Origin of the sequence: Streptomyces sp. MCA2 (genome assembly GCF_023544705.1) — a bacterium.
In the GTDB taxonomy this organism is placed as follows: Bacteria; Actinomycetota; Actinomycetes; order Streptomycetales; family Streptomycetaceae; genus Streptomyces; species Streptomyces decoyicus.
The window spans coordinates 1-110,324 of record NZ_JAMJFM010000017.1; the positions used below are offsets into that span (position 1 = coordinate 1).

The 110,324-nt window shown below is 71.6% G+C and carries 110 protein-coding genes, 2 pseudogenes and 2 riboswitches (1 of these 114 running past the window's edge); of the genes and pseudogenes, 55 read left to right on the top strand and 57 right to left on the bottom strand.

Annotation, left to right across the window (positions count from 1 at the left end; genetic code table 11):
• Positions 1-101: 101 nt before the first annotated feature.
• Both M8I34_RS16130 and M8I34_RS16135 read right to left on the bottom strand, forming a co-directional pair.
• Positions 102-956: a bifunctional 5,10-methylenetetrahydrofolate dehydrogenase/5,10-methenyltetrahydrofolate cyclohydrolase gene (locus M8I34_RS16130; RefSeq protein WP_250050147.1), complete on the bottom strand. Its 855-nt coding sequence runs from the start codon at positions 954-956 to the stop codon at positions 102-104.
• 21 nt (positions 957-977) lie between these two features.
• Positions 978-1,066: riboswitch (ZMP/ZTP riboswitch) on the bottom strand.
• 94 nt (positions 1,067-1,160) lie between these two features.
• Entirely contained in the window at positions 1,161-2,159 is a 999-nt protein-coding gene (locus M8I34_RS16135) for a hypothetical protein (protein WP_250050148.1), read from the bottom strand.
• A 162-nt stretch (positions 2,160-2,321) separates the two neighbouring features.
• Here M8I34_RS16135 and M8I34_RS16140 point away from each other — a divergent pair, with 162 nt between their 5' ends.
• From M8I34_RS16140 to M8I34_RS16150, 3 genes are all read left to right on the top strand, one after another.
• Positions 2,322-2,639: a hypothetical protein gene (locus M8I34_RS16140; RefSeq protein ID WP_244416441.1), complete on the top strand. Its 318-nt coding sequence runs from the start codon at positions 2,322-2,324 to the stop codon at positions 2,637-2,639.
• A gap of 132 nt (positions 2,640-2,771) precedes the next feature.
• Complete coding sequence (locus M8I34_RS16145) at positions 2,772-2,993, top strand: hypothetical protein (protein WP_052414346.1); 222 nt, start codon at positions 2,772-2,774, stop codon at positions 2,991-2,993.
• Between the two features lie 103 nt (positions 2,994-3,096).
• Positions 3,097-4,338: a flotillin family protein gene (locus tag M8I34_RS16150; protein WP_250050149.1), complete on the top strand. Its 1,242-nt coding sequence runs from the start codon at positions 3,097-3,099 to the stop codon at positions 4,336-4,338.
• 54 nt (positions 4,339-4,392) lie between these two features.
• On the opposite strand, the gene M8I34_RS16155 is transcribed toward M8I34_RS16150, so the two are convergent.
• Positions 4,393-5,277: a sigma-70 family RNA polymerase sigma factor gene (locus tag M8I34_RS16155; RefSeq protein WP_250050150.1), complete on the bottom strand. Its 885-nt coding sequence runs from the start codon at positions 5,275-5,277 to the stop codon at positions 4,393-4,395.
• A gap of 135 nt (positions 5,278-5,412) precedes the next feature.
• Here M8I34_RS16155 and M8I34_RS16160 point away from each other — a divergent pair, with 135 nt between their 5' ends.
• Positions 5,413-6,549, top strand: coding sequence for an alkene reductase (locus tag M8I34_RS16160; protein ID WP_250050151.1), 1,137 nt, complete (start codon positions 5,413-5,415; stop codon positions 6,547-6,549).
• A 148-nt stretch (positions 6,550-6,697) separates the two neighbouring features.
• Here the strand turns inward: M8I34_RS16160 and M8I34_RS16165 are convergent, their stop codons facing one another.
• The 7 genes from M8I34_RS16165 to M8I34_RS16195 form a co-directional block, all read right to left on the bottom strand.
• Positions 6,698-8,005 (bottom strand): benzoate/H(+) symporter BenE family transporter, encoded by a 1,308-nt coding sequence (locus tag M8I34_RS16165; RefSeq protein ID WP_250050152.1) that lies wholly within the window; start codon positions 8,003-8,005, stop codon positions 6,698-6,700.
• Entirely contained in the window at positions 8,002-9,204 is a 1,203-nt protein-coding gene (locus tag M8I34_RS16170) for a PLP-dependent aspartate aminotransferase family protein (protein ID WP_250050153.1), read from the bottom strand. Before M8I34_RS16170 ends, M8I34_RS16165 begins: the two co-directional genes overlap by 4 nt.
• Positions 9,201-11,051, bottom strand: a complete 1,851-nt coding sequence (locus tag M8I34_RS16175) for an FAD/NAD(P)-binding protein (RefSeq protein WP_250050154.1) — start codon at positions 11,049-11,051, stop codon at positions 9,201-9,203. Before M8I34_RS16175 ends, M8I34_RS16170 begins: the two co-directional genes overlap by 4 nt.
• Entirely contained in the window at positions 11,048-12,049 is a 1,002-nt protein-coding gene (gene sbnB / locus M8I34_RS16180) for a 2,3-diaminopropionate biosynthesis protein SbnB (protein ID WP_250050155.1), read from the bottom strand. Before sbnB ends, M8I34_RS16175 begins: the two co-directional genes overlap by 4 nt.
• 15 nt (positions 12,050-12,064) lie before the next feature.
• Positions 12,065-13,012 (bottom strand): 2,3-diaminopropionate biosynthesis protein SbnA, encoded by a 948-nt coding sequence (sbnA, locus tag M8I34_RS16185; RefSeq protein WP_250050156.1) that lies wholly within the window; start codon positions 13,010-13,012, stop codon positions 12,065-12,067.
• 469 nt (positions 13,013-13,481) lie between these two features.
• On the bottom strand, positions 13,482-13,955 hold the full coding sequence (locus tag M8I34_RS16190; RefSeq protein ID WP_250050157.1) for a hypothetical protein: 474 nt from the start codon (positions 13,953-13,955) through the stop codon (positions 13,482-13,484).
• Positions 13,956-14,102: 147 nt separating this feature from the next.
• Positions 14,103-14,729 (bottom strand): TetR/AcrR family transcriptional regulator, encoded by a 627-nt coding sequence (locus M8I34_RS16195; RefSeq protein ID WP_244416433.1) that lies wholly within the window; start codon positions 14,727-14,729, stop codon positions 14,103-14,105.
• A 110-nt stretch (positions 14,730-14,839) separates the two neighbouring features.
• On the opposite strand from M8I34_RS16195, the gene M8I34_RS16200 reads away from it, so the two are divergent.
• The 3 genes from M8I34_RS16200 to M8I34_RS16210 all read left to right on the top strand — a co-directional run bounded on the left by M8I34_RS16200 (position 14,840) and on the right by M8I34_RS16210 (position 17,344).
• Entirely contained in the window at positions 14,840-16,033 is a 1,194-nt protein-coding gene (locus tag M8I34_RS16200; protein WP_250050158.1) for a cytochrome P450, read from the top strand.
• Between the two features lie 4 nt (positions 16,034-16,037).
• Positions 16,038-16,253: a ferredoxin gene (locus tag M8I34_RS16205; protein WP_250050159.1), complete on the top strand. Its 216-nt coding sequence runs from the start codon at positions 16,038-16,040 to the stop codon at positions 16,251-16,253.
• A 335-nt stretch (positions 16,254-16,588) separates the two neighbouring features.
• Positions 16,589-17,344 (top strand): PE-PGRS family protein, encoded by a 756-nt coding sequence (locus M8I34_RS16210; RefSeq protein WP_250050160.1) that lies wholly within the window; start codon positions 16,589-16,591, stop codon positions 17,342-17,344.
• 213 nt (positions 17,345-17,557) lie between these two features.
• On the opposite strand, the gene M8I34_RS16215 is transcribed toward M8I34_RS16210, so the two are convergent.
• A complete protein-coding gene (locus tag M8I34_RS16215) occupies positions 17,558-17,848 on the bottom strand; it encodes a zf-HC2 domain-containing protein (protein WP_250050161.1) in 291 nt (96 codons plus the stop codon).
• Between the two features lie 49 nt (positions 17,849-17,897).
• On the opposite strand from M8I34_RS16215, the gene M8I34_RS16220 reads away from it, so the two are divergent.
• Complete coding sequence (locus M8I34_RS16220; protein WP_030983449.1) at positions 17,898-18,491, top strand: sigma-70 family RNA polymerase sigma factor; 594 nt, start codon at positions 17,898-17,900, stop codon at positions 18,489-18,491.
• A gap of 230 nt (positions 18,492-18,721) precedes the next feature.
• Here M8I34_RS16220 and M8I34_RS16225 read toward each other — a convergent pair.
• The 6 genes and pseudogenes from M8I34_RS16225 to M8I34_RS16250 form a co-directional block, all read right to left on the bottom strand.
• Positions 18,722-18,985: pseudogene (locus tag M8I34_RS16225) on the bottom strand (iron chelate uptake ABC transporter family permease subunit); the annotation flags it as partial.
• 122 nt (positions 18,986-19,107) lie between these two features.
• Positions 19,108-19,566, bottom strand: a complete 459-nt coding sequence (locus M8I34_RS16230; protein WP_250050162.1) for a cyclic nucleotide-binding domain-containing protein — start codon at positions 19,564-19,566, stop codon at positions 19,108-19,110.
• A gap of 99 nt (positions 19,567-19,665) precedes the next feature.
• A complete protein-coding gene (locus M8I34_RS16235; RefSeq protein WP_250050163.1) occupies positions 19,666-22,560 on the bottom strand; it encodes an NHLP bacteriocin export ABC transporter permease/ATPase subunit in 2,895 nt (964 codons plus the stop codon).
• 1 nt (position 22,561) lies between these two features.
• Positions 22,562-24,850 carry an NHLP family bacteriocin export ABC transporter peptidase/permease/ATPase subunit gene (locus M8I34_RS16240; protein ID WP_250050164.1) on the bottom strand — a complete coding sequence of 763 codons (2,289 nt, stop codon included), beginning with the start codon at positions 24,848-24,850 and terminating at the stop codon, positions 22,562-22,564.
• Positions 24,847-25,653, bottom strand: coding sequence for an HlyD family efflux transporter periplasmic adaptor subunit (locus M8I34_RS16245; protein ID WP_250050165.1), 807 nt, complete (start codon positions 25,651-25,653; stop codon positions 24,847-24,849). The genes M8I34_RS16240 and M8I34_RS16245 overlap by 4 nt, the downstream gene beginning before the upstream one ends.
• 180 nt (positions 25,654-25,833) lie before the next feature.
• A complete protein-coding gene (locus tag M8I34_RS16250; RefSeq protein WP_030983471.1) occupies positions 25,834-26,061 on the bottom strand; it encodes a hypothetical protein in 228 nt (75 codons plus the stop codon).
• Positions 26,062-26,818: 757 nt separating this feature from the next.
• Between M8I34_RS16250 and M8I34_RS16255 the strand changes: the two genes are divergently transcribed.
• Complete coding sequence (locus tag M8I34_RS16255; protein WP_250050166.1) at positions 26,819-27,850, top strand: PHP domain-containing protein; 1,032 nt, start codon at positions 26,819-26,821, stop codon at positions 27,848-27,850.
• A gap of 8 nt (positions 27,851-27,858) precedes the next feature.
• On the opposite strand, the gene M8I34_RS16260 is transcribed toward M8I34_RS16255, so the two are convergent.
• Entirely contained in the window at positions 27,859-29,220 is a 1,362-nt protein-coding gene (locus M8I34_RS16260) for a chloride channel protein (RefSeq protein ID WP_250050167.1), read from the bottom strand.
• Positions 29,221-29,394: 174 nt separating this feature from the next.
• On the opposite strand from M8I34_RS16260, the gene M8I34_RS16265 reads away from it, so the two are divergent.
• Positions 29,395-29,841 (top strand): PaaI family thioesterase, encoded by a 447-nt coding sequence (locus M8I34_RS16265; RefSeq protein WP_250050168.1) that lies wholly within the window; start codon positions 29,395-29,397, stop codon positions 29,839-29,841.
• A 9-nt stretch (positions 29,842-29,850) separates the two neighbouring features.
• On the opposite strand, the gene M8I34_RS16270 is transcribed toward M8I34_RS16265, so the two are convergent.
• The 3 genes from M8I34_RS16270 to tdh all read right to left on the bottom strand — a co-directional run bounded on the left by M8I34_RS16270 (position 29,851) and on the right by tdh (position 33,123).
• Positions 29,851-30,759: a LysR family transcriptional regulator gene (locus tag M8I34_RS16270; RefSeq protein ID WP_244416418.1), complete on the bottom strand. Its 909-nt coding sequence runs from the start codon at positions 30,757-30,759 to the stop codon at positions 29,851-29,853.
• A gap of 35 nt (positions 30,760-30,794) precedes the next feature.
• Entirely contained in the window at positions 30,795-32,027 is a 1,233-nt protein-coding gene (locus M8I34_RS16275; RefSeq protein WP_250050169.1) for a glycine C-acetyltransferase, read from the bottom strand.
• A gap of 67 nt (positions 32,028-32,094) precedes the next feature.
• Positions 32,095-33,123 (bottom strand): L-threonine 3-dehydrogenase, encoded by a 1,029-nt coding sequence (gene tdh, locus M8I34_RS16280; RefSeq protein WP_250050170.1) that lies wholly within the window; start codon positions 33,121-33,123, stop codon positions 32,095-32,097.
• Between the two features lie 488 nt (positions 33,124-33,611).
• Between tdh and M8I34_RS16285 the strand changes: the two genes are divergently transcribed.
• Positions 33,612-35,195, top strand: a complete 1,584-nt coding sequence (locus tag M8I34_RS16285; protein ID WP_250050171.1) for a S1 family peptidase — start codon at positions 33,612-33,614, stop codon at positions 35,193-35,195.
• An 88-nt stretch (positions 35,196-35,283) separates the two neighbouring features.
• Here M8I34_RS16285 and M8I34_RS16290 read toward each other — a convergent pair whose 3' ends face one another.
• The gene (locus M8I34_RS16290) at positions 35,284-36,069 is read right to left on the bottom strand and encodes a VOC family protein (RefSeq protein WP_250050172.1); all 786 of its coding nucleotides are present in this window, start codon (positions 36,067-36,069) and stop codon (positions 35,284-35,286) included.
• A 151-nt stretch (positions 36,070-36,220) separates the two neighbouring features.
• Here M8I34_RS16290 and M8I34_RS16295 point away from each other — a divergent pair, with 151 nt between their 5' ends.
• The 3 genes from M8I34_RS16295 (at position 36,221) to M8I34_RS16305 (ending at position 39,946) form a co-directional block, all read left to right on the top strand.
• Positions 36,221-38,626, top strand: a complete 2,406-nt coding sequence (locus M8I34_RS16295) for a SpoIIE family protein phosphatase (RefSeq protein WP_250050173.1) — start codon at positions 36,221-36,223, stop codon at positions 38,624-38,626.
• 120 nt (positions 38,627-38,746) lie between these two features.
• A complete protein-coding gene (locus tag M8I34_RS16300; protein ID WP_030983496.1) occupies positions 38,747-38,941 on the top strand; it encodes a hypothetical protein in 195 nt (64 codons plus the stop codon).
• 498 nt (positions 38,942-39,439) lie between these two features.
• Positions 39,440-39,946, top strand: a complete 507-nt coding sequence (locus tag M8I34_RS16305; RefSeq protein WP_250050174.1) for a DinB family protein — start codon at positions 39,440-39,442, stop codon at positions 39,944-39,946.
• Positions 39,947-40,018: 72 nt separating this feature from the next.
• Here M8I34_RS16305 and M8I34_RS16310 read toward each other — a convergent pair whose 3' ends face one another.
• The 3 genes from M8I34_RS16310 to M8I34_RS16320 form a co-directional block, all read right to left on the bottom strand.
• Positions 40,019-40,906 (bottom strand): GNAT family N-acetyltransferase, encoded by an 888-nt coding sequence (locus tag M8I34_RS16310; RefSeq protein ID WP_250050175.1) that lies wholly within the window; start codon positions 40,904-40,906, stop codon positions 40,019-40,021.
• A gap of 138 nt (positions 40,907-41,044) precedes the next feature.
• Complete coding sequence (locus tag M8I34_RS16315; protein WP_030083222.1) at positions 41,045-42,496, bottom strand: amino acid permease; 1,452 nt, start codon at positions 42,494-42,496, stop codon at positions 41,045-41,047.
• Between the two features lie 211 nt (positions 42,497-42,707).
• On the bottom strand, positions 42,708-43,664 hold the full coding sequence (locus M8I34_RS16320; RefSeq protein ID WP_250050176.1) for a hypothetical protein: 957 nt from the start codon (positions 43,662-43,664) through the stop codon (positions 42,708-42,710).
• A 1,039-nt stretch (positions 43,665-44,703) separates the two neighbouring features.
• On the opposite strand from M8I34_RS16320, the gene M8I34_RS16325 reads away from it, so the two are divergent.
• Positions 44,704-45,237 (top strand): winged helix-turn-helix domain-containing protein, encoded by a 534-nt coding sequence (locus M8I34_RS16325; RefSeq protein WP_250050177.1) that lies wholly within the window; start codon positions 44,704-44,706, stop codon positions 45,235-45,237.
• A gap of 171 nt (positions 45,238-45,408) precedes the next feature.
• On the opposite strand, the gene M8I34_RS16330 is transcribed toward M8I34_RS16325, so the two are convergent.
• The gene (locus tag M8I34_RS16330; protein WP_250050178.1) at positions 45,409-47,118 is read right to left on the bottom strand and encodes a hydrogenase maturation protein; all 1,710 of its coding nucleotides are present in this window, start codon (positions 47,116-47,118) and stop codon (positions 45,409-45,411) included.
• 366 nt (positions 47,119-47,484) lie between these two features.
• Between M8I34_RS16330 and M8I34_RS16335 the strand changes: the two genes are divergently transcribed.
• The 8 genes from M8I34_RS16335 to M8I34_RS16370 all read left to right on the top strand — a co-directional run bounded on the left by M8I34_RS16335 (position 47,485) and on the right by M8I34_RS16370 (position 54,453).
• Positions 47,485-47,640 carry a hypothetical protein gene (locus tag M8I34_RS16335; RefSeq protein WP_199812699.1) on the top strand — a complete coding sequence of 52 codons (156 nt, stop codon included), beginning with the start codon at positions 47,485-47,487 and terminating at the stop codon, positions 47,638-47,640.
• Positions 47,641-47,785: 145 nt separating this feature from the next.
• A complete protein-coding gene (locus tag M8I34_RS16340) occupies positions 47,786-49,024 on the top strand; it encodes a hypothetical protein (protein ID WP_250050179.1) in 1,239 nt (412 codons plus the stop codon).
• Positions 49,025-49,096: 72 nt separating this feature from the next.
• Entirely contained in the window at positions 49,097-49,606 is a 510-nt protein-coding gene (locus tag M8I34_RS16345) for a hypothetical protein (RefSeq protein ID WP_250050180.1), read from the top strand.
• Between the two features lie 35 nt (positions 49,607-49,641).
• Positions 49,642-50,949 carry an MFS transporter gene (locus tag M8I34_RS16350; RefSeq protein WP_250050181.1) on the top strand — a complete coding sequence of 436 codons (1,308 nt, stop codon included), beginning with the start codon at positions 49,642-49,644 and terminating at the stop codon, positions 50,947-50,949.
• A gap of 121 nt (positions 50,950-51,070) precedes the next feature.
• A complete protein-coding gene (locus M8I34_RS16355) occupies positions 51,071-51,520 on the top strand; it encodes a hypothetical protein (protein ID WP_250050182.1) in 450 nt (149 codons plus the stop codon).
• 91 nt (positions 51,521-51,611) lie between these two features.
• The gene (locus M8I34_RS16360; RefSeq protein ID WP_250050183.1) at positions 51,612-52,214 is read left to right on the top strand and encodes a carbonic anhydrase; all 603 of its coding nucleotides are present in this window, start codon (positions 51,612-51,614) and stop codon (positions 52,212-52,214) included.
• A 17-nt stretch (positions 52,215-52,231) separates the two neighbouring features.
• Complete coding sequence (locus M8I34_RS16365; RefSeq protein WP_250050184.1) at positions 52,232-53,686, top strand: SulP family inorganic anion transporter; 1,455 nt, start codon at positions 52,232-52,234, stop codon at positions 53,684-53,686.
• 320 nt (positions 53,687-54,006) lie between these two features.
• The gene (locus M8I34_RS16370; protein WP_250050185.1) at positions 54,007-54,453 is read left to right on the top strand and encodes a nitroreductase family deazaflavin-dependent oxidoreductase; all 447 of its coding nucleotides are present in this window, start codon (positions 54,007-54,009) and stop codon (positions 54,451-54,453) included.
• Positions 54,454-54,489: 36 nt separating this feature from the next.
• On the opposite strand, the gene M8I34_RS16375 is transcribed toward M8I34_RS16370, so the two are convergent.
• The 3 genes from M8I34_RS16375 to M8I34_RS16385 form a co-directional block, all read right to left on the bottom strand.
• The gene (locus M8I34_RS16375) at positions 54,490-56,463 is read right to left on the bottom strand and encodes an ABC transporter permease (protein ID WP_250050186.1); all 1,974 of its coding nucleotides are present in this window, start codon (positions 56,461-56,463) and stop codon (positions 54,490-54,492) included.
• A 99-nt stretch (positions 56,464-56,562) separates the two neighbouring features.
• A complete protein-coding gene (modA, locus tag M8I34_RS16380; RefSeq protein ID WP_250050187.1) occupies positions 56,563-57,366 on the bottom strand; it encodes a molybdate ABC transporter substrate-binding protein in 804 nt (267 codons plus the stop codon).
• Between the two features lie 146 nt (positions 57,367-57,512).
• Positions 57,513-57,908 carry a molybdopterin-binding protein gene (locus tag M8I34_RS16385; RefSeq protein ID WP_030983527.1) on the bottom strand — a complete coding sequence of 132 codons (396 nt, stop codon included), beginning with the start codon at positions 57,906-57,908 and terminating at the stop codon, positions 57,513-57,515.
• 294 nt (positions 57,909-58,202) lie between these two features.
• Here M8I34_RS16385 and M8I34_RS16390 point away from each other — a divergent pair, with 294 nt between their 5' ends.
• Positions 58,203-58,622: a molybdopterin-binding protein gene (locus M8I34_RS16390; protein WP_244416396.1), complete on the top strand. Its 420-nt coding sequence runs from the start codon at positions 58,203-58,205 to the stop codon at positions 58,620-58,622.
• Between the two features lie 120 nt (positions 58,623-58,742).
• Here M8I34_RS16390 and M8I34_RS16395 read toward each other — a convergent pair whose 3' ends face one another.
• Positions 58,743-59,297: a molybdopterin-dependent oxidoreductase gene (locus M8I34_RS16395; RefSeq protein ID WP_250050188.1), complete on the bottom strand. Its 555-nt coding sequence runs from the start codon at positions 59,295-59,297 to the stop codon at positions 58,743-58,745.
• Between the two features lie 371 nt (positions 59,298-59,668).
• Between M8I34_RS16395 and M8I34_RS16400 the strand changes: the two genes are divergently transcribed.
• Positions 59,669-61,186 carry a PucR family transcriptional regulator ligand-binding domain-containing protein gene (locus tag M8I34_RS16400; protein ID WP_250050189.1) on the top strand — a complete coding sequence of 506 codons (1,518 nt, stop codon included), beginning with the start codon at positions 59,669-59,671 and terminating at the stop codon, positions 61,184-61,186.
• Positions 61,187-61,252: 66 nt separating this feature from the next.
• On the opposite strand, the gene M8I34_RS16405 is transcribed toward M8I34_RS16400, so the two are convergent.
• Positions 61,253-61,660, bottom strand: a complete 408-nt coding sequence (locus tag M8I34_RS16405; RefSeq protein WP_244416391.1) for a molybdopterin-binding protein — start codon at positions 61,658-61,660, stop codon at positions 61,253-61,255.
• 144 nt (positions 61,661-61,804) lie between these two features.
• A complete protein-coding gene (locus tag M8I34_RS16410) occupies positions 61,805-62,140 on the bottom strand; it encodes a hypothetical protein (RefSeq protein WP_250050190.1) in 336 nt (111 codons plus the stop codon).
• Between the two features lie 111 nt (positions 62,141-62,251).
• On the opposite strand from M8I34_RS16410, the gene M8I34_RS16415 reads away from it, so the two are divergent.
• From M8I34_RS16415 to M8I34_RS16425, 3 genes are read left to right on the top strand one after another with little or no spacing between them, the layout of a single operon-like run.
• Positions 62,252-62,431, top strand: a complete 180-nt coding sequence (locus tag M8I34_RS16415; protein WP_030083267.1) for a ribbon-helix-helix protein, CopG family — start codon at positions 62,252-62,254, stop codon at positions 62,429-62,431.
• Position 62,432: 1 nt separating this feature from the next.
• Complete coding sequence (locus M8I34_RS16420; RefSeq protein WP_250050191.1) at positions 62,433-62,777, top strand: glyoxalase/bleomycin resistance/extradiol dioxygenase family protein; 345 nt, start codon at positions 62,433-62,435, stop codon at positions 62,775-62,777.
• 20 nt (positions 62,778-62,797) lie between these two features.
• A complete protein-coding gene (locus M8I34_RS16425; protein ID WP_250050192.1) occupies positions 62,798-63,655 on the top strand; it encodes a class I SAM-dependent methyltransferase in 858 nt (285 codons plus the stop codon).
• Here the strand turns inward: M8I34_RS16425 and M8I34_RS16430 are convergent.
• Positions 63,620-64,204, bottom strand: a complete 585-nt coding sequence (locus M8I34_RS16430; protein ID WP_250050193.1) for a hypothetical protein — start codon at positions 64,202-64,204, stop codon at positions 63,620-63,622. The genes M8I34_RS16425 and M8I34_RS16430 overlap by 36 nt on opposite strands.
• A gap of 346 nt (positions 64,205-64,550) precedes the next feature.
• Between M8I34_RS16430 and M8I34_RS16435 the strand changes: the two genes are divergently transcribed.
• From M8I34_RS16435 to M8I34_RS16445, 3 genes are all read left to right on the top strand, one after another.
• Positions 64,551-65,255: a DUF2470 domain-containing protein gene (locus tag M8I34_RS16435; protein WP_250050194.1), complete on the top strand. Its 705-nt coding sequence runs from the start codon at positions 64,551-64,553 to the stop codon at positions 65,253-65,255.
• 183 nt (positions 65,256-65,438) lie between these two features.
• Positions 65,439-65,927 carry a YfbM family protein gene (locus M8I34_RS16440; protein WP_250050195.1) on the top strand — a complete coding sequence of 163 codons (489 nt, stop codon included), beginning with the start codon at positions 65,439-65,441 and terminating at the stop codon, positions 65,925-65,927.
• A 106-nt stretch (positions 65,928-66,033) separates the two neighbouring features.
• Complete coding sequence (locus M8I34_RS16445; RefSeq protein ID WP_250050196.1) at positions 66,034-66,861, top strand: APH(3'') family aminoglycoside O-phosphotransferase; 828 nt, start codon at positions 66,034-66,036, stop codon at positions 66,859-66,861.
• On the opposite strand, the gene M8I34_RS16450 is transcribed toward M8I34_RS16445, so the two are convergent.
• The gene (locus M8I34_RS16450) at positions 66,848-67,171 is read right to left on the bottom strand and encodes a hypothetical protein (RefSeq protein ID WP_250050197.1); all 324 of its coding nucleotides are present in this window, start codon (positions 67,169-67,171) and stop codon (positions 66,848-66,850) included. The genes M8I34_RS16445 and M8I34_RS16450 overlap by 14 nt on opposite strands.
• Between M8I34_RS16450 and M8I34_RS16455 the strand changes: the two genes are divergently transcribed.
• The 3 genes from M8I34_RS16455 (at position 67,170) to M8I34_RS16465 (ending at position 69,955) form a co-directional block, all read left to right on the top strand.
• Complete coding sequence (locus M8I34_RS16455; RefSeq protein WP_250050198.1) at positions 67,170-67,871, top strand: TetR/AcrR family transcriptional regulator; 702 nt, start codon at positions 67,170-67,172, stop codon at positions 67,869-67,871. The genes M8I34_RS16450 and M8I34_RS16455 overlap by 2 nt on opposite strands.
• A gap of 25 nt (positions 67,872-67,896) precedes the next feature.
• On the top strand, positions 67,897-69,105 hold the full coding sequence (locus M8I34_RS16460) for an acyltransferase (RefSeq protein ID WP_250050199.1): 1,209 nt from the start codon (positions 67,897-67,899) through the stop codon (positions 69,103-69,105).
• Between the two features lie 232 nt (positions 69,106-69,337).
• The gene (locus M8I34_RS16465; RefSeq protein ID WP_250050200.1) at positions 69,338-69,955 is read left to right on the top strand and encodes a hypothetical protein; all 618 of its coding nucleotides are present in this window, start codon (positions 69,338-69,340) and stop codon (positions 69,953-69,955) included.
• 59 nt (positions 69,956-70,014) lie between these two features.
• On the opposite strand, the gene M8I34_RS16470 is transcribed toward M8I34_RS16465, so the two are convergent.
• Both M8I34_RS16470 and M8I34_RS16475 read right to left on the bottom strand, forming a co-directional pair.
• Positions 70,015-70,287, bottom strand: coding sequence for a DUF6461 domain-containing protein (locus M8I34_RS16470; protein ID WP_250050201.1), 273 nt, complete (start codon positions 70,285-70,287; stop codon positions 70,015-70,017).
• A gap of 72 nt (positions 70,288-70,359) precedes the next feature.
• Positions 70,360-70,950 (bottom strand): TetR/AcrR family transcriptional regulator, encoded by a 591-nt coding sequence (locus tag M8I34_RS16475; protein ID WP_250050202.1) that lies wholly within the window; start codon positions 70,948-70,950, stop codon positions 70,360-70,362.
• Positions 70,951-71,377: 427 nt separating this feature from the next.
• On the opposite strand from M8I34_RS16475, the gene M8I34_RS16480 reads away from it, so the two are divergent.
• From M8I34_RS16480 to M8I34_RS16500, 5 genes are read left to right on the top strand one after another with little or no spacing between them, the layout of a single operon-like run.
• Positions 71,378-71,563: a hypothetical protein gene (locus M8I34_RS16480; RefSeq protein ID WP_030983548.1), complete on the top strand. Its 186-nt coding sequence runs from the start codon at positions 71,378-71,380 to the stop codon at positions 71,561-71,563.
• Positions 71,564-71,579: 16 nt separating this feature from the next.
• Positions 71,580-72,281: a hypothetical protein gene (locus M8I34_RS16485; protein ID WP_250050203.1), complete on the top strand. Its 702-nt coding sequence runs from the start codon at positions 71,580-71,582 to the stop codon at positions 72,279-72,281.
• Positions 72,278-73,261 (top strand): hypothetical protein, encoded by a 984-nt coding sequence (locus tag M8I34_RS16490; RefSeq protein ID WP_250050204.1) that lies wholly within the window; start codon positions 72,278-72,280, stop codon positions 73,259-73,261. Before M8I34_RS16485 ends, M8I34_RS16490 begins: the two co-directional genes overlap by 4 nt.
• The gene (locus M8I34_RS16495; RefSeq protein ID WP_250050205.1) at positions 73,258-74,181 is read left to right on the top strand and encodes a hypothetical protein; all 924 of its coding nucleotides are present in this window, start codon (positions 73,258-73,260) and stop codon (positions 74,179-74,181) included. Before M8I34_RS16490 ends, M8I34_RS16495 begins: the two co-directional genes overlap by 4 nt.
• Positions 74,178-75,218, top strand: coding sequence for a serine hydrolase (locus M8I34_RS16500; RefSeq protein WP_250050206.1), 1,041 nt, complete (start codon positions 74,178-74,180; stop codon positions 75,216-75,218). The genes M8I34_RS16495 and M8I34_RS16500 overlap by 4 nt, the downstream gene beginning before the upstream one ends.
• 18 nt (positions 75,219-75,236) lie before the next feature.
• Here the strand turns inward: M8I34_RS16500 and M8I34_RS16505 are convergent, their stop codons facing one another.
• Together M8I34_RS16505 and M8I34_RS16510 are read right to left on the bottom strand one after the other, a co-directional pair.
• Entirely contained in the window at positions 75,237-77,267 is a 2,031-nt protein-coding gene (locus tag M8I34_RS16505; protein WP_250050207.1) for an NB-ARC domain-containing protein, read from the bottom strand.
• Positions 77,268-77,362: 95 nt separating this feature from the next.
• Entirely contained in the window at positions 77,363-79,189 is a 1,827-nt protein-coding gene (locus M8I34_RS16510) for an alkyl/aryl-sulfatase (protein ID WP_250050208.1), read from the bottom strand.
• Between the two features lie 213 nt (positions 79,190-79,402).
• On the opposite strand from M8I34_RS16510, the gene M8I34_RS16515 reads away from it, so the two are divergent.
• The gene (locus tag M8I34_RS16515) at positions 79,403-79,804 is read left to right on the top strand and encodes a hypothetical protein (protein WP_250050209.1); all 402 of its coding nucleotides are present in this window, start codon (positions 79,403-79,405) and stop codon (positions 79,802-79,804) included.
• Between the two features lie 120 nt (positions 79,805-79,924).
• Here the strand turns inward: M8I34_RS16515 and M8I34_RS16520 are convergent, their stop codons facing one another.
• Together M8I34_RS16520 and M8I34_RS16525 are read right to left on the bottom strand one after the other, a co-directional pair.
• Entirely contained in the window at positions 79,925-80,365 is a 441-nt protein-coding gene (locus M8I34_RS16520; protein WP_244416372.1) for an SPW repeat protein, read from the bottom strand.
• A 135-nt stretch (positions 80,366-80,500) separates the two neighbouring features.
• Positions 80,501-81,073, bottom strand: a complete 573-nt coding sequence (locus M8I34_RS16525; protein ID WP_250050210.1) for a histidine phosphatase family protein — start codon at positions 81,071-81,073, stop codon at positions 80,501-80,503.
• A gap of 160 nt (positions 81,074-81,233) precedes the next feature.
• A riboswitch (cobalamin riboswitch) is annotated at positions 81,234-81,320 on the top strand.
• Between the two features lie 63 nt (positions 81,321-81,383).
• Between M8I34_RS16525 and M8I34_RS16530 the strand changes: the two genes are divergently transcribed.
• Positions 81,384-81,602, top strand: coding sequence for a CbtB-domain containing protein (locus M8I34_RS16530; RefSeq protein ID WP_030083316.1), 219 nt, complete (start codon positions 81,384-81,386; stop codon positions 81,600-81,602).
• Between the two features lie 15 nt (positions 81,603-81,617).
• Positions 81,618-82,370 carry a CbtA family protein gene (locus M8I34_RS16535; RefSeq protein ID WP_250050211.1) on the top strand — a complete coding sequence of 251 codons (753 nt, stop codon included), beginning with the start codon at positions 81,618-81,620 and terminating at the stop codon, positions 82,368-82,370.
• Positions 82,371-82,477: 107 nt separating this feature from the next.
• Here M8I34_RS16535 and ribA read toward each other — a convergent pair whose 3' ends face one another.
• Positions 82,478-83,158 (bottom strand): GTP cyclohydrolase II, encoded by a 681-nt coding sequence (gene ribA / locus M8I34_RS16540; RefSeq protein WP_250050271.1) that lies wholly within the window; start codon positions 83,156-83,158, stop codon positions 82,478-82,480.
• Positions 83,159-83,273: 115 nt separating this feature from the next.
• Here ribA and M8I34_RS16545 point away from each other — a divergent pair, with 115 nt between their 5' ends.
• Both M8I34_RS16545 and M8I34_RS16550 read left to right on the top strand, forming a co-directional pair.
• A complete protein-coding gene (locus M8I34_RS16545; protein ID WP_250050212.1) occupies positions 83,274-84,029 on the top strand; it encodes a creatininase family protein in 756 nt (251 codons plus the stop codon).
• Positions 84,022-84,660 (top strand): annotated as a pseudogene (locus tag M8I34_RS16550) (RibD family protein); the annotation flags it as partial. The gene M8I34_RS16545 and the pseudogene M8I34_RS16550, both read left to right, overlap by 8 nt.
• Before the next feature lie 108 nt (positions 84,661-84,768).
• Here the strand turns inward: M8I34_RS16550 and M8I34_RS16555 are convergent.
• The 5 genes from M8I34_RS16555 to M8I34_RS16575 form a co-directional block, all read right to left on the bottom strand.
• Entirely contained in the window at positions 84,769-85,776 is a 1,008-nt protein-coding gene (locus M8I34_RS16555) for a lysylphosphatidylglycerol synthase transmembrane domain-containing protein (protein ID WP_250050213.1), read from the bottom strand.
• The gene (locus tag M8I34_RS16560) at positions 85,773-86,651 is read right to left on the bottom strand and encodes a class I SAM-dependent methyltransferase (protein WP_250050214.1); all 879 of its coding nucleotides are present in this window, start codon (positions 86,649-86,651) and stop codon (positions 85,773-85,775) included. The genes M8I34_RS16555 and M8I34_RS16560 overlap by 4 nt, the downstream gene beginning before the upstream one ends.
• Positions 86,648-87,769 (bottom strand): glycosyltransferase family 4 protein, encoded by a 1,122-nt coding sequence (locus M8I34_RS16565; protein WP_250050215.1) that lies wholly within the window; start codon positions 87,767-87,769, stop codon positions 86,648-86,650. Before M8I34_RS16565 ends, M8I34_RS16560 begins: the two co-directional genes overlap by 4 nt.
• The gene (locus M8I34_RS16570; protein ID WP_250050216.1) at positions 87,766-88,164 is read right to left on the bottom strand and encodes a 6-carboxytetrahydropterin synthase; all 399 of its coding nucleotides are present in this window, start codon (positions 88,162-88,164) and stop codon (positions 87,766-87,768) included. Before M8I34_RS16570 ends, M8I34_RS16565 begins: the two co-directional genes overlap by 4 nt.
• A 78-nt stretch (positions 88,165-88,242) precedes the next feature.
• A complete protein-coding gene (locus M8I34_RS16575; protein WP_250050217.1) occupies positions 88,243-89,226 on the bottom strand; it encodes a zinc-binding alcohol dehydrogenase in 984 nt (327 codons plus the stop codon).
• Between the two features lie 109 nt (positions 89,227-89,335).
• Between M8I34_RS16575 and M8I34_RS16580 the strand changes: the two genes are divergently transcribed.
• Positions 89,336-90,136, top strand: a complete 801-nt coding sequence (locus M8I34_RS16580; RefSeq protein WP_374210919.1) for a CDP-alcohol phosphatidyltransferase family protein — start codon at positions 89,336-89,338, stop codon at positions 90,134-90,136.
• Here the strand turns inward: M8I34_RS16580 and M8I34_RS16585 are convergent.
• Both M8I34_RS16585 and M8I34_RS16590 read right to left on the bottom strand, forming a co-directional pair.
• A complete protein-coding gene (locus M8I34_RS16585) occupies positions 90,105-90,275 on the bottom strand; it encodes a hypothetical protein (RefSeq protein WP_250050218.1) in 171 nt (56 codons plus the stop codon). The genes M8I34_RS16580 and M8I34_RS16585 overlap by 32 nt on opposite strands.
• A 302-nt stretch (positions 90,276-90,577) precedes the next feature.
• Entirely contained in the window at positions 90,578-90,958 is a 381-nt protein-coding gene (locus M8I34_RS16590) for a helix-turn-helix transcriptional regulator (protein WP_030083335.1), read from the bottom strand.
• Between the two features lie 531 nt (positions 90,959-91,489).
• Here M8I34_RS16590 and M8I34_RS16595 point away from each other — a divergent pair.
• From M8I34_RS16595 to M8I34_RS16605, 3 genes are all read left to right on the top strand, one after another.
• The gene (locus M8I34_RS16595; RefSeq protein ID WP_250050273.1) at positions 91,490-91,789 is read left to right on the top strand and encodes a VOC family protein; all 300 of its coding nucleotides are present in this window, start codon (positions 91,490-91,492) and stop codon (positions 91,787-91,789) included.
• A 566-nt stretch (positions 91,790-92,355) separates the two neighbouring features.
• The gene (locus tag M8I34_RS16600; RefSeq protein WP_250050219.1) at positions 92,356-93,462 is read left to right on the top strand and encodes a nitrous oxide reductase family maturation protein NosD; all 1,107 of its coding nucleotides are present in this window, start codon (positions 92,356-92,358) and stop codon (positions 93,460-93,462) included.
• 7 nt (positions 93,463-93,469) lie between these two features.
• Entirely contained in the window at positions 93,470-94,498 is a 1,029-nt protein-coding gene (locus M8I34_RS16605; RefSeq protein ID WP_250050220.1) for an acetylserotonin O-methyltransferase, read from the top strand.
• Between the two features lie 113 nt (positions 94,499-94,611).
• Here M8I34_RS16605 and M8I34_RS16610 read toward each other — a convergent pair whose 3' ends face one another.
• The 7 genes from M8I34_RS16610 to M8I34_RS16640 all read right to left on the bottom strand — a co-directional run bounded on the left by M8I34_RS16610 (position 94,612) and on the right by M8I34_RS16640 (position 99,923).
• Entirely contained in the window at positions 94,612-94,944 is a 333-nt protein-coding gene (locus tag M8I34_RS16610; protein WP_244416361.1) for a TcmI family type II polyketide cyclase, read from the bottom strand.
• A gap of 56 nt (positions 94,945-95,000) precedes the next feature.
• Complete coding sequence (locus tag M8I34_RS16615) at positions 95,001-95,474, bottom strand: SRPBCC family protein (protein ID WP_030083345.1); 474 nt, start codon at positions 95,472-95,474, stop codon at positions 95,001-95,003.
• A gap of 1 nt (position 95,475) precedes the next feature.
• Positions 95,476-95,772: an acyl carrier protein gene (locus tag M8I34_RS16620; protein WP_244416360.1), complete on the bottom strand. Its 297-nt coding sequence runs from the start codon at positions 95,770-95,772 to the stop codon at positions 95,476-95,478.
• 15 nt (positions 95,773-95,787) lie between these two features.
• Positions 95,788-97,038: a ketosynthase chain-length factor gene (locus M8I34_RS16625; RefSeq protein WP_244416359.1), complete on the bottom strand. Its 1,251-nt coding sequence runs from the start codon at positions 97,036-97,038 to the stop codon at positions 95,788-95,790.
• Positions 97,035-98,303 (bottom strand): beta-ketoacyl synthase, encoded by a 1,269-nt coding sequence (locus M8I34_RS16630; RefSeq protein ID WP_244416358.1) that lies wholly within the window; start codon positions 98,301-98,303, stop codon positions 97,035-97,037. The genes M8I34_RS16625 and M8I34_RS16630 overlap by 4 nt, the downstream gene beginning before the upstream one ends.
• Positions 98,300-98,734, bottom strand: a complete 435-nt coding sequence (locus tag M8I34_RS16635) for a cupin domain-containing protein (RefSeq protein ID WP_030083353.1) — start codon at positions 98,732-98,734, stop codon at positions 98,300-98,302. Before M8I34_RS16635 ends, M8I34_RS16630 begins: the two co-directional genes overlap by 4 nt.
• Before the next feature lie 70 nt (positions 98,735-98,804).
• On the bottom strand, positions 98,805-99,923 hold the full coding sequence (locus M8I34_RS16640; protein ID WP_244416356.1) for a SchA/CurD-like domain-containing protein: 1,119 nt from the start codon (positions 99,921-99,923) through the stop codon (positions 98,805-98,807).
• Between the two features lie 253 nt (positions 99,924-100,176).
• On the opposite strand from M8I34_RS16640, the gene M8I34_RS16645 reads away from it, so the two are divergent.
• From M8I34_RS16645 to M8I34_RS16655, 3 genes are all read left to right on the top strand, one after another.
• A complete protein-coding gene (locus M8I34_RS16645) occupies positions 100,177-101,811 on the top strand; it encodes an FAD-dependent monooxygenase (protein ID WP_244416355.1) in 1,635 nt (544 codons plus the stop codon).
• 209 nt (positions 101,812-102,020) lie between these two features.
• Positions 102,021-102,332 (top strand): hypothetical protein, encoded by a 312-nt coding sequence (locus M8I34_RS16650; RefSeq protein WP_030083361.1) that lies wholly within the window; start codon positions 102,021-102,023, stop codon positions 102,330-102,332.
• Positions 102,292-102,780, top strand: a complete 489-nt coding sequence (locus M8I34_RS16655) for a glutathione peroxidase (protein ID WP_250050274.1) — start codon at positions 102,292-102,294, stop codon at positions 102,778-102,780. Before M8I34_RS16650 ends, M8I34_RS16655 begins: the two co-directional genes overlap by 41 nt.
• A gap of 88 nt (positions 102,781-102,868) precedes the next feature.
• Here M8I34_RS16655 and M8I34_RS16660 read toward each other — a convergent pair whose 3' ends face one another.
• Positions 102,869-103,303: an STAS domain-containing protein gene (locus M8I34_RS16660; RefSeq protein ID WP_250050221.1), complete on the bottom strand. Its 435-nt coding sequence runs from the start codon at positions 103,301-103,303 to the stop codon at positions 102,869-102,871.
• Positions 103,304-103,989: 686 nt separating this feature from the next.
• Here M8I34_RS16660 and M8I34_RS16665 point away from each other — a divergent pair.
• From M8I34_RS16665 to lnt, 4 genes are all read left to right on the top strand, one after another.
• Entirely contained in the window at positions 103,990-105,408 is a 1,419-nt protein-coding gene (locus M8I34_RS16665; protein WP_250050222.1) for a GAF domain-containing protein, read from the top strand.
• 424 nt (positions 105,409-105,832) lie between these two features.
• Entirely contained in the window at positions 105,833-107,824 is a 1,992-nt protein-coding gene (locus tag M8I34_RS16670; RefSeq protein ID WP_250050223.1) for an ABC transporter ATP-binding protein, read from the top strand.
• Between the two features lie 61 nt (positions 107,825-107,885).
• Positions 107,886-108,368 carry a nuclear transport factor 2 family protein gene (locus tag M8I34_RS16675; protein WP_244416349.1) on the top strand — a complete coding sequence of 161 codons (483 nt, stop codon included), beginning with the start codon at positions 107,886-107,888 and terminating at the stop codon, positions 108,366-108,368.
• A 118-nt stretch (positions 108,369-108,486) separates the two neighbouring features.
• A complete protein-coding gene (gene lnt / locus M8I34_RS16680) occupies positions 108,487-110,097 on the top strand; it encodes an apolipoprotein N-acyltransferase (RefSeq protein WP_250050224.1) in 1,611 nt (536 codons plus the stop codon).
• Here the strand turns inward: lnt and M8I34_RS16685 are convergent.
• On the bottom strand, positions 110,066-110,324 hold the final stretch of the coding sequence (locus M8I34_RS16685; protein WP_250050225.1) for a Gfo/Idh/MocA family protein. Its footprint extends 650 nt past the window's final position; the window shows 259 of its 909 coding nt (coding positions 651-909); its start codon lies beyond the right edge, outside the window — the gene reads right to left on this strand; its stop codon occupies positions 110,066-110,068. The genes lnt and M8I34_RS16685 overlap by 32 nt on opposite strands.

A 110,324-nucleotide genomic window follows, 5' to 3' on the forward strand; every position in this document is an offset into this window, starting at 1 on the left:
GCGCAGCGGACCCGCCCGCCGCAGGCGCAACGGCGAGCGCACCGCGCAGCGGGCGGTAAACGGCGAACAACCACCACGGCGGGACGGACAACAGCGTGGGGTCAGACCGCCCTCCGTTGGGCGGCGGCCGCATCGACGGTCTGGGTGAGCAGGGTGGCGATGGTCATCGGGCCGACGCCGCCGGGGACCGGGGTGATCAGGGAGGCGCGAGTGCGCGCCGAGTCGAAGTCCACGTCACCGATGTTGCCGGGGTTGGAGCCGGCATCGATCACCACGGCTCCGGGCTTGAGGTGTTCGCCGTGCAGGAAGCGGGGTCGCCCCACGGCGGCGACCAGGACATCGGCCTCCTTGGTGATCGACGCGAGGTCGGTGGTGCGGGAGTGGCAGTAGGTGACGGTGGCGTTGCGGGCGAGCAGCAGCATCCCGACGGGCTTGCCGAGAATCGCGCTGCGGCCGACCACGACGGCATGCTTGCCGGCCAGGTCGACGTCGTAGTGATCCAGGAGGCGGAGGATGCCGCCGGGCGTGCAGGAGGCGAAGCCGTCCAGGCCGAAGCTCATCGCGGCGAAGGAGTGGCAGGTGACGCCGTCGACGTCCTTCTCGGGGGCGATGGCCTCGAAGGCGGCGCGCTCGTCGATGTGCGGGCCGGCCGGGTGCTGGAGAAGGATGCCGTGCACGTCGGGGTCGTGGGACAGCGCGGTGATCGTGTCGACCAGCTCCGCGGTCGTGGTGGCGGCGGGGAGCGCGATGTGCCGGGAGCGGATCCCGGCCTTCTCGCAACGGGCGCGCTTCATGCGGACGTAGGTCACCGAGGCGGGGTCGTCGCCCACCAGTACGGTCGCCAGGCACGGGGACGTTCCGGTCTGCCGGGTGAGGTCCGCCGCGCGTTCCGCGGCCTGTTCGACGATACGGCGGGCCAGTGCGCTGCCGTCCATGAGGCGGGCGGTCTCGGACATGGAGTACTCCTGAGCGTCGCGTCGGATCGCCCAGGCGCGCGGCACCGGCCAGAAGTGGCCGAGCCGCTCCCCGGTGGTACTCCACCCAAGCGCCAGTCACGGCCCGCCGCCCACTGTAATCGACGCCGGAAGACTCCTGGGGCGGCGTCGGGCATCGGCGTCACGGCGCCTCGTGCACCTCGACGGCCCGCGGGACGGGGCCCCTCAGACGCCTCCCTGACCAGGTGCGGAGAGGGGCGGAGTGGTGGAGGTGGTGGCCTCCCACTGGCTGAGGATGCCGTCCCAGTCGTGCTGGGCGGCGGTGATGGCATTGGCATCCCACGTGGGATGAGGGGGCTGTTGATACTGCTGGTGCGGTGCCTGGTGCTGGTGCTGGTGTGGGTGCGGGTGTTGATGTGGGTGGTGCCCGTGGTGTTGGTGCTGCTGTGAATGCTCCTCGTACACCCGGTAGTCCTGATACTCCTGCTGGTCCGGGTAGTTCTGGTACGGCTGCTGCTTCCAGGGCTCCTGCTCGTACGGCTCCCGTGGGGACTGCGGCGGCCGCTCGCGCCAGGCGAGATGGGCGCTCTCGGCCGGTGGGGAGGGGGGGAGATTGACCATCCGGCGGTGCCGGCCCGTGCGGTCCGGCGGGGCCTGCTGGGCCGGACGGCTTTCGGCGGACAGTTGTTGGGCGCGTGCGACAAGGAGCCGGACATCGAGACCCAGTTCGGTGGCGAGGGCGGTGAGGTCAACTCCGTTGTGCCAGCTGCTCATCAGGACCGCGTCCAGGGCGGGGGCCCAGGCGGGCTCGGTGAGTTGGGGGGCGGGCGCCGGGGCCGGGGCCGCCGTTGACGGGGCCGTGGGATGGGTCGCGAGGGGCGTGGGGGGTGCGGGCTGCTGCGCGGGGGGCGTGGCCGGGTGCGTGGCGGCCTGCTGGGCCGGGGGCTGCTCGCGCGGGGCCTGGGCGAGCAGGCTCTGGGCAACCGCGCGGGCGTCTTCCTTGCCCACCGTGCGGCGGGCCAGGCGCACTTCGCGCTCTTCCAGGCCGAGCAGCTCCGCCACCACCGCGTCGCTGCCCACGGTCACGGCGAAGGCGGCCAGGGTCCGCGAGCGGCGGGCCTCGGCCTCGTCAAGGAGTCCCTGCGTACGGCGGACCTCGTCATCGCTGCTGCAAAACGCCTGTGCGAGTACGGCATGGCGCTCCCACAACTCCCTCGGTTCCATGACTGCGACAACGTTTCCTCGCCCGGATTGGACCGCTTCCCGGCTATAGATCACTGCATAAGGTGATATTCGAGAGAGATACGCCCTTGCCTCCACCGCATCAGTACGGGCTGCTGCAAAAATACGCAGTGACTCCAGCGAGGAAGAATCGTTTCTACGGCCATGAGCGACCCCTCTTCCGGCACCGTCGCAGGTCACGGACAGACCCCCCTCCCGCGCCCCGGGCACATGCCGCGGTGGATCACCTCGGAGATCATCAGGCAGACACCGGTGTACGCCGGGCTGGTGAAGCAGTGGACGGCGCGCGCCGCCACCGTGCCCGGGGTCGCCGATCCGGAGTGGCAGCGACTGGTCTCCTACCGCGCGCTGATGGAGGAGACCGAGACCGCCCTCACGGCCCTCCGGCCCCATCGTGCGCCCGATGTACTGCCGTCGAGAAAGTCCGTCCCCGCGGCCCGTACGGCCCGTCTCGACGCCTGAAACCGGTACGCCGAAGGCTCCCCGGCCGGCGGCCTGAAGCGTGGCCCCGGCCGGAGTACCGTTGAGTTGTCGAGGATGTCCCGCTGCCCGGCTCATACGCCGGCAGCGGCTTTGACCAGCGACGGAGCCCGGGTGAGCGCGACGGATGACACGGACTTCAGCCCGATCGGGGTGATCGGGCGGGTGACCGTTTCGATCCCGACCGACGGACCGGGCGAGGTGCTGCTGCCCGTACGCGGCGGGAGCGAGGCCTTCGCCGCCTGGTCCCGCGAGCCCATCAGCCGCCATACACAGGTCATCGTGGTGGACCACACCTCGGCGCGGTCGGTGATCGTCGCGCCGTTGCCCGCGTGACCGGCCGCCCGGAGGACCGTGACCGGCCACGTGAGCGTTCCGTCAACCGCAGCCGTCCCCGCACACCGACCGAGGCCGGTTCCACCGGACCAGGAGCCTTCCGATGTTGTTCTGGCATGTTCCTGCGCCGAACGAGGCGCTGTTGATCTCCGGCTCGAAGCGCCGGACCGGGGACGCCCAATTCCGTATCGTCACGGGTCATGGCTGCTGGGTCATGCCCGTCAAGCAGAAGGCGAGCGTGCTGGCGCTGTCGCTGCGGGAGGCGGAGATCTCCGAGGACTGCGTCACCCAGCAGGGCATCCGGATCGGGGTCCGGGCGGTCGCCGTCTTCAAGGTCGGTGACGACCAGACCTCGATCGCCAACGCCGCGCGGCGGTTCCTGGACGAGCAGACCACGATGGAGGAGCTGGTGGGCCGGATCTTCGCCGGTCACCTGCGGTCGATTGTCGGCGGGCTGACCGTCGAGCAGATCATCCGGGAGCGGGACCGGGTCGCCCAGGAGGTCAAGGAGGGCAGCCACTCCGAGATGGAGAAGCTCGGCATCGTCGTCGACGCCCTCCAGATCCAGGAGATCGCCGACACCTCCGGGTACATCACCAATCTCGCCGCCCCGCATGCCGCGGCGGTCGCCAGCGCGGCCCGGATCGCGCAGGCCAAGGCCGACCAGGAAGCCACCGAGCGGGAACAGCAGGCGGCGGCGCTCAAGGCCGAGTACGAGCGGGACACCGCGATCAAGCGGGCCGGGTTCCTCGCCGAGACCGAGCAGTACAACGCCCGCGCCGCGCAGGCCGGCCCGCTGTCGCAGGCCAGGGCCTCGCAGGAGGTCATCGAGGAGCAGACCTCGCTGGCCCAGCGGCAGGCCTCACTCGCCGCCCAGCGGCTGGAGGCCGAGGTGCGCCGCCCGGCGGACGCCGAGGCCTACCGGCTGCGCACCCTGGCCGAGGCACAGCGTGACCAGGTCCGCTTCGAGGCGGATGCCCGCGCCTACACCGAGCGGGCCGTCGCCCAGGCACGGGCCGATGCCAACACCGCCCTCGCGGGCTCCCTGCGGGACGGCAACCAGGAGCTGATCGCCGCCAACCGCACCATCGAGAACCTCCCCGCACTCGCCAAGGCCGCGGCCGAGGGCCTCTCCGGCTCCCGGCTGACCGTGCTCAACGGCACCGACGGGGTGAACGAGATCGCCTCCGGCATCGTCGGCCAGGGGCTGGCCATTCTCGACAGCCTCAAGAAGGGAACCACCACTCCCGGCTCCACTCCCCCGCTCGCCGACGGGGCGGGTCAGCTGCCCCAGAAGGTGACGAATCTGAAGCGGGACGGCACGGGGCCGGCCGGCTCGTCCTGACCGGAAGTCCGGGCCTGGCCCGGACCTCCGCGTCCCTCGGGGGTTGTGGGCCGGTCAGGCGTCGAGGACGGCCAGGTCGAGCTGCCGAAGCCGGGCGGGGTCGGCGATCACCTCGTACTCGGTGACCTTTTCGCCCTCGACGGTGAGGGTGAGGGCGAGGAGCAGCCGTCCACGCGGTGCCACGACGATCCCCACGGTCCCGTTCACGAGCGCCGGTGCCGCGAACCGTGACCTCCGCCCGAAGACAAGGGTCCCCTCGGCCACGGAGTGCGCGCCGCGGACCTCTGTCGCCGCGCCCGGCGGCAGGGCGGCGGGGTCGGCCCGGCGCACGACATCGGGGGCGAGCACCGCCAGCAGCGCGTCGAGGTCGCCGCCGCGCGAGGCGGCGAGAAAGGCGTCGACCACCTTCCGTTGCCGGGCGAGGTCGGCGGCGGGAACAGCGGGGGTGCCTTGGACCTTGTGGCGCGCGCGGCTGGCGAGCTTCTTCGTGGTGACCGGTGAGCGTTCCACGAGGGGAGCGATCCGGTCGAACGGCACGGCGAACATGTCGTGCAGTACGAACGCGACCCGCTCGGCGGGGGCCAGGGTGTCCAGCACCACGAGCAGTGCGCGGCCGACGGAGTCGACCAGCAGGGCTTCCGGTTCCGGGCCGCTCCCGTCACCGGCGTCCTGAACCGCATCGGGCACGTGCTGCCCGACCGGCTCCTCCCGTCGTGAAGTCCGGGAGCGCAACATGTCGAGGCACACCCGCGACACGACCGTCGTCAGCCATCCGGCCAAGTTCTCGACGGCATTGCTGTCGACGCGGCTGAGCCGTAGCCAGGCTTCCTGAACGGCGTCGTCCGCATCGCTGAGGGAACTCAGCATCCGGTAGGCGACCGCTCGCAGGTGGCTGCGATGCGTCTCGAACCGTTCCGCCAGCCGGTGCTGCTCGTCCATCGGTCACCTTTCCTCGTCCTGCTCCGTCACCTTGATGACGCGCACCACGGACGCAAGGTGACCGGGAAGCACGCTGCCCGGCCGAGGTTCCGGCCCGGCAACCGCTCCGGCCCTGATGACGAGGAGGAACACACCATGAGCAGCACTCTGCCGAACGCCCTCGACCAGCCGCTGCTGCGGCGCGCGGACCTCGGGGACTTCCTGTTGCCCAACCGTGTCGTGATGGCCCCGGTCACCCGGGGCCGTGCCGCCAACGTCGGGCTGCTACCCACGGAGTTGCATGCCGCCTACTACGGTCAGCGGGCCACCGCCGGACTGATCATCACCGAGGGGACCTGGGTCAGCGAACGGGCCATCGGCTTTGTGCACGTTCCCGGCATCTACCGCGAGGAGCAGGTCGCCGGGTGGCGGCGGGTCACCGACGTCGTGCATGCCCTCGGCGGCCGTATCGTGCTCCAGCTCTGGCACACCGGCGCCGCCTCGCACCCCGATCACCTGGGAGGAGAGCTGCCCGGCGGACCGTCCGCGGTCAATCCCCACACGAGGTGCTTCACGGCCGGCGGATTCAAGGAGTCCGTCACTCCGCGGGAGATGACCACCGTCGACATCACGGCCACGGTCGCCGACTTCCGTGCCGCCTCGGCCCATGCCCGACGTGCGGGGTTCGACGGGGTCGAGATCGGTGCCCTCGGTTCGTTCCTGATCCCTCAGTTCCTCAACCCGCGGCTCAATCACCGCACCGACGCATACGGCGGCGACCGTACGGGCCGGCGGCGTCTGCTGCTGGAGATCTTCGACGCGGTCGCCATGGCATGGAGCGGACGGCGCGTCGGCGTCCGTCTGGGGCCGTACTGGACCGAGGGGGACCGCTTCCGTGCCGACGAGGAGACACTCGCCGACTACGACGCACTGGTGCGGGAGCTCAACGACCGTCCCGTGGCCTACCTGCATCTGCGGGGCCGGGACCGCATCGCTGCGGGCGGCACGCCCGACCTCGCGGCGATCGCGCGCTACCGGCGGCAGTTCGACGGTCCCCTGATCGCGAACAACGGCTTCGACCGCGTGTCCGGGAACGCCGTCATCGATGCCGGGATCGCCGACGCCGTCTCCTTCGCCACGCACTTCATCGCCAACCCCGACCTCGTCACCCGCTTCGCGCTGCATCGCGAGCCGGCCGTCGGCGACCCTGCCACGTACTACGCGGGCGGGGCCGACGGCTACGTCGACTACCCCATGAGCGGGATGGAGCCTTCCCTGCTCGAACGGCGATGAGGGCTGGGGAAGGGGACGACGACGCCCCTGGTGACCAGCGGCCCCTGCCTGCGGGCCGCAGGCCGCCGGACACGCAAAGGTGCCCGGCGGGCCGTGCGGCCTCGGTCGCGCCGTGGCGTCGGCGTCGGCGTCGGACGGAGCGTTCAGATCACGTGGCGGATTCCGTGGACGTACGGCGCCAGCGGGTCAGGACGAGGTGGGCGACGACTCCGAAGAGCAGGCCCCAGAAGGCGGATCCGATGCCGAAGAGGGTGACGCCGGATGCGGTGGCGAGGAAGGTGATCAGGGCCGCCTCGCGGTCCTTCTCCTCCTTCACCGCCCCGGTCAGGCCGCCGGCCAGGGCGCCGAACAGCGCGACTCCGGCGACCGCCGCCACCAGTTCCTTGGGCAGGCCCGCGAAGAGCACCACCAGCGTCGAGCCGAACGCCCCGATGAGGAGGTAGAACGCGCCGCAGGAGACTCCCGCCACGTACCGGCGCCGCGGGTCGCGGTGGGACTCGGGGCCGGTGCAGATCGCGGCGGTGATCGCCGCGAGGTTGATGGCGTGGGAGCCGAACGGGGCGAGGACCGTGGAGACCAGGCCCGTGGAGCCGATCAGGAGGCGGTCCTTGGGCTGGTAGCCGGATGCGGTGAGCACGGCCATACCCGGTGCGTTCTGCGAGGCGAGCGTCGCCAGGATCATCGGTACCGCGATGCCGATGAGGGAGGCGAGCGAGAAGTCCGGGGTCGTCAGCACCGGCTTGGCCAGTTCGATCCGGTCCAGGTGGATGTCCAGCCGGGAGCTGACCGCGCTGGCCGCGACGCCCGCCGCCAGGGCGACCAGCACGGCGTACCGCGGCAGCCACCGTTTCGCCAGGAGGTAGGCGAGCAGCACCGAACCGGCAATGAGCGGTGCGGTCTTGAGGGAGGTGAAGACTCCGGTGCCGAAGGAGAACAGGATGCCGGCGAGCATGGCGGAGACCACGGCGGTGGGCACCTGCCGCATCAGCCACCCGAACACCCCGGTCAGGCCGACCAGGGTGATCACCAGGCCGGTGATGAGGAACGCGCCGATGGCTTCGGCGTAGGAGTAGGCGCCCAGGCTCGTGACCAGCAGGGCGGCGCCCGGTGTCGACCATGCGGTGATCACCGGCATCTTGGTGCGCAGGCTCAGCGCGATGCAGGTCAGGCCGCTGCCGATGGAGATGGCCCATACCCATGAGCTGGTCTGGGCGGTGTTCAGATGTCCGGCGGATGCCGCCGCGAGCACGATGACGAGCGGGCCCGAGTAGGACACGACGACGGCGACGAAGCCCGCCAGTACGGCGGACAGTGAGGCGTCACGCAGGAGGCCGGGCCGGCGCCCCGGCCCCGCGGCCGGGGGCTCGACGGCGCCCTCCGGCACCGCGGCGCCCGCCGGCGGGGAGGAGTCCGGCGGTGCGGCGCCGGGGTGAGGAGTGGGGGTCTTGGAACTCAACGGTCTTCCTTAGCGGCCTTTTCAAGGGCCTGTTCGAGGTCGGCGACGAGGTCTGCGGGGCTCTCCAGACCTATGGACAGGCGCAGCATGTCCTTCGGCGAGGTACTACCCGGCCCTTCGAAGGTGTAGCGGTGTTCGATCAGGCTCTCCACGCCGCCCAACGAGGTGGCACGGATGAAGAGTTCGCAGTGGTTCGCGGTCCGCAGGGACTGCTGCCATGCACCGTCGACGTGCAGGGAGAGCATGCCACTGAATCCCCCGGTCATCTGGCGGGCGGCGATCTCGTGCCCGGGGTCGGTGGCCAGGCCCGGGTAGGCGACGCGCCGGACGAGGGGGTGCTGGGCGAAGTGCTCGGCCACCGCCATCGCGGTGGCGGAGATCTGGCGCATACGGGGGAAGAGCGTGCGGATGCCCCGCATGAGGAGGTAGGTCTCCAGCGGGCCGAGGATCGGTCCGGTCAGCCGGCGGTGCAGCTGGAGCCGCTCCCAGATCGCGTCCCTGGCCTCCGTGCTCTCCGGCGCCTTGACGAGCAGTCCGGCGACGACATCCGTATGGCCGTTGAGGTACTTGGTGCCCGAATGCATGATCAGGTCGGCGCCGAGCGCGAACGGCTTGGAGTGCACCGGGGTGGGGACGGTGTTGTCGACGCCGAACAGGGCACCGGCCCCGTGCGCGATCTCGGCGCACGCGGCGATATCGGTGACCGTCCAGGTGGGGTTCGCCGGGGATTCCGCCCACACCAGCGCGGTCGGGGCGGCGGTCACGGCGGCGGCCACCGCGTCCAGGTCGTTCATCGGCACCTGTACGACCTCCAGGCCGCGCTGGACGCCGAACTCCCGGAGCCACTTGGTGAGTCCGAAGTACATGGTCTGCGGAACCACCACCCGCGCGCCGGCGGGCAGTACCTGGAAGACGGAGGTGGCGGCCGCCATACCGGACGAGAAGACGAGGGCGTCCGAGCCGCCCTCCAGTCCCGCCACGACGTTCTCGACCTGCTCGTACCCCGGTGTTCCCTGGTCCCGCAGGTACGCCAGCCCGGCAGGCGCACGGTACTCGTTGTCGCGCGCGTAGGTCGCTCCCAGCCCGATCGGGGGCGGCACGGCGCCGGTGGTCGGACAGCGCCAGCCGTCGCCCTGCGCGGCGCGCGTCTCGGGCCGGTACTCCTGCGTCCACGGGGTGAAGGTCTCGCTGTTGTTCATCGCTTCCTCGTCATCAGTGCCGGCAGTGCTGTGCCCAGGGCGAGTTCCGCGTCCAGCAGTGCACGGGAGGGCACGCCGGGCGAGGGCACATAGTGGTTGTAGTAACTGGATCCCTCGGTGTGCGGGCCGAGGAAGAACAGGCGTGGCTGCGGGGTGCCCGTGCGGTCGACGCCCTGGCCCCGGCGGGTGATATCGAGCCCGGGCACCGTGGCGCCGCGGTGGGCGAGGGTGCGGAGGCGGCCCGCGGTGACGAGCGTGCCGAGCAGGGACCCGGGCGCCCGGTCCGCGCCGGGTTCGGCCACGTGCGCCTGCACCACGTGGTCGGCCTCCATCCTCAACGGCTGGGCCAGACAGGTGGATTCCAGCCGCCAGGCGCCCGCTCCGGCCGGTGCGACGATCTTCGGCTGCGGGCCGGGGCCGAGCCGGACGATCCCCGCGTCGATCAGGGAGAGCAGCTCCGCCGACCGGTCGAGCTGCGGGCCGATCACCAGCCGGTTCACCAGCGGGGCGAACTCCCCGAAGAACGTGGCCAAGGACGCGTCGTCGACGCCCGGTGCGTCGATGACCGCCCGCAGGACATCGCGGTGGTCGCGGAGGACCTCCAGGGCCTCCTTCAACGGGCTCACACCGAGGCCTTCCCGGGCCTCGGCCAGATCGGTGCCGACCTGGGCGGTGAACCAGTCGAGGTAGGCCTCGTACCCCGGCCACCGCCGGTCCGCGAGGTCCGCTGACAGGATCGCCGGGACCGGGGTGGGCCCGAACTGCGCACGCAGCTGCGCCAGCACCTGCTGGTGGCCTGCCCCGGCGCAGCGCCGGGTGAGTTCCCGCCCCGCGCTCAGGGTGTCGCCCGTCTCCCGGGCCAGCACGGCGCGGTAGTAGGCGAGTTCCATCTCGGCCTCGATGAGCGGCAGGACATCGTCGGTGAAGCGGAGCCGCCGGTCCGCTCGGCGGGCACGGATCGCGTCGAGACGTTCCGTGGTCAGTGCCAGCGGTGCGCAGCGCACCCGCCCCGGGTGGAGGCGGGGGCGGCTGCGCGAGGGCAGCCCGGAGCGGTTGGTGAGCACGATCGACGGCTCCCGCCCGCTGGGCAGATAGCGCATGCCGTGCTCGTCCGTCGTGTGCCTGCCGCCACGGCCGAGCGTCAGCGTGGCGATGACGTCCATGGCGGTCAGCCCCATGCCGAGGACGGCCACGCGCTCGCCCGGTCCGATGCTGTCGAGCGCCGCGGGCAACGGGTAGGGGCGGGTGACCAGTCGTGGGTCGGGTGCGGGTTCCGCGGGCCGGTAGAGCGTGTGGTGCCCGACGGTGACGAACACGGCGTCCGCGGCGATCCGGCTGCCGTCGGCGAGGACCACCGTCTCGGTGTCGGGCGCACCGGGGAGGATGTCGACGGCCGTCGTACGGTGCCGGATCAGCGTGAGGCTCTCGGGCGCCGCGGCGGCGATCTCCTCCGCCGCCCAGACGAGATATTCGCTCAGGAGCCTGCGCGGCAGGAAGTCGTTCGGCTGGATCTCCCGGCCCTCTCCCGCGCGCACGGTGTAGCCGTCGTCCGCCAGCCGCAGGTCCCGGCGCCGGCACCAGTCGTGGAGCGAGGGGCCGGGCAGCGGTACGGGCCCGTCCACCATCTCCGCGTCGGCAAAGGCCGTCAGCTGTGCGCAGACGGTGTTGAGCAGGAGGTGGTCGGGCTGGCCCGGCAGGTGGAATCCGGCGCCGAAGGGCCGGGGGTCGATGAGGTGGACGGTGAGCGGGGCCGGCCGGTCCAGGCTGTGCGCGACCAGCCGTTCGAAGACGCCCAGACCGCGCGATCCGGCGCCCACGATCGCAACGGAGCGGGGTATGTGGTTCACCACCGGCGGGTCTCCCCGAAGAAGTTGGGCACCTCGATGGCGGTGCCGTCCTTGCGGGCCTCGCCGAGGACGAACGCCCCGACGGCCAGGTCGAGCACGCCCAGGCCGAACGGCGAGAAGATCACCGGGCGGTCCGGGGAGAGCGTCACCTCGCCGTTCAGGACTCCGGCGAGGGTTCCGTTCACGAAGTCACGGGAGCCTGAGCGCTGCTCGGCGAGGTGCGGTGACGTCTGCGCCTTGAGGCAGTGGTCGATGTCGTCGAGGACGTTGTCCGCCGCGAGGACCACTTCCGGGGCGAGGTCCCGCAGGGAGACGTGGAGAACGACCTGACCGGGCTTGAACGGCGTGCTGACGTAGGGCTCCAGCGCGGTCGTGGCGAACACGACGGTGTCGGCGCGCAGCGCGTCATCGAGGTCGGCGGTGAAGACGGCCGGACAGTTCTGGGTGGTGCGCACGTGGTCGGCCAGGGCCTGTCCGGACGCCTCGTCGAGATCGTGGACGAGGTACGAGTCCGGGACGCAGCCCGCGACGGCCAGGTAGTCGCAGATGTTGCGCGCGATGACTCCCCCGCCCACGACGGCGATCCGGGTCCCCCCGAAGCCGCCCGGGCGGAGCGCGGTCGCCGCGACGGCCGCGGAGGCGGCGGTGCGTGCCGAGCTGATGCTCGCGGCTTCCAGGCAGGCGATCGGATACCCGGTCTCGTAGTCGTTCAGGAGGAGAACGGCCGATGCCCGGGGGGCTCCGATGCGTGTGTTGCCCGGGAAGCTCGCGATCCACTTGATACCGGCTAACTGAACATCGGCCCCCAGAAAGGCGGGCAGCGCAATGATCCGGGAATCCGGTTTCTCCGGGAAGCGGAGAAAGTAACTGTCCGGATTGATGGAATCTCCGGACTCATGTGCCTGATAGGCACTGCGCACAATACCGAGAACGTCCGCGCGCTTGTCGTCGAGGACGTGACGAACCGTCTCTCCGGCAACTATCTCGAAGTTGAACATGAAGATTCCCCCTTCTCAGGCAGGCGCCTGAGACATCTGCCGGCCGGATATGTCGGGCCAGCGTTCCGCCACCCATGCGTCGTTGTAGATGGTCTCCAGATAGCGATCGCCGAAGTCCGGTGAAATCGCCACCACGACGCTGCCGTCCGGGATGTTCTTTGCCGCGTCCTGCACAGCGGACAGAACCGTTCCGGTCGACCCTCCCAGGAGCAGTCCGCGTTCTTCGGCCAGCATCCTGCACATCTCGACGGAATCCGATTCGGCGACAAGCACCACGTCGTCGATATTCCGCGTGGTCAGTATTTCCGGGCGCCTGCTCGTTCCCAGGCCCGGAATATGACGGCGGGCGGCCGGCCCGCCGAAGGTCACGGAGCCCACGGCGTCCACCGCAATGATCCGGGTGACGGGGCTGTGCCGGCGGAGGTACTCCGCGCAGCCCATCAGCGTTCCCGTCGTCCCGGCCCCGATGAACGCGTAGTCGATATGACCGATCTCCTCCAGGATCGCCCGGCCGGTGCGGTCCCGGTGCGCCTGCGGACCGGCCGGGTTGGCGTACTGGTTCAGCCAGTGGAGATCGGGATCACGGCGCAGACGCCCGCCGATGTAATCGATGCGCGATTGCAGATAGCCGCCGTGGGCGTCCCGGACGTCGATGACGACCACTTCGGCGCCGAGGACCTCCATCAGGCGCCTCGACTGGACATTGGCGTTGGGGTCCGTGACACAGGTCAGTGGGTAGCCCTTTGCCGCGCACACCATCGCCAGGGCGACGCCGAGGTTTCCCGACGTCGACTCGATCAGCCGGGTCCGTGGAAAGCAGCGACCGGATTCCTCGGCCGCCGCTACCAGCGCGACGGCGGTCTTCAGCTTTACCGAACCGGCAGGATTGAGACCTTCCAGTTTGAGGAAGACTGAACTCCCAGGCACCAGTTGGTCGAGCCGGATGAAGAGATCATCCAGCACCAGATCATAAACTTCTTCCGCTATCACCAGAATCCAAACCGTTGAAAATGGGCAGCGCAGAGCTGCACACTCGCAGCAGCGAGATCGCCCATGGGCTTGTTGGTCGGCGCACGGGTCAGGTGCGCACTACGCAGAAGGGACCCTTCCCCCCGTCCCCAGTGGCCGCAAATCCCCCATTCGCGATGCGACAGGGCAATCCTGCCACTTCGCAAGCCCCATGACAACGATTCACCTGACGCCAAAAAACGTTGACGGATGAAATGCTGCGGGGGCGGCCCGCGGAATGCAAGGCTCCTTTTATCCGGACAGCCCGGCGGCCGGCCGCGCGGACATGCGGCCTTTCCTGCGGCCCGCCCGGCCCGCCCGCCCCGCGGCAGAGTCCGCACGCCCGCGCGGCCGGAACACGGCACGGCATGCAGAGGGGCCCGGGATCAGCATCCCGGGCCCCTGCGTGACTACCTGACGGGTCCTAGAGCAGCCCGAGCAGCCCGAGGCCGAGCAGCCCGTCCTTGCCCGTGCCGAAGCCGTCGCGGGCGTTGCCGTCGCGGCCCATTCCGTCACGCGCGTTGCCGTCGCGGCCCATTCCGTCGCGGCCCAGCCCGTCGCGCCCGAAGCCGTCGCGCTCGTATCCGCTGTCACGGCCGTCGCGTCCGAAGCCGTCGCTGCGGCTGCTGTCACGGCCGAAGCCGTCGTAGCCGTCGTGGCCGCCGTGCCCGAAGCGACCGTGGTGGTGGCCGTGGTGACGGTTGTGGTGGCGGAAGTGGTGTCGGTTGTGGTGCCGGTCGCCGTAGTGGCCCCTGTCACAGTGGTGCGAGTAGCACTTGGCGCTGTGCGAGGTGTTGGGGACCGGGGTTGCGGCGGTGGCGGCGCCTGCCGTCGGCACCACCAGGGCAGCCGCGGCCAGGCCGGCCACTGCAAGGCCGCGAGGGATCGAACGGAGCATGTTCCCACCTTCACTCGACTGTGCAGAAAATGAATATTCTCTGCAAAAGCGACAATAAGGGAGGTTTTGTCCACCGACTTACGACCCGCCGCAGAGTCACTGGAACGCAGCACGGACCGCAACATGCCACGCCGTGGCCTCACCGGTTCACTCCGGAATGCCACCGCTTTCCCCGTCGGCCTTACCGCCCTGCGGCAGGCTCTCCAGCATTCCCCCCAGGGCGCCCACGACGAGCCTGCACACCGTGTCCGGGTCGGCGCTCGCCAGCGGTTCCTTGCCGACCACCACCCGCATCAGGCCGATTCCCAGCAGCCAGGACAGTGCCAGATCGCCGCGCAGGCTCCCGGTGTCGGACTCGGAGAGCGTGGCGAGCACCGCCGCGTACTCCTCCCCCAGCCCCCGTAGCGCGTCCGCGATCTCGTCACTGCCGCCGATGGAGCGCAGACACACCTCCAGCGAGCGGTCGGCGCCCTCCCCGCCGTCGGCCAGCATGCCGCGCAGCGCCACCTCGAACAGCCGCTCGGCGGGGGTGGTGCGCAGCTGCTCCTGGCCGCCGCGCGCCATCACCTCGCCGAACAGCGCTTTCTTCGACCCGAAGTAGCGGAACAGCAGGGCCTGATTGGCCCCGGCGCGGGCCGCGATGTCGCGCACCGTCGCCCGTTCGTAGCCGCGCTCGGCGAACAGCTCCGAGGCGGCATCGAGCAGCCGCAGCCGGGTGCCCTGTGCGTCCCGGCGGTGGGTGCTCGCCGCGCCGTGCTGCGGGGACTCCGCCATCGCCGCTCCTCTCCGTTGGCCCGTCACGGTGACGGCCAGCATGCATCGTTGACCGCCCCGGCGGGGCGGCCTACCTTATGTAAGCAGGTGCTTACACAAGGGAGGTCACCATGACCACAGCCGACACAGCACCCCTCTCCTACCCCTTCAATGTCCCCGAGAGCCTTGAGCTTTCCGACGAGTACGAGCAGGCCCGCAGCCGTCCCGGGCTGCTGAAGGTGCGAATGACCTACGGCGAGCCCGCCTGGCTCGTCACCCGGTACGCCGAGGCCCGGTTCGTCCTCGGCGACCGGCGCTTCAGCCGCGCCGCGGGCGCCCTGCACGACGAGCCCCGGCAGTCCGAAGGGCGCCGCGACAGCGGCATCCTGGGCATGGACCCGCCCGATCACACCCGGCTGCGCACGCTGGTGGCCAAGGCGTTCACCGTCCGCCAGGTCGAGAAGCTCAGGCCGCAGGTCAAGCAGCTGGCCAACGAGCTGCTCGACGAGCTGGCGGCGGCCGGCCCGCCGGCCGACCTGGTGGACCGTTATGCGCTGCCCATCCCCGTCGCCGTGATCTGCCGGCTGCTCGGTGTGCCGGCCGAGGACCGGCCGCGGTTCCGGGTGTGGAGCGATGCCGCCCTGTCGACAAGTTCCCTGACCGCGGCGGAATTCGACGCCAATCTTGAGGAACTCCGCGCCTATATGGCGCAGTTGATCGAGGAGCACCGGCGCGCGCCGCAGGACGATCTGATGACGGCGCTCATCGATGCCCGGGATGTCAACGACCGGCTCTCCGAGCTCGAACTCGTCGACCTGTGCGTCGGAATTCTGGTCGCCGGGCACGAGACCACCGCCACCCAGATCCCCAACTTCGTACTGGCACTGCTGGATCACCCGGGCCAGCTCGCCCTGCTGCGCGCACAGCCGGAGCTGATCAACGGGGCGGTGGAGGAGTTACTGCGGTTCGTACCGCTGGGCAGTGGCGCGAGCCAGCCCCGTTATGCGACGGAGGATGTCGAAGTCGGCGGGACGCTGGTGCGGGCCGGCACCCCGGTCCTGGTGGCGGTGGGCGCCGCCAACCGGGATGCGCTGCGCTTCGACTCGCCGGGGACGCTGGACATCTCCCGGGGCGGGACCAACCAGCACCTCGGGTTCGGCCACGGTGTCCATCACTGTCTGGGCGCGCCGCTGGCCCGTCTGGAGCTTCAGGAGGCGCTCATCGCCCTGATCACCCGGTTCCCTGAACTGCGGCTGGCCGGCGATGTGGTGTGGAAGAGCCAGATGCTGGTGCGCGGTCCGCGGGTCATGCCGGTGGGGTGGTGAGCTGATGACCTGGAAGGTGGAGATCGACCCGCAGCAGTGCATGGCCTCGGGGTCCTGCGCCGCCATCGCGCCCGATCTGTTCGTCCTGGACGGTGAGCATGCCCGTCCGCTGAAGGAACGGATCGAGGAGGACGAGCGCGCCTTGGACGCCGCCGATGTCTGCCCGGCCGTCGCCATCACCATCCGGGACGGTGCGGAGGTCGTCGGGCCCCGGCCCTAGGGGCCCGGCCCTGGTGACCCGGACCTGGTGACCGGGTCAGAGGCTCGGTGGCAGTAGGGCCCGGCAGCGGCTGACGGGGCGTGGCGGGCGGCCGGCCGCGCCCCGTTTGCGGCGGGATGAGGGGTGCTGACGTGCCTGGCAGGTCATCGGAGGGACGGGCCGAGACGTTCGGGCCGGGACCGCATCCGCTTCGTACGGTCGCGCCGTGCGGTCGCGCCGTGCGGTCGCGCCGTGCGGTCCGGGCGGTCCGGGCGGTCGCTCCGGATCCGGCCGATGTAGCAGGTCGGGGCCCCTGTCGTTCCGCTGGAGAGCGGGGGTGCAACGATGGGCCTGTCATGGATGCGGGGCAGGTTCTCAGGGGTTTACGGGCCGCGGTGTTCGCGGCGGTCTGTGTGCTGCTCGCCGCGCTGGGGCACATGGCGATGTCGGATGCCGTGATCCCCGCGTGGATGCTGCTCGTCGCCGGGGCCGGGACCGCGGCCGGTGCCTGGTGCTGTGCGGGCCGGGAACGCGGGCCGCTGATGGTGGGGTTGCTGACCGTCGGTACCCAGGCGGCCCTGCACACTGCCTTCTCGTTCGGCCAGGCGGTCGCCCCTTCCGCGGGCGGCGGGCGTTCGCTCGCGCAGCAGTGGTCGCAGGCCTGGCTGTGCGGCGCACAGGGGACGCGGCTCTCCGGCCATGACAGCGTGCAGCTGTTGCGTCTGATGCATCAGCAGATGGCGGCCATGTCCTCCAGCGACCATGCGAGCCGGATGCCGGACATGGGCGGCATGGAGCACATGGGCAGCATGGCCCCCACGGATCCGATGCCGGGGATGCACGGCAGTGCGACCGGCATGCTGGCGGCCCACCTGCTGGTCGCCCTGCTCGGTGCGGGGTGGCTGTGGGGCGGCGAGCGGGCCGCGTTCCGGCTCGTACGGAGTGTGTCGGCCCGGCTGTTCGCGCCGTTGGTGCTGGTCCTGCGGGTCCTGTTGCCCGAGCCACGCCCGGCAGTCCGCGCCGCCCGTCAGGAGCCCCGGCGTGTGGTGCGGCTCCTGCTGGCGCATACGAGGTCGTTGCGGGGTCCACCGCATGAGCCGGCTGTCGGCTGACAGCACGGTCGAATTCCTGAGCCGGCGGACGGCCGGGCGCCGAGCGCGCCCGCCCACGTCCCGGCTTCGACGTCACCGGTCCCGCCGCGCGCGGCGACCGGATCATGCGAAGGACTCCAGATGATGCTTCCTGTCCGGATGCCGGTGGCACTGCTGCCCGCATCCGCTCCCGGCGCACCGGCCGAAGGGCGCGGGCGCCCCCGGGCCACCGCGTCAGCCGGCCCGCGTACCGCCGTTGTCCGTCGTACCGGGAGATACCGCTCCCGGCCCTGCGGCGACCGACCGCAGCCGGGCGAGCAGCGCATCGGCGGCCGCCGGGTCGTCTTCGGGGTGTGCGGTGGCACGGTCGAGGCCGGCCGTCAGGGCCCGTGCCTGCGCGTCCCACCGCCGGCAGTCCCGGCAGCCGCTGAGGTGGTCGTCGAGCCGGCGGGGGGTGAGCCCGGGGGGCAGTTCCTCGCCGTCGAGGCGGGCGGAGAGTGCCGTACGGATGCGCGAGCAGAGCATGCGGCCATCCTCCCCGACGCGCGGGTGTGCGGCGAGGGGCGGTCGCACGATGCGGGATGACGAGGCGGTGACGGGCTGGGCGCTGGCCGCCCGTAGCGGGGACGAGCGGGCCGTCGAGCAGTTCGTGCGGGCCACCCAGCTCGATGTGCGGCGCTATGTGACGCATCTCAGCGGTGATCCGCAGGCGGCCGACGACCTGGTGCAGGACACCTATGTCCGGGCGCTGCGCAGTCTGCCGCGGTTCGAGGGCCGGTCGTCGGCACGGACCTGGCTGCTGACCATCGCCCGGCGGGTGGTGGCGGACCGTATCCGGTCCCATGCGGTGCGGCCGCGGCTGGCCGCGACGGACGACTGGCAGACGGCCGCGGAGCGGATGCAGCCGCGGGGTGTGCCGGGATTCGACGAGGGCGTCGCACTGGCCGAACTGCTGGCGGCGCTGGCGCCGCAGCGGCGGGAGGCGTTCGTGCTCACGCAGTTGCTGGGGCTTCCGTACGCGGCGGCGGCCGGGGTGATGGGCTGCCCCGTGGGGACGGTCCGCTCCCGGGTGGCCCGCGCCCGGGAGACGCTGGTCGCACGGCTGACGGAAGCGGAGCGCCCCCAACCGGCCGAGGAGCCGCGCGCTTTCGCGGGTGCCGTGGCCTGACGGGCCGCGTGCGGGAGGCGACGGGACTCATGGGCGGGCTGATCCACACGACAGGCCCTGGGACCGGCCCATGAGCCCCGTGGTGTGTCCGGCCCGGCGGGGTCACCGGCCGGGCCGGACCGCCCGTGCCTCTACGGTCCGTGATGGGCTGTCGCGGAAGTGCAGCGTGAAGGTGAGCCGGGCGCGAGGCGTGGCGGTGGGCTGACCATGACGTCCAGGGTGGTCGGCGTCAGCAGCACGGGTGCCCCGATCATCGCGGTGACGACGCCGACCGGCAGTTCCTGGGAGTCCATCGCCGTACGGCACACGAGGTCCACCACCACCAGGAGCAGCGCCCCGGTCAGCGCGGACAGCGGCAGCAGCCAGCGGTGGTCGCCGCCGATGAGCAGCCGGCACAGATGCGGCACCATCAGACCCACGAAGCCGACGGCTCCGGAGACCCCGACCACGACACCGGTCAGCAGACCGCTCACCACGAACAGCTCCCGCCGCAGCGGCCGACGGGCCGCAGACGCGACCCGGCACAGGTAGTCGGCCGGAGGCGGTTCCAGGAGGGGGCGGCCATTTCCGGCCGGAAGCCGGCCGGGCCGGGGTGGCGCGGCGCAGCGGCGCCGTGTCACGGGTCGAGGCCGCTGCCCTGGGGGCCGTACAGATCCAGCAGGCGGACGCGGGTGCCGTGCAGCCGCTCGGCCACCGTCTCGGCAACGTAGCGGTACATCGCCCGGCCCACGACGGGATCGGACTCGCACAGTGCGCGGACCACGCCGGCGTCGAACTCCACGGCCTCCACCGGGCCGACGGTCTCCGCTCCCAGGTGCCACAGGTAGGGCGGGAACAGCCAGGACCAGCCGAGCAGTTCGTCCCGTCCGAGGGTTTCGACGACCGCCGCCCGGCGCCCCGGCACGCGCTGGTCGAGCGCGACCTGGCCGCTGCGGATGATCCAGAAACGGTCCGCCCGCCGGCCCTCCTCGAAGAGGCGGGTGGCACGCGGGATCGACACCTCGACGGCCAGATCGGTCAGCTGCCGGCGCCGGTCGGACGGCATCTCATGGAACAGGTGTCTGATGGTGGCCATCGCATCCTCCGCTCGCTCCCTGCACGATATGTGGTGCTTCGCGGGGATGACGGGAAGGCTCGACCGGCCGGGGCGGCGGCGGACCGGGACCCGGCGGGCTCAGGCCAGCTGACGCCGCACCAGATCGTGCAGCCGGCCGCCCGTGTCGGCGAGCAGCTCGGCCGGGGGGCCCTGCTCGACGATCCGGCCCTCCGCCATGACGATCACCCGGTCGGCGTCCATGACCGTGGACAGCCGGTGGGCGATCACCAGACGGCTGGCACTGAGCTGCCGGGTGCTGTCGCTGACGATGCGCTGGGTCTCGTTGTCCAGGGCGCTGGTGGCCTCGTCGAAGAACAGGATCCGCGGGCGGCGGACCAGCGCCTGGGCGATCATCAACCGCTGCCGCTGACCGCCGGAGATGGCGCCGCCGCCGGAGATCATGGTGTGCAGCCCCATCGGCATCCGCTTGATGTCCTCGGCCAGACCCGCCATCTCGGCTGCCGCCCAGGCCTCTTCCTGGGTGAAGGACTCGGCGCCGCAGATGCAGTCCAGGATCGATCCGGTGAGCGGCTGCGCGTTCTGGAGGACGACCCCGCACTGGCGGCGCACCGCCGCCTGGTCCAGGGCGGCCAGGTCCTGTCCGTCGTAGAGCACATTGCCCGAGGAGGGCTTGTCGAAGCCGATGAGGAGCCGGAGCAGGGTCGACTTGCCGCAGCCGCTCGGGCCGACGACGGCCACGAACTCGCCGGGCTCGACCCGCAGCGAGACCTCGTCGAGGACCAGCGGGCCGTCGTCGGTGTAGCGGAAGGACAGCTTCTTGGCTTCGATGCCGCCGGACAGGGCGCCGGGCTGGGCGCTGGCGCCGCGCACTTCGGGCTTCTCGTCCAGCACCGGCTGGATCTGCTCGAACATCGGCAGTGCGGCGGCGGCCGAGACGAAGGCGCCGGTGATCTGGGTGACCGAGGTCAGCAGCATGGTCACCGAGGTGTTGAAGGTGAGGAACGAGCCGGCCGACATGCTGCCGCGGGCCGGTCCGGCCAGCAGCATGAACATGGCGAGCGAGCAGAGCGGCAGATAGACCGCGTTGAGCACGGTGGTCAGGTTCTTGATCCGGCCGGCCTTCTGCTGGAGCTCCCGGGAGCGGGCGAACTCACGGGCCCAGGCCGCGTAGGCGAAGCTCTCGGCCGCGGCGACCCGCAGCTTGGGCAGCCCGCGCAGGGTCTGGAACGCCTGGTTGTTGAGCTTGTTGCCGAGCTTGACCAGGCGTCGCTGCCAGCGCAGCTCCCACAGGCCCATGGCGAGGAACACCACACCGATGACGAGCAGCATGGCGACGGCCGCCAGCGCCAGCGGCACGCTGTAGAGGAGCAGCAGCACGAGGTTCATCGCGCCGACCGTGGTGGCCTGCACGGCCACCGGGCCGAGGCCGGAGAGCACCCGCCGGATGGCGCTGATGCCCATCGCCGCGCTGGCCAGCTCTCCGGTGGAGCGTTCGGTGAAGAACTTGGTCGGCAGCCGCAACAGCCTGTCCCACACGGCCGGCTGCAACGCGCTCTCGATCCGGCCCTCCATCCGCAGCACGGTGAGGTTCTGCAACAGCATGAAGGCGGCGGAGACGACGCTGGTGATGATGACGGCCAGGGAGACCTGGACGATCAGGCTCTTGTCGGCGCTCGGGACGTACACCCCGAGCACCTTGCCGGTCGCAATGGGCACGAGGGCGCCGAGACCGACCGTCACCAGTCCGGCGAGGGCCAGATTGCGCAGGTCCAGCCGGGTGCCGCGCAGGCTGAAGCGCATCAGGCGCCACATGGTCATGGGCCGCTCCGGCAGCGGGCGGTAGAACATGACGGCGCGCGGTTCGAGTTCGTCGGCGTTGTCCTTGCCGATGCGCATCCGCAGCCCGGAGGCCGGGTTGACCGCCTCGTAGCGGCCGCGGCGCCACAGCAGCGCCACGGGGGCACCGGACTTGGCACGGTGGCCCACCAGGGGGCCGGTGTCGGTCCGCCACCAGCTGCCCTGGAGCCGGACGGCGCGGGTGCGGATCCGGGAGCTGACCGCGATCCGTTCGACCGGGGTGATGCGGTCGTTGGCGGCGGCGCCCTTCGGCGGCTCGGTGAGCGTGATCCCGGCCGCCTCCGCCACCGTGCGGCAGACCGCGAAGGTGGCGTCGTCGCCGGCCCGGTCCATCCCGGTGCCGCCCCGACCGGCCCGGTCCTGGCGGCCGATGGAGGCAATCAGCGCCTGGTCGGCCCGCTCGCGGACGGTCTCGCCCGCCTTGATGCCGGCCGCCGTACGGTCCTCGTGAGCGCGTTCCAGGTGCTCGATCCAGCGGTCGACGGCGGACAGCAGCCGGTACTGCTGATTGACCATCTGCTGCCACAGCTCGGGGTCCACCAGCAGATCGCCGGCCGCCTCCGCGCTGTAGGAGGCGCCGTACTGCACGCTGCCGGGCGGCACCGGCATCCACAGGATGTCGTCGTCGGCCACCGCCTCGTCGGCGGGCCGGCCGTCGAGCGGTGCCTCGAACAGCACGCCCAGGCTGCGGGCGGTGCCCAGCGCGAAGGCGTGTTCCAGCGCGGAGGGTGCCTCGCCCTGGCCGCCGTACGCGGGGTCGTGGCCGTAGCCGCCCTGGGTGCCGTACTGCGGGTAGGAGCCGGTGTCCCACTGGTCGCCGTACTCGTACCGGGGCAGCTCGCGCAGCGGGATCCGGCGCAGTCGGCAGTCCTGTGACGGCCGGCCGAGCAGGGTGTGCTGCGGGCCCGCGACCGGGCCGAGCAGCAGGGTGCCCGCTTCGAGCCGGCCGAGGAAGTGCCAGTGCCCTTCCTGGGCGACGTCGACCGCGAAGAGGTCCAGCCACCCGCCGGTGACGAGCCACAGCACATGCGGGCCCTCCAGGGGCACGCTGCGCAGCCCGGTGCAGTCGACGGGAGTGCCGACGCTGCCCAGCGCCTGCGTCACCGCGTCGGTGTCGCCCGGTCCCACGAGCGCGGGCGGGGGTACGGATGACACGTCAGTGCTCCTTGACCAGCTCGGCGTACGGGCCCCCGGCTGCGACCAGGTCCTCGTGCCGGCCGCGTTCGACGACCACGCCGTGGTCGAGGACGACGATCTCGTCGCTGTCGCGGACCGTGCTCAGCCGGTGGGCGATGACGACGCAGGCGCAGCCGCGCCGCCGCAGGTTGTCCATGATGGTCTGTTCGGTCCGGGCGTCCAGTGCGCTGGTGACCTCGTCGAGGACCAGGATGCTGGGGCGCCGGACCAGTGCGCGGGCGATCTCCAGTCGCTGCCGCTGCCCGCCGGAGAAGTTGCGGCCGTCCTGCTCGACCCGGCTGTAGATGCCGTCGGGGCGACGGACGATCACATCGTCGTAGAGCGCGGCGTCCTGGAGGGCGGTGATGACCGCGTCGTCCGGTATCGAGGGGTCCCACAGCGCCACGTTGTCGCGGACCGTGCCCTCGAAGAGGAAGATGTCCTGGTCGACGAAGGACACGGAGGCGGCCAGCGCACTGCGGGAGAGGTCCTCCAGCCGCTGTCCGTCGATGCGGATGGCGCCTTCCCAGGGGCTGTAGAGGCCGGAGATCAGCCGCGAGACGGTGGACTTGCCGCTGCCGGATCCCCCGACGAGGGCGACCTGCCGGCCGGGGCCGACGGCCAGCGAGAAGCCGGTGAGCAGCGGTTTGTCCAGCGGGCTGTAGCCGAAGGTGATGTCCTCCAGCGTCACATGGCCCTTGAGCCTGCGGGTGTCGGCGTCCGGCTCGGGACGCGAGTAGAGGGTGTCGACGGGGAAGCTCTCGACGTCCTTGAGACGGGCCACGTCGGCGGCGAAGTCCTGGATGCGGCCCGCCACGCCGTTGAGCCGGGTGATGGGTGCGGTGAAGCGGGTCACCAGCGCCTGGAAGGCGACCAGCAGACCGATGGAGATATGGCCCTCGACCGCCCGCAGTCCGCCGATCCACAGGATCAGTGCGCTGTTGAGGGTGGCCAGGGTGGGCGCGACCATGGCCAGCACGGCGCTCGGCACACCGAGGCGCTGCTGCACCTCCAGCGTGGTGGCGTGCTGGCCGGCCCAGCGGCGGAAGTAGCCGTTCTCCCCGCCGGTGGCCTTCATCGTCTCGATGAGCTGGAGACCGGTGTAGGAGGTGTTGGTGAGCCGGGCCGTGTCGGCGCGCAGCTTCTGGGTGTGGGTGGACCGCAGCCGGATCACGATCCGCATGGCGACGACGTTGAGCAGGGCGATGCCCACGCCGATGACCGTCAGCTGGGGGTCGTAGGTCCACAGCAGGACGGCGTAGAGGATGACGACGATCCCGTCCACCCCCGCGGCGGCGAGGTCGCGCGCCAGGGTTTCGGCCACCGCGTCGTTGGACTGGAGCCGCTGGACCAGGTCGGCCGGGCTGCGCTGGGCGAAGAAGGTGACCGGGAGTCTGAGCAGATGGCGCAGGAACCGGGCGCTGGTCAGGGTGGAGGAGATGATGCGGCCGCGCAGCAGGTTCGCCTGTTGCAGGCCGGTCAGTACGGCGGTCAGCGCCACCATCGCGGCCATCGACGCGAAGAGCGGCCCCAGCAGCGAGGTCTGGTTGCCGATCAGGAACATGTCGATGTACGTACGGCTCAGTGCGGGCACCGCCGCGCCGACCGCGACCAGCAGCAGGCTGGCGAGCAGCGCGGCCAGCAGGGTGCCGGTGGTGCCGCGCATCCGGGCGGGCACCGCGCCGAGGACGCCGGGCTTGCGGCCGCCCTTGTGGAAATCCTCGCCCGGCTCGAAGACCAGGGCGACACCGGTGAAGCTGGTGTCGAAGTCCTCCATCGCCACGAAGCGGCGGCCCTTGTCGGGGTCGTTGATGCGCACGCCGCGACGCCCGAAGCGGCGGCAGGGGCCGTCGTAGACGACGTAGTGGTTGAACTCCCAGAACAGAATGGCCGGCGCCTGTACTTCGGCGAGCGCGGCCGGTTCCATCTGCATGCCCTTGGCCTGGAGCCCGTAGCTGCGGGCGGCTTTGAGCAGATTGCTGGCGCGCGAGCCGTCGCGGGAGACACCGCAGGCGATCCGCAGCTCCTCCAGCGGCACATGCCGTCCGTAGTGGGCGAGCACCATGGCCAGCGAGGCGGCGCCGCATTCCACGGCCTCCATCTGGAGGATGGTGGGGGTGCGTACGGACTTCGTCTTCTTGGGCTTCGGCGCGGGCGGCGCGGCGCGGCGGGTACGGCGCGCGCCGGGTGCGGGCTCCGGGCGGTGCCGGCCGCGGCCGGGGGGCGGCAGCTGCTGCTGCGGGGCTGCGGAGTCGTTGGGTGCGGTCACGGCAGCAGCCAATCGATCGGGTGCTGCGCGGCCAGATGGACGGCGCCACTGGCCGGCGTCATGGAGTCGATCTTGTACGGCGGGCCGTCGGAGGTCGACCAGGCGTAGCCGGACCCGCTGTGCGGGGCGGGGTCGAGCTGCACCAGGACGGCGAGGGGCTGCCCGTGCTGGGAGAACTGCTCGCCGAGCTGGCTGTTGCCCAGGTAGGCGCCGATCCGCTGGCGGGTCTGCGCGGTCCTGCCGACGGCCTTGACCCGCCCGCGCAGTACGCCGTACTGCTGGCTCGGCACGGACTGGACGGTGAGGTCGACGGCCGCGCCGACGGGGACGGTGGCGCCGCTGTCGGCCGGTACGTACAGCGTCGCCGTCAGGGGGTCACCGGCGTGGGCGACGCGCTCCACGGAGGCCACATCCGCACCGGTGGTGACGACGGAGCCGATCGTGGCGACCATGGTGGTCAGCCGGCCGGCGGCGAGTGTGCGGACGACGGTGGTGCCGCGGGCGGTGCGGAGCTTCAGCACGGGGGTGTTGGCGGCCACCCGCTTGCCTTCTTCGGCGAGCACGGCGGTGACCTGGCCCGCGACGGGGCTTTGCAGGATGTAGCTGCCCTGGCCGTGGGTGAGGATTCCGGGTGCGCTGAGGGTGGACGACACGGTGCCGGTCACCGCCCATACGGACGCGGCGATCACGAACAGGACCGTGACGGTCAGCACGAGCCAGCCCTGGGGGCGGGCGAAGCGCACCGGCAGATCGATTTCCTCGGGCGATTGCAGCTTGGAAAGGGCCTGTTGGCGGAACTGCACGACACTCTTCCCTCAACTGCAATGGTCTGTGTCAGACGGATGGCGGCCGTGCGCCCCGGTCCCGGGCTGAGCCAGGGATCCGGGGCACTCGGCCCGGCACGTCGGCAAGGAGGGGGCGCCGACCTGCCGTTGTCACCGTTCAAAGCCGGCTGTACCGCTCAGCGGCACAGAGGATTCGACTCAGAGACCGGAGACCAGGCCCGAGGCGGTGCCGACGACGCCCGAGGCGTTCAGGCCGGTGGCGCCGTCGACCAGGCCGGTGGCGGTGCCCACGGCGCCCGAGACCGGGGCGATCGAGTCAACGGTGTTGGTGGCGGTGCCGACCACGCCGTTGAGGAGGCCACCGGACACGTTGTCCAGGTCGGCGTCGGAGATTTCCTGGGTCTGAACCTGGGGGGTGGAGTTCATGATGTTTCCCTTCGGATGAATATCTCGAAAAAAGCTGCGCCCGAACCGTCCGGTGGGGTGGTCCGGCCGCGGCTGCGGCAGTCCGGTACCCGAAATCGGGAGCCGATGGTGTGACTTCCGCGGTGCGAAGGATCAAAGCATGCGGGCGCGTGGTGCTGCTAATCCGAGAACCGCTGATCCGGGCGCCAACGCCCCCTTGAATTCCCTGAAGTGCACGCACGTCCATGGCTTGGTGGCAGCTTCTTCACACCTTCTCCAGTTTCACTTCCGACCCACCGGTAACCCCTCGTTCGACGAACGGGACATTCCCGCACCAAACCGCTGACGTGCAGGTCAGCGTGGGGATGGGTCGCTGGAGAGCAGGTGCCGACTGCGCATTCGGTGTGCAGATTCTTTGAAGACTCCCAATTTTTACGGCACCTGAGCACAGCTCGGTCGCGGAACTCCGGCGCAGGCCCCCGACAGACCGCTCCGAATGTTGCACGGGCATGAAATGTGCCCGATTCGCCCGGAGTTCAAGGGCGGCATCGGACGCGTTGAAGGTATTGAACGGAATCATCGGAACTATCCGTACGCCATTCCCATGGAAACGGATCGAGTAGCCGGAGAACGGACATAGGCGCATAACAGCGGGCCTTCGGACCCGTCGGTAATGGGCGATTGGCGACGGCGGCACCGACACCCCGGTGGCAGCCGCCCACGGCGTGCGGCACCGTGAAAGGACGCTGCGGGGCCGCGCCCCGGAAAGGAGCCGTCCGTGGACCCCGTCGAGGCGCTGGAGCGGATCGCCTTTCTGCTGGAGCGGCAGGGGGCGGCGACGTATCGCGTCCGGGCGTTCCGTACGGCCGCCACGGTGATCGGGGCGATGTCCCCCGACGAGGTGGAGCGGCGCGCCCGGGACGGCTCGTTGGGGCGGGTCAAAGGGCTGGGGCCCAAGACCACCCGCGTCGTGGAGGAGGCACTCGCGGGCGTACGGCCCGCCTATCTGTCAACTCTGGAGGAGGAGGCGGGCGGCCCGCTGGTCGACGGGGAGCGGGGGCAGCGGCTGCGGCGGGCGCTGCGCGGCGACTGCCATCTGCACTCGGACTGGTCGGACGGGGGCAGCCCGGTCGAGACGATGGCCCGCACCGCCCGCGACCTCGGCCACGCATGGTGTGTGCTGACCGACCACTCCCCCCGGCTCACCGTCGCCCGCGGGCTGACCGCCGAACGGCTGCGGCGGCAGCTGTCGCTGGTGGCGGAGGTGAACCAGCGACTGGCGCCGTTCCGGCTGCTGACCGGGATCGAGTGCGACATCCTCGACGACGGCTCCCTCGACCAGGAGCCGGAGCTGCTGGACCAGTTGGACGTGGTGGTCGCCTCGGTGCACTCCAAACTGCGGATGGACAGGGCGCCGATGACCCGGCGGCTGCTGGCCGCGGTCCGCAATCCGCTCGTGGACGTGCTCGGTCACTGCACCGGCCGGCAGATCACCGGCAAGCTGCGCCCGGAGTCACAGTTCGACGCCGCGGAGGTGTTCGCTGCCTGCGCCGAGCACCACACCGCCGTCGAGATCAACTGTCGTCCCGACCGCTTGGATCCCCCGCGCCGGCTGCTCCGCCAGGCGCTGGAGGCCGGAACCCTCTTCTCCATCGACAGCGACGCCCACGCCCCGGGCCAGCTGGACTGGCAGATCTACGGCTGTGCCCGCGCCGAGGAGTGCGGCGTCGCCGCCGACCGGATCATCAACACCTGGACGGAGCGCCAGTTGGCCGCCTGGACCCGGACGGGCCGGACTCCGCGCCGCTGAACGGGCCGTCAGGCGGCCTGCGGTGCGGCTGCGGGGGGCGCGTCCGGAGCGGTGGCCGGGGTGAGCCGCAGCACCACGACATAGGCGACGACCACGGCGACGATCACCAGCGGCATCACGGTCAGACCGCTCCTCCCCAGCAGCAGGGTGGCCAGCAGTACCGAGATCATCGGCAGCCGGAGCATGGCCACACACATGGCGCCGACGCCCATCGCGAAGGCCGGGGTGAGCGACAGGCCGGGGAGGTGGGACAGCACCACGCCACCCGCCGCACCGAGGAACAGCGCGGGGAAGATCGGGCCGCCGCGGAAGGCGCTCAACGAGGCGCAGTACGCCAGGCCCTTGCACAAGATGAGCAGCAGCAGCGTCGCCACCGAGTAGCCGGCGCTGTCCCGGAACAGCGCCCCCAGCGCCGACTGGCCCGAATAGAGCATCTCGGTGGCGGGCTTGCCGGTGGCCGCGGCGAACGCCACCGCCAGTGCCCCCACCACCAGGCCCATCACCATCGTGGCCGGTACGCGATGACGGACGACATGTCCCTTGAGGAACCGCGAGAGCCACCGCACCCCGGCCGCGAGGAACGCGGCGGCCAGCCCGATGACCAACGCCCAGCCGAACTCCGCCACCGTGGGCTCCGCGGCCTTGGGGATGTCGTGCAGCGCGAGGGAGTACGTACCGAGACCGGTCCAGTCCCCCAGGCCGGTGAAGACCAGCGCACCGATGCCGGACGCGAGCAGGCCGGGCACCAGCATCATCCCGAGCATCGGGCCGCCCAGCCCCGACACCTCCATCAGGAGGAACGCGCCCAGGAGCGGTGAGCCGAGCAGTGCGCTGACCGCCGCGAAGCTGCCGGCGGCGCCCACCGCCGCGACGGCCTGGGAGGTCATGCCCCTGCCCAGCAGCCGTACGGAGCCCGCGGCCAGCCCGCCGCCGAGGGCGATGAGCGGCGCCTCGGGGCCGAGCACCGCTCCGAAGCTGAGGGAGGCCAGGGCCGCGAGCACGATGCCGGGAAGCGCGGAGAGCGGGGGCGCGCCGCTGAGCGACAGTCCGTCGGCCGGCTCGTGGCCGCCGTGGCCCGGCAGGTAACGGACGGTCAGGCCGACCAGAAGTCCGGCCACCACGAGCATCGGGACCGGCCACCAGATCGGTGTGCCGGCGAAGCCCAGCGTCCGCGGCAGATCCTGGTAGATCAGCGGTTCCAGCTCGTGGACCAGCACGAGAAAGCCGAACGCGACGGCACAGACCGGGAAGCCGACCAGCGCCGCCACCAGCAGGAGCTTCAGATACCCACGGGTGCGCACCAGCGCGTACGGATCCTCCGGCACCGTGGCCGACGCCTTGTCCACCGGACCGGCCGGGCCGACCGACATGCGCACCGCCTCCCTTGCCGCCGTCCTGCCGACCCTGCCATGACCGGCCGCGCCCGGCATGCCGGGCGCGGCCCGCGGGCCATGGCCATTCGGGTGGACCGGGCCCGTACCGGGGCCGCGCGGGGTAGGAGGGAAGAACACACGGGCGTCGTGGCGAGCCGGCTGAGGAGCCTGATGAACGAAGGGTCGAGGTCCTTCCGGGACGCGGTGGAGGGGCGTGCGCCGCTGCCTCCCGCGGCGGCCACCTTGGGCATGGAGATCCTCGACGCGGACGCCGGGGACGGCACGATCCGGCTGGCGTTCACCGCGACCGAGAGCTTCACCAACCCGATGGGCAACGTCCTCGGGGCCTTCCTCGCGGCGATGCTCCACGACACCGTCGGTCCCGCTCTCCTCGCCACGCTCCGGCCCGACCAGTTCCAGTCCACCCTGGAGCTGACGGCCTCTTTCCTCCGGCCCGTCCGCCCCGGCCGGCTCTTCGGCACCGGACGCGTCGTGCACCGCGTGGGCGACATCGCCTTCCTGGAGGCCGCGCTCACCGACGGCGACGAGCGGCTCATCGCCACCGCCACCGCCACGGCCCGGGTCATCCCGCTGGACGAGGCACCGGACGCGGCGTGACCGAGCGGCTCAGCCCTGAGGCGCCGCCGCCTCCCGGAGGGCGGCCAGGACCGGGCGGAGCAGCGGGTGTTCCTCGGCTCCGCGGCGTACGGCGGCGAACACCCGGCGGGTGGGGGCCACATCGTCGACGGGACGGACCACCACCCCGGTGAGGTCCATGTCGCGCAGGGCCGAGCGCGGCACGAGGGCCACCCCCGCGGCGGCCGAGGCGAGGGCGACCACGGCCCGGAAGTCGTCGGAGGAGTGCTCCAGCCGCGGCTGGAAACCGGCGTATTCGCAGGCCAGGACGACCACGTCATGGCAGGGGTTGCCGGGGTAGGGCCCGATCCAGGGGTCCTCCGCGAGTTCGGCCAGGGCCACCTGCGCCACCTCGGCGAGGCGGTGGCCGGGCGGCAGCACCGCGTCGAACGGCTCGGCGTAGAGCGGGACCCGGGTCAGCCGTGGGTCGTCGGCGCGGGGCGCGCCCCGGTATTCGACGGCGACCGCCACATCGACCTGCCGGTCGAGGACCATGAGCAGGCTGGCATCGCCCTCGGCGTCCTGGACGCGGACCCGGATGCCGGGGGCGGTGCGGGTGAGCCCGGTGAGCGCGGGCGCGACGACCAGGCCGATGCCGGTGGCGAAGGCCGCGACGGTGACCGTGCCGGCCTCGCCCGAGCCGTAGGCGGCGAGCTCGGACTCGGCGCGCTCCAGCTGGGCCAGGACGGCGTTGGCGTGGGTGAGCAGGATGTCGCCCGCGGCGGTCAGCCGTACGCCGCGGGCGCTGCGCTCCACCAGACGGTGTCCGGTCTCCTGTTCCAGCGCGGCCAGCTGCTGGGACACCGCCGAGGGCGTGAGATAGAGCGCGGCGGCCGCGGCGGTGACCGTACGGTGGTCGGCCACCGCGCGGAGGATGTGCAGCCGTCGTGCTTCGATCATGCTTCCAGTTTCTCAGGCCACGCCCGTGAACGGGGTCAGTCCCCCAGCGCGGACCGCGCGTCGACGAAGGCGTCGACCACGCGGTGGACGTCCTCGGTGGAGTGGGCGGCGGAGAGCTGTACGCGGATCCGCGCCTGGCCCTGCGGGACCACCGGGTAGGAGAAGCCGATGACGTACACCCCCCGCTCCAGGAGCAGCTCCGCCATACGGGCCGCCTCGGCCGCGTCGCCGATCATGACGGGGGCGATGGCGTGCTCCCCCGGGAGGATGTCGAAGCCTTCCTCGGTCATCCGGGAGCGGAACAGCGCGGTGTTGGCGTTGAGGCGTTCGCGCAGGTCACCGGCCGACTCCAGCAGATCGAGCACCTTGAGCGAGGCGGCCGCGATCACCGGGGCGAGCGAGTTGGAGAAGAGGTAGGGGCGCGAGCGCTGGCGCAGCAGCGCGACGATCTCCGCGCGGGCCGCGACATAGCCGCCGGAGGCGCCGCCGAGGGCCTTGCCGAGGGTGCCGGTGATGATGTCGACGCGGTCCATCACGCCGTGCAGCTCGGGGGTGCCGCGGCCGCCGGGGCCGACGAAGCCGACCGCGTGCGAGTCGTCGACCATCACCATGGCGCCGTAGCGGTCGGCCAGGTCGCAGATCTCGTCCAGCGGCGCCAGATAGCCGTCCATGGAGAAGACGCCGTCGGTGACGACGAGCTTGCGGCCGGCGCTGCCGGCCTCCTTCAACTGGCGCTCCAGATCGGCCATGTCGCGGTTGGCGTAGCGGAAGCGGCGGGCCTTGCACAGGCGGATGCCGTCGATGATGGAGGCGTGGTTGAGGGCGTCGGAGATGACCGCGTCGTCCGGGCCGAGCAGGGTCTCGAAGACGCCGCCGTTGGCGTCGAAGCAGGAGGAGTAGAGGATGGTGTCCTCCTGGCCGAGGAAGCCGGAGATCCGCTGCTCCAGCTCCTTGTGGACCTCCTGGGTGCCGCAGATGAAGCGGACCGAGGCGAGGCCGTAGCCCCAGCGGTCGAGCGCTTCGTGGGCGGCCGCGACGACCTCGGGGTGGTCGGCGAGACCGAGGTAGTTGTTGGCGCAGAAGTTGAGGACCTCGCCGGGATTCCCTTCCCCAAGCTCTCGGCTTCGCTCGAGCAGGGGAGACCCCATTGCGGTGACCGCGACGGTGGCGGACTGCGGGGTGCCGATGACGCGCTCGGGCTTGTGCAGGCCGGCGGCGCGGATCTCGTCGAGGGTGCCGCGCAGTTCATCGCGTACGGAGTCGTACATCGGGGTGCTCCTTAAAAAAGTGCGGTGGGCGAGTGAGCCAGCGGCTCTTGCCGGCCGAGCCGGAATGTCAGGCGGTCCAGTCGAGGATGATCTTGCCGCTGCGGCCGCTGGCGGCATCGTCGAAGGCGGCGTCGAAGTCCTGGTGCGAGTAGCGGCCGGTGATCACGGGCGCGAGGTCGAGGCCGCCTTCGAGCAGCACGGACATCGCGTACCAGGTCTCGAACATCTCCCGGCCGTAGATGCCCTTGATCGTGATCATGGAGGTGACGATCCGGGACCAGTCGACGGGGAACTGCTCGGACGGCAGGCCGAGGACGGCGATACGGCCGCCGTGCGTCATGTTGGCGATCATGTCGCGCATCGCCTCGGGCCGGCCGGACATCTCCAGTCCGATGTCGAAGCCCTCGCGCAGCCCCAGTTCGCGCTGGCCGTCGGCGATCGTCGCCTCGGCGACGTTGAGGGCGAGGCTGACGCCGACCTTGCGGGCCAGTTCCAGGCGCGGCTCGCTGACGTCCGTGATCACGACATTGCGGGCACCGGCGTGCCGGGCGACGGCCGCGGCCATGATGCCGATCGGCCCGGCGCCGGTGATCAGTACGTCCTCGCCGACCAGCGGGAACGACAGCGCGGTGTGCACGGCGTTGCCGAAGGGGTCGAAGACGGCGGCGATATCGAGATCGACGGGGACGCGGTGCACCCACACATTGGCGGCGGGCAGCGCCACGTACTCGGCGAACGCGCCGTCCCGGCCGACGCCGAGGCCGACGGTGGCGCGGCACAGATGGCGGCGTCCCGCCTGACAGTTGCGGCACTTGCCGCAGACCAGGTGCCCCTCGCCGCTGACCAGGTCACCGGCCTTGATGTCGGCGACGTCCCGGCCGGTCTCCACCACCTCGCCGACGAATTCATGGCCGATCGTCATCGGGGTGGCCACGGCCTGCTGGGCCCAGCCGTCCCAGGCCCGGATGTGCAGGTCCGTGCCGCAGATGCCGGTGCGCAGCACCTTGATCAGTACGTCGCCCGGACCGACGGCCGGTTCCGGCACGTCCATGAGCCAGAGTCCCGGCTCCGCTTTCTGCTTGACCAGTGCCTTCATCGCAGCGGCTCCCGTACGTGAGTGTGACCTGCCAGGGGCCGGTCCGGCCGCCCGATCTTCGTCAGGAAATCTTCCGTACATGGGCCGCCGGGTCCATCGAGGATTTCTTAAGCGCGGCCACAGCTGCCCTTTACGCCCCACAGGAAACAGGGCTCCCGGGCCCCGGGCCGGACCACGGTCACCCGTTCTGACCAGCCCATTGGATGCGCCGGACGAGCCGGCCGGCGGCGGTGCCCTGCGGCCCGCGCGAGGTGCTGCGGGCGGTCCCCGGGGCCGTGCCGGGGACGGCCGGACGGCTCGGGAGTGTAAACGTTCGCCACCGCAAGCGTCGGAATTCATCACGACGTGAGTGGCCGTGAGACCGGGGTGCACCTCGCTACGTAGGACTGAGTGGCAGCAACACACGGGTGCCGACGCGACGCACCGCGGCCCCCCGTGTGCCCCGTTCCTGTGCGTCCCTGGAGGTCAGTGAATTGAGCCACCGACATGTGAACAAGCGGACCGGCGTCATGGTCGGCGCCGCCGCGGCAGCCATCGGGGCCGCGGCGATCCTGCTCCCCAACGCCAACGCGAGCACGGACCAGCCGGCGGCCCCGAAGACGCTCAGCGCCCACTCGGCCACGCAGCTGGCGGCGTCCCTGAAGGCAGACCTGGGGGACAACGGCGCCGGCTGGTACCTGGACAGCGCGAAGGGCCATCTGGTCATGAACGTGCTGTCGGAGGAGGCCGCCAAGAGCGTCACGGCCAAGGGCGCCGTCGCCAAGGTCGTGCACAACAGCATGACCGCGCTGAAGGCCGGCGCGAAGACCCTGCGCGACTCCGCCTCGGTGCCCGGCACGGCGTGGTCGATCGACCCGAAGACCAACAAGATCGTGGTGCTCGCCGACAGAACTGTCACCGGAGCAAAGATGGCCACGCTCAACAAGGCCACGGGTGGCATGGGTGCGGGCATGGTCACCGTCAAGCGGTCTCAGGGCGAGTTCAAGCGGTACGACGGTGGGAACGCGGGGAGTGCGGCCGGCGGTGCGGCCGGCGCCAACGGCGGGCAGGCGGCGGGCGGTGCCGGGAACGCGGCCGGGGCCGGCGGTGCCGGAGACGCGGCGGGTGGCGGGGGCGCAGCCGGCGGTGCCGGCGGGGCCGGAGACGCAGCAGCCGGCGGTGCCGGGGACGCGGCGGGCGGTGCGGGAGACGGAGCCGGTGGTGCCGGAGACGGCGGGCAGCAGGCCGCGGGCCCGGTCGGCGGCAGTGCCATCTTCGGCGGCAACGCACGCTGCTCGCTGGGCTTCAACGTCACGGTCAAGGGCGCACCGGCCTTCCTGACGGCCGGTCACTGCGGCAACGACTCCAAGACCTGGACGGCGGACCAGGGCGGCAGCCAGCCGCTGGGCACGGTGTCCGACTCCCAGTTCCCGAAGACCGACTTCGCGCTGGTCACCTACGACGACACCGCGGCGAAGCCGCAGAGCGCGGTCGACCTGGGCAACGGCAGCACCCAGGAGATCACCAAGGCCGCGGAGGCCGCCGTCGGCATGAAGGTGCAGCGCTCGGGCAGCACCACCGGCCTCCACGACGGCACCGTCACCGGCCTTGACGCCACGGTGAACTACGGCAACGGCGACATCGTCAACGGCCTCATACAGACGGATGTCTGTGCCGAGCCCGGCGACAGCGGCGGCGCGATGTTCTCCGACGACTCGGCCGTCGGCCTGACCTCCGGTGGCAGCGGCGACTGCACCGCGGGCGGCGAGACCTTCTTCCAGCCGGTCACCGACGCACTCAAGGCCACGGGTGCGGAGATCGGCGCCGGAGGCGGCGGCGCGGGCGGCGCCGGCGATGCGGGCGGCGGTGACGCCGCAGCAGGTGGCGCCGGTGACGCCGCGGCAGGCGGCGCAGGAGCGGGCGACGCCGCAGCTGGTGGTGCCGGTGCGGGAGACGCCGGAGCCGGAAGCGCCGGTGCGGGCGACGCCGGAGCCGGAAGCGCCGGTGCGGGAGACGCCGGAGCCGGTGCGGGAGACGCCGGTGCCGGTGCCCAGGACCCGGGAGCCGCCGGCAGCGGCGACTCGCTGAACTGACCCCGGGAATCCCCCGGATCCCTCTGCGCCATCGGCCCCGTCCCCTTCGACAACGAAGGAGGGCGGGGCCGTTGCGCGGGCCGGGCCCTCAGCCCGAGGGCGAGGTGACGGTGAACAGGCCGCCGTCGGGGTCACGGATGACGGCCTGGCAGCCCTTGCCGTCCGTGGTCGGCGTCACGGGGGTGACGGTTCCGCCGGCGGCCACCGCGTCGGCCGTCACCTTCTCGATGTCGCGGACCGGGAAGTGGACGTGCCAACGGGGGCGCACCCGCGGGTCGGGGGCGGACTCCACCGCGCCGCCGCGCAGGGTGGCGACGGTGTGCGTACCGTCCCGGACGATCACCTGGTCGTGCTCGTAGGTCACCTCGCAGCCGCCGGGTTCCTCGGAGGCCCAGCCGAAGACCTCCGCATAGAAGATGGCGGCGGCGAAGGCATCCCGCGTGCGCAGTTCGAGATTGGCGGGCGCGGCCCCCTGTCCGACCGACCAGGCCAGCGTCTGGCCCTCCCAGAAGCCGAAGGTGGCGCCGTCGGGGTCGGCGGCGTGGGCGGCGCGTCCGGGGCCGACCTTGAGCGGGCCGACGGCGACGGTCCCCCCGCGCTCGCGGATCCGGTCCGCGGTGTCGTCGGCGTTCTCCACCGCGAAGTACGAGGTCCAGGCCACGGCCACTTGGAAGCTCTGGGCGAGGGCACCGATGCCGGCGACCGGCTGCCCGCCGGCGATCGCGACGGAGAACTCGTCGCCGAGGCCGGCCGGACGGAACCGCCAGCCCAGGACAGCGGAGTAGAACTTCTGAGCGGACTGGAGATCGCGGGCCATCAGGCTGACCCAGCAGGGAGCGCCACGCACCGGAGTGGCCGGGCCATGGGCCGACATCACATCTGCCTCCTGTTGCTCTGGGCCCCTTCCCACTCTGCCAGCGACGGGGCGGGGCCGCACCAAGGGCGCGTCCCCTCGGCCGCAGCGCAGTTGTGCCGGTCTTGATCAGGCTCGATGCTGGGAATACGAACCGGGCTGGGTTGATGCCATGAACGCATGGAACGCGGCGGAGAGCGCCGACTTCCGTGGTCCCCTCGACGTCACCAGGGCGGCCACTGCGGTTCTGGACGCCCAGGATCGGATCATCGGGTGGAGCCCGGCGGCCCAGCGACTCCTCGGCTACACCCCGGACGAGATCGTCGGGCAACCCCTGGAGTCCCTGCTGCCGGCCGGTTCCGCGGCCGCACAGCCGCTACAGGACACGCTGAGCGGCAGCGAGGCGCACACGGTGCGCCACCGGGACGGCCGGATCCTGCACATGGCCGTCACGATCTGTCCGCTCGCCGAGGTGCCCGGGAGCGGCGGTGGGCGGCCCGCCCGTGTCCTGGTGGCGGCCGAGCTGGACGATCACCGGATGTGGGAGTCCCGCCAGGCGATGCTGCACGGCCTGGCCACGCAGTCTCCGGTGGGCCTGGGGATCTACGACACGGAGCTGCGACTGACCTGGGCGAATACCGCGTATGTGCGGGAGATCGGGCTGGCGTCGGACGAATTCCTCGGCGTCCGGGCCGATGAGCTGTACCCGGACGGTGAGTTCGTGACCGAGGGGTATCCGCGCACCCTCGACGCGGTGATGCACCAGGTCCTGGAGACCGGCGAACCGATCCTCGATCTGCACTTCGTCGGCCAGCAGCCCTCCGACCCGGGGCCCGATCACGTCTGGTCCTGCTCCTACTACCGGTTGCAGGACGCCCACGGCCGGGTGCTCGGGGTGTGCGAGGACGCTTTCGACATCAGCGGCCGCTACCAGGCACAGCGCCGGCTGAACCTCCTGGTGGAGGCGGGCGCCCGGATCGGCACCACCCTCGACATGACCCGCACCGCGCGGGAGATCACGGAGGTGGTGGTGCCGGACTTCGCGTCCATGGCCACCGTCGACCTGCTGCGGTCCGTACTGCACGGCGGGGAGCCGGAATCGGCCGACGGCACCCTGCCGGCCCTGGTGCGGGCCGCCACCCGCACCGCCGAGCACACCCCGGACGGCCCGCCGGCCGGCCCGCACCGCATCGAGTACCCGCCGGGATCGCTCCAGTACCGCAGTCTGTCCTCCGGCGGCATGGTGCGCGAGGAGGGCACCATGGTGGTGCCGCTGCGGGCCGGCGGCACCCTGCTGGGGCTGGTCACCTTTGTCCGCGGCGCCCCGTCGGGCTTCGACAAGGAGGAGATCGAGCTCGCCGACGAGCTGGTCATCCGGACGGCCGTGTGCCTGGACAACGCCCGCCGCTTCGCCCGGGAGCACACCGCCGCGCTCACCCTCCAGCGCACGTTGCTGCCACAGCATCTGCCGGACCAGTCCGCCGTCGACCAGGCCTACCGCTATCTGCCGAGCGACGACCGGGCCGGGGTCGGCGGCGACTGGTTCGATGTCATCGGCCTCTCGGGTACCCGGGTCGGCCTGGTCGTCGGGGACGTGGTCGGCCATGGCCTCCAGGCGGCGGCGACCATGGGACGGCTGCGGACGACCGTACGCGCCCTGGCCCGGCTGGACCTGTCCCCCGACGAGCTGCTGAGCCGGCTGGACGACCTGGTGGGACAGACCGCGGAGGAGCAGGCTGCCGTGGTCGGCATGGACGCCGGACCGGACGATGTGGCCACCGGCGTGACCTGTCTCTACGCGGTCTACGACCCGGTGTCGCGGCGGTGCACCATGGCGCGGGCCGGTCATCTGCCGCCGGCCGTCGTGGACGCGGAGGGCGGTCTGTACTTCCCGGATCTGCCGGCCGGCCCGCCACTGGGGCTCGGGGGCCTGCCGTTCGAATCCCTGGAGATCGAGCTGCCGGCCGGCAGCCTGATCGCGCTGTTCACGAACGGGCTGGTCGAGGGCCGGGACCGGGACGTCGACGAGGGGCTGGAGATCCTGGGCCGGGTGCTGAGCGATCACCGTCGGCCGCTGGACGAGCTGTGCATCCACGTGCTGGCGGAGCTGCTGCCGGACGGTCCTGCCGTCGACGACTCGGCCCTGCTGCTGGTGCGCACCCGTGAGCTCGACGCCCGGCAGGTGGCGGCCTGGGAGCTGCCCGCGGAGCCGGCCGCGGTGGGCAAGGCCCGCGAGCTGGCCACCGGGCAGCTGCGGGAGTGGGACCTGGAGGAGCTGTCGTATACGACGGAACTCGTGGTCAGCGAGCTGGTCACCAACGCCGTACGGCATGCGGCGGGGCCGCTGCATCTGCGGCTGCTGCGCGACCGGACCCTGCTGACCGAGGTGTCGGACACCGGCCACACCTCCCCCCACCTGCGGCACAGCGCCAGCGATGACGAGGGCGGGCGGGGGCTTTTCATCGTCGCGCAGCTGGTGCAGCGCTGGGGCACGCGCTACACGCCGTACGGCAAGACGATCTGGACGGAGCAGGCGTTTCCGCCGCACTATCCCGGGGCCCCGCGCCCGGCGGGGTGATCCGCCGGACGTCCGGGCACGATGCGGCCCGGCGTACATCGTGCGGGTGTTCGGGAGCGGTCCCATGATGGAACCAAGCGAGGTCCCGGCGACTCGGCGGGCGCGGACAGAGGAGGACCTGTGACGACCAATGGCAGGGATAAGTCGGCCGAGCGGCGCCCGGTCGAGCTGTACACCGGTAGCGAGCGGCCCTATGACCCGGAGGACCTGGTGAAGGTGTCCGGGCGCGAACCCACCCCCGAGAGCCTGGCCTGGGCCAGGCGCCTGATGGACGAGGAGGGTCCCGGCCCCGCCATCGAGCGGTATCTGCCGTGACGACCGGCAGCTGAGGCGAGCGGGCGCGGAGCGCGAAGGGACGGCCCGTTCCGCGGTGTGGGAGGTGCGCAGGCGCACCTGCCGTGGTGGGAGGTGCGCAGGCGCACGGCCCGCGGACGGGCTGCCCCGCGCGCCCGTATGCCGCGCCGCTGCCCCGCGCGCCCGTATGCCGCGCCGTCGTTCTCGCCGTAACAGGCGCTCCGGTGCGCGGAGTTGACGGTCGTTCGCGCCGTGCTGCGGCCACCCGCCACCGCCGCCCACCGTAAACCGCTTGCGGCGGCCCGCGGCACTCGGGAAGATCGCCTCGACCGCCGCCGCGCCGCCTCGTCGGCACGCTCCGGAGCGCCCGGGGAGTTCCCCTCCCCCACGGCGTACCGCTCTGTCCCTCCCTCCTCCCCTTGAGCCCCGCAGGCGGCTCGCGCCGTGCTGACGCCGCTCAGCACGTCGACACCTACCGGCCGGGTCCTGCCCGGGGCTCGCCGCGGAAAGGAACCACCCGTGACCACCGAACGCCTCTCCCCGCCCGTACGCGCGGGCGAGCGGGAGACCCTGCGCTCCTACCTCGACTTCCACCGGGCCACGCTCGCCATGAAGACCGACGGCCTCTCCGACGAGGACCTCAGGCGCCAGGCGAGCCCGCCCTCCACGCTCTCCCTGCTCGGCCTGGTGCGGCACATGGCAGAGGTGGAGCGGACCTGGTTCCGCCGGGTGATCAACGGCGAGGACCTCCCGCTCGTCTGGTCGGCCGAGGGCGACTACCAGGTGGCGTACGACGCGCGCACGGCCACCCGCGCGGAGGCTTTCGACGCCTGGCAGACGGAGGTGGCACACGCCCGCCGGATCGAGCAGGCGGCCGCGTCGCTCGATGTCACGGGCTACCAGCCCCGTTGGGGCGAACATGTCTCCCTGCGCCTGGTGATGCTGCACCTGATCCACGAATACGCCCGCCACAACGGCCATGCGGACTTCCTCCGCGAGGCCATCGACGGCACGGTCGGCCCGTGAGCGGTGCCCCCGGCCGGGCGGTGCCCCGTGGTGCGGACGGCCGGCGCCGTCCCGACGGGGCACCGCCCGCGGTCAGCCGAGCTCCAGGCTGGTGACGGCGAAGGTCCGCTCCTGCTCCGCCGGCGGGACCGGACCGTTGTACATCCGGACCGTGTGCGACTGCGGAGCCAGGCCGCGGGCCGTGGCCAGGGTGTGGGCGGTGTGCCGCGGCCCGGGAACGTCGAGGAAGACCTCGCCGCCCGGGTCGACGGAGGCGACGAGGGTGTCGAAGAGCGCCTCGGCGGCCTCGGCGGTGTCGGCGAAGAGCGGGCCGATGCGATGGCCGGTGCGCGCCGGGCGGAGCACGCCGTAGCCGGCGACCGCACCGTCGCGCAGATACACGCGGGCGGTGTGGCCGGGGGCCGTCAGCCAGCGGGCGACGAAGGCGCGGCGGTCGGCGGGGAAGCACCGCCGGTCGTAGTCGGCGACGGCGTCGAGGTGGGAGCCGGTGACGGGTACGACCTCCGCCGGCGCGGGTGTGCCCGGGCGGAGGGGGCGTCCGGCGTAGCGGATGGTGTCGTGGGCGGGGGTGAACCCGGCGCGCCGGTAGGTGGCTTGCTGGGCGGGGACGGCGTCGAGGCCCACGGTCCGGACACCGGCGTGCGGGAAGGCGGCTCGCCAGGTGGCGAGTCCGAGGCCCTGCCCGCGGTGATCGGGGTGGACGAGGTAGTAGCCGAGGAACGCATAGGCGTCCGAGTAGGTGACGATCGAGACCGCGGAGACGGTCCGGCCGGCGCGGCGTCCGAGGAAGAAGCCCGCGGGGTCGGTGGGGTGGAAGCAGGCGGTGTCGCCGAGGCCGGGGTTCCAGTCTTCGTCGGCGGCCCACTGGGCCACCTGGTGCCAGTCCTCCGACGAGGCGGCGGTGACGGCGAGTTCGCCGGTGTCGGGCTGCTGGTCCGGGGCGTTGCCGAGGGTGGACATGCCGGGTGTTCGTCCCTTCTGGTGGGGTCAGGGGGCGAGCGGGAACGGTGCGGAGCCGGTGGCGGCGCGCGGGCGGGCCGGCCGGGGACAGTGCGACCGGCCGGCCCGTGCGAGCCACCCTGCTCCGTAGGACGGGGTCTAGATCAGGTCCATGGCGGCGACCTCGTCGGGGCGGCCGTAGCTGACCGGTCCCTGGAAGCGCCGCCGGGCGGTGGCGAACCACCAGACGGTGGCGATGATCAGCACCACCGCCAGCGCGATGGGTGCGTAGTTGAACGAGGCGGGCGTGATCGGGGACGCCTGGGGGAGCATGAACAGCACATTGCTGATCAGGATCCAGGCCACGGCGACCGCCGCGACGGGCTTGCCGTAGCGCCCGAGGTTCCACGGCCCGGCCTGGAAGTCGTCGAGCCGCAGCCGCAGGAAGATGGGCACGGCGTAGGCGAGGAACAGTCCGACGACGTTGACGCTCACCACGGCGGTGAAGGCGGTGTGCGACCACCAGCCGGGCAGCACCAGCACCAGGGGGCAGGCCGCGGCGAGCCAGACGGCCTTGACGGGGGTACGGGTGCGCGCGGACACCGAATGCCACCAACGGGAGCCGGGCATCGCGCCGTCCCGGGAGAAGGCGAAGATCTGCCGGGTATTGCTGGTCATGTTGGCAAGACCGCAGAACAGCATGGCGCCGATAACGATCAACAACAGCAACCCTGCGGTGCTTTGGCCGAGGGCGTCGACGAGAATCTGCACGGGCGGCGCCTCGGCGCTCGCGGCGTGACCGTAGTCACGGATCGCATACACCAGAGCAAGCATGAGGATCAGTCCGGTGATCGCGGAGTAACTGATCGCCCGCATGATGCCCCTGGGCGCATTGACGGTGGCCTTCACCGTTTCTTCAGACATGTGGAAGCTGCCGTCGAAGCCGGTGAAGGTCCAGCTGGTGACGAGCAGACCCAGCATTCCACCGTAAATCGCATGGGTGAAGCCGGTGTTGTTGACGAAGTGCATCGCGAACGAAGGCGACTGGTGCTGGTCGGGTATCACGGTCAGTGCACCGACGATCACCACCATGCCGACCAGCAGCCACCACACGGAAATACGGTTCACCAGGGCGACCAGCCGCACGGTATACGTGTTGGCCAGCGCCTGGAGGAGAAGGATGGCCGCGGTGATGCCGACCGTCTGCTGCGGCGTCGGCTCGTAGGACGGCCACTGCATGGCGATGAACGCCTGGATGAAGGTGGCGGCGGCGAAGTTGGTGGCGGCGGTGCCGCCGACCTGGCCCACGAAGTTCAGCCAGCCCGTGTACCAGGACCAGGCACCCTTGTGCCGCTTGGCCAGCTTGCCCGCCGAGAAGTAGAGCGCGCCGCTGGTCGGGTAGGCGGAGGCGATCTCGCCCATCGCGGCGCCGACGAACAGCACCATGATCGATACACCGATCCAGCCGAAGACCAGGATCCGCGGGCCGCCGGCGTTCAGACCGAAGCCGAAGGAGGAGAAGATCCCGGAGATGATGTTGATGATGGTGAAGGAAATGGCGAAATTGTCGAACGCGCGGAATCTGCGGGTGAGTTTCCGCGGGTAGCCCATGGCGTGGAGCGTGGCGTCATCGTCGAGTGTGACGGGATCTGCCGCGTGGGGGGTTTTCGAGCGAGCTGGGGACGTACGCTCGGACACAACCGAAGCCTTTCTGGGGAACCGGAGGGAAAATGGATCGAATGGCGCTGATCCAACGGGCGGGGCGGAATACGGGGGTCTTTTCACGGCGATGCAGCCCATGCGGAGGAGAAAACATCGCGCATCAGCCGTCATGGGGAACGGGAAGGCCGCAGGAGCGTCTGGCTCTGGTCAATTGCTCCTCGGGATCGCCGAATGCACTCCAGGGCATACGCGAGGCATAGGGCCCCATGGCCGTGAAGACTTCCCGCGCTTCGAATTCACGTTTCGCCATGAACAGCGCATGCGCCAGATAGGCCAGATCCAGCACCGGCGTGAAACGGTAACCGGCCATCTGCGGAAGCCAGTTCCGGTAGATGCCCATGGCGGTGGCGATCCACTGGGGCTGCTCCCAGGTGCGGTCCGCGAGCAGCTCGGACGGGTTGTAGTCCTCGACCAGCGCCACCAGCGGCAGCAGCCGCAGCGGCGAGGTGGCCGGGGCCCGCTGACTCAGGAACGCGGCAACGTCCCAGCTCGCGCCGGACGAACCGCCGTAGCGGGTGAAGAAGAACGACAGGAAGCGGTGGTGCGCCTCGCGGTGCCAGGGGTCGAGCCGGAGGATATGGGCGAAGAGGTACCAGGGCCCGGCCGGCGCGGTCAGCAGCCCCTTCGGCGCGGGGTCCTGCGGGCGGTCGAGGCGCGTCAGCGCCAGCTGCGCCACCCAGGGGGTGGGGTCCTTGGGGAGCAGCTTCGCGGCCCGCTCGCACGCCGACTGCGCTATCCGCGCCAGAGCGCCTTGCCGCCGGTCACCGGCGTCGGCCATCCGCAGGGCACGGAGCATCGCCACCCGGGCCCAGAGCAACGCGGCCTCGGGGCCCGGCTCCTCGGCCAGCCAGCGCTCCGCCAGGTCCGAGTCGGCCGCCACGGACGCCAGTACCAGGGACCGGTGGGCGCGCACCTCGAAATCCTCCCGGGCCTCCTTCAGCACCTCGTGCGCGCTCAAGTACCGTCCGGTCCGTACGTCCATACACGCGCGCGCCAGCGCCCGGTCATCGGCAGCCGGACTCCACACGTACTGCCCCTCGAAAGAGCCGGCCGCCATGGTCCCCTCCCGGTCACGAAGGCGTCATCCCCCACACCGGATTCCGGCTGCGCCGAATTCAGCCGGATCCCTGCCACCGGTCAAGTGACAGCGGGCCACACCCTACTCACCCTCAACTCATTGCGAAAACAAGTAGCCTGGAATATCTGGTTCCGCACCTTTTAGTCTCGATGAGATTGAAAAGGAAACAACTTCTGCCCCCGCCGACCGAACATCTCCACTTTGCGACTCCATCCACCACCGCGCATTTATTTGGCATATTCACATGCTCACCGGGCCTTCACAACTGGACATCGTCGCTGATTACCCCTCCGTATCCATCGTTTCCATGGAGGCCGCGCTTCTGTCGCAAGGGCGCCACACCCCCGCCATCCCCGGCACGACGCCCTCGTCCGGACCGGGCCGGCCCCACAACAGCGCACCGCCCTAGGCCAGTTCACGGACGCTTTCCGGCCATGCCGGTCGGGTTGCGGCGCAGGGCCCGGACGAGCGGGTGCGCCGCCCGCGGCGACCGCACCCGTGCACCCCGAGGGACGCGCGCCGCCCCGCGCGGCCACCCCCGCGCCACCGGCGGGGCCTTCACCGCCCCGCCACAGCACCGCGGGCACCCGAACCAACAACATTCAAGGAATTCTCCAGGCACTTGTCGCGGGAAACGGCGGCCGCCCCGGCCGAACAGGCCGATCCGCCACCGGAGTCGACGACGCACAAACATGAAATCGGCTCAAGAGCAACCGAATTAGCGGATGCTACTTTCCGGAACCGCGCGATCACATGTAGCGTTCGTCTGGACCGGAGGCCGTGACTTCACACCACGTCACGGCTGGGTACGGGCATGGGCGCGAGCGTTCTTGCGGTACGAGCGGAGCGATCGCCCCCGATGGGCGCACCTGCACCACAAGTGCGTGGTCGCCACCCCGCCTCACCACCGCACTGCGCCGTGATCGCTGCGCAGCGCTCAGCACCCTTGAACGTCGAGCACCGCCATGTCTGTCCGTACACGCCTGCTTTGCAAGAGGAATGGGCCCAGATCATGTTTATGAACTCCTCGACGACCCCGCTTGCGTTGCGTCCGGACGCCGACGTCGTCCGGCCGCTCATAGCCGGGCCCGGCGAAGGGCCACCCCTGGCGGTCGACCGGCTACCCGACGGCAAGTGGCAGTTGACCCTGCACGACCTGGAACCCGTATCGGTGCACCGGCTGCCGTCCGACGAGGTCCACATCATCCTGGCGCCGGCCGGCGAGGAAGCGTCCCGCCTCGCGGAGCCGACGGCAGGCCAGGCCCGGCCGGAGCAGATCCGTATCGACACCGCGGCCCGGACGGTCTTCCTCAGAGGCCGCCAACTCGACCTGCCACGGCTGGAATTCGATCTGCTGGCGCACCTCGTGCTGCATCCCCAGCGCGCCTTCACCCGGGAACAGCTGATGGCCGCGGTCTGGCCCAGCTGCCAGTCCAGCACCCGCACCGTCGATGTGCACATCGCGCGTCTGCGCCGGCGCCTGGGGCCCGGTCTGCGCGACTCCATCAGCACCGTCTTCGGCATCGGATACAAGTACCTGCCGACTACGTGAAGACCCGGGCCGGCGGTTGACGCGCAGACTCGCTTGACTCCGCGCCGGGGCGGACGCGCTCACAGCGGGCCGGTGGCCGACGGACTTCGGCCGCCGGCCCGGCCCCGTGCGGCGGGATGCTTCGTCCCACCGGCCGTCCCCTCGCCCACCGGGGGGCCGGGACAGCGCTCCTCATGTCCCGACGGGCGGGGAGTTCAGGTGCGAGGGGGTGGCGGCCGCGGGTTCCTTGCGCACGAAGGCCCGGCGCAGGGCGTGATAGGGCGCGTCCGGGTCGAAGAAGATGCGGTGCATCCGGTCCAGTTCGTGCTCCCGGTGGGCGGCGAGCGGCCGCTCCGCCTCGTCGCGTTCCCGGGCGGCCTTCTTCGTGGCGATACGGGCCTGGGTCGCGGGCGCCGACGCCAGCCGGACGGCGAGCCGGCCGGTCTGCGCGGCGAAGTCCTGCGCGGGGCAGTCGATGATCCGGTCGACCAGGCCGAGCCGCGCACCTGCCGCGGCGGTCATCGGCAGGGCACGGGCGGTGAGCTGCCCGGCCACCTCGGGGCCTGTCCGGCCGGGCAGCGTGTAGGTCCAGTACTCCGAACCGTAGAGCCCCATCAGCCGGTAGTGGGGGTTGAGCACCACGGCCGAGCGGCACCACACCTCGTCGGCGGCGAGGGCCAGCATCGCCCCGCCCGCCGCGGCGTTGCCGCCGAGCGCGGCGACCACCAGCCGGTCGGTGGTGGTCAGGACGGCGTGCACCAGGTCGTCCATGGCGTTGATGTTGGCCCAGGACTCCTCGGCGGGGTCGGCGGCGGCCTCGATGACATGGAGGTGGATGCCGTTGGAGAAGAAGTCCCGTCGGCCGCCGAGGACCAGCACGGAGGTCGGCCGGGCACAGGCGTGGCGGTAGGCGGCGAGCAGGCGGCGGCAGTGGCCGGTGCTCATCGCGCCGCCGGGGAAGGAGAACTCCAGGAAGCCGGCCGCCCCGTCCTCCCGGTAGCGGATGTCACTCCAGGTACGAGGGCCGTCGCCGGGGCCGAGCGGGGCGGGGACCTCGGGGAGCGGCGGGAGGCGGTCGCCCAGCGCCAGTGTGGCGGGCAGCTTGAGGGTGCCGGGCTCCCCCGGCGCGCGGGGCGGCCGCAGTTCCGGGATCCATACCGCGCCGTCGGCCGTCGCCCGGCAGATCGCGCCACACCGGGTGGCGAGCAGCTCGCCCGGCCGGCCCGTCAGGGTGTCCTCGGGGTGGCCTCCGTGCAAATGCCAGATGTCGCCGAGGAGTTCATCGCGCACACCGGGCTGCGAGTCGGCGGCGCGCAGCTTGCGTACGACGGTGTCGGTGGGGTCGGACCGCCAGTCGATCCGGCGCAGGTCCTGGCGGAAGGGCGGCCGGGGCCGGCCGGACTTCGCGGCGTCGGGCAGGGCGGTCTGCGACTGCGGGCGGTGGGTGCCGGACGCCACGCGCGCGACGGCCGACAGGACGGCGTCGACCGCGGCATCGGCGATCTCGTTGCGGTACAGGTCGGACTTGCCCACCTCGGGGACGGGGCAGTCGGCCGCGGCCCAGACATCACCGGCGTCCATCTCGTCATTGGCCTGGAGAACCGTGACGCCCCACCGCTCGGCGCCCAGATGCACGGCCCAGTCGACCGAGGACGGGCCACGGTCACCGACGGGGCCGGGGTGCACGATCAGGCAGGTGCAGGCGGACCACACCTCGCGGGGCACGGCCGTCCTGAGCATCGGTGCCACGATCAGGTCGGGGGCATGACGGCGTACGACCTCGGGGAGCGGCGTCTCCCGCGTCACCAGCTCCACGCTCAGGTGGTGCCCTCTCTCACCGAGTTCGGCGTATACACGCTGCGTCAGGCTGTTGAACGCGCCGGCGATGAGCAGAATGCGCACAGCGGACTCCCCAGGAGCTCGGACCGGTCAGCGGGTAACTGATCGCGATCGTCCCCCACGGGCTGCCGTCCGGCTCCGGAGCCGCGCTACGGGTCACCCGATCGACGGCCGCCGGGCGGCGCAACGGGGCGCCGGGAGACCGGCCCGCCCCGCACCCTCCGCCTGACGGGTCGTCATTTGGTTCCGGATGGAGATCATCTCGTCGGAATCCCGCCAAAGTTGGCGCGTCGGGCACGCTTCCCGAGGCGGTGACATTGCCCATAATTGACATTCACTTGGTCATACTTTTACCTTCAGGGCAGTGGCATCAGCGCAGGTCAGCGCCGTATGCCCAGTTCTTCTTCCGCACTCTCATCGGAGGTTCCCATGGAGCAGCTCATCAAGAAGATGGCTCAGGACAACGTCTGGCAGAACTGGCTCGCGGCCAACTCCGCCCAGCAGGCGGCGAAGAACGGCTGCATCAGCGCGGCGCCGAAGGCGGGCTGCATCAGCGCCGCGCCCAAGGCCGGCTGTATCTCCTGACCCTCGCACCCTCAGGGGCCCGGAGCGGGCGGGCGGCGCACACCACGATCGGGCCGCCCGCCCGCTCCCGGGCACCGGCCCGTCCCGGGCACCGCTCCCCGAATTCCCTTGTGGGCACCGCATTCCGAGCAAGGACGAGGATTCCATGGATGGTCAGCCGACCGCCGAGGTCATCGAGCAGATCCGCGACATTCCGATCTACCGCGAGTCGCTGGCGAAGGGCCACTTCCCCCTGCTCGACAAGCCGGAGATCGCGCGCGGCTTCCCCGACAACTGGATGACGCCCCGGCTGGCCGCGGCGCTGGAGAACGGCGAAGCCGAGTTCGTCCTCTCCACCGGCACCCATCACGCCCGGATGCAGATCATCCGGCCCCCGTACTTCCTGCTGCACTCCTACTACCGGCTGTGGCGCGAACACCCCGATATCGCGGACACCTGGGAATCGGGCTGCCGGCGGGTCTCACTGACCACGGTGCTGGCGACGGAACATGTGGCGCGGGTCAACGCCGCACGGCGCGGTACCGTGCCGGCGCCGGTCCCCGCCCCCGAGGACCGGCAGCTCGATGCGCGTACCTGCTATCTCAATCTGCGGCTCGATCCGGCGCTGTGGGACCGCGACGAGGTGACGCGGATGCTCCAGGAGATCCGGGCCGCCGCGCGGACGCACCCTCGGGGCTGGTACCACCTCGACTGCTCCGGATATCACCTGGCGCATCTGCTGCGGAAGGTCGGCGAATGGGGGCTGTGGGACGACTTCCCGCCGCCCGCCAGCATCATCCACGCCTACGAATACACACCGGTCAACGTCCGGCGTTTTCTGCACCAGCACTTCGCCTGCCCGGTCATCGACCTGTTCGGCAGCACCGAGCTCGGCTATCTCTACTACAGCGACCGCCGCGGCACCTACTGGCCGCATCTCGACAAGATGAGCGTCGAACTCCACCCGGTCACCGCAGGGAGCACGATCTACCAGCTGATCGTCACGAGTGTGCGCAATCCCCATATGCCGCTGGTGCGGTACCGCTCGGGCGACTGTGTGCGCACGCTGGACGGGACGCCCGACCCCGGCAAAATCTCCCAATTCTGCGGCCGGGAAAAGGAATTGCTCAGCACTCCGCACGGGCCCGTCGCACAGGGCGACCTCGACCGGTGCATCGGTGAGACGTCCTCGCAGGTCTTTGTGTACCAGTTGCGGCTGACCGGCGATTCCGAGGCGCAGCTGGTGTACACGACGTTCCACGGCGCACCCATCGACCCCGCGGAGGCCGCGGCGCTGGAGGAAAGCATCGGCGAACTGACCGGGCGACGCTGCCGGCTCGCCCACCGTGCGCACATCCCCATCGGGAAGTCGGGAAAGTACGCCTGGCTCACGAGCGGGACCTGAGCCACCCGGGCGCCCGGCCGACCCACCGGGAACCCGACCCACCCGACATCTGCTCCCCCGGACAGGAGAGGCATGACCACCCCGCCGCGGATATCCCCCGACGATCTCAAGGACCTGCTCGGTGACGCGCTGTACACCGAGGTGGTGACGCACTTCGACGACAAGAGCGCCGCACCGCGCGATTTCGTGGAGCGCCAGGTCACCGAGTGTCTGCGTTACCTCTATCTCGTCTCCCGGCACCACGACCGGCTCGGCGGCCTGTTCCTGCCGGTCGAACAGGACATCGACGAGATCTGGCACTACCTCATCCTCCAGACCCGCGAATACCGGGCGCTGTGCGAGGAACGGCTGCCGGGGCGCTTCTTCATCGAACACCGCAGCATCGCCTACGAGGACTACCAGCAGGAGCCGGGCCGCGAGCAGGCACTCGAAGAGGCACTGCGCTGGATTCCGCTGTACTGCGAGGAGTTCGGCCCGTATGACGAGGGTGCGCTGCCGCACTGGACCATCGTGCGGTTCCTCCATGAGCAGATGGGGCTGTCGCTCGCGGATATCGCCGCGCTGGAACCGGTGGCGGCCTGAACAGCGATCGCTACCGGCTCGGAGGAAAAGGAATCATGACGGCTCGGAACGCTGCCCCGGCCATCCACGAGGTGCCAGAACAGCGGCGGATTCTGGCCGTCCTGGTCTTCTCCCAGATCCTCAGCGGCGCGGGCCTGGCCGCGGGAATCACCGTTGGCGCGCTGCTCGCCGAGGACATGCTCGGCTCGACCGGCCTGGCGGGCGTGCCCAGTGCGCTGTTCACTGCCGGCGCCGCGCTCGGCGCCGTCGGCATCGGCCAGATCTGCCGGCGCCACGGCCGGCGCCCCGGTCTTGCGCTCGGGTACGCCGTCGGGGCGCTCGGCAGCCTCGGGGTCGTGGTGGCGGCCGCCCTCGGCAGTGCGGTGCTGCTGTTCGGGTCCCTGCTGGTCTACGGCGCCGGTACCTCGACCAATCTGATGGCGCGCTACGCGGGTGCGGATCTGGCCTCGCCCGCGCGGCGCGGGCGGGCGGTGAGCACCGTCCTCTTCGCCACCACGCTCGGCGCGGTGATCGGACCCAATCTGGTGACCCTCACGGGAGAGGTCGCACACTCCTGGGGCATCCCCCGGCTCGCCGGGCCGTTCCTGCTGGCCGTCGCCGCGTTCGGGGCCGCCGCGGTGGCCCTGGCCGTGCTGCTGCGGCCCGATCCGCTGCGGCTGGCCGAGAAGCTGGCCGCGGAACGGGCCGTGGTGGCGGCCGGGAGTACGGCGGGCGACGCCGACGGCCGCCCGGACGAGCGACCCGACCGGCGCGGGGTGATCACCGGCACCACGATCATGATCATCACCCAGCTCGTGATGATCGCGATCATGACGATGACGCCCGTCCACATGCAGGCACACGGCCATGGCACCCAGGCGTCCGGCCTGGTCATCGCCCTCCACGTCGGAGCGATGTTCCTGCCCTCCCCGCTCACCGGGCTGCTGGTCGACCGGATCGGCCGGCGCTGGATCGCCGGCGCGTCCGGTCCGGTCCTGCTGGCGGCCGGGGTCCTCGCCGCCGTGGCGCCCCCGCACTCCGTTCCCGCGCTCGCCACGGCACTGGTGCTGCTCGGCATCGGCTGGAACTTCGGGCTGGTCAGCGGCACCGCCCTGGTCACCGACGCGCTGCCGCCCGCCCGTCGCGCGTCGGCGCAGGGCCTGGTGGACGTCGGCATCGCCCTCGCGGGTGCCACCGGGGGCATGGCCTCGGGTCTGGTCGTCGTCCTGGGCGGCTACCCGACGCTGGCGCTGGCCGGCGGGATTCTCGCGCTGGCCGTCCTTCCCGTCCTCGCCTGGGCGGTCCGCCGTCCCGCGCACACCGCCTCCGCCCCCGCGGCCCGCAAGGAAACGGAACAGACGTGAACGTCCGTTCGCACAACGGATGTTCCCGGCATCCTTTGAAGGAAATCTTGAAACTTGGCGTCATTTCTCGTTATCACGCACGAAACCTGGGTGCTGCACTGTGAGGGCAGAGTGGAATCGTGTGGACGACCCACGGGGGACGATGATGCGGAAGGACACCTGCATACCGGGCATACCGGCGCTGCGCCTGTGCCGCACGTCCCTGACCGCCCTCATGGTGGTTCTGGGATTCCTGCTGGGGGGTGCGGCGACGGCTTCCGGCGCCGCGAAGAGCGCGTTCACCGCCCCGTCGCCCGTGAAGTCCGCGAGCGCACCGCCGGCCGCCGAGCCGGACCATGACGGCACCGAGAAGAAGGCCAAGCGCGAGGCCGAGCGGGGCCAGCCGCGGCGTACCGCCCGGCTCACCGTCGGCATTCCCCAGCACATCGGCCGGCCGCTCCCGCCGTTCGGCGTGGGCGTCAAGCAGCCCGTAGCCGCGATGTCATCCGGCGCCCCGTCGGCCGGCAGCACCACCAAGGCCGCCTCAAGACCGGCCGAAATCCCCCTCCTGCACTGCGTCTTCCGCTGCTGAGAGCGGCGTGGTGGCCTGCACCACCAACCGCACCTTGCACATTCGCGCCACCACCTCACCGTGGCACCACTCATCAGCAGGAGACCTCCTCATGGAGACCTTCATTCAGCATGCCCGGGGCCTGACGGCCCGTATTGCCGACCGGCGAGAGGAACAGGAGACGTACGGCCGGCTCGCGGACGGACAGTCCCCGCTCGCGCTGTTCATCACCTGCTCCGACTCGCGGGTCGTCCCGTCCCTGATCACCGGGGCGCGGCCCGGCGAACTCTTCGAACTGCGGACCGCAGGCAACGCCGTGCCGGTCTACCGCGAGGACATGGCCGCCTGCGCGGAAGCCGCCACCATCGAGTACGCGATGCGCGTCCTGGGCGTGGCCGACATCGTGGTGTGCGGCCACTCGCACTGCGGCGCGGTCGGCGCCCGGGCCCGCGGCGAGGACCTGACCGGCGCGCCTGCCGTACGGGACTGGCTGGCGCAGCAGCTGTCCGACCAGCTGCCCAAGGACGCGGAACCGACGGTCTCCGCCGCGGTCCAGCAGCATGTGCGCGAACAGGTCGACCGGCTGCGCGGCTACCCCTGTGTACAGGAGCGGCTCGCCGCCGGCGAGGTGAATCTGCACGGCTGGTTCTACGAAGTGCACACCGGCTTGGTGGCCGCGCATCACCCGGCCTCCGATCTGTTCCTCCCGCTGTGAAGGCGGGCGTGCACCTCATGAAGCGATTCACTTCCTTCCGGGCGGACTTCACCGCCTCCCTCGTGGTGTTCCTCGTGGCCGTCCCGCTGTGTGTCGGGGTGGCCGTCGCCTCCGGGGTCCCGGCCGAGCTGGGCCTCGTCACCGGCGTGGTCGGCGGGCTGCTCACCGGCCTGCTCCCGGGCAGCAGCCTTCAGGTCAGCGGCCCCGCGGCCGGTCTGACGGTGCTGGTCTTCGAAGCCGTCAAGGAGTACGGCATCGGCGCGCTCGGCGCGCTGGTCCTGGCGGCCGGCGCACTCCAACTGGCCATGGGCGTCCTGAAGTTGGGGCGCTGGTTCCGGGCGATTTCGGTCGCCGTCGTCCAGGGCATGCTGGCCGGCATCGGCCTGGTCCTGATCGCCGGACAGCTCTACGCCCTCGCGGACGCCAAGGCGCCCGGCAGCGGACTCGCCAACATCGGCGGAATGCCGGGCCTGGCCGCCTCCACCGTGGGGTCGGGGACCGCACTGGCCGCGCTCGCCATCGGTGCCGGCACCATCGCCGTCCTGGTGCTGTGGCCGCGCTGGCGGCGCGCCGCGCGGGTCCTCCCCGCGCCGCTGGCCGCCGTGGCGCTCGCCACCACCGCGGTATGGGCACTGGACATGCCCGTCGCACGGGTCCAGGTCAGCGGGCTGCTGGACGCCATCCAGCCGCCCGGCCTCGCCGACCTCGGCCGGCTCACCGAGATCGGTGTGCTCGGCACGGTCCTCGCCTTCGCGCTGATCGCGTCCGCCGAGTCCCTCTTCAGCGCCGCCGCGGTCGACCGGCTGCACGACGGACCGCGCACCGACTACGACAAGGAGCTGATGGCCCAGGGCGCGGGCAACGCCGTCTGCGGCATCCTCGGCGCTCTGCCGATGACCGCCGTCATCGTCCGCAGTGCGGCCAATGTCCAGGCGGGCGCGAAGACCAAGGCCTCGCGGGTGCTGCACGGCGTCTGGCTGCTGGCGTTCGCCGCGGCGTTCCCGGCCGCGCTGGGTGTGGTGCCGGTGGCCGCGCTGGCGGGCGTACTGGTCCATGCGGGCTGCAAGCTCATCCCGTTCAAGGAGCTGCGGCCGCTGTGGCGCGACCACCGCGGTGAGGCCGTCGTTCTCCTGGTCACGGCGCTCGCGATCGTGACGGTCAATATGTTCGAGGGCGTCCTCATCGGCCTGCTGATGGCCATCGCGAAGACGGCATGGGAGACCTCCCACGTCCACCTCGACATCTACACCCCGGACGACGAGGACGAGCCGGTGCTCGTCAGCGCCGTCGGCAACGCCACGTTCCTGAGGCTGCCCAAGATCCTCGACCAGCTCGAGGGGCTGCCCGCCGACCGGGATGTGGAGCTCGATCTGAGCGGGCTGCGCCATCTCGACCACGCATGTGGCGCCGCGCTGACGAACTGGGCCGAACAGCACCGCCGCAGCCGGCGGGCGGTGGAACTGGTGTCCTGACGACCGGACCGCCCGCCGGGTCTGCCGGTGTGCGGTCCGGCACCGGTCGCGTGCCGGCCACCGGACCCGGCTCTCCCGTCCCCTCCGCGGAGGAGGCGGACGGGACAGCCGGGACTGGTGGCCGGCACGTCGGCATCCGCCGGCCGTACGGTCACCACACCGCGCGGCCACACCGCGCGGCCGGACGGCGCTGCCGGACGGCGCTGCCGGGAAGACTCCCCCCGCTACGTTTGTTGAGCGAAGATCAGGTCGGTCGTGGGCGGCACGCATGCCCCGAGGCGGCCGACGCCACGCTTGTCGTCGTCGAGGGGACGGACGCTATGCCTCTTCAGGGTGAGTACGAGCCCAGCCCGGAGCAGTGGGTGCGCGATCAGGTCGCGCTGTACGAGAGCTCGGGTGGTGAGGAAGGCACCACGATGCGAGGGCTGCCGGTCGTGGTCCTGACCACCCGGGGCGCGAAGAGCGGAAAGATCCGCAAGAGCCCGCTGATGCGGGTGGAGCATGACGGGACGTACGCCGTGGTGGCCTCCATGGGAGGCGCGCCCCGGCACCCCGTCTGGTACCACAACGTCGTGGCCGATCCACGGGTGGAGCTCCAGGACGGCCCGGTGCGCCAGGACATGACGGCCCGTGAGGTCACCGGCGAGGAGAAGTCCCTGTGGTGGGGGCGCGCCGTCAAGGCGTACCCCGATTACGACGACTACCAGGAGAAGACGGACCGCCGGATCCCGGTGTTCGTCCTGGAGCCGGCGGCCACGGCGCACTGACCGGGCCGGCCCCGACGCTCAGGGCCGCCCCGAGGCTCAGAGCGTCACGAGGGAGACCTCGGTGGCCTTGACGCTGGTCCAGACGGACACGCCGTCGGCCAGGCCGAGTTCGAGGGCCGCCGATGGGGTGATTTCGGCCACCAGGTCGGGGGCCTCGTCCGAGGTGACGAGGATCCGCAGCCGGCTGCCCGCCGAGGTGATCTCCCGGACGGTGCCCGGCCAGACGTTGCGGGGGCTGCCCGTGGGCTTGTCCAGGTGCAGGGACACCGCCTCGGGGGCGATGATCGCCAGTGCCCGGGCACCGTCGGGGAGCCGGTCGGCCGCGACGAGGTGACCGCCGCCGGTGAGCGCAAGGCCGTCGCCGGTGGCGGTCCCCGGCCAGGCGTTGCGGCCGAGCATCCGGGCCACCCAGGGCGAGCGCGGGTGCCGGGTGACCTCGGCGGGCGGCGCGTCCTGGAGGGCATGGCCGTCGTCGAGGACGAGGACGCGGTCGGCGAGCGAGACCGCCTCGACGGGGTCATGGGTGACGATCAGACAGACGCCGCCGAAGCCCGCGAGATGGCCGCGCAGGGTGTGGCGGACATGGGCGCGGGTGGTCTGGTCGAGCGCGGCGAGCGGTTCGTCGAGCAGCAGCAGACGCGGGCGGGCGGCCAACGCCCTTGCCAGCGCGACGCGTTGGGCCTGCCCTCCGGAGAGCTGGGCGGGCTTGCGGTGCGCGAGCGGGCCGACGCCGAGCCGGTCGAGCCAGAGCTGTGCCGCGCGGCGGGCCTCGGCGCGCCCGGTGCCCTGGGCGCGCAGCCCGTAGGCGGTGTTACTCAGGGCCGACAGATGCGGGAAGAGCGCGCCGTCCTGGGGGACCCAGGCGACGCCGCGGCGGTGCGGGGGCAGCGTGGTGACGTCGGTGTCGCCGAGGCGCAGCGTGGCGCGGGCGCGTGGGGTGAGGCCCAGCAGGGCGCGCAGCAGGGTGGTCTTGCCGGCGCCGTTGGGGCCGACGACGGCGATGGTGGTGCCCGGACCGGCGTCCAGGGTCAGCTCGTTGAAGCCGGTGACCTCGGCGTGCAGCGGCCAGCGTTCCTGAGGCGCCACGGACGTCGTGACGGGTTCCTCGACGCCGGTGGCGGGCGGCGACGCCGGGGCGGTGTCATCACCGGCGCGTACGGGGCGGGCCGCGCGGTCGGTGGTGCCGCCCGTCCAGCGGCCGCGCAGAGCGACCAGCACGGCCATGGCGATGACGAGCAGCAGCAGCGAGACCGAGGTGGCCGCTTCCGGGGAGCCCTGGAGCAGCAGGTAGACCTGGAGCGGCAGGGTCTGGGTGGTGCCGGGCAGATTGCCGGCGAAGGTGATCGTCGCGCCGAATTCACCGAGCGCGCGGGCCCAGGTCAGCGCGGCACCGGCGGCGAGGCCGGGGGCGACCATGGGGAGGGTGACGGTGCAGAAGACCCGTACGGGAGAGGCGCCGAGGGAGGCCGCGGTCTCCTCGTAGCTCGTGCGCAGTCCGGCGAGCGTGCCCTCCAGACTGATGACGAGGAACGGCATCGCGACGAAGGTGGCGGCGACCACCGCGCCGGAGGTGTGGAACGGCAGCACGATGCCGAAGGTGTTCTCCAGCCAGCCGCCGAGCAGTCCGCGGCGGCCGAAGCCGAGGAGCAGCGCGACACCGCCGACGGTCGGCGGCAGCACCATCGGCAGCAGCACCAGCGAGCGGACCAGCGCCTTGCCGGGGAAGCCGACCCGCGCCAGCAGCCAGGCCAGCGGCACCCCCAGCAGCAGCGACAGCCCCAGCGCGCAGAACGAGACCACCAGCGACAGCCGGAGCGCTTCGAGGACGTCCGGGCTGGTCAGATGGGTGCCGAGGTCGTTCCAGGGGGTGCGGGCGAGTACGCCGACCAGCGGCATCAGCAGGAACGCGATGGCGACCAGCGCGGGCACGGCCAGCGCGAGAGGGGCACGGGTACCGGGCGCGCGGAGCCTGCCGGCCGGGGGCGGGGCGAACCTGCGGGGGCTTCTCATCGGGGTCCCTGGGATCGGGGCGGGCCGGGCCGGTGTACGGCGGCGCGCACGGGCCGGGCCGCTCCCCCGAGCCGGACGGTCCGTGCGCGCCGCACCGGGTCACGGCTTCTGGAAGCCGGCCTGCTGGAGGATCTTCTGCGCCTCGGGCGTGCTCAGCCACTTCACGAAGGCGGCTGCGGCGGACTGGTGCTGAGAGGCCTTCAATGTCGCGGCCGGGTAGGAGGCCACGGCGTTCTGTGCGTCGGGGATGTCGACGGCGTCGACCTTCTTGGGCGCGGTGGCGGCGTCCGTCTTGTAGACGAGGCCGGCATCGGCCTCGCCGAGCTCGACCTTGCTGAGCACGGCGCGGACGTTGGGCTCCTGCGAGACCGGCTTGACCTTCAGCTTCTGGGCGTCCAGGACCTGCTGGCCGTAGCGGCCGACCGGCACCTCGGAGGCGGCGAGGACGACCTTCAGCTTGCTGTCGGCGAGGTCCTTGAGATTGCCGATCTTCTTCGGGTTGCCCTCGCCGGTCGCGATGACCAGGCGGTTCTTGGCGATGACGGTGGGCGTGCCGACGTCGACCTTCATGCCGTCCATGGTCTTGGTGTCGGCGGTGACCACGGCGTCGGCGGGCGCGCCCTCCTTGACCTGGGCGGCCAGTTCCTGGGAGCCGGCGAAGGAGAAGTTCACCTTCGTGCCCGGGTGCTCCTTCTCGTACACCGCGCCGGCCTTCTTGAAGACATCGGTCAGCGACGAGGCGGCGAGCACGGTGAGGTCCGCCTTGGAGGCGGCGCTGCCGGACTTCTCGCTGCCCGCGTCCTTCTTGCTGTCGTCGTTGCCGCCGCAGGCGGAGAGCGGTACGAGGAGGGCGGCGGTCACGAGCGCGGCGGCGGCGCGGCGTCCGGAGAAGGGCTGGGACATGGGGCGGGACTCCTTGGAACGCGGGACGACGGGCGTCGTCCGGGCAAATGGGAAAGCCGCGCCGTGGACGGGCGACGCCGCTGGTGTGAGGCAGCCGGCCGGTGGGGACGGTGGTTGCGGATCGGCTGGGGTGCGGCCGCGGTGGGTCAGGTGCGGTCGATGTGCACGCTGGTGGACTTCACGCGGGCGGTGGCCTGCATGCCGACCTCCAGGCCCAGTTCCTCCACCGCTTCCCGGGTCAGCAGGGACACCAGGCGGTGCGGACCGGCCTGGATCTCGACCTGGGCGGCGACATCGCCGAGCTTGACGGCGGTGACGATGCCCGGAAAGGCGTTGCGCGCGGAGGTGTACGAGGCGTCGTCCTCACCGGTGCCGTTCTGCGCCACCTCGATGGAGAAGGCGGCCAGATCACGGCCGTCGATGAGGCGGCGGCCACCGTCGTCGCGATGGGTCGCGACCTTGCCGGCGTCCGCCCAACGGCGGGCGGTGTCCGGGCTGACGCCCAGCAGCCGCGCCGCCTGGCCGATCGTATAGGACTGCATGTGCGACAAGATATGCAGTATCAGCTCGCATTTGCAATCCTTCAGGCGAAGCTATATGGCAGATGCCAGGGCTCCTGGAGGAAGGAACGAAAAGCCGCCGCCCGACCGGCGGCCACCCCGCGCGCCTCAACGGAATTCCCCCGCACCTCCGTTTTCCGGGCACCTCCGTATATCCCCCTGACGCCGGTCATGCGTGCCCGGACGGCGGGGCGGCGGGTGATTAGAGTGCAGCTGACAGAGCAGGGAAACGCGATATTCCACCCCGGCTTTCCTCTTCCCCGGTGAGGCACTTCCATGAGCCTGAGCATCCGTAACCAGTTTTCCGGCACCGTTCTCTCCGTCACCCCCGGCGAGGTCATGGCGACCGTCAAGGTCCGTCTGGACGGCGGCCAGGAGATCACCGCCGCGATCACCCTGGAGGCGGTGACGGAGCTGGGCATCGAGGAGGGTTCCGCGGTGCGCACCCTGATCAAGTCCACCGAGGTCGCGCTCGCCACCGGTGCGGTGGACGGCGTCAGCATCCGTAACCGGATCCCCGGCACCGTCACCGACGTCACCACCGGCGGCGCGATGGCCGGCGTCAAGGTCGCCGTCGCGGGCGGGGAGCTGACCGCCGCGATCACCAAGGACGCGGTGACGGACCTGGGCCTGGCCGCCGGCGCCGAAGTCACCGCGCTGATCAAGTCGACCGAGATCGCGCTCGCCGCCGTCTGAGCACCGGGCCCGCCGAAGTCCCCTGCGGGAAGGGGAACTTCGGCCGTTCGGGTGCCGGTCAGGAGGCAGCCTGTGCGGGCCAGGAGCGCCCGGCACCGGTCAGGGAGCAGTCTGTGCCGGTCAGGGAGCGGCCGCCATCGGTCCCCCGGGCAGCCCCGGAGACGCTTCGGGCGGGGCGCAGGTCCCGAACCAGATGCCGGTGATCGCGCTGATGTAGCGCGCCCCGCAGCGGTCCGAAGGCACCACGAGCTGGCTGCCCGCCGCGTCGAGCGCCCGCCCGTCCATGGCCGTGGCCAGCAGGACCGGTGCGTCGCCGAAGTCGGCATCGAGCTCCGCCCAGGACAGCACCGTGTGGTGCCCGTCCCGGCCGGTGACCGCCAGCACGTAGCGGGAGCGGTCCTTGCGCCGCCGGGCGTCGAAGGCCGGGCCCGCCTCGTCGATCACCTCGCGCAGCAGGGGCCCCTCGAAGGTGTGGTGCTGCGGCCCGTTCGTGGCGCAGTCGAAGACCACCTCGGCGCGCCGCTGCGGCCACCGTTCGCGCAGCTCCGCGACGGTGAGCGCGAGCGGACACCGCAGCTGACCGCGGATCACGAAGCGCCGGGGGTGGGCAGATGCGCCGTCCTCGGGCGGCGGGCGTACGGCGGTGGTGCGGGACGGCGGGCCGAGTCGGCTCATTCGAGACCCCCTTGAGGCGATCCGCGCGGCGGCTGCCTCCCTGTGATGCCCGGACGGCCCGTCCCCGAACCACGGATGCCAGCCCAGTCGCCGTTTTTGCCTCGCTGGTGTGAGGCAAAAGGGGCCAAGGGGGCGGTATCTCAGGAGCCGGATGCGGACCGGCCGCCACGCACCGCCGTCCGGTCCCCTCACACCGGCCCCTCACGCCGCCCCCTCACACCGACCCCTCGCGCGACGGATGCCGCCGGGCCGGCCGGCCCGGCACCGCTATGGCCTGGATCAGCTGGCATTTACGATGCCTGTACTCGCATTCACCTCGTGAATGTGAGATGCCGGGGTCCGCACCCGGCAGCCGCCCAAGGAGCCCGCACATGCACGTCCAAGATCTCCTCCAGCTCGACTCGCTCGATCTGACCCTGCTGTGGGGCGAGGGCCCCCTGCTCACCCGGGAAGTCAGCGGTGTCACCGCCACCGATCTGGAGGACCCGGCCAGGTTTCTCCAGCCGGGTGAGCTGGTGCTGAGCGGACTGGTGTGGTGGACGCCCGGCGACAGCCGCGCGAAGGTCGACCGCTTCGTCTCGGCGCTGCACTCCGCCGGGGCCACCGCGCTGCTGGCCGGCGAGGAGACCCATGGCTCGGTCCCGGACGTCCTGGTCGAGTCCTGCCGTGAGCTGGGCATCGTGCTGGTGGCGGTGCCCGCCCACACCACCTTCCGTGCCATCACGGAGGCGGTGTACCTGCGCCAGTGGGGCGATCTGAGCCGGCGCCCCGGCGAGCACTACGCGCTGCCGGAGAACGTCCGCACCGAACTCGCCGGTCTGCTCGCCGAGAACGCCGCACCGGATGCCCTGCTGGACGGTGCCTTCGCCCACCTGGGCGGTCCGCCCTGCTATCTGCTGACGACGACCGGACGGGTGATCGCGCGGACGCCCGCCGCCCCGTACCTGCCGGCGCAGCGGGCCGCCGGGGAGCTGACGTCGTCGGCCGGCACCAGCCTGCGGATCGAGGGGGAGGCCGGTCCGTATGACGGCTGGCAGCTGCATCTGCGGGGCGCGGCCGACGCCCCGCCGCGGGTGCTGCACGAGATCGCCGAGGTCATGGCCCAGTACCGCCACCGCGTCGAGCTGCGGCAGGCGGCGGAACGGCGGGCGGCGGACGAGCTGGTCGCGCTCGCCGGGGCCGGTTCGGCCGACGCCGCGGCGCTGGAGGCCGCGCTGCACGCCTGCGGGCTGCCGCCCACCGGACCGTACCGGGTGGTGGCCGCGTCGGGCGGCGAGGACGGGGACCAAGTGGTGAGCGCGCTGGCGGAGGCGCTGCGGCACTCCCCCCATGTGCCGTTCGCGGCGGGCAGGATCCCGGGCGGCGAGGCGGTCGCCGTCGTCCGCGCCCACCCCGACGCCGGGGACGACCTCCCGCTCGGCGAACTGTGGCCCCTGGTGCACGCCTGCCGCCCGCGGACGCCGCTGCACGCCGGGGTCAGCGGCCCGGTACCGGCCCCCGACGACCTCAACTCCGCACTGGACCAGGCACGTTACGCACTGGCGGCGGCCCGCGCCGAGCGCCCGGACGGAGCCCGGGTGACCTCCGTCGAGGACCTCAGCACTCTGGGCGCCCTGCTCGCCGGGGTCCCGGCCGTGGTCCGTACGGCCTTCAGCAACCGGGTGCTGGGTCCGCTGGCGCGCGCCGGGAGCACCTCGCACCGGATGCTCCTGGAGACGCTGGAGGTCTTCCTCACCCACCACGGGTCATGGGCGCGGACCGCCGAGACGCTGCATCTGCATGTGAACACGGTGCACTACCGCATCCAGCGCATCGAGTCGCTCACCGGCCGCGATCTGTCCCGGCTCGAGCACAAACTGGATCTCCAGGCGGCGCTGCTCTGCCGCTGAGCGCTCCGGGGCCGCACGGGCACGGCCGGCGGGGGCCGCACGGGCACGGCGGCCGGCGCCCCGGGCTCACATCCGGTCGCCCGCCCGGTCGATGTGCACATTGGTGGACTTCACCCGGGCGGTCGCGGTCACCCCGACCTCGATCCCGAGTTCCTCGACCGCCTCCCGGCTGACCACCGACACCAGCCGGTGCGGCCCGGACTGGATCTCCACCTGGGCGATCACATCGTCGAGGGTCACCTTGGTGACGATTCCCGCGAACGAGTTCCGCACCGAGGTCAGCACCTCGCCCGGCACCGGATGCAGGCCCTCGGCACGCTCCTTGGCAAACGCGGCCAGGCTCACCCCGTCGATCACCCGGTTTCCCGCACCGCCCCGGTCCATCCCCAGCTGCCCGCCATCGGCCCAGCGGCGGACGGTCTCCGAACTCACACCCAGCAGCCCAGCTGCCTGACCAATGCTGTACGTCGGCACCCTGGCACTCTAGGCCCTGCGTGGCCCGCACCGGCCGGACACCCCATGCACTCCTCCGCAGAAGCCGCGGCCGGTCTCTCCGGGGGCGGTCATCGGCAGGTGCCCGCCCACACCGACGCAGGCGAGCGCGGGAGCACCGGCCGGCTACCTGAGCCGCCGCGCCTGGGGGTCGTAACAGACAAGTCCCATCGATGCGGCGACATCCGCGGCGTAAGCCGAGGCCTCCTCGGCCATGCTGTAACGCACGGGGAAGTAGATCAGCGGACCACTGGCCTCGTTGACCAACGGCCCGGTGAACCACGGGGAGATGTCGTCCTCGTCCTCCGTGAGGTCGGGCCACCGCTCCAGGAGCGCGGCGACGTACCGGGCGATGCCGTCCGTCGGAGCGTGCTCCGCTTCGGTGCCGATGTACCGGTCGCACATCTCCCTGAAGAGCCGGCCCGCGGCGACATCCCCCGCCGGCCGAGCGCCCTCCCACACCGCAAGGTCCTAGCTCATGGACGCAGGCTGTCACGCGCAGCCAGGTGCAAGGGCATTGTCTGATGCGGCAGGCACTAGATTGCTAGCTCACTAGCTTGCTAGCATTGCGCTGTGAGTGACGAAGAGGTCAAGCAGTTCAACGTGTACTTGCCGGTCGGGCTGATCAAGCAGGTCAAATATCACGCCATCGAGTCGGGCTCGTCCCTCTCGGCGTTGGTCGCAGCCGCCCTGCGCGCCTACCTCGACGACACCCATGGGCAACGGCAGCAATCGTCCGAGAAGGAGAGCTGATATGACGACCGAAGGCATCGAGGCCGTGTTCCTGGAGACCCACAACTGGGGCAAGTCGGCGAAGTTCTTCCAGGCCCTGGGCTTCGAGTTGGAGTTCTCGACGGACCACAACTCCGGCCGACTCCGTAACGGCGACGGTCCCTCCGTGTTCATCGCCGAGGTCCCCGAGGACCGGAAGCCCCAGGCGCAGATCGTGCTGAAGGTGGCCGATGCGGAGACGTTCCGCCCCGATCCCGCTGTCGAGGTGGTCACGCCGTTCGAGGACACCCATTACGGGACCACGGAGATGACGGTCCGTGACCCCGACGGGCGCCTGTGGAGCCTCCAGGCTCCGACCAGGAAGTGACCGTGAGGAGAGGGGATGTCATGGCAGACGAGCAGAACGAGGGGCCGGACAGTAGCGCGGTGCGGGTCGCCCTCTGGCGGGCGATGCACATGCAGGTCGACTCGCCGCCCCACGTGATCGAGGACGAGGTCGGACTACAGCTGGCGGCCCCCGATGAGGGCTGGCGGTGCCGCCCGGACATGGACCCGCGCGGCACCAGCGGATTCCGGGCGGCGATTGTGGCCCGTGCGCGCTTCATCGAGGACCTGGTGGCCGAGCAGGCCGACCACGGCGTCTCCCAGTACGTCGTCCTGGGGGCCGGGCTGGACACCTTCGCCCAGCGCAGGCCGGAGATCGCCTCCCGCCTACGGGTGTTCGAGATCGACCAGCCGGGCACCCAGGCCTGGAAGCGCCGACGGCTGACCGATCTCGGCCATGGGATTCCCGACTGGCTGCGGCTGGTGCCGGTCGACTTCGAGGCGGGCGCGGACTGGTGGGAGCAGTTGTCCGAGGCCGGCTTCGATCCCGGCCGGCCGGCGGTCGTCGTCTGCACCGGCGTCACCATGTACCTCACCAAAGACGCCACCACGGCGACCCTGCGCCGGCTCGCCGGGCTCGCCCCCGGCTCGACGCTCGCCATGACGTTCATGCTGCCGACCGAACTCGTCGATGACGCCGACCGCCCCGCACTCGAGGCGACCACACCACAGGCGCAAGCCGCCGGAACGCCGTTCATCAGCTTCTACACCCCGCAGGAGATGCTGGCCCTGGCCCGCGACGCCGGCTTCAAGGACGCCCACCATGTGCCGGGGAGCGTGCTCGCGGAACGCTACTTCGCCGACCGGGCCGACGGCCTCCGCCCGTCAAGCGGAGAGGATCTGCTGGTGGCCACTACCTGACGCTCCAAGATCCCAGGGGCTGATTTCCGCGACCTCACGGAACAGCGGGGTTGCCGCGGCACGATCGCCGGCGGCGTAGAGGTCGTGCGCCCGCCCCAGCTTCGCTTCCAGGCGCCGCCACGGTGTCGACCCGTGCTTCTCGATGTAGGCGTCCGTTTCCGCGAGGCAGTCCCTGAGCTCGGCTGCGCGGCTCCGCATGCGTGCGGAGTACCACCACAGTTCAGAGGTCTCGTTCTCGTCGACGCCGTTGGCTTCGGCGGCCTGTAGCAGCTCGACGGCCCGGTCGCTGCCCTCGTCCATGTCGTCCGGTTCCGGGCGGTCTTCCAGGGCGTCCAGGCGGCCGTACGCCCCGGCGAGCGCCAGGGCACCTCGCACGTTCGCGTCCCCGCCTCCGGACGCCAGACATGCGTCCACGGCTGACGCGACATGGGACCAGTCCGCCTCCTCGGTCAGCGCTCCACCCGAGGTGAAGAATGCGGCGCACTCCGGCGGCAGCTTCCCGGAGGTGATCACTGTGGTGACACCGGCGGGAACCGACGGCAGCTCCATGACGCTCCCTCGACGCGGTCGATCAACTGTGGTGCCAGTTTCTCCCGCTCGCGGGTTGACGAACGCGCGTATGAGGAAACCAACGCGCCTGCGACCGGTGACAGTTCACGCGTACCCGCGCTCGCCTGCCTGCCTGCCCACAGCCCTGACCAGGTGGCGCGGGCTCGCCGCGGCGCCACGCACGACCAACTGGACCACGCACGAGCCCGGGACGCCGGTGCACGCCGGTGCACGGCCCGGGTTTGTCCGGTCGAGTGCGGACCACCCGAACCCTCTCCAGATTATTAGGTTAGGCTTACCTAAGTCGTTCTGCTTCGCCTCTCCCTACTCGCGCCTGGAGAACTGGATGCGTCCTTTCAGCGCCCGCACCACCGCACCGACTGCCGCCGAACGCGTCCGGTCGATCCTGGCCGCCGCCCATTCGATGACCGTGGTGAGCGACGGGATCCACACCGAAGTACGCCGTCTCGACGGCGCGGGGGCGATGGGCCACTTCCACCTGCACGCGCCGTTCGAGGACGCCGAAGCCCAGACGGCGACGCGCGTCCCGGTCCGGTTGGAACTCACCGACATCGCCCCCACGCCCGTCCGCGACCGGGTACGCGCCCGCGTCAAGGTGACCGGACTGCTGGCGGCCCCGTACGACGCGGAGGCCGCAAAGAGCACCTGCATGGAGTTCGGCCAGGCGGTCCTCGAAGACGCCCAGGGACGCACCTACGTCACCCTCCACGCCCTGGAAGCGACCGAACTCGACCCGATCGCGACCAGCGAAGCGGGCATGCTGACCCACCTCGTCGACGACCACAGCGAAGTCGTTCCGCTGCTGCTGCGCCTCGTCCGCCCCCACCCGGACAGCGGCATGCTGCGCGCGCTCCCGGTGGCGATGGACCGCTACGGCGTGACCCTGCGCCTCGAGTACCCGCACACCCACCACGACGTCCGGCTGCCGTTCAAGACACCCGTGACCGACATCGACCAGGCCGGCCCCCAGATCCACGCCCTCCTGACCACGGCACGCCGCCTCTCCCACACGGGCCACCTGCTGAGCTGATCCGCACTCCGGGACGAGCCGTCGCTCGTTCCCGGCCCGCCGCTGAAGCGCAGTGACGGCCTCCGGAACGTGAGCGAGGGGCAGCGCGGCATTCGATGCCCGGCTTCCGCGCCTGGGGTGGCACTGTCAGTGGCGCATGGAATGCTCGTTCGTCGAAGCGATGGATCGATCTCGACTCGACTGATGGGGGCTGCCTTCATGGGCATGGTCATCTCGTTCACGCGCGTGACACCGGAGGAGCTGGACAGGGCCGAGAAGGACCCCGACTGGGCCAGGGAGTTCCTCTGGGAGGTCGACGAGCTCCGGCCGGACAACCCCGAGGCCTACCTCGACAAGGCCTGGGCCGGCCTGGAGTTCCTGCTCGGCAAGGCCGGTGAGCCCCTTGAGTTCCTGATGGACGGCTACCCGGTCGACGACGAAGGCACGCTGTTCAGCTGGGGTGTCGAGGGCGTCCAGGCCTTGTCGAAGAGTCTGGGGGCGCTGCCGTGGGAACGGCTGGCCACCCATTACGACCCGGTTCGGATGACCGAGGAAGAGGTGTACCCCGACATCTGGGAGCCCGGGGATGAAGACGCGCCCGAGTATCTGAAGGGGAACTACGAGACGCTGGTGAGCTTTTTCGACGCCACGGCCCGCTTGGAGTCGGCGGCGCTGATGAGCTTCAGCTTCTGACGGTCCGGTTCTGACGGGCCGGGGCGGCAAAGCTCTGGCCGCGTGAGGGGCGGGGGTCCTGTGGGCCCGAGCCCGGGTGCGGGGCCGGCTGGCTAGAGTGGCCGCCATGAGCGATCGCCCCGGACCGCGGACCGTGACGCCGGTGCTGCTCGGGGCGGGTGGCGGCGACGGCGACTGGTTGCCCGTCACCACCGGCGAGTCGGGAGCCGCCGTCTTCCACAGTGCGGACGCCGCCCGGTACGCCAAGTGCGTACCCGCTGCGGACGCGGCCGGGCTGAAGGCCGAGTGCGACCGGGTCGCATGGCTGGGCGACCAGGGCGTGCCGGGACCGCGGGTGCTCGACTGGCACCGCGGTGACGCGGGTGCCTGCCTGGTGACCAGTGCCGTCCCCGGCGTACCCGCTGACCAGGTGTCCGCCGCGGACCTGCGCGTCTCCTGGGAACGCATCGCGGACGCGGTCCGGGAGCTGCACGAAGTACCCGTGGGGCAGTGCCCGTTCCGCCGGGACCTGGACACCATGGTCGCCGTGGCGCGCGACGTCGTGACCCGCGAGGCGGTGAACCCGGAGTTCCTCCCCGTCGAGCAGCAGCACACACCGGCCACGGAGTTGCTGGCCCGCCTCACCCCGCAGATCGCGCGGCGACGGGACCAGGAGGCCGCCGACACGGTCGTCTGCCACGGGGACCTGTGCCTGCCCAACATCGTCCTCGACCCGCGGACCCTGGACGTGTCGGGCTTCATCGACCTGGGCCGCCTCGGGCTGGCCGACCGTCACGCCGACCTGGCACTGCTGCTCGCCAACGCGCGGGAGACCTGGCCGGACGAGGAGCGGGCGCGGGCCGCGGACGCGGCGTTCGCCGAGAGGTACGGCATCGCCCTCGACCACGACCGCCTGCGCTTCTACCTCCATCTCGACCCGCTCACCTGGGGCTGAGCGCCGTCCCGTTCGGATTACCGGGCGGACCGGAGGAAGCCGCGTCGGCCTGAGCCATCAGCCCGGTCAACACCCGCTGCCAGGTGCCGTCGACGACCCACATGCGCAGCTGACGGTTGCACGATGGCGGCGACGGCGGGGCGGTCCCGCGGGCCGCGGCAACGGCGACGGCGACGGCGATGGCGATGGCGATGGCGATCGCGGAAGCAGGGTCGGTGTCGGGTTCGGGGTCGGGGTCGGGGTCGGTGGCGAGCAGCTCAAGGTGAGCAAACTGGACGGCAGTTGGCCGCACGGCTAATCTTCTGGCCATGCGGTCAAAAAATGAGCCGAGCGGCCAGTCAGGCGCCGGGAGAGGCGAGCGGGAGTCGCAGGAGCCGGAGCGCTCGTTCATCGAGAAGGCGCGTCGCGCCCAGATCATCGACGCCGCCGTCGACACCATCGCGGCAAAGGGGTTCGCGAAGGCTTCGCTGGCGCAGATCGCCGAGCGGGCGGGGATCAGCAAGGGCGTGATCTCGTACCACTTCGCGGGCAAGGGCGAGTTGATCGAGCGGGTCGTCGAGCAGGTCTACGAGGAGATCGGCGCCTTTGTCAGGGCCCGGTTGGACGAGCGGGCCGGGGCGACCGTGTGGCTGCGCGTCTATATCGAGTCGGTTGCCGAGTACATGCTCGGCCACCGGACCCAGCTCACCGCACTCGGCGAGATCTTCAGCCACTTCCGCACCGCTGACGGGGCGCCGCGCTATGGCGTCGCGTCGAGCGAGCCGCTCTATGTCGCGCTGGAGGCGGTGTTCCTGGAGGGCCAGCGGAGCGGCGAGTTCCGCGCGTTCGACGTCCGTGTCATGGCCGTCAGCCTCCAGGCGGGGATCGACAACATGTTCGCGTACTGGAGCGCTCATCCCGGGCACGACCTGACCGCTTACGCCCGCGAACTCGCCGGCATCTTCGAGCACGCCACGCGCGCGGATCGCACGGAACACATCAAGCGCACGGAGCGCACGGACCACCACTGACATGCACCTAACGGGGAGAAGATTCATGACGGACGACCTGGACCGCACGGCTGTGAAAGCCGCGCCCGAACCGAAGCCCGGGCCGGCGACCGAGAAACCGGCGCGCGCCCGGCTGCTCTATATCGACAATCTGCGTATCGCGCTGACGGCGCTCGTGGTGCTGCACCACACCGCCGTCACCTACGGCAACATCCCCGCCTGGTACTACACCGAGCCCGCCAAGGACGGCTCCGGCCTGCTCCTGGACGTCTTCGTGATGTTCAACCAGGCGTTCTTCATGGGCTTCTTCTTCATGATCGCCGGGTACTTCACACCGGCCTCCTACGACCGCAAGGGCGCGCGGCCGTTCTTCCGCGACCGCCTCAAGCGGCTCGGCATTCCGCTGCTCGCCTTCCTCCTGCTGATACGCCCCCTCACGGGCTTCGGCGGGTACGCGGACATGCGGGCCACTCTCGCCGAACGCGGCGAATCCCTTCCCTACTGGGCTTACTACCTGGGCAGCTGGGACGCGGGCCCGATGTGGTTCGTCGAGGTCCTCCTCGTGTTCGCCGTCCTCTACCTCCTCGTCCGCCGCCTCGGCGCACGCCGCCTCCCCGGCCTCGCCGCACCGGCCGGCCGCGAGACGGCACGGGCCCCGCGGCCCCTCGCCATCGTCGCCTTCACCCTCGCCCTTGCCCTCGCCGCGTACCTGTGGCGCTGCCTCGTACCCGACGGCACCTACGTCCCCGTCCTCGGCCTGCCCACCCCCAGCTTCCTGCCGCAGTACGCGAGTTTCTTCGTTCTCGGCGTGCTCGCCCACCGCCGTGGCTGGCCGCAGGCCCTCTCCCGCGTCACGGGCCGGGTGGGCTTCGCCGTCGCCACCGCCGCGACGCTTGCGTACCTTCCCGTCGTCCTCACCGCCGAGGAGAGCACGCTCGGCGGGCACGGCACCTGGCAGTCGCTGGCCGCGGCCGCATGGGAGTCGACGTTCGCCGTCGGCCTCGTCCTCGGTCTGACCGTCCTGTTCCGCGAACGCCTCAACCGGCAGGGACCCGCCGCCGGGTTCCTCTCCCGCCACGCCTTCGCCGTCTACCTCACCCACGCCGCCGTGCTCGTCGGGCTCGGGTACGCCTTCCGCTGGCTGCACGCCCCGGCGGCCGTCAAGTTCGCCCTCGTCGCCGCACTGGCCCTGCCGCTGTGCTGGGCCGTCGCGTACGCCGTCCGCTCCCTGCCCCGCGCCGACCGGGTGCTGTAGAGCCGGGCGCCGAGAGCGGTCCGTGCCCCGGCCTCGAACCGGGGGCGGCCGGCAGCCGTCGGCTACGCGCCGACCATCTGATGGCGCGGGGCTTGCGGCTCGGGCCCCTGCGGCGGCGTCAGGCTCGGAAGCCCCGCCAACCGGGCGGGGCTTCCGAGCCGGCCCGGCATGGCGCCGAGCCGAGGCGCGATGGGCCCGGATGCTGATGGCCTCCGAACCAGCGGGAGAGACCATGGGCGACCACCCCGGCCTTCAGGCAACCCGGCCATCGGCATCCCTGGGCGAGGGCCGTGACACTCCCGGCCAGCCCGGTGTCATCGGCATCGCCCTCGCCGCCGTGCTGACGGCCACACTCGCGCAGGGTTCGTGGCAATGGTTCGCCACATACATCGGGGTGACGCTCCTCGCGGTGATCTTCTCCTTCTACCGACTGCCGACATGGAGGCCCGGCCTCGGATCTGCGTACCTGAGGAATCTGGCCGCGTATGCGCTGGTCGTCGGCCTGTGCGTGGCGATCGTGCTGGCCCCCATGCTCCAGCGCTGGGCGTGGCTGTTTCCGATGCCGGGCACTCGTGGTGCATGTCCTGACGTGGGCAGGTACGAGAGCCTCCAGGCACAGGCCATGCTCGCGAACCTGGCCGGTCACGACAGCGCCGCCCTGGCCCAGGCGCAGGCAGTCCAGAGCCATAAGGCTGTCGCCGAATGCCTGTCAGCCACCACGACTCTGTGGCTGCCGGTGTACGGGGCCGGGGCGGCCGTACTGGCGGGGCTGGGCGCATGGTTCATCGACCGGGCAAGGGCGAGGAAAGAGGCGGCCGTGGCCGACCGACGTCCTCCTCGTCAGGCCTGAGCAGGCGTGACGGTGGCTCCCTTCGGCGGCGGGCCGCGGGAAGAGCGGGCCCCGTCGGTTCAGCCGTACTCCCTCATCAGGGCCCAGTCGCCGACCGAGGTGACGCCGACGAACATCCGCTCCCCGTCATACTCGTCCCACGCGTCGTATGCGGGCGCTGCCAACTCCTCGACTCCGGTGATCCGCAGCTCCTCCCGCGCCCCGATGCGGCGCAGTACCTCCTCGGGGGTGAGCCCTCGCACCAAGGTGAGGCAGTACGCCTCGGTGAGACCGGGGAGGTCCTCGTCGAGCCAGGCGTAGTCAGCGGCAGTCGCGTGCGCGTTCGCGTTCATACGTGGATCGTGCCGGCCCCCACTGACAATTCCTCAGGACGCTCGACACGGCCTCCGGTACGGACCGGGCGGTCAGCGCGGCCGGCGCAACCCTGCGACAAGGAGCCCGACAAGAGGGCGTGCGTCATAGCGGGGGTCGTTGTCCGCGCCGATGCAGAGGTTCCCGACGCCGCGCATGAGCGCGTAGGCCTCCAGGCCGGACCGGATCTCGCCGGAGGCGGCTGCGGCGTCGAGCAGCTGGGTGCACACGGGCACGAGGCGGTCGAGGAAGGAGGAGTGCAGCGTCTCGAAGCCGGCGTGGTCGGACCGGAGTACGGAAGCGAGGCCGTGCTTGGTGACCAGGAAATCAACGAACAGATTGATCCATTGCTCCAGTGCGGCGTGCGGCGTCGCGCTGGTCGCCAGCAGGGCCGGACCGGCCTCGGCGCATGCCTCGACCTGATGCCGGTAGACGGCGATGATGAGGTCCGCTCGTGTCGGGAAGTGGCGGTAGATCGTGCCCATCCCGACGCCGGCCTCGGCCGCGATGTCGCGTACCGGCGCCTCCACGCCCGACCTGACGAAGACCGCGGCGGCCGCGTCGAGCAGGGTCTCCTTGTTGCGCCGGGCGTCCGTCCGCTCGGGCCGGGCCCCGTGCCCCGCGCCCTCGCCGCTGTCGTTCACCGCGCCACTCCCTTCGCTCCCGCGATTGCCCACACGGAGCAGTGTTCCGCAGCACAAGCGGAGCTATGTTCCGTTTCTTCATGATGTCAGAGCGGGGGTCCGGCAACCAAACACGGCCGACGGCGCCTCATGCCGCGCGGAGGCACGGGCGGTACGCGCGCGCCCTCCGGGCCGATGCATCCGAACAGAGCAGCCCGATCCCCCATCGGTGCGGCGTCGCCACCCTTGGCGCAACCGCCCCGTACACCTGCCTGCCACGCCGGAGGAAATGCCATCAGCCGTGCATCGCACGGTAGTTGAGGGACGGAGGGCCGAGCGGGCAGCACTTACCGACACCCGAAAGATTGCCGTTTATCGCTTTTGTCCCCTTGCGCCGGAAATATGCCGATGTGAATCTGGGATCCCATTCGTCGAAGGAGTTGATCGCATGGTTACGGATCGCACAGCGCCGGTCGAGACGGCCGCCCTGGCCGCCGAGGTCGAGGGACTGCTTGCACCCGCCGAGGCCGACGGTGTTTTCCGCGATACCCGCGAGTGTGGAGGTGCGCTGCTGCTGGCCGCGCTGCTCCTGATCTCGCCGCCCACCCCCCGGCCCAAGACTGACGTCCGCTAAGGCTGAGGGGAAAGCGTTGGCTGAACAGACGCAGGGAGCAGTCCCGCTCAGCGCTGTGATTGCCGATGCCGCAACCGGGGTCGCCCTCGCCCTGCGGGGTGAGGGCGACCCTTATGCGTTGTCGAGCATTCTGCGGCAGAGCGATGCACTGGCCCCGGCCGCCCTCAGGGTGCTGGGCGCCGATGCGCTCGCGCCGTACGCAGTCGAGCACCGTGGGGCGCCCGTCGGCGCGGACGATGAAGAGGTCGTCCGGCAGGCGCTCACGGTCTACCCGCCGGGAGCGGACGCCTCGGAGATTTCGGTGTGGAGCTATCGCGGCCTGGTCGAGGCCTCGCATGCGTTTCTGCCCGGAAGCGCACGGCACTGGCCGCCGCCCCCCGAGGCCGCGGCCGGATGGGTCGAGGCCGACCCCTGGCCGAAGCTCTCTCATCGCGTGTCACAGCTCGCCGCGCTCGCGCTGCCCGGGCTGGCGCCCGGTCTCGCCGAGCAGCTGACGGCACGCACCGACGATCTGGCCCGCGGTTTCGTCCGGGCGGTACGCCGCCGGGACTGGTTGCAGGCGGCCGGCCTGGGCCGGTGGCTGGCCCGGCTGCCCGACGCCCCGCAGACTCTGGGGCTCGACAGCGGGCTGGCCTTCGTCCGTCAGATGGGTGGCGGCGACCCCCGGGTGGCGCTGCATGTCGTGGCCGCCCAGCGCTTCTACGGACGGGGTTGGTGACCGGCGGCCGGGGCGACCCCGGGCTGCTCGACCGGATGGTCCGGGACAGCCTGGGGTGGCTGGAGGAGATGCGCGACTTCTTCCGCCTGCCCCCGAACGTCACCACGGACGCCGACCCCAACCTGACGCTCAAACCGCTGGGGGAACTCGCCGAACTGACCCAGCTGATCGGGGTGTTGCACCCACGGGACGAGATCCGGCAGACGGCCCGCGGGCTCTTCGCGTTCGCCTGGAACGAGACCCGCGACGGTGAGCTGTTCGCCGAGCTGATCCGCGGCGAGCCCTTCGCCACGTACCCGGTCGAGCTGTACGGGGTCTTCGCCCAGGCCGGGCTGCGCCACTCCGAGGTCGACGCGCTGGTGCAGACCACGACGCGGCTGCGCGGCTGGCGGGTGGCGCGCGAGGACCACACCCGTACGCTCGGTGTGCTCAACGCGGAGCGCAGGATCGGGCTGCGGCAGCACGCCGACTTCGGCGCCGTCCTGGCCCTGACCGGCCTCGGCGGGCTGCCGGAGCCCTGGGCGCTGGACCGCAAGGGCGCGTACGGCGTGACCCATGACGTCTTCCACCTCACCGACTGGGGGCGCAACCGGCAGCGGCTGTCCCCCGAACTCGCCGGCTATCTGCGGCTGTGGCTCCCCTCCTGGCTGGAGAACTGGCTGGAGGAAGAGCTGTGGGACCTGGCCGGCGAGCTGCTTGCCGTGACGGCGTGTCTGCCCGCGGCCCCGTACGACCCGGTGGCCTGGCAGCGGCTGGCCGGCGCGCAGGCGGCCGACGGCAGTGTGCCCGAGATCGGTGCCGCGCCGTCCACCGGCGACCGGGCCGAGGCCTTCACGGCCTGCTACCACTCCACCCTGGTGACCGCGTTCGCCGCCACCCTCGCCCGTATCGCCTCCGACGAGGCCGAGACCGGTCCCCCGGCCGGGGATGCGGCGATGGCGGGCGGGCGGACCCCCTGCGAAAGCGAGACAGCCCCGTGACCGTGACGGCCGCATCCCCCGCCTTGCTGCACGGTGTCGGCGACCGGGCCCTGACCTGGCTCGACGACCACCGCGAGCACTTCCGGCTGACCCCCGACGACTTCGCCACCAACGGCGCGGTCGTCGAGCGGCTCAAGCCCATCGGGGAGCTGGCGCTCAATATGCAGGTGCTGTTCCGGGAGGGGGTGGCCGGATCCCGGCAGAAGGAGCGGGCCGGGAAGCTGCTGGACTTCGCCTGGCGGGAGCTGCTGGACGGCGGCAATGTGCTGGCCCGGCTCCAGCACGACGAGCCGCTCTCCCCCGTGCCCCTGGAGGTCTATGCGACCTTCCACGAACTGGGCCACCGCCATCCGGGGCTGGAGGCCGCGCTGGAGGTGTGCCGGCGCACGACGACGTGGACGGCGCTGGAGATGATGCCCAACCGGCGGCTCGGTGTGCTCAATGCGGAACGCAAGCTGGGCCTGCCGCCCAGCAGCGACTTCGACCGGGCCGTGGACCGCACCTGGCTGGGGCAGCTGGCCGAACCGTGGACGGTGCAGCTGCACATCGCCTACGACCTGACCCACACCGTCTTCCACCTCACCAACTGGGGCGAGGCCCCCGAGCGCATCCCGCCGGCCATCGCCGACTACCTCATGCGGTATCTGCCCGCCTGGATGGACGACTGGGCGGACCTCGAACACTGGGATCTGCTCGGCGAACTTCTCGTCGTCGACGCCTGTCTGCCGCGGCCGGCTCTGGACGCGGAGCTGTGGGAGCGGTACGCGGCCGCGCAGTCGCCCACCGGCGCGATGCCCATCCAGCGCCGGATGCCGCAGGGCGACGCGGCGCGGGTCTTCGATCTCGTCCACCACCCCACCCTGGTCGCCGCGTTCGCCTCCGCGATGGCCACCTCCCGGGCCCTGTCCGCCGTCGGATGAGCCCCGACCGCTCCGGACCGGTGCTCGGTGACCGCCTCGCGGACGCGGTCGCCCTGATCGACGCGCCGGACGTCGTGGTGGGGGTCACCCGGAACGGCCGGCGGACCGTGATGACCGGCGGCTCGGCGCTGGCGCCGCCCACTCCCCGCCATGCGCTGCGCTACGAGCTGGGGTCGCTGTCCAAGACCTTCACCGTGCTGCTGCTCGCCGACCTGGCCCGGGCCGGCGTGCTGTCGCTGGACGATCCGCTGGCCGCCCACCTGCCGGAGCTGCCGCTGCCGCACCCGAATTCGCGCCGGATCACCCTGTGGCATCTGGCCACCCACACCTCCGGGCTGCCGCGGATCCCCGCCGACCTGATCGCCGGCGCGCTGCTGCATCCTTACGCCAACGGCTATGCCCGTTACGACACCGAGCGGCTGCTGCGCGCCTTCGCCCGCACCCGGCCCCGGCACCGGCCGGGCACCCGCTGGCGGTACTCCAACCTCGGACTGGCACTGCTCGGCCCGGTCATGTCCCGCGCCGCGGGCGCCCCTTACCCCGCCCTGCTCACCGACCGGGTGCTGCGCCCCCTCGGGCTGTCCGACACGACGCTGGGGCCCGGCACCACCGGCACCGACGCCATCGGCCACCGGACGAACGGCGTGACGCCGGTGGGCAGCGCCGACATGGGCGCCTTCGTCGCCGCCGGGTCCGTCCATTCCACCCCCGGCGATCTGCTCACCTACCTCGAGGCGTACCTCTCCCCCGGCGACACCCCACTGGCGCGGCCGCTGCGCGACGTCCAGGTGCCACTGCTGCGACGCGGCTGGCGCAAACGCAACACCCATACTCTGACGTGGTATCAGCATCCCGCTGCGCAGGGCCCGTTGCTCTTCCATGTCGGGGCGACCTTCGGCCAGCAGGCGTTCCTCGGCTACCACCCGGCGACGCACACCGGGCTGGTCGCGCTGGCCACCCGCCGCGGCCGCAGCTGCCGCATGATCACCACCGCCTACGAGCTGCTGTACGGACTGGCCGGCGATCCCGTGGTCTGAACCGGGGGCCGCCGCCGGTCAGAGCTCGCCCGCCAGGATCCGGGCGAGGGAGGTGCCGGGGCGTTCCTCGCTGGCCCGGCGGAAGAGGTCGGCATACGCCTCGTCGCCGATCGCCGCGCGGGCCCGCTGCTCGCACTCCTCGCGTACCGCGCGCAGTTCCGGGGTGCCGCGCTGCGGATGTCCGACGGTGCGCCAGATGGCCTGGCCGCTTCCGTAGAGACGGGCGGCCGCCGCGCCGTCGCCCTGGGCCGCCACCGCGGCCGCGAACAGGTCCAGGCCCAGGGCGATTCCGAACTTGTCGCCGATGCCCTCTTTGGCCGCGAGCATCGCCCGCGCGTGGTCGGCGGACTCCTCCGGCCGTCCCTGGAACAGCGAGATCAGGGAGAGCTGGTAGTCGATATAGGAGCGGCTCCAGTATTCGCCGCGCCGCACACAGCCGCGGCGCAGCGCGGTCGCCTCGGCGCGGGCCTCGGTGAGCCTGCCCAGGCCGGTGAGCGCGAAGAGCTGTACGAGATGGCAGCGCAGCCGTGCGGGAGAGTCGAACGGGGTGCGCGGCGCCGGGCCGAGGACCTGGTCCGCGACGGTGTGCGCGGACATCGGGCGGCCGGCCATCAGGTGGGTGAGGCCGATGAGGTAGCCGGCCTGGAGCACCGCCTCCGCGTCGTCGGACGCCCGCGCCGCGCGGGAGCACTCCATGCCCAGGGCGTCGGCCAGCGGCAGATCGCCCTGGAGGAGTACGGCGACACCCAGCGCCCACAGCGCACGGGTGCGTGCCGGGCTCGGGCCCTGGTGGGCGGCGAGGGCGCGGGCCACGTAGTCACGGGCCTCGTGCAGATGACCGCAGCAGCTCCAGAAGAAGCCGATGGATCCGCTGAGTTCCTGGGCGCGCTCCGGGTCGGTGACCAGGAGGTGGTCCAGTGCGGTGCACAGGTCGACGTGGGCCTCGGCGACCCTGCCGTACCAGCCGACCTGTTCGGGGCCCAGCCAGCCCAGTTCGGCGCGGCGGCCGAAGGCGGCGAAGTGCGCGGCGTGCCGGTCGGCGAGCGCCGTCGTCTCGTCCAGCTCGGTCAGCCACATCCGGCCGTACTCGCGCAGTGTGTCGAGCATCCGGAAGCGCGTGCCCTCGCGGGTGAGCACCGACTTGGCGGCCAGTGCGGCCAGTGTGCCGCGGACCCCCTGTTCGGTGAGCGGTCCACCGGCGCACACGGCGCTCGCGGACTCCTCGTCGAAGGTGCCGCGGAAGACGGACAGCCGGGCCCACAGCAGCCGTTCCAGCGGTGCGCACAGCTCATGGCTCCAGCCGATGGCGCAGCGCAGCGTCCGGTGCCGCGGCAGCCGTACCGGACGGTCGCCGTCGAGGGTGTCGAAACGGGAGGTGAGCCGCTCGGCGATCTGCTCGACGGAGCTGTTCGCGAGCTGGGCGACGGCGAGTTCCAGGGCCAGCGGGATACCTTCGAGGCGTCGGCAGATGACGGCGGCGGCCGCCGCATGCGACGGGGCGGCGAACGGCACGCCGGGGGCCGCGGTTCCGGCCCGTTCGGTGAACAGGGTGAGCGCGTCGTTGTCGCCGGTGCAGGACAGCGGGCCGATCTCGGTGGTCCACTCGCCGACGATGTCCAGCGGCTGTCTGCTGGTGACCAGCACGGTCACGGCGGGGGCGGCGGTCAGCAGATCCCCGAGGAGGTCGCGGCAGGCGTCGACGAGATGCTCGCACGAGTCCAGCACCAGCAGCAGCCGTTTGTCGGCGAGCCATTCGCACAGCACCGCCACCGGCGTCCGCGCCGTGTGGTCGGCCAGCCCGACGGCGTCGCAGACGCTGGCCACCAGCCGCCCCGCGCCCTGTAGGGGCCACAGGTCGGCCCAGCAGACCCCGTCGGGATACCGCGCCGCCGCCGCGCGCGCGGCCCGCATCGCGATCCGGGTCTTGCCCACCCCACCGGGGCCGGTCAGGGTGATCAGCCGGTGCTCGGTCAACTCCTGGTCGATCCGGCGCAGTTCGGCTCGTCGGCCCACGAAACTGGTCGACTCCTCGGGAATGTTGCTCGCCACCGGCCCAGTTTGCCCCAGCCGTGGCGTCAGCAGGAGTCCGGCGAAGCGGGCCGGGGCACGAGGTTGACGCCCGCGGGCCGGGCGGGCGGCGTCCCTCAGGGCGTGACGACGGGGAAGGTGGGGTTCGGCGTCCGGACGAGGCCGAGGAGCCGGTTCAGTGCACCGGTCTCGCCGTGCTGTGCGGCGTCGCCCGGCACCCGCCCGTCCAACAGGTCCAGCAGCTGGGGCTTGGTGAGGGTGAGAGTGAGGTCCGGGGCGTGTTCCCCGGACGGGGTGGGGGCGCCGGGTGAGCTGAGGTGGGTGAGGGCGCCGTGGGAGAGCGTCAGATGCCAGGTCCGGTCCTCGTCCGGGAGGTAGAGGTCGAGGGTGAGCGCGGTGGACCAGGCGCGCGGGCCGTCGATGCGGATGGCGAGCGAGTCGATGAGCTGGTCGACGGTGAGGGCGCCGGCGATGTCGGGGTCGGCGGTGGCCGCCCATGCCTCGGCGAGGGTGCCGCGGAGTTCCATGGCGCCGGTGAGGTAGAAGTTGCGCCAGGTGCCGTTCTCGCTGCCGTGGCCCAAACGCTCGTAGACCAGGGCCAGTTCACGCCGGGCGCGGAGGTTCTTCGGCTCGGCGAAGACCGCGTGGTTGAGCAGGGTGGCGGCGAACCGCAGATCGCCTTCGGCGGCGTACCGCTTGCCCGCGTCCACCGTGGCCTCGATGCCGCCGATGGTGTCCACATAGCGTCGGGCCTGTTCGGCCGGCGGGTGCTCCCACAGATGGGCGGGGTTGCCGTCGAACCAGCCCATGTAGCGCTGGTAGATCGCCTTGACGTTGTGGTTGAGCGAGCCGTAGTAGCCGTGCAGGGAGGTGTCCTGCTCCAGGTCCGGCGGCAGCCGCAGCTCCTCGGCGATCTCGGCGCCGGTGAGCCCCTCGTTGAGCAGCCGCAGGGTCTGGTCGTGCAGATAGGCGTAGAGGTCGCGCTGGTGGGCCAGCAGGGTCTTGATGCGGTCCTTGCCCCAGGTCGGCCAGTGGTGGGAGGCGAAGGCGACCTCCGCCTCGTCGCCGAAGAGGGCGAGCGCCTCGCCCAGGTAGTGGGACCAGGTCCGGGCGTCGCGGACGTCGCCGCCGTGCAGCGGCAGGACGGTGTGCAGGGTGTGGGTGGCGTTCTCGGCCAGGCAGAGGGCCTCGTGCGCCGGGAAGCAGAAGTTCATCTCGGCGGGTGCCTCGGTGCCCGGGGTGAGCTGGAAGACGATGCGTACGCCGTCGACGATCTCCTCCTGGCCGGTGCGGGTGATGTCCACGGTCGGCGGGATGAGGGTCATGGTGCCGGTGGAGCGGGTGGTGCCCAGGCCGCAGCCGATCTGGCCGTCCGGCCCCTTGGGGAGCCGGCTTCCGTACATGTAGACGGAGCGCCGGGTCATGGCGGGACCGGCGTAGATGTTCTCGCGGACGGCGTGCCGGAGGAAGCCGGCCGGCGCCAGCACCGGGACGGGGTGGTGGTCGTGCGGCAGTACGCCCCGTCCGCCGCCGAAGTGCGCTCCGTGCGAATGGGAATAGACCAGACCGGTGACCGGACGGTCGCCGCGGTATTTGCGGTAGAGCTCCAGGGCCGCGGCGGCGGTCTCCGCGCAGACGAGCGGGTCGATGACGATGACGCCGTGGTCGCCCTCGACCAGCGTCATGTTGGACAGGTCCAGGCCGCGGGCCTGGTAGATACCGTCGGTGACCTCGTACAGGCCCTGCCGGCTCACCAGCCGGCCCTGCCGCCACAGGCTCTCGTGCGCGGTCTCGGGACAGTTTCCGGCCAGGAATCCGTAGGCCTCGGCGTCCCAGATCACCCGGCCGTCGTCCCCCGTGACCTGCGGCGGGTCGAGCGCGGCGATGAAACCACGGTCGGCATCGGCGAAGTCCTGGTGATCATCCACGGGTGCAGCGGTCACGGGGCGCTCCCTCTCCGGGGCGGCGGGCCACAGTCGGCGGACCCATGTCACCGATTTAACCGAATGTGCCCGGTTATCGCATGCGTGCGGGCCCTCGCTCCGGGCGGAATACCCAGGACCGGGCCCGGCGGGCGCCCGTGTCGCGCGGCATGATGCGGCACCTCTCCCGTCAACGGCGTTACGGGCGAGGCCGGGCAGGGCACAACAATGCCGATGACGTTGCCGCCCCCGCCGCGGCTGATCAGGCGCCCTCACTACGCGCGATCACCGGATCAATGCCCCCGACCGCCTTCCCCCTGCCGCTATGGCACGGCCGCCGCACGACCCGGAGGAGGGACGACGCTGTCCCCGTACGACGACCGCCCTTTCGGCGAACTCACCGAACTTTTCCGGCACGACGCGGACCCCGGCACCCACCCCCGCACCCCGGCGGGCGGCCACCCGGCCCGGCCCCGCCCGCACCACCGCGGCCTGGCCTGGCTGCTGCCGGCCGCCGCGGCCGGCAGCCTGACCGCCGGCATCGCGCTCTCGCACGGGCTGCTGCTCGCGAGCGGGCTGGTGCTGGCAGGACTGCTGGGGCATCTGCTCACCGGCGACCGCGACCGGCCCCGCTAGCGGCCCCAGGCCCGGCCCGGCGCCGACGTCCCGCGGCCGCACGCACGGCCGCCGACCGGCTCGCCCTCACGGGAAGGCAAGCGGCCGGCGGCCTTCACACGCCCTTGCGGGGAGCGCGCGTCAGGTGGCGCGGCGGCTCTTCGACGCCACGGCGACACACATGGCACCCAGCAGGAACGTCAGGGCGCCGATGATGATGTTGTTCCAGATGACGCCGGCGTCCGGGCCGCTGCCGACGATCCACGGCGAGATGATCATCCATACGCCGATCGCGCACATCGCGCCGCTCAGCCCGTACATCCGGTCAGGGGCCACGGTGAAGCCGACCGCCAGGAGGGCGATCGCGATACCGAGGATGAGGTTGTGCAGGACGAGCGCCGGCTGTGCGGCGGCGAAATGGAGGACCCACGGCGACACGGCGCAGTACAGGCCGACCAGGAAAACCGGTCCGTCGACGAGTACCACGTCGCGCCCGCCGAGCACCCGCTCGTACCGAGCTTGCATCTCCGATGCATCGGGGTGACCTGCGAGATCGCCCCTGTGGTGTGAGACGTCGGCCATGCGACTCGCCTCCTTGGTTCGCAAACTGGCCGTTCCGCGTGGCATCGAGCCGCGCACCTTTATTCTGCGCTTATGTCGGCTTTATGGGTAGATGAAAGGGCAAGGGAGTTTCACCGCGCGGCCGCCGCACCGCCGTCACCTGCGGTCCGGCGCCCGCCCCAGGCCCAGATTCCAGCGTCCGCCGCGGCCGCTCAGCTCCGTCACGGTCAGCGGCGGCACATCCAGCCGCCAGAAGGCGTCCGCGGGGACCGCGAGGGCGCACACCGCCGCCGCGCGGACGACGTCCGGCTCGACGACGGCCAGCACCCGGCCCGCATCCTGGGCCATCCGCGTCAGCCAGCCGGCGACCCGGTCGCAGAGCTGCCGCAGCGACTCCCCGCCGTGCCCCACGAAATCCGGGTCCGAGAGCCACGCGGACACCGCGACCGGCTCGGCCTCGGCGACCTCGGCCAGGGTCCGGCCGCGCCAGCCGCCCATGGCGCAGCCCGCCAGCTCCTGCGTGGAGCGGGCCGACAGTCCGAGCTCCTCGGCGGTGCGCCGGCACCGGGCGGAGGGCGAGACGAAGATCCGGTCGGCGGCCGGCAGCGCTCCGGCGGCGGCCCGGACGCGGCGCAGTCCGGCCTCGCTCAGCGGGCCGTCGTCATCGAAGCGCACCTCGCGCTGGGCGTCGCCCGCGGCCGGTGAGACCAACATCACCCGAGTTGTCATGCCCTCTTCTCTCGCTCGTCACCGGCCCCGGCAACGCCTGTCCGGCGCACGGGAGTTGTCCGGCCGGCGCGCCCCGTCCTGCGCCTCTCCGCCCCCCGCGCAGCCTTGGCCTGGTGGCCGGATCGCGGTACCTTCCCGATGATATTGACGACGACATGACGGAAGCCGGTGAGATGCCGGCGCGGTCGCGCCACTGTATGTCCGGTTTTTTACCAGCCCAGCAGGGCCGGAACCGGGCGAGCCAGACCCGGCATGTCGTTACGCACTCCACCGATCAGGGACGCGAGTTCCCCGCACAGGAGGTTCCGCCATGGCTCAGACCATCGCACCCCCCGCCACCGGCGCCGTCACCCCGGCCCCGCTCCCCCTCAAGGCCATCGCCCCGTGGGCGCTGTTCGTCGGCGTCCTGATGCTCGTCCTGCTGTACTTCATCGGCGCGGAGCAGGGCGCCACCTCGCTGCTCTCCGGCACCGAGGTTCACGAGTGGGTCCACGACGGGCGCCACCTCCTCGGCTTCCCCTGCCACTGATCGGATTTCGCACCCATGAACTCCGTCACCATCAGAACCCTTCTGGTGCGCGGGATGCTCGCCGGTCTGGCAGCAGGTGTCGTGGCCCTCGTCGTCGCCTTCCTGCTGGGCGAACCGCGGGTGGACGCCGCCATCGCGTTCGAGGAAGCACACAGCCACGGACACGGACACGAAGTGGAGGTCGTCAGCCGCGGTATGCAGTCCACCGCGGGACTGGCGACCGGCGTCCTGGTCTACGGCGTGGCACTGGGCGGAATCGCCGCCCTGGTCTTCTGCTTCATGCTGGGCCGGATCGGCCGCTTCGGCGCCCGGACCACCGCCGCCCTGCTGGCCGGGGCCGCGCTGCTGGTCTACCTCGTACCGTTCCTGAAGTACCCGGCGAACCCGCCGGCCGTCGGTGATCCCGACACCATCGGCCAGCGCACCGCCCTGTACTTCCTGATGATGCTGCTCGGCATCCTGCTGGCCGTCGGCGCGACGATCCTCGGCCGGCGCCTGGCACCGAAGCTGGGCAATTGGTACGCCACGGTCGCGGCCGGTGCCGCGTTCGTGGTCGCCGTCGGGATCGCGTACGCCTTCCTGCCGTCCTACGACAATGTGCCGCACGGGTTCCCCGGCACACTGCTCTGGCAGTTCCGGGTGACGACGATCGCCATCCAACTGGTGCTGTGGACCGCCTTCGGGCTGGTCTTCGGTCACCTCGCGGAGCGCGTCGTCGCGGCGCGGCCCGAGGCCACCACGGCCGAGGCGGTACCCGCCACCTCCTGATCCGGCCGCCACGGCCGGCACCCCACCGAGGGAGGGCTCCCGCGATCTCTGCGTCGCGGGCCCTCCCTCGTGGCATGGGTGGCCGACCTCTTGGCCTGCCCGCCGCGTCAGGACAGACCGGGGATGCCGTCCAGATGCGGCAGATCGTGGTCGAGGCGCTCCCGTTTGGCGCGGAGATAGCGGATGTTCTCCGCACGGGGCGTCATCAGCAGCGGGACCTGTTCGGTGACGGCGATGCCGTACCGCAGCAGCGCCTCGCGCTTCCGCGGATTGTTCGACAGCAGCCGCACGGCCCGGACGCCGAGGTCCTGGAGCATCTCCGCCGCGACACCGTAGTCGCGGGCGTCGACGGGCAGCCCGAGCGCGATATTCGCCTCGACCGTGTCCAGTCCGCCCTCCTGTAGCTTCATCGCCCGGAGCTTGGCCAACAGTCCGATCCCCCGGCCCTCGTGGCCCTGGAGATAGACGAGAATGCCGCGGCCTTCCGCCACGATCGCGCGCAGCGCGGCGGACAATTGATCGCCGCATTCACAGTGGGTGGAGGCGAAGACATCACCCGTGAGGCATTCCGAATGCACGCGGGTCAGCACCGGCTCTCCCACGACATCGCCGTGGACCAGCGCCACTTGCTCGATCCCGCTGCGGCGGTCCAGATAGCCGACGGCGAGAAATTCACCGTATGTCGTGGGGAGCCTGACCGTCACCACCTGTTCCACGCCCGGTTTCTGGCCGAGGGCATCATCGATTGCGACACGGAGGTCGGTGTGTGCATCGTCGTCGGGGTCCATCATGGCGCGATCGTACCCGCGTGGGGAATGGATCGTCGGTAGTCACTCAGAACACAACAAGTATGCTGCGACAACCATGACTCGGTGAGTCAGCGACGAAAGGCCGCAGCCCACGATGACCCCTTCGGGACACCCGACTCCGGCGCCCGGCCTCTTGCCGGCGGACACCACGGAGGACGTACGTGCACGACGGCCGACGATGGCCGTGCTGCCCATCGGCAGCTTCGAACAACACGGTGCTCACCTGCCGTTGACCACCGATACCGTCATCGCCTGCACCATCGCCCGGGAGGTGGCCGCCGGCCGGGCCGTCCAGCTGCTGCCGCCGCTGACGGTGTCCTGTTCGCACGAACACGCCGCCTGGCCGGGGACCGTCAGCATTTCGGCCCGCACCCTGCATGCGGTCGTCACGGACATCGCCGATTCGCTCCGCAAGTCCGGTATCGGCACCCTGATTCTCGTCAACGGGCACGGCGGAAATTACGTGCTGCGCAATGTCGTTCAGGAATCCGCGGGGAGCGGCGTGCGGATGGCGCTCTTCCCCGGATCGGCCGACTGGGACGCGGCGCGCACCCGGGCCGGGGTGCGGACGTCCGGGCACACCGATATGCATGCGGGAGAGGCCGAGACGTCCATTCTGCTGTATGCCCATCCCGAATTGGTCAAGGAAGGCTATGAATCAGCGGATTGCGTCGCCGATGACCGGAAGCACCTCCTGACACTGGGCATGTCGGCCTATACCGAATCCGGGGTCATCGGGCGCCCGTCCCTGGCGTCCGCCCGGAAGGGGAAGGAATTGCTGGCCGGTCTGGTCGAGGCATTCGACGAATATACGGCGCTGTTGGGCGCAGGAACGGAAGCCCATGACTGAGGTACTCGACGCGGCGGCCGCCTGGGACCGGCTGCGGGCCCTCCGTACGGCGGACGAGGCGCAGGCCGCCGGGCTGGTGGCGGACGGCGACGGCGGACTGCGCTGGCAACGGCCCGCCACACCCGAGGCGGTGGAGCTCGCCGGACGCTATCTGCCGCTGTGCCTGGCCGGCCCGCGGGTCGCGTTCGCGCAGCTCGGGCAGAGTCTGGACGGCTTCATCGCGACCCGTACCGGCGATGCCGACTATGTCACCGGGGCGGAGGACCGCTGCCATCTGCACCGGCTGCGCGCGCTGGCCGATGCGGTGCTCGTCGGGGCCGGTACCGCCGTGGCGGACGATCCGCGGCTGACCGTACGCGCCTGTGCGGGGGACAATCCGGTGCGGGTGGTGCTCGATCCGCGGGGCCGGGTGCCGCTGCACAGCGGGGTCTTCACCGATGGTGCCGCGCCGACGCTGTGGGTGGTGGGGCCGGACGCCGGCGCCGTGCCCGGGGACGCCGGCGGCGGCGTGGACGTCATGGTGCTGCCGGACGCGGACGCGTTCGCCCCACGGCGCCTGCTGGCGGCGCTGGCGCGGCGGGGCCTGGGACGGGTGCTGATCGAAGGGGGCGGGGTCACCGTGTCGCGGTTCCTCCAGGAGCGGGCGCTGCACCGGCTGTATGTCACCGTCGCACCGGTCCTGCTCGGCGACGGCATCCCCGGCCTGCGGTTTGCCGGCACGCCGGTGATGCGGGAGGCGCTACGCCCGCCGTTGCGGCGCGCCCTGCTCGGCGAGGACACGCTCTTCGAACTCGAACTGCGGGCGTTCGGTGCGCCATCCGGCGGACCGGCGGACGAGCAGCACGGCGGCGCCCGGGAGACTGGCGACGAAGGCGAGCACACCGTAGATCACGGCAGTGGTGAGCCCCTGCGCCGCGCCTAGCCCGGCGGCGCCGAAGGCCCAGGCGGCGGCGCCCTCCCGCGGGCCCCAGCCGCCGACGTTCAGCGGCAGGGCCATCGCGAGCAGCGCCAGCACCACCAGCGGTACGAGTTCGCTGGTCGGTGCGGTGGCTCCGGCGACCCGGGCGGCCAGCACGAACATCCCGAGGTAGCCCGCCAGTACCGCCACGGAGGAGAGCGCGACGCCGGGCCAGACACCGGGGGCCAGCAGACCTTGGCGCGCCTCGGTGAGTACCGTGCGCACGGCGCGTTCGGCGCGCGAGGCGCCCCGGCGACGGCGCAGCCGGACGGCGACCGCCACCAGCAGCCCGCCCGCCGTGGCCGCGGCCAGCGCGACACCGGGCGAGGTGAGGAAGCCGGCGACCGGCGCCAGGACGGGCGAGGGCCGGGCGAGCAGCACCACCGCACCGGCGACGAGCAGGACGAACTGGCCTGCGGTGCGCTCCAGGACGACCGCGCGTACGCCCCGGCCGAGGTCACCGGAGTGACGGCCGTGGCGCACGGCGCGGTGCACATCGCCCAGGACGCCGCCGGGCAGCGCCGCGTTCAGGAACAGCGCCCGGTAGTAGTCCGCGACGGCCCCGCCCAGGGGCAGCCGCAGACCGAGGCCGCGGGCCACCAGACACCACCGCCAGGCGCTGAACACCGTGGTCAGCAGGCCGATGGCGAGGGCGGCGAGCAGCGTGGCGGCGTCGATCCGGCGCAGACCGTCCAGGAAGGCGTCGGATCCCAGATGCCACACCAGCGCCACCAGAATGCCCAGTCCCGCGAGCAGCCTGAGCCACGCCGCCCAGCGGGACTTGTTCATCCCGCGCTCCTGGACGAGGGTCCGGGCAGCGCCAGCAGATCGGTGTGGTGCACCGCGACGGTCAGCTCGCCCGCCGCGCACTCCTCCAGCCGCCGCCGCAGATAGGCCACCGCTTCCGGTGCCAGCTCGGGCCGCTGGGCGTGCGCGGCGCCGACCCAGCCGCGCAGCCATTCGGCGGTCAGCGCGGACTCCGCACTGCCCAGCCGCCATGCGCTGGGCCGCACCAGAACGGTCGCACCGCGCCGCTCGAACGCCGTGACCGCCGCCGCGATCGCGTCCGGCCCGAGCAGGCCGCGGCCCTGGTCCGTGCGGCGCTGATGGTCGTTGAAGGCGTCGGCGATCTCGGCGTCGAGCGGATCGGAGGGGGTCAACTCGACCCGTCCGGCGACCGAGAGCGCCAGCAGCGCCGGGCAGCCCGCGCCCACACAGGCCTCGGCGAGCGCCTCCACCTCGTCGCGAGTGAGCAGATCGAGCAGCGCGGAGGCGGTCACCAGCGAGGTGCCCGCGAGGTCGTCGGCGGTGAGGGTGGCCAGATCGCCGCGCTCGGTCGTGGCGTCAACGGGCGTACCGTCGGCGGCCGTTACGGGCATCCGCGCACCGGCGTGGTCGAGCAGCGCGGGGTCGAGGTCGTAGAGGACCCAGTGCTGCGGGCCGGGCAGCCGGACGGCGAGCCAGCGCCCCATCGAGCCGGTGCCGCACCCGAGATCACGGATCACCAGATCGCGCGGGCTCCCGGGCGGGCCGATGGGCGGCGGCTGTGCGGCCACCCATTCCAGCAGCGGATGCAGCAGCTCGGGTGCGCGGGCCGCGGCATCGGCGCGCTCCCGCAACTCCAGCCACCGCGGGGCGAATCGGGGCCTTCCGGTTACGTTCACCGCATGCTCCGGGTCTCGTCCCGAAGCCGTTCCAGCGCTCCGGCCAGACTGTGCGACGTCATCTCCCACCCCTCCAGCATGGCACGCCGTCCGCGTGCCGCATTCTTCAACCGGTCACGCAATTGCGGATCGTCCAGCCAGCCACGCAGCGCCCCGGCAAGGGCCGGTGGCTGTCCAGACGGGACGAGGAGACCGGGCACACTGCCGTCGGGCGCCTGCCCGACCGCTTCCGGAACCCCGTCCACCGCCGTCGCCAGCACCGGGATCCCGCGTGCCAGCGCCTCGGTGATGACCATGCCATAGGTCTCGGCATACGAGGTCAGCACCAACAAATCCGCCGCGGCGTAGCGCGCGTCCAGGTCGGCGCCCGCCTGCGGCCCGGTGAAAGCGATCCGGCCGTCGAGGCCGGACTCGGCGACGCGGCTTTGCAGTTGGGCGGTGTAACCGGGATCACGGTCGAGCCCGCCGACGCATACACAGCTCCAGGGCAGCTCGGTGACGGTCGCGAGGGCCTCCACCAGGAGGTGCTGCCCCTTGCGCGGGGTGACCGCGGCGACGCACAGCAGTCCGGTGGCGCCGTCGGTGCCCGGTGCGAGAGGCGCGGCGTCGGCTCCCGGCCTGGCGACATGGACCCGCTCCGCCGCCAGCCCGTGATGGGCGACCAGCCGGCGGGCGGCCCAGTCGCTGGTCGCGACGACGCTCCCCACGGCGTGCAGGGTGCGGCGTTCTCGGGCGTCCAGCTCCGCCGCCACGGCGGGGTCGAGCCCGGTCTCGTCGGCCAGCGGCAGATGGACCAGTACGGCGAGCCGCAGCCGCTCCGCCTCCGGGACGAGGACCTCGGGGACGCCGCAGGCGACCAGGCCGTCGAGGAGGACCACGGCGCCGTCGGGCAGCGCCGCCAGGTGCCGCGCCAGCCCCGTGCGGGCCGCGGCGTCCGGCTGCGGCCAGCTTCCGGGCGCCGCGTACGGGCGCACCTGCCAGCCCGCCGCCGGGAGGTCGCGGCACACCCGGCGGTCGTAGGTGTTGCCGCCGCTGGGTACCGCCGGGTCGTCGACGTCACCGGGCAGGACGAAGTGCACCACGCGCTCCGCCGCCGCGGTGGCGCCGGTACGGGTCACAGGGTGCGCTCGTACGTCGCCCAGGCGATATGCGATTCATGCAGGGTGACCGATATCCCGGCCAGCTCGCGGGCGCTTTCCCCGAAGTTGCCCGCCTCGATGCGTTCGGCGAGCCGGTCGGCGATGACCTTGGCCAGGGCCTCCGTCGAGGTGTTGATGCCGGCGAAGGCGGGCTCGTCGTCGAGGTTGCGGTAGTTCAGCTCGCCGACCACGGCGCCGAGTTCCTGGGTGGCCAGGCCGATGTCGACGACGATGTTGTCGGCATCCAGCTCCGCACGGCGGAAGGTGGCGTCCACGATGAAGGTCGCGCCGTGCAGGCGCTGCGCGGGTCCGAAGACCGCGCCACGGAAGCTGTGGGCGACCATGAGGTGATCGCGGACGGTGATGCTGAACAAGGCCGTTCCTCCGGTGTGATGTCGGTCTCAGTGAGGTGTCGTCGTGGGGGCGAATTCCGGGTGGATACCCAGGGGTTGTCAGCCGTCCGCCGGCCCGTAGCGGATGCGGTGGCACAGCGCCGGGAGGTCGCCGGAGGCGAGCTTGGGCAGCAGCGTCGGCAGGTCCTCGAAAGCGGACTCGCCGGTGATCAGCGCGTCGAAGGCGGGGTCGGCGAGCAGGTCGAGGGCGACCGCGAGCCGGTCGGCGAAGGTACGGCGGGGCCGGGCCGGGGAGACCGTGCCCACCTGGCTGCTGCGGACGACCAGCCGGCGGGAGTGGAAGGCCTCCCCCAGCGGCAGGCTGACCTGCCGGTCTCCGTACCAGCTCAGCTCGATGACGGTGCCTTCCGGGGCGAGCAGTTCGAGCGAGCGCGTCAGCCCCTCCTCGGTGGCGCTGGCGTGCACGACCAGGTCGCAGTCGCCCAGCGCGTCCGCGGGCAGCGCGAAGTCCACACCCAGTGCCGTGGCGGTGGCGGCGCGCGCGGGATCGGCGTCCACCAACTGCACCCGGACCCCCGGGAAGCGGGCGAGGACGGCGGCCACGCCGGAACCGACCATGCCCGCCCCGACCACCGCGATCCGGTCGCCGACCAGCGGCGCGGCGTCCCACAGCGCGTTCACCGCGGTCTCGACGGTGCCCGCCAGGATGGCACGCTCGGCGGGCACGGTGTCCGGTACCGGGGTGACGGCGCTCGCCGGGACGACGAAGTGCGTCTGATGCGGATACAGGCTGAAGACCGAACGGCCCAGCAGGTCGGGCGGGCCTTCCTCGACGACGCCTACATTGAGGTAGCCGTACTTGACCGGTGCGGGGAAGGCGCCTTCCTGGAACGGCGCCCGCATCACGGTGTGCTGGCTCTCGGGGACGCCGCCACGGAAGACCAGGGTCTCCGTTCCACGGCTCACTCCGGAGCAGACCGTGCGCACCAGAACCTCGTCATCGGCGGGGTCCGGCAGGTCTACCGTCCGGATCTCGCCCTGACCTGGAGCGCTTATCCAAAAGGCACAAGCGACGCGCGGCATCGGGATCCTCCTGGACGCTACGGCGTTGGTTCATCAATGCTGGGGATCATGAGGACGCCGTCACCCTACGCGGCGCCCTTCGAGTCCGCTACACATCCCGGGAGGCAGGGTGGCCGTACAAGAGCGCTACGACACAAGGCCGTTCGGACCGGACATTACGGCCGGTATGGGGGTGCAACTGCTGGTATTGGAGGTCCTGTGCCGAGTGTCCGGCCTGGGCACCATCGGGTGGCTCACGGGGTGCGTCTTCGCCGTCGCCACCTGGGCCGTGCTCACCGTCGCGCTGCGCCGGACGTGGACCACGTCGTTCGGACCGGCCAACCGCGTCACACTCGCCCGCACGATCCTGGTCGGCGGGGTGACCGCGCTGGTCGCGGACTCCTTCGGCCGGCCGGTACCGGTCACGGTGCTGATCGCCTTCGCCGCCGTGGCGCTGATCCTGGACGCGGTCGACGGGCAGGTGGCCCGGCGCACCGGAACGGCGACCCCGCTGGGGGCGCGCTTCGACATGGAGGTCGACGCCTTCCTGATCCTGGTGCTCTGCGTCCATGTCGCCATCCCGCTGGGCGCCTGGGTGCTGAGCATCGGCCTCATGCGCTACGCCTTTGTCGCGGCGTCGTGGGTGCTGCCGTGGCTGCGCGGTGACCTGCCGCACAGCATGGCCCGCAAGACCGTGGCGGCGCTTCAGGGCGTGGTGCTGGTCGTGGCCGGTGCCGGGATCCTGCCGCGGGCGTCGGAGGTCACCGCCGTGGCCATGGCGCTGGGACTTCTCGTCTGGTCCTTCGGGCGGGACATCGCGTGGTTGTGGCGGGCCGGGAAGGGGGCGGGCGGAACGCCTGTGACGGTCGTCCCCGAACGGGCCCCTGTCGGCGTCCCCGTCACGTCCCGGCGTGCCGGCCCAGATAGATGACCAGCGCCAGGAAGACCAGCAGCAGATTGGTCACGACGATGGAGAGCAACACCTGCCGCCACAGGCTGCGTCGTGGTGCCGGGTGAGCGAGCAGCACCCCACCGGGCAGCCGCGCCAGCTGGGCCCCGGGACGCACCACGGCCGTACGGGCCCGGCGGACGCCGCAGCGCGGCGAGGTGCGGCGGCGGGCGGTGCTCTCCGGGCAGGCGCGGCCGTGTCCGCGCGCCGTCCGGAGCGGCCCTCGCCCGGGGGGACGTCCCCGGCAGGGCCGTACGGTCCCCGGCCCGGAGGGCGTGGGTATGCAGGTGCGTGAGCGGACCGCCCGCCACGGCGGCGGCCCCTTGCGCCTCGGTGCGCCGGCCATCTGCGATCACCCTTTTCCGGTGGTGAACGAGCGGACCGCTCCCGTGCGGTGACCGTGCGAGCGGCGGAGCGAGCGAGTCATGAGACGGCCCCCACCCCGCCGGCCGCCGGCAGTGCGCCGGTCTCGGCCTGCCGCAGTTCGGTGAGGAGCGCATGCTGCCCGGCGAGCACTTCGGTGAGGACCCGGCGGGCGGCGCTCAGCAGCTCCGCGACCTCTCCCCCGGCCAGCTCGTAGACGACGGTGGAGCCACTGCGGGTGGCCGTCACCAGGCCCGAGCGGCGCAGGACCGCGAGCTGCTGGGAGAGCGCGGACGGCTCCACTTCGAGAGCGGAGAGCAGACTCCGCACCGGCATCGGTCCGCTCTGGAGAAGCTCCAGCACCCGGATGCGGACCGGATGCCCCAGCATCCGGAAGAAGTCGGCCTTGGCCTGACAGAGCGGAACCCAGGCGCCGTTCATCCGCGCGCCCCGCTCCCGGGACCATGCGCGGACCGCGCCGCGCGCACCCGTATCCCTACCGATTCGGCGAAACCGCCCACGCATGTCCTCCGCGTTCAGGCCGACCGGCCATCGCGTCATCTGTTGAATTGCGGAATTCTGCAACTGTAGACGACCGGGGCGGGTGACTTGAATGGGTGTGCCGGACAAACCGGGGCCCGTGCGGCACTGTTCTCCCGGCGTGCCCCTCCCCCGCTGCCGCCGACCTGCCGGTCCTGCCGTCCGCCCCCGGACCGCGCCGCCGCCTGTCCGTGAACTCTCCGGCACCCGGAGGCAGTTACCGTACCCGCGGCCGGATTCCGTCGCGGCGGCCGCCGGGCGGCCCGCACCGGATGCGGACGCCGAAGCCGCGGACGGGGCCCGTGGCGCGTGAATCCGCTGGACAGGCCCCCACCCTCCAACCGCATAGTGACGCCCATGACTTCACTGGTGCGCCACCTCACGATCGACTGCTCCGACGCCTACCGTCTGGCGAGCTTCTGAGCGGAGGTACTGGACGGAACGCTGGCCGAGGACGACCTGCCGGGTGATCCGGAGGCCACGGTCACGGCCGCGGGCGGCGCGCTGCTGTTCGTCACGGTGCCCGATGCCAAGGCCGGGAAGAACCGGGTGCATCTGGATCTTCAGCCACAGGACCGCGACCGGGACGATGAGGTCGAGCGGCTGCTGGCGCTCGGCGCGACCCTGGTGGCCGACCATCGGCGGACCGACGGGACCGGGTGGGTGACGCTGGCCGACATCGAGGGCAACGAGTTCTGTGTGGAGCGCAGCGCGGCCGAGCGGGCGGGCTGACCTTTATACGGCCCCGTCTCCGCGGTGGCCGAGAGCGGGGGGAAGTGTGCCCAGCTGCCGGCCGGGCCTCGTGGTGTCCGGTTCCGGCCCTCCCGCACCCGTTCAGCGGCGTCCTCCCCGCGTCCGTTGGGGTGATCAAGCGCCTCCGCGGCCCTGAGCGGGTGTCGTCGGCCGGGCCTGGCGCGTTGGTCTTCCGTGACCGTTTCCCGCGCCCGACCGTGGTTTCTGCCGACCAGCCTCGCAGCCTTCCTGACCGAGGTGGAGCCGGACGGGCCGGCTGACGACCCGTCGGACGGCCGGCCCGGTGCCGGGTCCGACACACCGGACGGCACCCCGCCCGATACCCGGTCAGCTGATTCCGGGCCGACCGGTTGCCCGCCGTGCACCGGTGCGTCCGGCACCGCCGACGAGGAGCCCGGGAAGCCCGCTGACCGGCCCTGATCGGCAGTCCGGTGAGGGGCGGGGCAGCGGACTTGACGGCGTGTCGAAAGCTGGCCGCTGCACACACCGTCATCGTCGGGTCACCACATGTGGCGAGCGGCAGTGATCGCCCATAGCTTCGCCTCATGGCGCTACGACAGATGAAATACATGGGCTGTGTCGCCGCGATGATGATCGGCGGACTCGGCGCGGCATCGCCGTACGACACAACACAACGACACGTCGTCCACCCCGGTGAGTCGATCCAACGGGCGGTGGACAGAGCGAAGCCGGGCGACACCGTCTTCCTCCGGCCCGGTCACTACCGGGAGAGCGTACTGATCCGCAAGTCGCGGCTGCGGCTCGTCGGTGCGGGCCGGAAGACGGTGATCAGTCCGGCCGGCAAGCGGGCCGCGAACGCCTGCGGGCAGAGCGGCAACGGGATCTGCGTCGTCGGCACGGGAGGCAGGCCGCTGCGGAACGTCAGCATCCGCTCGCTGACCGTCCAGGGCTTCAAGAAGAGCGGCATCTGGGCGTCCCGCACCGACCGGCTGTCCGTGCGCGACGTCGCCTCGCGGAAGAACGGCGTGTGGGGCATCGCCGAGGAGAAGTCCCTCCGCACCGTGATCCGGGACAACGCCGCCATCGACAACGGTGACGCGGGCATCTTCCTGGCGAACACGGTCAAGGAGGAGGGCGGGGCCACCGACACCCGGGGGTCCAGGATCACCGACAACCGTCTCTCGCGGAACCGGATCGGCGTCACGGTCCGGCGGGTCAGAAACCTGATCATCGCCCACAACAGCATCACCGGTAACTGCGGCGGCGTGTTCGTCGTCGGCGACGAATCCCGCCCGCGGGCGGGAATGCTGACCGTCCGGAACAACACCATCCTCAAGAACAACAAGCACTGCCCCGGCAACAGCCGGCTGCCGTTCATCCAGGGCTCCGGCATCATCCTCACCGGCGCCGAGCACACCCTGGTGACGCGCAACGACATCCGGGGCCACGTCGGCAAGTCCCCGCTCTCCGGCGGCATCGTGTTGTTCCGCAGCTTCGTGAAGACGACCAACGAACGCAATCTCATCAGCGAGAACCTCGTGCTGCACAACAAGCCGGTGGACCTGGCCAACCGGGACCCCAAGGGCAAGGGAAACCGGTTCGTCCGCAACGTGTGCCGGACCTCGGAGCCGGCCGGTCTGTGCCGACGGCACGGGGAGCACCGGGCGCACCCCTCTTCAACGGGAGAATAGAGGCGGAATGACCACCGTAAGTCCCACCCCCCAGCCGGCCATGCGGCTCCGGGAGCTCGTCTTCGGAGCCGCCTGTGCGGCGGCCGTACGGGCGGCGGCGCAACTCGGCGTCGCCGACGCGCTCGGCGAGCGGCCCACCACCGCGGAGGAACTGGCCACCGCGGTGAAGACCGAGGCGCGGCCGCTGGAACGGCTGCTGCGCGCCCTGTCCTGCTACGGGATCTTCGCGGAGACCGACGACGGAAAGTACGTCCACACGGACATGTCCCGGCTGCTGCGGGAGGACTCCCCCAACAGCCTGCGCTATATCTCCCTGTGGTGCACGGAGCCGTGGACCTGGGAGGCCTGGCCGAAGCTCGACGACGCGGTGCGCTCCGGCCGCAGCGTCTTCGACGACCTGTACGGCAAGGGGTTCTTCCAGTACCTGCACGAGGACGCAGGCGACTCGGCCGAGGTCTTCAACCGGGCGATGACCACCTCCAGCAAGCAGTCGGCGCAGGACATCGCCCAGCTGCTCGATCTGACCGGGGCGTCGTCGGTGGCGGACATCGGCGGCGGCCAGGGGCATGTGCTCGCCGGCCTGCTGGAGAAGCACCCCGCCCTCGAAGGCACCCTGCTCGACCTGCCCACGGTCGTGGCGCACCCGGACCCCCGGCTGGCGGACGGCGGCCCGCTCGCCTCGCGGGTGCGGATCGTGCCCGGCGACTGCCGCGAGGACATCCCGGTCCGGGCCGATGTCTACATCATCAAGAACATCCTGGAGTGGGACGACGAGAGCACCCGCAGGACCCTGCACAACGTCGTCAAGGCCGCACGTCCCGGCGCCCGCGTCGTGATCATCGAGAACCTCGTCGACGACAGTCCCTCGATGAAGTTCACCACCGCCATGGACCTGCTGCTGCTCCTGAACGTCGGCGGTGCCAAGCACACCAAGGCGAGCCTGGTCAGCCGCATGGCGGAGGCCGGCCTGAAGGTCGGCGAGATCCTGGTCGTGAATCCGTATCTGCACGCGTTCGAGTGCACCGTCCCCGAATGAGCAAGGCCCGGCACGGCAGGTCGCCCGGTGAGGAGCAGCATCCTCACCGGGCGACCTTGCCCTTGTCCGGGCCCGCGCGGGAGCCGGGGGATCGCCCCGGCTCCGCGTGCGCGTCAGCCGCTGCCGTCGCGCTGCCAGCTGTAGAACTGCTGGGCCATCGCGTCCTTGGGGCTTCGCCAGGTCTCCGGGTCGTACGCGCTGACGAAGGCGGACAGCTTGTCGCTGACGGCGCGGAACTCGGGGTGTTCCGTCACCTTGGCGATCTCCGGTCCTGGCGGCCGGTCGGATTCGATGAGGTGCAGATACACGTCACCGAACTGGAAGAGGGTCCGTCGCGAGACGCCGACCAGATGCGGCAGTTCCGTCCGGTCCGAGGTCTTGAAGACCTCGGCGATGTCCGGAGCCGAACCGGGCGCCATGCGAGCGACGATCAGAGCGTGATGCATCGGGGAGATCCCTTCGTTGCCGCCGGGTGGCGGTCCGAACACGGCCTGGCGGGCCGTCAGCTGACAGCGGTGGACCGGAGCTCGCGGTCACGCTGTTCGATCCGGTCCCGGATGAGCTCCATCTGGATCCGGGAGTTGCGGTTGATGAGCTCGGTCATGCCCTTGTCGTCGACCGGGGCGTCGGGCTTCATCGCGAAGTCCTGGGTCCAGTGCATGGAGGTGCCGCCCGGGATCTCGGCGTACTTCCAGTGGATGTCCATGTGCGCGAACGGGCCGGTCTCGACGCGGCGGGCGCGGACGGTGCGGTTCTGCCGGTCGACGACGCGCTCGGAGACCCAGCTCCAGACGGTGCCGTTGTCGTCCGGGTGCATCGTCAGCCGGAAGGTGGTCTTGTCGCCCTCCCGGGACAGCACCTCGACCGAGGCGTACTCGCTGAACAGCTGCGGCCAGTTCTCGATGTCGTTGGTGAGGTCCCAGACGAGGTCGAGGGGCGCCGCGATGGTGATGTCGTTCTCGGTGTGGCCGGGCATGTCATGCTCCTGTCGTAGATACGTTGTCCTTGGCGGCTTTGACGGTTTGTGCTGTTTGCGCGGTGTTGACGAGGTCGAGGAAGTCGCGCGGCGTCTTGCAGCGCTCCGCGTCCGTCGGCATCGGCCGGCCCTGCCGGTTCTCCAGCTCGCCGACGATGCCGAGGAGGCCGAGCGAGTCCAGGCCGAACTCGGTGAAGGTCGCGTCGGGCCGGTTCGCCAGCTCCTTCGGGTCGACGGTGAGGCCGGCGGCGGACTTCATCAGCGCCGCCAGCTCATTGAGCGTCAGTTGAGCGTTCATGTGCGGTTCTCCTTCTCACGAGGGGGACCCGGAGCCCTTCCGCAGCACCATTGCCGCGTTCGAGCCCATGAGTCCCCGGCTCAGCACCAGCGCCGTCCGCAACTCGGCAGGGCGGGCCCGGCCGGTCACCACGTCAAGGTCATGGCAGACGTCGACGACGTTGGGGGTGGGCGGCACGACGCCCTGCTCCATGGCGAGCACCGCGGCAGCGGTGTCCAGGACAGGGGCGCCGCAGTACGCCCGCCCGGTGCCGGTCTTGGGTGCGGTCACCGGGACCTGCGAGGCGTGCCGGCCCAGGGCGTCCGCGATCGCCAGCGCCTCGGCCCGGTCGGCCGCAGGGACGCCGAGCGCATCCGCGAACACCACATCGATCTCCTCCGGGGCGCACCGCGCGTCCTCCAGTGCGCCTCGGATGGCATGCGCGAGCCCGTCCCGGGACTCCTCCCACAGGGAGGCCCCGGTGAAGGTCGCGGCGTGTCCGGCCAGCAAGGCCCGGACACTCGCCCCGCGGCTCACGGCCGCCGTCTCTTCCTCGACGATCAGCATCGCGCCGCCCTCGGCGGGCACGAATCCGCACGCGCCGCTGGTGAACGGGCGGTAGGCGCGGGCCGGATCGTCGAGCGTGCTCAGATCGTCGTAGCCGAGCTGGCAGACGACCGAGTAGGGGGCCAGGGGCGCCTCGGCGGCGCCCACGACGACGGCATCGGTGCCGCGCCGAATCGTGCGGCCGGCATGCGCCAGGGCGTCCAGACCGCCCGCCTCGTCGCTGGCCACGACTCCGCACGGCCCCTTGAAGCCGCCGCGGATGGAGATCTGTCCGGTGCTCGCCGCGTAGAACCAGGCGATGGACTGGTACGGGCCGACATGGCGGGAGCCCTGGCCCCAGAGCCGTTGCAGCTCCCGCTGGCCGAACTCGCCGCCGCCCGATCCGGCGGCCGTGACGACTCCCACCGCGAACGGCGAGTCGTTGTAGTCGGCACGGCCGAGACGGGCGTCGTCCATCGCGAGGTTGGCCGCCGCCATGGCGAAGTGGGTGAACCGGTCGGTCTGGACGAGGTAGCGCTCCTCGATCAGATCCGCCGGATCGAAGCCCCGGACCTCGCCGGCGACCTTGAGCGGAAGATGCTCGCACCCTTCACGGGTGACGCGGTCGAGGACGCTGATGCCCTCCACCGTCGCCTTCCAGAAGGTCTCGGTGCTCACCCCGTTGGGGGCGATGACGCCGATGCCGGTGACGACGGAATGACGTTCCTTCGGGGAGCTCATGATGCCCTCCCACCCTGTCGGGTCAGTACCACCGCTGACTGGAATCCACCGAAGCCGCTGCCGACCGAGAGCACCGAACGCAGCGGCAACTCCCGTGCCGTCTTGGGCACATAGTCGAGATCGCACTCCGGGTCCGGAGTTTCGTAGTTCGCCGTGGGCGGCACCACCTGGTGGGTGAGTGCCAGCACACAGGCCACGATCTCGATCGCGCCGATCGCCCCGAGCGAATGGCCCACCATGGATTTGATGGAACTCATCGGCACCTTGCGGGCATGCGCACCCAGCGACCGCTTGACCGCGGCCGTCTCGTGCCGGTCGTTCTGCTGGGTGCCCGAGCCGTGCGCGTTGACGTAGTCCACCTGGGTGGCGTCGATCCTGGCGTGGCCGAGGGCGCTGTTGATCGCCTCGGCCATCTCCAGGCCTTCCTGGGTGAGACCGGTCATGTGGTACGCGTTGCCGAAGGTGGCGTAGCCACGGATCTCACAGTGGATGGTCGCGCCACGGGAGCGCGCGTGTTCCAGCTCCTCCAGGACGAGCACGGCGCCGCCCTCGCCCATCACGAACCCGTCGCGGTGGGCGTCGAACGGCTTCGAGGCGTGGGCGGGATCGTCGTTGTTCGCGGACGTCGCCTTGATCGCGTCAAAACACGCCACGGTGATCGGGGAGATCGGCGAGTCGGACGCGCCGGCGATGCACACATCGACCCGGCCCTCCTCGATGGAGTGGAAGGCGTAGCCGATGGCGTCCAGGCCGGAGGTGCAGCCCGTGGAGACGGTCTGCACCGGGCCGTGGGCGCCGATCTGTTCCGCCACCGCGGAGGCGAGCGAACTCGGGGAGAACGCCCGCTCCAGATGGCGGCCGGCCGGCCGGTGGTCGACATCCCACCGTGCACCGTGGTTGCTGACGGCGACATAGTCGTGTTCCAGGCGCGTGGTGCCGCCGACCGCGGTGCCCAGGGACACCCCGATACGCCAGGGGTCCTCGGCCTCCGTGTCCAGACCGGCGTTGCGCAGCGCCTCGTTCGCGGCGACCATCGCGAACTGGATGTACCGGTCCGAGCGGGCCACCTGCTCCTCGCTCAGACCGTGGGCCGCCGGATCGAAGTCGCACTCGGCAGCGATGCGCGAGCGGAACCCCTCCGGGTCGAAGAGGGTGATGCCCCGTGTCGCCGTGCGGCCCGCGGACAGCAGGTCCCAGAAGGCGGGCACACCCACTCCGCCCGGAGCGACGATCCCGACGCCGGTGACCGCCACACGGCGGGTCATGACACCGGCTCCGTACGTTCCGGTGGTGCGGCCGGTGTGCTCTCCTCCGTGCCCTCGGTGTCGACATGACCGAGCTCCGGACGCGGGGCCAGCGGACCGAGGTGGAAGACCATACGGGCCTCCACGTCCCCGACATTGCGGAAGCGGTGCCGCATGTACGGGGGGATCAGCAGTCCCTGGTCCGGGCGCAGCGGGTGCGGTTCCCCGTCGAGGTCCACTTCGAGCGCGCCTTGGACGACGTACACGAACTCCTCGGAGTAGGGGTGGTAGTGCTCGCCGATGCGCTCGCCGGGCTGCACGAGTGCCATGCCCATGAAGCCGCTCGTGGCACCCACCGCGCTGGGCGTCAGCATGGCGCGCAGATCACCTCCGCGCCGGCGGTTGGGCTGAGTCTCGCTGAGGTCCACGATGCGTGGGCGGTGCGTGGTCATGGCTGCTTCCTCCAAGGGCGTGGTGCCGGCGGGTGGGATGAGGGGAGAGACCTGCCGCGGTCGGGCGCGGTCAGGCGCCCGGTGCCCGGCGGTCGGTGACGAGGGCCATGTCGGCGCGCTCGAGGAAATGCGCGATCTCACGGTCGTTGGACAGACCGCCGGCCACGTCGGTGTCGAGCAGACGCCGCAGCACGGACGTCTTGCGGGGACCGCGCACGCCGAGCGCCAGCACGGGATCGCTCTCGATCGGGATCCGGAGATCGATGAGGCGCACGACCACGTCGTCGCGCTGGAAGACGGTGCTGCCGGCGATGGGGCAGGCCGGATCGTCCGCGGCCAGCTCGTCCTGGCGGGCGAGCATCTGGGCCAGCGTCATGCCGCACCCTTCCTTGGCGGGGTAGAACAGCGCATGCCGCCGGATGCCGTCGGGCTGCGCTCCGCCCGCCGCCACGTGGTGCACCGCGGGCAGTGCGGCACGGGTGAAGAAGACCCGGGCGGAGTTCGGATCGCTGAGGTCGCGGTCCTGCTCCAGGTACGGGTTGATGGCCTCCTCGACGGCCCGGACCTCGGGCTGCTGGGAGATGTGCCGCAGCGCCGCGACCAGGTCGCCCTGCACCTCGACCGCGCGCACGACGCGGTTGCCGTGCATGAACAGGGAGGTGCGGCGCAGCCGGGTGGTGTCGTCGACCCGGGCCTCCGGGGAGGTGTACCCGGCGAGGATCTCCGCGACCATCGATTCGCTGCCCGGCTTCACGGTGAAGGTGAGCGCGTGCCGGACCACACCGTCGCCGACGCGCGGGTTGGCCTGGAGGCGGCCCTTCGGGGGCTCGGGCGCGAGGCTGGCGATGTTCGAGGTCTCGCGCAGGACGCTGAAGCGCAGCGACCGGGTGTCCCGGACGCAGCTGTGCAGCGGCTGGACCATCTTCACGTGTTCCTCGCTGTTGACCCAGGCGAGGAACGGCGGTGCGCTCTCCCATTCACTGGTGATGAGCCACTGGGAGGGGTTCTCGATGGACTGGCACAGCTGGTCGGTGATGTGCCCGGGAACGGACGCGACCTGGTTGCGCAGGTGCTCGTAGGCTTCCAGGAAGCGCTGCTGGGCTCCTTCGTGGAGGTCCAGGAGCAGCACGACCCGAAGGCGTGAGCCGTCGAAGGCTGACTGGGATATTCGTTCCGACAGCGTGGTCATCGTCTACGCATCTCCTTCGGGGCCCGACGGCCCCAGTGGTGCGTCGTCAGTTCCGGTACGAACCGGGTGACTGAGCCGGATGGTGGGGGCGGCCTGCCCGGTGTCGCGGGGGGGCGTCCCGGATTCGATCGTGGCCGGGACCCACGGGTGGCGCGAGATCTGTGAGCCATGCAGGTGAACCGTGATCGAACAGGCCCTGAGCCGGGCATTCGTGCTCCATCTGCCGTAAGCGTCCCTGGAGCTGGAGCACGCAATGAATCCCACCGTCGAAGACCGGGTGCCGGTACTCGTCGTGGGCGGGTCCCTGGTCGGCCTGTCCGCGTCGCTGTTCCTGGGGCGCCTTGGTGTCAGACATCTGCTGGTCGAGAAGCATTCGGACACCTCCCGCCACCCGCGCGGGCGGGGGAACAACGTCCGCACGATGGAGCTGTTCCGGGTGGCCGGGGCGGAGCAGCGGATCCGCGAGGCCGCGTCGACCCTGGCCGACAACCACGGCATCCTCCAGACGCCTTCGCTCACCGGCGACGAGCAGGAGTGGCTGTTCAAGGAGATCGACCCGGGCGGCGGGCTGGCCCGTATCAGCCCGTCCGCCTGGTGCCTGTGCAGCCAGAACGACCTCGAACCGGTACTGGTGCGCTGTGCCCGCGAACAGGGCGGTGACCTGCGGTTCTCCACCGAGCTGAGCTCTTTCGAGCAGGACGCGCAGGGGGTGCGGGCGACGCTCAAGAACCGGGAGACCGGCGAGCTCAGCACCGTGCACGCGGACTACCTCATCGCGGCCGACGGCCCCCGCAGCCCGGTCAGGGAGCGGCTGGGCTTCGGGCAGACCGGGCCCGGCGACCTGTTCCACAACGTGAGCATCACCTTCCGCGCGCCGCAGCTCGCGGAGGTCGTGGGCGACCGCCGCTTCATCGCCTGCTACCTGACCAACCCCGAGGCCGACGGCGCCCTGCTGCCGGTGGACAACCAGGCGGACTGGGTCTTCCACGCCCCCTGGCACCCCGACCGGGGCGAGACCCTGGAGGACTTCACCGACGAGCGGTGCATCGACCACATCCGCCGGGCAACGGGCGTACCGGACATGGCGGTTGAGATCACCGGCAAGGCGCCGTGGCACGCCGCGGAGCGGGTCGCCGAACGGTACGCGTCCGGCCGGGTCTTCCTCGCCGGCGACTCGGCCCACGAGATGTCCCCCACCGGGGCGTTCGGTTCCAACACCGGAATCCAGGACGCACACAACCTCGCCTGGAAGCTCGCCGCCGTGCTGAACGGCTCGGCGGGCCCCGAGCTGCTGGAGACGTACGAGGCGGAACGGCAGCCGGTGGCGCGGGAGACCAGCGCCCGCGCCTCGGCGCGCTCCGCCGAGCACAGCCACCCGGGGTATGCGCCGGCGCCCGGCGCGGGCGGTGGCCGGCAGCGCGGGGTGCTCACCGTGGCCCTGGGGTACTGCTATCCGCAGGGTGCCGTCGTCGGCGCCGACCCCGAACTCCCGGTGGTTCCCGACCAGATGCGGCTGACGGGCGAGCCGGGCACCCGCGCCCCGCACATGTGGCTGCGGGCCGGCGGCGAGCGGCGCTCGACCCTCGATCTGTACGAGAAGTCCTTCGTCCTGCTGACCGGCTCCGAGGGCGAGATGTGGCGCACCGCGGCCAAGGGCGCCATCGAGCGGTTCTCCCTCGGGCTGGACTGCTATCTGATCGGCACCGGGCCGGACGACGATCTGGTCCCGGAGGACGGCGTCGACTGGGCCGAGAAGCACGGGACGACGTCCGAGGGCGCGGTGCTGGTGCGCCCCGACGGCTTCGTGGCGTGGCGGGCCGAGGGACGGGTGGCCGACCCCGAGGCGGCGCTCCTGGAGGTCCTCGAAGCGCTGCTGGGCCGGAGCTGACCCGCCCCGCCCGCCTCCGTTCCGTTCGAACGGAGGCAGGCCGGATGCCGTGACACACGGGGCTGCTGATGACGGAGGGACCGGTGGGACATCCGCCGGTCCCTCCGGCGCGCGAACGTATCTTCTGCCCGTCACCACCGCAGGGGCATCTGGGGACCGTCCCGGCCACGTCCCGCAACTCGGGGACCGATTTCCGGTTGAGTCCGGGCATGGATGCCAAGAAGCCCGCGTCGCACCCCTTTCAGCGCATCTCCCTGCCCCACCAGCCGCCGGCGCTGCCGCCCCCCGCCCCGCAGGCGCGCCGTCCGGCCGAGGGGGAGACGCCGATCTTCGACCAGCTGCTCAAGGAGTGGCGCTCGGGGGAGATCCGGCCGGTCGTGTCCTGGCCCGTCGACGATCCGGGGAAGATCAGGACGGGCGCCGCTGTTGGGACGGATGATGGCCGTCCGTATCCGCGGACCCGTGACGAGGAGCATGACCGTGAGCCTGTACGACATCCCCCTGCGCACCCTGACCGGTGAGCCCGCTTCCCTCGCCGACTACCGGGGCAAGGCCCTGCTGGTGGTGAATGTGGCGTCCAAGTGCGGGCTGACCCCGCAGTATTCGGGCCTGGAGCGCCTTCAGCAGCGCTACGGGGACCGTGGCTTCACCGTGCTGGGCTTTCCCAGCAACCAGTTCGCGGGCCAGGAGCCCGGCACCGCCGAGGAGATCGCCACCTTCTGCTCGGCGACGTACGGCGTGAGCTTCCCGCTGTTCGAGAAGACCGATGTCAACGGCGAGGACCGGCATCCGCTGTACGCGGCGCTGACCGGCACCGAGGACGCCGAAGGGGCGGCCGGCGACATCCAGTGGAATTTCGAGAAGTTCCTGATCGGTGCCCAGGGCCAGGTCGCGGGCCGCTTCCGGCCGCGCACCGAGCCGGAGGCCGAGGAGCTGGTCGGCGCCATCGAGGCGGCCCTGCCGGCCTGAGCCGGGGGCGCGCCGCTCGCCGGGCGGTGCGCGGGGGCTCCGGCGGGCGGCGTACGGGGCGCGCGGTCGGGCGGCGGCGGAGCGCCGGTCAGGCGACGGCGGTGCCGGCGGCGTCGGTGAACCCGGCTGATCCTGCGGGCTCGGCCGATCCGGCGGGCCCGGCCTCGTCCTCGGCGCCGGCCTCGTCGGAAGCGACGTCGAAGCTGCCGGTCAGCCCGGTCATCCGCAGCAGCCGCGCGACGCTCCCGCCGCCGGAGACACCGGTCAGCCGCAGCCGGCCGCCCCGCTGCCGCGTCCGGTAGCGGGCGCGGCTCAGCAGGGACAGTCCGGCGCAGTCGATGAACGTGACCGCGCGTACGTCGACCACGAGGTCGACGCCCTGGGTGCCGGTGATCTCGTCCAGCCGGTCGGACAGCACCGACACGGCGAGAATGTCCAGCTCACCGCGGAGTTCCAGCACGGTCGTGCCGCCCGCGGCGTGGCTGGGCCCCACGAGTCTCGGGTAGTACTGACCTTCATCCATCGGCCCGGCCCACTTTCGTGCCGAGGCGCAGGATATGGCCACGCGTCTGCGGCGGAGAAGTTCGGTAGATGTGGGGGGCGCCCGGCGCAATCCGGGCGGGTCGGCCCGTTTCCGGGTCGTCGGTGGTGCGGAGGTGTGGCGTCTGTGTCCCTGCGTTTCTGCTGCTGTGCCCGTAGTCGTCTACGGCTTACCCGCACTCCGCGCCCTCAAAGTTCCGGCGCACGCCAGAGCTTGAGGTTGTCTCAAAGTCGCCCCTTGCGCGCGTGGCCGAGATAGGCGACCAAGGGCCTGGCCCGGGGGCACGTGCCTAGGCGACGACGGCTTCGACGGCCTCGATGGCGTCGTTGGTGAGACGGCCGCTGGGGGCGCGCCGCTGACCGCGGAGAGCGCCACCCCGCCGCCCGGCCCCGGGCGAGATCCGCTCGGGCCCGGCACCCAGGTGACCGGCCCCGCCGACCAGGTGATCGGCCCGCTGACCGCCTCCCGGGCCCCTCCCCCGGACCACCGGCCCGAGGGAACCCCAATAACACTCTTTCGGGCGAATTAGACTGTTCGAACCGCCCGAATGTGAGAGGTGTGCCCTGAAGCCGTCGGATCCTGCGGGAGAGCTCCCCGAACGCACCACGCAGAGCCTGCGCGAGCTGGCCGGCGGGCCGATCTCCCGGCTTCCGCAGCTCTTGGAGGCCATGGTGGCGGTCGGCTCCGACCACGATCTGCGCCGCGCGCTGGGCCGTCTCGCCGAGACCGCCGCCTCCCTCACCGGCGCACGCCACGCCGCCCTCAGCCTCCAGCACGAGGACACCGACGGGCTCGGCGGTCCGATCACCCACGGCGTCTCCCCCGGGGGCGGACCGCCCGCCGGAGGCTCTCTGGAGGTGCCGGTCCAGGTGAAGGGGGAGCTGTTCGGCACGCTGTCCGTCGCGGGGAAGGGCGACGGCGAGGAGTTCGGGGACGCGGATCTGCATCTGGTGCGGGTGCTGGCCACCGAGGCGGGTATCGCCCTGAGCAACGCCCGGATGCACTCCGCCGCCCGGCAGCGCACCCGCTGGATCGACGGCGCGGCGTCCGTCACCACGGCGCTGCTGGCCGGACCCGAGACCGGCTCGACGACCCCGAACGCCCTCACCGTCGTCGCGGAGAAGGGCCGTGAGCTGGCCGAGGCGGCGACCGGGGCGGTCCTGCTGCCGCACGCCGAGGGCGGTATGGAGATCGTGGCGATCTCGACCGTGCTGTCCGAGGCCGTACGGACCGAGGCGTACCGCGGCAGGATCCCGCCCCGGAGCCCGGTCGTCCACCAGATCCATGCCGGGCTCGCGGTCTTCTCCGACAACTTCGCCGACGACCCCCGCTCGATCTCCCCGATGTCGCGCCACTACGGCCCTGCCATGCTGTTGCCGCTGCGCAGCAACGGGCGGGTACTGGGCGCCCTCGTGCTGTGCCGGATGTCCGGCGACCGCCGCTTCAGCCACACCGAACGGACCCTGGCGAACCAGTTCGCCGCCCAGGCCGCGCTGGCGCTCGTCCTGGCCGACCGGCACCGTGACCGCGAGCGGCTGGCCGTCTTCGAGGACCGCGACCGCATCGCCCGCGACCTGCACGACCTGGTCATCCAGCGGCTGTTCGCCACCGGGATGCTGCTGGAGACCGCCCGGCGCAAGGCCCTGGTGCCCGAGGTGCAGGAGGGGGTCGCCCAGGCGGTCGACGAGCTGGACGCCACGATCCAGGAGATCAGGACAGCGATCATCGCGCTTCAGCAGGGACCGCCCGGTGCGCCGCCCGGGCTGCGCACCCGCGTGCTGCGGGAGGCCGGCGCGGCCACCGCGGCGCTCGGCGCCCGCCCGTCGGTGCAGTTCACCGGCCCGGTCGACGCGCGGGTCGACGACAGGAGCGGCCGGGAGCTGGTGGCCGTACTCGGCGAGGCACTGGCGGCGGTGACCGCCTCGGCGTCGGCACGGCCGCAGCCGACCCGTGTGGAGATCGCCGTGGACGCCACCGCCGCGCTCCCCGACGGCCGGCCGGGGATACGGCTGACGGTGTCCTGCCCGGACGGCGGCCACCGGCCCGTGACCTGGGAGCGTCCGCTCCAGGGCGGGCCCGAGGCCTGATCCGCCGGACGGCCGCGGCGATACGGCGCGATCGCCGGGCCCCCGTCCGCCCCTGGCCGCTCGGACAACATCCGCCCCCGCAGGCCGCGTTGGCTTCCTGGCCGCCCCAGCCTCCCCGGCGCCCTCGCCACGTCCGCCGTCGCTACGTCCGCCGTCGTCACGTCCGCCCTTGCCACGTCCGCCCTCGCCACGTCCGTTGTCGACGACGCTCGCGGCCGCCGGCGTCGCACCACAGTGGTGGGCCGGCAGTGCCGCGTACGGCCGCGTACACGGCGGGCGTCCGGGGGTCGGGCCGGGCCCCGCACGCCCCGGAGGGTGATCGCACCGGAATCGCTTGACCTCAATGTTGGTTGAGGTCCTAGGTTCCTTGTATGTCGCCGGTCAGCACGGCGATCCGTGATGAACCGGCACTCTGGAGGCCACCATGGACATGGAAGTCACCGCCTGGCATTCGCTGCACAGCACGATGACCGCTCAACAGGGCCGGCGACGCTTCTCCCGCGGCACCCTGCGCCGCATCACCGCGTTCGCCCGCCCGCACCGCCGCCACCTGGTGTGGTTCCTCGTGCTCAGCACGGTGACCGCGATGCTCGCGGTGGCCACCCCGCTGCTCGCGGGCCGGGTGGTGGACGCGATCGTGGGCGGTGGCTCGGAGTCCCTGGTCATCCGGCTGTCCGGACTGATCGCCGTGATCGCGGTCGCGGAGGCGGGTCTGGGGCTGGTGACCCGCTGGCTGTCGGCGAGCATCGGTGAGGGGCTGATCCTCGATCTGCGGACGACCGTGTACGACCACGTCCAGCGGATGCCGATCGCCTTCTTCACCCGCACCCGCACCGGAGCGCTGGTCAGCCGTCTGAACAACGATGTGATCGGCGCCCAGCGGGCATTCAGCGACACCCTGTCCGGGGTCGTCAGCAATATCGTGACGCTGCTGCTCACCCTCGCGGTGATGCTCGGCCTGTCCTGGCAGATCACCGTGATCGCGCTGGTGCTGCTGCCGGTGTTCGTGCTGCCCGCCCGCCGGGTCGGCCGGCGGCTGGCCGATCTGCGCCGGGAGGGCGCCGACCACAACGCGACGATGGGCACGCAGATGACCGAGCGCTTCTCCGCGCCCGGCGCCACCCTCGTCAAGCTGATGGGCCGCCCGGTCCGTGAGTCCGCCGAGTTCGCCACCCGGGCCCGCCGGGTGCGCGACATCGGGGTCCGCTCGGCCATGGTGCAGACGTACTTCGTCACCGCCCTCACCCTGGTCTCCGCCCTGGCGCTGGCCGTCGTCTACGGCCTGGGCGGGTTCCTCGCGCTGCGCGGACAGCTGGAGCCCGGCGCGATCGTCTCGCTGGCCCTGCTGCTCACCCGGCTCTACGCCCCGCTGACCGCGCTGTCCGGCGCACACATCGAGGTGATGAGCGCGCTGGTCAGCTTCGAGCGGGTCTTCGAGGTGCTCGACCTCAAGCCGCTGATCTCCGAGAAGCCGGACGCCCGCGAGGTCCCCGAGGGCCCGGTGTCCGTGGAGTTCGACGCCGTCCGCTTCGGCTACCCGTCCGCCGACAAGGTCTCGCTGGCCTCCCTGGAGGAGGTCGCCACCCTCGACACCCGGGGCGGTGAAGAGGTCCTGCACGGCATCTCCTTCCGTGCCGAACCCGGCCAGATGGTCGCCCTGGTCGGCTCGTCGGGCGCCGGCAAGTCGACCGTGGCCCAGCTGCTGCCGCGGCTGTACGACACCGACGCCGGTGCGGTCCGGCTGTCCGGGGTGGATGTCCGCGACCTGACCGCCGCCTCACTGCGCGACGCCCTCGGCATGGTCACCCAGGACGGGCATCTCTTCCATGACTCGATCCGCGAGAACCTGCTGCTGGCCAAGCCGGAGGCGACCGAGGAACAGCTGTGGGACGCACTGCGCCGGGCGCGTCTGGAGGAGCTGATCGCCAGTCTCCCCGACGGTCTGGACACCGTCGTCGGCGAGCGGGGCTACCGCCTCTCGGGCGGCGAACGACAGCGGCTGACGATCGCCCGGCTGCTGCTCGCCCACCCGCGGGTGGTGATCCTGGACGAGGCCACCGCCCATCTGGACAACACCTCCGAGGCGGCGGTGCAGGAGGCGCTCACCGAGGCGCTGGAGGGCCGTACCGCCCTGGTCATCGCCCACCGGCTGTCCACCGTACGGGCCGCGGACCTGATCCTGGTCGTCGAGGGCGGACGGATCGTCGAGCGCGGGACGCACGAGACGCTGCTGGCCGCCGACGGGCGCTACGCGGAGCTGTACCGGACACAGTTCACCGACTCGGAGGACCGGCGGGAGGCCGCCGGGGAGATCGCCGGGGAGTCCGGTGGGGAGGCCGCCGGGGACGCCACGGAGGAAGTCCGGCGCACGGATCCCGGCCCGGATGCCCTGCCGGAGTCGGCGCTGGTGACCTGACGCCGCGCCGGAAGGCCCCTGCCTCTTGGCGGGGGCCTTCCGGATGCCGAAAACTGATGCGATGACGCAGCGCGCGGAACACTCCACGGTCATGGACCGCCTCGCCCTCGACGATCTGATCACCGGGTACGCCATCGCCGTGGACGACGGTGACTGGCCCGGCTATCTGGCCCTGTTCACCCCGGACGGCCGTGCCGACTACCGCTCGGCGGGCGGCATCGAGGGCGGCACCGAGGAGATCGCGACCTGGCTCGCCGACATGCTGCGGCAGTTCGCCATACGGCAGCATCTGATCGTCAACCGCCGGATCACCCTCGCCCGCCGGGACGGCGCGCCCGGCGACACGGCCACGGTCCAGGCCGACTACCTCAACCCGATGCGGCTCGCCGGCCCCGCGACGGATGCCGAGGACGGCCCCACCTCCCCCAACTACACCTGCGCAGGACGCTACGAGTTCACCGCCCGGCGCACCGCCGACGGCTGGCGGCTGACCGGGGTCGTCGTCCACGAGAAGTGGCGTCAGGTGCGGTCCGGCGGTGACTGACCGCCCCCGCCGCCCGTCGCCGCCCGGCTCGGCCGTTGCGGCGACACCCCTTTCCTCGATCGGCCCGTCCGCGCACACTGGCCGTCCGACCGGCCGGAAACGGCACCAGGGAGGCCGCATGGACAGCGCGATCGGCCGTCAGGCGCGGTGGCGCGCCTCCCCCTGGGGGCGGGGCGCTGCCGCGGCGCTCGCCGGCGCGGTGCCGGCCCTCACCTTTCCCGCGCCGTCCTGGTGGTGGCTGGCGTACGTCGCCCTGGTGCCCTGGCTGCTGCTGGTGCGGTCGGCGCCGACGTACCGGCGGGCGGCGCTGGACGGCTGGCTGGGCGGCACCGGCTTCATACTCGCCGTCCACCAGTGGCTGCTGCCGAACCTGCACGTCTTCATCCTCGTGCTCGCCCTGCTGCTCGGGGCGCTGTGGGCGCCCTGGGGCGTGCTGGTGCGTGTGCTGCTGGGCGGCGCGCCCGCCGCGCGACGGCCGGCACGCGAGGGGGCTCCCCCGGCAGGGCCCGCAGAAGCATCCGGCGAAGAGCGACGGGGGGTGACGGGCGGGCGGTGCGCCGCCGCGCTGGTGCTGGTGCCGTCGGGCTGGCTGATGGTCGAACTGGTCCGCTCCTGGGAGTACTTGGGCGGCCCGTGGGGGCTGCTCGGCGCCAGCCAGTGGCAGGTGCCGCCCGCGCTGCGGCTGGCGTCGATCGGCGGGGTGTGGCTGGTGAGCCTGCTGATCGTGGCGGTGAACACCGCACTGGCCGAACTGATCGCCCGCCCGGCGGCCCGGCTGCCCGCCGTCGCCGGGCTGCTGGTGTGCGCGCTGGCGGGCACCGTGGCCTGGTTCTGGGCACCGGTCCCCCGCCCCGCGGGCACGGTGCGGATCGCGGTCGTCCAGCCGGGCCTGACCGGCACCCCCACGGCGCGGCTGGCCCGGAGCGAGGCCCTCACCCGGTCGCTGGCGGGCCGCGAGGTACGCCTGATCGTCTGGGGCGAGAGCAGCCTCTACAAGGATCCGGCGGACCACCCGGCGCTCGCCGCCCGCCTCACCGCCCTCTCCCGGCAGACCGGCGCCGAGCTGCTGATCAACGCCGACTCCGCGCACGCCGAACAGCCGGGCATCTCCAAGAGCGCGGTGCTGATCGGGCCGGACGGACCGACCGGGGACCGCTACGCCAAGATGCGGCTGGTGCCCTTCGGCGAATACATACCGTTCCGGTCCGTGCTGGGCTGGGCGACCCGGGTGGGCAAGGCGGCCACCAGCGACCGGCTGCGCGGCACCGGCCAGGTGGTGATGCCGGTCGCCACCGCGGGCGGACTGCGCGTCGGGCCGCTGGTGTGCTTCGAGAGCGCGTTCCCCGACATGAGCCGCCATCTGGCGCGCGACGGTGCGCGGGTGCTGGTCGCCCAGTCCTCGACCTCGACGTTCCAGGAGAGCTGGGCGCCCGCGCAGCATGCGTCACTGGGTGCGCTGCGCGCGGCGGAGAACTGGCGGCCGATGGTGCACGCCACGCTCACCGGCATCAGTGCGGTCTACGGGCCACGGGGCGAGCAGATCGGCGAGCGGCTCGGTACCGACCGCAGCGCGGCGGCGGTCTACGACCTGCCGCTGGCCGAGGGCACCAGCCCGTACACCCGGTTCGGTGACTGGGCGGTGTACGGGGCGATGGGTGCGCTGGTGCTCGCCGGCGGGTACGCGGCGCTGCGGGCGCTCAGCAGGCGGCCTGCCCGAGCGCGTCGGTGACCACGCGTTCGCACAGTTCGTGGGTGCGCAGCGCGTCCTGGGCGGACGGCTGCCGGCCGGCCCGTACGTCGTCCAGGAACGCCAGCACGATCTGCTCGATACCGCGCTGCCGGGCGACCGGGACCCAGTCGCCGCGCCGCCGGATGCTCGGCTGCCCCTTGTGGTCGATGACCTCGGCGAGATTGACGACCTGGCGCTTGGTGTCCTGCCCGGAGACGTCGAGGACC

What these genes read in the sequence shown, in the direction of transcription:
- M8I34_RS16130 (WP_250050147.1), bottom strand. Translation starts at nt 956, where the DNA reads ATGTCCGAGACCGCCCGCCTCATGGACGGCAGCGCACTGGCCCGCCGT.
- M8I34_RS16135 (WP_250050148.1), bottom strand. Translation starts at nt 2,159, where the DNA reads ATGGAACCGAGGGAGTTGTGGGAGCGCCATGCCGTACTCGCACAGGCG.
- M8I34_RS16140 (WP_244416441.1), top strand. Translation starts at nt 2,322, where the DNA reads ATGAGCGACCCCTCTTCCGGCACCGTCGCAGGTCACGGACAGACCCCC.
- M8I34_RS16150 (WP_250050149.1), top strand. Translation starts at nt 3,097, where the DNA reads ATGTTGTTCTGGCATGTTCCTGCGCCGAACGAGGCGCTGTTGATCTCC.
- M8I34_RS16155 (WP_250050150.1), bottom strand. Translation starts at nt 5,277, where the DNA reads ATGGACGAGCAGCACCGGCTGGCGGAACGGTTCGAGACGCATCGCAGC.
- M8I34_RS16160 (WP_250050151.1), top strand. Translation starts at nt 5,413, where the DNA reads ATGAGCAGCACTCTGCCGAACGCCCTCGACCAGCCGCTGCTGCGGCGC.
- M8I34_RS16170 (WP_250050153.1), bottom strand. Translation starts at nt 9,204, where the DNA reads ATGAACAACAGCGAGACCTTCACCCCGTGGACGCAGGAGTACCGGCCC.
- sbnB (WP_250050155.1), bottom strand. Translation starts at nt 12,049, where the DNA reads ATGTTCAACTTCGAGATAGTTGCCGGAGAGACGGTTCGTCACGTCCTC.
- M8I34_RS16190 (WP_250050157.1), bottom strand. Translation starts at nt 13,955, where the DNA reads ATGCTCCGTTCGATCCCTCGCGGCCTTGCAGTGGCCGGCCTGGCCGCG.
- M8I34_RS16195 (WP_244416433.1), bottom strand. Translation starts at nt 14,729, where the DNA reads ATGGCGGAGTCCCCGCAGCACGGCGCGGCGAGCACCCACCGCCGGGAC.
- M8I34_RS16200 (WP_250050158.1), top strand. Translation starts at nt 14,840, where the DNA reads ATGACCACAGCCGACACAGCACCCCTCTCCTACCCCTTCAATGTCCCC.
- M8I34_RS16205 (WP_250050159.1), top strand. Translation starts at nt 16,038, where the DNA reads ATGACCTGGAAGGTGGAGATCGACCCGCAGCAGTGCATGGCCTCGGGG.
- M8I34_RS16210 (WP_250050160.1), top strand. Translation starts at nt 16,589, where the DNA reads ATGGATGCGGGGCAGGTTCTCAGGGGTTTACGGGCCGCGGTGTTCGCG.
- M8I34_RS16215 (WP_250050161.1), bottom strand. Translation starts at nt 17,848, where the DNA reads ATGCTCTGCTCGCGCATCCGTACGGCACTCTCCGCCCGCCTCGACGGC.
- M8I34_RS16220 (WP_030983449.1), top strand. Translation starts at nt 17,898, where the DNA reads ATGCGGGATGACGAGGCGGTGACGGGCTGGGCGCTGGCCGCCCGTAGC.
- M8I34_RS16230 (WP_250050162.1), bottom strand. Translation starts at nt 19,566, where the DNA reads ATGGCCACCATCAGACACCTGTTCCATGAGATGCCGTCCGACCGGCGC.
- M8I34_RS16250 (WP_030983471.1), bottom strand. Translation starts at nt 26,061, where the DNA reads ATGAACTCCACCCCCCAGGTTCAGACCCAGGAAATCTCCGACGCCGAC.
- M8I34_RS16260 (WP_250050167.1), bottom strand. Translation starts at nt 29,220, where the DNA reads ATGTCGGTCGGCCCGGCCGGTCCGGTGGACAAGGCGTCGGCCACGGTG.
- M8I34_RS16265 (WP_250050168.1), top strand. Translation starts at nt 29,395, where the DNA reads ATGAACGAAGGGTCGAGGTCCTTCCGGGACGCGGTGGAGGGGCGTGCG.
- M8I34_RS16270 (WP_244416418.1), bottom strand. Translation starts at nt 30,759, where the DNA reads ATGATCGAAGCACGACGGCTGCACATCCTCCGCGCGGTGGCCGACCAC.
- M8I34_RS16275 (WP_250050169.1), bottom strand. Translation starts at nt 32,027, where the DNA reads ATGTACGACTCCGTACGCGATGAACTGCGCGGCACCCTCGACGAGATC.
- tdh (WP_250050170.1), bottom strand. Translation starts at nt 33,123, where the DNA reads ATGAAGGCACTGGTCAAGCAGAAAGCGGAGCCGGGACTCTGGCTCATG.
- M8I34_RS16290 (WP_250050172.1), bottom strand. Translation starts at nt 36,069, where the DNA reads ATGTCGGCCCATGGCCCGGCCACTCCGGTGCGTGGCGCTCCCTGCTGG.
- M8I34_RS16295 (WP_250050173.1), top strand. Translation starts at nt 36,221, where the DNA reads ATGAACGCATGGAACGCGGCGGAGAGCGCCGACTTCCGTGGTCCCCTC.
- M8I34_RS16310 (WP_250050175.1), bottom strand. Translation starts at nt 40,906, where the DNA reads ATGTCCACCCTCGGCAACGCCCCGGACCAGCAGCCCGACACCGGCGAA.
- M8I34_RS16315 (WP_030083222.1), bottom strand. Translation starts at nt 42,496, where the DNA reads ATGGGCTACCCGCGGAAACTCACCCGCAGATTCCGCGCGTTCGACAAT.
- M8I34_RS16320 (WP_250050176.1), bottom strand. Translation starts at nt 43,664, where the DNA reads ATGGCGGCCGGCTCTTTCGAGGGGCAGTACGTGTGGAGTCCGGCTGCC.
- M8I34_RS16325 (WP_250050177.1), top strand. Translation starts at nt 44,704, where the DNA reads ATGAACTCCTCGACGACCCCGCTTGCGTTGCGTCCGGACGCCGACGTC.
- M8I34_RS16335 (WP_199812699.1), top strand. Translation starts at nt 47,485, where the DNA reads ATGGAGCAGCTCATCAAGAAGATGGCTCAGGACAACGTCTGGCAGAAC.
- M8I34_RS16340 (WP_250050179.1), top strand. Translation starts at nt 47,786, where the DNA reads ATGGATGGTCAGCCGACCGCCGAGGTCATCGAGCAGATCCGCGACATT.
- M8I34_RS16345 (WP_250050180.1), top strand. Translation starts at nt 49,097, where the DNA reads ATGACCACCCCGCCGCGGATATCCCCCGACGATCTCAAGGACCTGCTC.
- M8I34_RS16350 (WP_250050181.1), top strand. Translation starts at nt 49,642, where the DNA reads ATGACGGCTCGGAACGCTGCCCCGGCCATCCACGAGGTGCCAGAACAG.
- M8I34_RS16360 (WP_250050183.1), top strand. Translation starts at nt 51,612, where the DNA reads ATGGAGACCTTCATTCAGCATGCCCGGGGCCTGACGGCCCGTATTGCC.
- M8I34_RS16365 (WP_250050184.1), top strand. Translation starts at nt 52,232, where the DNA reads ATGAAGCGATTCACTTCCTTCCGGGCGGACTTCACCGCCTCCCTCGTG.
- M8I34_RS16370 (WP_250050185.1), top strand. Translation starts at nt 54,007, where the DNA reads ATGCCTCTTCAGGGTGAGTACGAGCCCAGCCCGGAGCAGTGGGTGCGC.
- M8I34_RS16375 (WP_250050186.1), bottom strand. Translation starts at nt 56,463, where the DNA reads ATGAGAAGCCCCCGCAGGTTCGCCCCGCCCCCGGCCGGCAGGCTCCGC.
- modA (WP_250050187.1), bottom strand. Translation starts at nt 57,366, where the DNA reads ATGTCCCAGCCCTTCTCCGGACGCCGCGCCGCCGCCGCGCTCGTGACC.
- M8I34_RS16385 (WP_030983527.1), bottom strand. Translation starts at nt 57,908, where the DNA reads ATGCAGTCCTATACGATCGGCCAGGCGGCGCGGCTGCTGGGCGTCAGC.
- M8I34_RS16390 (WP_244416396.1), top strand. Translation starts at nt 58,203, where the DNA reads ATGAGCCTGAGCATCCGTAACCAGTTTTCCGGCACCGTTCTCTCCGTC.
- M8I34_RS16395 (WP_250050188.1), bottom strand. Translation starts at nt 59,297, where the DNA reads ATGAGCCGACTCGGCCCGCCGTCCCGCACCACCGCCGTACGCCCGCCG.
- M8I34_RS16400 (WP_250050189.1), top strand. Translation starts at nt 59,669, where the DNA reads ATGCACGTCCAAGATCTCCTCCAGCTCGACTCGCTCGATCTGACCCTG.
- M8I34_RS16420 (WP_250050191.1), top strand. Translation starts at nt 62,433, where the DNA reads ATGACGACCGAAGGCATCGAGGCCGTGTTCCTGGAGACCCACAACTGG.
- M8I34_RS16425 (WP_250050192.1), top strand. Translation starts at nt 62,798, where the DNA reads ATGGCAGACGAGCAGAACGAGGGGCCGGACAGTAGCGCGGTGCGGGTC.
- M8I34_RS16430 (WP_250050193.1), bottom strand. Translation starts at nt 64,204, where the DNA reads ATGGAGCTGCCGTCGGTTCCCGCCGGTGTCACCACAGTGATCACCTCC.
- M8I34_RS16435 (WP_250050194.1), top strand. Translation starts at nt 64,551, where the DNA reads ATGCGTCCTTTCAGCGCCCGCACCACCGCACCGACTGCCGCCGAACGC.
- M8I34_RS16440 (WP_250050195.1), top strand. Translation starts at nt 65,439, where the DNA reads ATGGGGGCTGCCTTCATGGGCATGGTCATCTCGTTCACGCGCGTGACA.
- M8I34_RS16445 (WP_250050196.1), top strand. Translation starts at nt 66,034, where the DNA reads ATGAGCGATCGCCCCGGACCGCGGACCGTGACGCCGGTGCTGCTCGGG.
- M8I34_RS16455 (WP_250050198.1), top strand. Translation starts at nt 67,170, where the DNA reads ATGCGGTCAAAAAATGAGCCGAGCGGCCAGTCAGGCGCCGGGAGAGGC.
- M8I34_RS16450 (WP_250050197.1), bottom strand. Translation starts at nt 67,171, where the DNA reads ATGGCCAGAAGATTAGCCGTGCGGCCAACTGCCGTCCAGTTTGCTCAC.
- M8I34_RS16460 (WP_250050199.1), top strand. Translation starts at nt 67,897, where the DNA reads ATGACGGACGACCTGGACCGCACGGCTGTGAAAGCCGCGCCCGAACCG.
- M8I34_RS16465 (WP_250050200.1), top strand. Translation starts at nt 69,338, where the DNA reads ATGGGCGACCACCCCGGCCTTCAGGCAACCCGGCCATCGGCATCCCTG.
- M8I34_RS16470 (WP_250050201.1), bottom strand. Translation starts at nt 70,287, where the DNA reads ATGAACGCGAACGCGCACGCGACTGCCGCTGACTACGCCTGGCTCGAC.
- M8I34_RS16480 (WP_030983548.1), top strand. Translation starts at nt 71,378, where the DNA reads ATGGTTACGGATCGCACAGCGCCGGTCGAGACGGCCGCCCTGGCCGCC.
- M8I34_RS16500 (WP_250050206.1), top strand. Translation starts at nt 74,178, where the DNA reads ATGAGCCCCGACCGCTCCGGACCGGTGCTCGGTGACCGCCTCGCGGAC.
- M8I34_RS16515 (WP_250050209.1), top strand. Translation starts at nt 79,403, where the DNA reads ATGACGTTGCCGCCCCCGCCGCGGCTGATCAGGCGCCCTCACTACGCG.
- M8I34_RS16520 (WP_244416372.1), bottom strand. Translation starts at nt 80,365, where the DNA reads ATGGCCGACGTCTCACACCACAGGGGCGATCTCGCAGGTCACCCCGAT.
- M8I34_RS16525 (WP_250050210.1), bottom strand. Translation starts at nt 81,073, where the DNA reads ATGACAACTCGGGTGATGTTGGTCTCACCGGCCGCGGGCGACGCCCAG.
- M8I34_RS16530 (WP_030083316.1), top strand. Translation starts at nt 81,384, where the DNA reads ATGGCTCAGACCATCGCACCCCCCGCCACCGGCGCCGTCACCCCGGCC.
- M8I34_RS16535 (WP_250050211.1), top strand. Translation starts at nt 81,618, where the DNA reads ATGAACTCCGTCACCATCAGAACCCTTCTGGTGCGCGGGATGCTCGCC.
- ribA (WP_250050271.1), bottom strand. Translation starts at nt 83,158, where the DNA reads ATGGACCCCGACGACGATGCACACACCGACCTCCGTGTCGCAATCGAT.
- M8I34_RS16545 (WP_250050212.1), top strand. Translation starts at nt 83,274, where the DNA reads ATGACCCCTTCGGGACACCCGACTCCGGCGCCCGGCCTCTTGCCGGCG.
- M8I34_RS16555 (WP_250050213.1), bottom strand. Translation starts at nt 85,776, where the DNA reads ATGAACAAGTCCCGCTGGGCGGCGTGGCTCAGGCTGCTCGCGGGACTG.
- M8I34_RS16575 (WP_250050217.1), bottom strand. Translation starts at nt 89,226, where the DNA reads ATGCCGCGCGTCGCTTGTGCCTTTTGGATAAGCGCTCCAGGTCAGGGC.
- M8I34_RS16590 (WP_030083335.1), bottom strand. Translation starts at nt 90,958, where the DNA reads ATGAACGGCGCCTGGGTTCCGCTCTGTCAGGCCAAGGCCGACTTCTTC.
- M8I34_RS16600 (WP_250050219.1), top strand. Translation starts at nt 92,356, where the DNA reads ATGGCGCTACGACAGATGAAATACATGGGCTGTGTCGCCGCGATGATG.
- M8I34_RS16605 (WP_250050220.1), top strand. Translation starts at nt 93,470, where the DNA reads ATGACCACCGTAAGTCCCACCCCCCAGCCGGCCATGCGGCTCCGGGAG.
- M8I34_RS16610 (WP_244416361.1), bottom strand. Translation starts at nt 94,944, where the DNA reads ATGCATCACGCTCTGATCGTCGCTCGCATGGCGCCCGGTTCGGCTCCG.
- M8I34_RS16615 (WP_030083345.1), bottom strand. Translation starts at nt 95,474, where the DNA reads ATGCCCGGCCACACCGAGAACGACATCACCATCGCGGCGCCCCTCGAC.
- M8I34_RS16620 (WP_244416360.1), bottom strand. Translation starts at nt 95,772, where the DNA reads ATGAACGCTCAACTGACGCTCAATGAGCTGGCGGCGCTGATGAAGTCC.
- M8I34_RS16625 (WP_244416359.1), bottom strand. Translation starts at nt 97,038, where the DNA reads ATGAGCTCCCCGAAGGAACGTCATTCCGTCGTCACCGGCATCGGCGTC.
- M8I34_RS16630 (WP_244416358.1), bottom strand. Translation starts at nt 98,303, where the DNA reads ATGACCCGCCGTGTGGCGGTCACCGGCGTCGGGATCGTCGCTCCGGGC.
- M8I34_RS16635 (WP_030083353.1), bottom strand. Translation starts at nt 98,734, where the DNA reads ATGACCACGCACCGCCCACGCATCGTGGACCTCAGCGAGACTCAGCCC.
- M8I34_RS16640 (WP_244416356.1), bottom strand. Translation starts at nt 99,923, where the DNA reads ATGACCACGCTGTCGGAACGAATATCCCAGTCAGCCTTCGACGGCTCA.
- M8I34_RS16645 (WP_244416355.1), top strand. Translation starts at nt 100,177, where the DNA reads ATGAATCCCACCGTCGAAGACCGGGTGCCGGTACTCGTCGTGGGCGGG.
- M8I34_RS16650 (WP_030083361.1), top strand. Translation starts at nt 102,021, where the DNA reads ATGGATGCCAAGAAGCCCGCGTCGCACCCCTTTCAGCGCATCTCCCTG.
- M8I34_RS16660 (WP_250050221.1), bottom strand. Translation starts at nt 103,303, where the DNA reads ATGGATGAAGGTCAGTACTACCCGAGACTCGTGGGGCCCAGCCACGCC.
- M8I34_RS16665 (WP_250050222.1), top strand. Translation starts at nt 103,990, where the DNA reads ATGGTGGCGGTCGGCTCCGACCACGATCTGCGCCGCGCGCTGGGCCGT.
- M8I34_RS16670 (WP_250050223.1), top strand. Translation starts at nt 105,833, where the DNA reads ATGGACATGGAAGTCACCGCCTGGCATTCGCTGCACAGCACGATGACC.
- M8I34_RS16675 (WP_244416349.1), top strand. Translation starts at nt 107,886, where the DNA reads ATGACGCAGCGCGCGGAACACTCCACGGTCATGGACCGCCTCGCCCTC.
- lnt (WP_250050224.1), top strand. Translation starts at nt 108,487, where the DNA reads ATGGACAGCGCGATCGGCCGTCAGGCGCGGTGGCGCGCCTCCCCCTGG.